94 protein-coding genes (1 of these 94 running past the window's edge) are annotated in these 115,343 nt (G+C 34.3%); 53 read left to right on the plus strand and 41 right to left on the minus strand.

All coding sequences use genetic code 11. The annotated features are described in order from the left end of the window. A protein-coding gene (locus VB776_RS02815) for a glycoside hydrolase family 10 protein (RefSeq protein ID WP_323325811.1) crosses the window boundary here: on the plus strand, positions 1 to 1,074 show its 3' portion. The gene continues 465 nt to the left of window position 1, outside the view; only the last 1,074 of its 1,539 coding nucleotides appear in the window; its start codon lies off the left edge, out of view; the stop codon is at positions 1,072 to 1,074. On the opposite strand, the gene VB776_RS02820 is transcribed toward VB776_RS02815, so the two are convergent. Further along, a complete protein-coding gene (locus VB776_RS02820) occupies positions 1,066 to 2,811 on the minus strand; it encodes a hypothetical protein (RefSeq protein WP_323325813.1) in 1,746 nt (581 codons plus the stop codon). The genes VB776_RS02815 and VB776_RS02820 overlap by 9 nt on opposite strands. Before the next feature lie 150 nt (positions 2,812 to 2,961). Here VB776_RS02820 and VB776_RS02825 point away from each other — a divergent pair, with 150 nt between their 5' ends. Continuing rightward, positions 2,962 to 3,405 (plus strand): small multi-drug export protein, encoded by a 444-nt coding sequence (locus tag VB776_RS02825; protein ID WP_323325815.1) that lies wholly within the window; start codon positions 2,962 to 2,964, stop codon positions 3,403 to 3,405. Here the strand turns inward: VB776_RS02825 and VB776_RS02830 are convergent. From VB776_RS02830 to VB776_RS02840, 3 genes are all read right to left on the minus strand, one after another. Beyond that, positions 3,394 to 4,140, minus strand: coding sequence for a glycosyltransferase family 2 protein (locus tag VB776_RS02830; RefSeq protein ID WP_323325817.1), 747 nt, complete (start codon positions 4,138 to 4,140; stop codon positions 3,394 to 3,396). The two genes, VB776_RS02825 and VB776_RS02830, sit on opposite strands and share 12 nt — an antisense overlap. A gap of 98 nt (positions 4,141 to 4,238) precedes the next feature. Continuing rightward, positions 4,239 to 5,300 (minus strand): NAD-dependent epimerase/dehydratase family protein, encoded by a 1,062-nt coding sequence (locus VB776_RS02835; protein ID WP_323325819.1) that lies wholly within the window; start codon positions 5,298 to 5,300, stop codon positions 4,239 to 4,241. Between the two features lie 99 nt (positions 5,301 to 5,399). Then, positions 5,400 to 5,648 carry a hypothetical protein gene (locus tag VB776_RS02840; protein ID WP_323325821.1) on the minus strand — a complete coding sequence of 83 codons (249 nt, stop codon included), beginning with the start codon at positions 5,646 to 5,648 and terminating at the stop codon, positions 5,400 to 5,402. Between the two features lie 464 nt (positions 5,649 to 6,112). Between VB776_RS02840 and rho the strand changes: the two genes are divergently transcribed. Continuing rightward, complete coding sequence (gene rho / locus VB776_RS02845) at positions 6,113 to 7,819, plus strand: transcription termination factor Rho (RefSeq protein ID WP_323325823.1); 1,707 nt, start codon at positions 6,113 to 6,115, stop codon at positions 7,817 to 7,819. A 70-nt stretch (positions 7,820 to 7,889) separates the two neighbouring features. Here rho and VB776_RS02850 read toward each other — a convergent pair whose 3' ends face one another. The 4 genes from VB776_RS02850 to VB776_RS02865 all read right to left on the minus strand — a co-directional run bounded on the left by VB776_RS02850 (position 7,890) and on the right by VB776_RS02865 (position 14,650). Further along, a complete protein-coding gene (locus VB776_RS02850; RefSeq protein WP_323325825.1) occupies positions 7,890 to 8,633 on the minus strand; it encodes a GLPGLI family protein in 744 nt (247 codons plus the stop codon). A gap of 91 nt (positions 8,634 to 8,724) precedes the next feature. After that, positions 8,725 to 11,529 (minus strand): outer membrane beta-barrel protein, encoded by a 2,805-nt coding sequence (locus VB776_RS02855; RefSeq protein WP_323325827.1) that lies wholly within the window; start codon positions 11,527 to 11,529, stop codon positions 8,725 to 8,727. 229 nt (positions 11,530 to 11,758) lie between these two features. Beyond that, positions 11,759 to 13,273 (minus strand): alpha,alpha-trehalase TreF, encoded by a 1,515-nt coding sequence (gene treF / locus VB776_RS02860; RefSeq protein ID WP_323325829.1) that lies wholly within the window; start codon positions 13,271 to 13,273, stop codon positions 11,759 to 11,761. A 120-nt stretch (positions 13,274 to 13,393) separates the two neighbouring features. Beyond that, positions 13,394 to 14,650 carry an MFS transporter gene (locus VB776_RS02865; protein WP_323325831.1) on the minus strand — a complete coding sequence of 419 codons (1,257 nt, stop codon included), beginning with the start codon at positions 14,648 to 14,650 and terminating at the stop codon, positions 13,394 to 13,396. Between the two features lie 252 nt (positions 14,651 to 14,902). Here VB776_RS02865 and VB776_RS02870 point away from each other — a divergent pair, with 252 nt between their 5' ends. From VB776_RS02870 to VB776_RS02890, 5 genes are all read left to right on the plus strand, one after another. Continuing rightward, on the plus strand, positions 14,903 to 15,778 hold the full coding sequence (locus VB776_RS02870) for an AraC family transcriptional regulator (protein WP_323325833.1): 876 nt from the start codon (positions 14,903 to 14,905) through the stop codon (positions 15,776 to 15,778). A 78-nt stretch (positions 15,779 to 15,856) separates the two neighbouring features. After that, positions 15,857 to 16,573 (plus strand): (Fe-S)-binding protein, encoded by a 717-nt coding sequence (locus VB776_RS02875; RefSeq protein ID WP_323325835.1) that lies wholly within the window; start codon positions 15,857 to 15,859, stop codon positions 16,571 to 16,573. Continuing rightward, on the plus strand, positions 16,570 to 17,946 hold the full coding sequence (locus VB776_RS02880; protein ID WP_323325837.1) for a lactate utilization protein B: 1,377 nt from the start codon (positions 16,570 to 16,572) through the stop codon (positions 17,944 to 17,946). Before VB776_RS02875 ends, VB776_RS02880 begins: the two co-directional genes overlap by 4 nt. Before the next feature lie 196 nt (positions 17,947 to 18,142). Next, positions 18,143 to 18,535, plus strand: coding sequence for a VOC family protein (locus VB776_RS02885; protein ID WP_323325839.1), 393 nt, complete (start codon positions 18,143 to 18,145; stop codon positions 18,533 to 18,535). 248 nt (positions 18,536 to 18,783) lie between these two features. Next, on the plus strand, positions 18,784 to 19,368 hold the full coding sequence (locus VB776_RS02890; protein ID WP_323325841.1) for a LutC/YkgG family protein: 585 nt from the start codon (positions 18,784 to 18,786) through the stop codon (positions 19,366 to 19,368). 70 nt (positions 19,369 to 19,438) lie between these two features. On the opposite strand, the gene VB776_RS02895 is transcribed toward VB776_RS02890, so the two are convergent. Together VB776_RS02895 and VB776_RS02900 are read right to left on the minus strand one after the other, a co-directional pair. Then, complete coding sequence (locus VB776_RS02895; RefSeq protein ID WP_323325843.1) at positions 19,439 to 20,314, minus strand: aldo/keto reductase; 876 nt, start codon at positions 20,312 to 20,314, stop codon at positions 19,439 to 19,441. A 164-nt stretch (positions 20,315 to 20,478) separates the two neighbouring features. Beyond that, entirely contained in the window at positions 20,479 to 22,920 is a 2,442-nt protein-coding gene (locus VB776_RS02900) for a glycosyl hydrolase 115 family protein (protein WP_323325845.1), read from the minus strand. 283 nt (positions 22,921 to 23,203) lie between these two features. Between VB776_RS02900 and VB776_RS02905 the strand changes: the two genes are divergently transcribed. Beyond that, complete coding sequence (locus VB776_RS02905) at positions 23,204 to 24,628, plus strand: hypothetical protein (RefSeq protein WP_323325847.1); 1,425 nt, start codon at positions 23,204 to 23,206, stop codon at positions 24,626 to 24,628. Positions 24,629 to 24,701: 73 nt separating this feature from the next. Here the strand turns inward: VB776_RS02905 and VB776_RS02910 are convergent, their stop codons facing one another. From VB776_RS02910 to VB776_RS02925, 4 genes are all read right to left on the minus strand, one after another. After that, a complete protein-coding gene (locus tag VB776_RS02910; RefSeq protein WP_323256764.1) occupies positions 24,702 to 25,448 on the minus strand; it encodes a succinate dehydrogenase/fumarate reductase iron-sulfur subunit in 747 nt (248 codons plus the stop codon). Between the two features lie 72 nt (positions 25,449 to 25,520). Further along, the gene (locus tag VB776_RS02915; RefSeq protein ID WP_323325849.1) at positions 25,521 to 25,877 is read right to left on the minus strand and encodes a four helix bundle protein; all 357 of its coding nucleotides are present in this window, start codon (positions 25,875 to 25,877) and stop codon (positions 25,521 to 25,523) included. Between the two features lie 101 nt (positions 25,878 to 25,978). Further along, the gene (locus VB776_RS02920; RefSeq protein WP_323325851.1) at positions 25,979 to 27,961 is read right to left on the minus strand and encodes a fumarate reductase/succinate dehydrogenase flavoprotein subunit; all 1,983 of its coding nucleotides are present in this window, start codon (positions 27,959 to 27,961) and stop codon (positions 25,979 to 25,981) included. Between the two features lie 102 nt (positions 27,962 to 28,063). Then, on the minus strand, positions 28,064 to 28,735 hold the full coding sequence (locus tag VB776_RS02925; protein ID WP_323325853.1) for a succinate dehydrogenase cytochrome b subunit: 672 nt from the start codon (positions 28,733 to 28,735) through the stop codon (positions 28,064 to 28,066). Between the two features lie 391 nt (positions 28,736 to 29,126). Here VB776_RS02925 and VB776_RS02930 point away from each other — a divergent pair, with 391 nt between their 5' ends. Next, positions 29,127 to 31,982: a T9SS type B sorting domain-containing protein gene (locus VB776_RS02930; RefSeq protein ID WP_323325855.1), complete on the plus strand. Its 2,856-nt coding sequence runs from the start codon at positions 29,127 to 29,129 to the stop codon at positions 31,980 to 31,982. 215 nt (positions 31,983 to 32,197) lie between these two features. Here the strand turns inward: VB776_RS02930 and VB776_RS02935 are convergent, their stop codons facing one another. Further along, entirely contained in the window at positions 32,198 to 35,257 is a 3,060-nt protein-coding gene (locus VB776_RS02935) for a PVC-type heme-binding CxxCH protein (protein WP_323325857.1), read from the minus strand. 431 nt (positions 35,258 to 35,688) lie between these two features. Here VB776_RS02935 and VB776_RS02940 point away from each other — a divergent pair, with 431 nt between their 5' ends. The 4 genes from VB776_RS02940 (at position 35,689) to porD (ending at position 39,224) form a co-directional block, all read left to right on the plus strand. Continuing rightward, positions 35,689 to 36,579 carry an outer membrane protein assembly factor BamD gene (locus VB776_RS02940; protein WP_323325860.1) on the plus strand — a complete coding sequence of 297 codons (891 nt, stop codon included), beginning with the start codon at positions 35,689 to 35,691 and terminating at the stop codon, positions 36,577 to 36,579. Between the two features lie 51 nt (positions 36,580 to 36,630). After that, positions 36,631 to 36,951 carry a DNA-directed RNA polymerase subunit omega gene (locus VB776_RS02945; RefSeq protein WP_184130359.1) on the plus strand — a complete coding sequence of 107 codons (321 nt, stop codon included), beginning with the start codon at positions 36,631 to 36,633 and terminating at the stop codon, positions 36,949 to 36,951. A 118-nt stretch (positions 36,952 to 37,069) separates the two neighbouring features. Further along, positions 37,070 to 38,290 (plus strand): bifunctional phosphopantothenoylcysteine decarboxylase/phosphopantothenate--cysteine ligase CoaBC, encoded by a 1,221-nt coding sequence (coaBC, locus tag VB776_RS02950; protein WP_323325864.1) that lies wholly within the window; start codon positions 37,070 to 37,072, stop codon positions 38,288 to 38,290. Continuing rightward, on the plus strand, positions 38,280 to 39,224 hold the full coding sequence (porD, locus tag VB776_RS02955; protein WP_323325866.1) for a type IX secretion system protein PorD: 945 nt from the start codon (positions 38,280 to 38,282) through the stop codon (positions 39,222 to 39,224). The genes coaBC and porD overlap by 11 nt, the downstream gene beginning before the upstream one ends. 13 nt (positions 39,225 to 39,237) lie before the next feature. Here porD and VB776_RS02960 read toward each other — a convergent pair whose 3' ends face one another. Both VB776_RS02960 and VB776_RS02965 read right to left on the minus strand, forming a co-directional pair. Continuing rightward, the gene (locus VB776_RS02960) at positions 39,238 to 40,050 is read right to left on the minus strand and encodes an ion transporter (protein ID WP_323325868.1); all 813 of its coding nucleotides are present in this window, start codon (positions 40,048 to 40,050) and stop codon (positions 39,238 to 39,240) included. Positions 40,051 to 40,169: 119 nt separating this feature from the next. Next, a complete protein-coding gene (locus tag VB776_RS02965) occupies positions 40,170 to 41,951 on the minus strand; it encodes an ABC transporter ATP-binding protein (RefSeq protein ID WP_323326111.1) in 1,782 nt (593 codons plus the stop codon). Between the two features lie 199 nt (positions 41,952 to 42,150). On the opposite strand from VB776_RS02965, the gene nusB reads away from it, so the two are divergent. The 6 genes from nusB (at position 42,151) to coaE (ending at position 45,865) form a co-directional block, all read left to right on the plus strand. Then, positions 42,151 to 43,308: a transcription antitermination factor NusB gene (nusB, locus tag VB776_RS02970; RefSeq protein ID WP_323325870.1), complete on the plus strand. Its 1,158-nt coding sequence runs from the start codon at positions 42,151 to 42,153 to the stop codon at positions 43,306 to 43,308. A gap of 68 nt (positions 43,309 to 43,376) precedes the next feature. Then, on the plus strand, positions 43,377 to 43,676 hold the full coding sequence (locus VB776_RS02975) for a YtxH domain-containing protein (protein ID WP_184130374.1): 300 nt from the start codon (positions 43,377 to 43,379) through the stop codon (positions 43,674 to 43,676). Positions 43,677 to 43,704: 28 nt separating this feature from the next. Then, on the plus strand, positions 43,705 to 44,145 hold the full coding sequence (locus VB776_RS02980) for a DUF1573 domain-containing protein (protein WP_323325872.1): 441 nt from the start codon (positions 43,705 to 43,707) through the stop codon (positions 44,143 to 44,145). Positions 44,146 to 44,177: 32 nt separating this feature from the next. Next, positions 44,178 to 44,492: a preprotein translocase subunit YajC gene (gene yajC, locus VB776_RS02985; RefSeq protein ID WP_184130379.1), complete on the plus strand. Its 315-nt coding sequence runs from the start codon at positions 44,178 to 44,180 to the stop codon at positions 44,490 to 44,492. Positions 44,493 to 44,567: 75 nt separating this feature from the next. Then, positions 44,568 to 45,242, plus strand: a complete 675-nt coding sequence (locus VB776_RS02990; protein ID WP_323325874.1) for a YbbR-like domain-containing protein — start codon at positions 44,568 to 44,570, stop codon at positions 45,240 to 45,242. Further along, entirely contained in the window at positions 45,242 to 45,865 is a 624-nt protein-coding gene (gene coaE, locus VB776_RS02995; RefSeq protein WP_323325876.1) for a dephospho-CoA kinase, read from the plus strand. Before VB776_RS02990 ends, coaE begins: the two co-directional genes overlap by 1 nt. Positions 45,866 to 45,896: 31 nt before the next feature. Here coaE and VB776_RS03000 read toward each other — a convergent pair whose 3' ends face one another. Together VB776_RS03000 and VB776_RS03005 are read right to left on the minus strand one after the other, a co-directional pair. Beyond that, the gene (locus VB776_RS03000; protein WP_323325878.1) at positions 45,897 to 46,400 is read right to left on the minus strand and encodes a T9SS type A sorting domain-containing protein; all 504 of its coding nucleotides are present in this window, start codon (positions 46,398 to 46,400) and stop codon (positions 45,897 to 45,899) included. A gap of 286 nt (positions 46,401 to 46,686) precedes the next feature. Beyond that, positions 46,687 to 48,417 (minus strand): OstA-like protein, encoded by a 1,731-nt coding sequence (locus VB776_RS03005; protein ID WP_323325880.1) that lies wholly within the window; start codon positions 48,415 to 48,417, stop codon positions 46,687 to 46,689. A 35-nt stretch (positions 48,418 to 48,452) separates the two neighbouring features. Between VB776_RS03005 and tilS the strand changes: the two genes are divergently transcribed. The 8 genes from tilS (at position 48,453) to rlmF (ending at position 55,882) form a co-directional block, all read left to right on the plus strand. Next, positions 48,453 to 49,781: a tRNA lysidine(34) synthetase TilS gene (gene tilS / locus VB776_RS03010; RefSeq protein ID WP_323325882.1), complete on the plus strand. Its 1,329-nt coding sequence runs from the start codon at positions 48,453 to 48,455 to the stop codon at positions 49,779 to 49,781. A 147-nt stretch (positions 49,782 to 49,928) separates the two neighbouring features. Then, the gene (locus VB776_RS03015; protein WP_323325884.1) at positions 49,929 to 50,321 is read left to right on the plus strand and encodes a hypothetical protein; all 393 of its coding nucleotides are present in this window, start codon (positions 49,929 to 49,931) and stop codon (positions 50,319 to 50,321) included. Positions 50,322 to 50,509: 188 nt separating this feature from the next. Next, a complete protein-coding gene (locus tag VB776_RS03020) occupies positions 50,510 to 51,010 on the plus strand; it encodes an RNA polymerase sigma factor (RefSeq protein WP_407653781.1) in 501 nt (166 codons plus the stop codon). A gap of 40 nt (positions 51,011 to 51,050) precedes the next feature. After that, positions 51,051 to 51,653: a hypothetical protein gene (locus VB776_RS03025; protein WP_323325887.1), complete on the plus strand. Its 603-nt coding sequence runs from the start codon at positions 51,051 to 51,053 to the stop codon at positions 51,651 to 51,653. Between the two features lie 63 nt (positions 51,654 to 51,716). Next, on the plus strand, positions 51,717 to 52,592 hold the full coding sequence (locus VB776_RS03030) for a TraB/GumN family protein (RefSeq protein ID WP_323325890.1): 876 nt from the start codon (positions 51,717 to 51,719) through the stop codon (positions 52,590 to 52,592). 112 nt (positions 52,593 to 52,704) lie between these two features. Next, entirely contained in the window at positions 52,705 to 53,556 is an 852-nt protein-coding gene (locus VB776_RS03035) for an MOSC domain-containing protein (RefSeq protein WP_323325892.1), read from the plus strand. Between the two features lie 51 nt (positions 53,557 to 53,607). Beyond that, the gene (locus VB776_RS03040) at positions 53,608 to 54,852 is read left to right on the plus strand and encodes an MFS transporter (protein ID WP_323325894.1); all 1,245 of its coding nucleotides are present in this window, start codon (positions 53,608 to 53,610) and stop codon (positions 54,850 to 54,852) included. Between the two features lie 67 nt (positions 54,853 to 54,919). Beyond that, positions 54,920 to 55,882: a 23S rRNA (adenine(1618)-N(6))-methyltransferase RlmF gene (gene rlmF, locus VB776_RS03045; protein ID WP_323325896.1), complete on the plus strand. Its 963-nt coding sequence runs from the start codon at positions 54,920 to 54,922 to the stop codon at positions 55,880 to 55,882. Between the two features lie 10 nt (positions 55,883 to 55,892). Here rlmF and VB776_RS03050 read toward each other — a convergent pair whose 3' ends face one another. Continuing rightward, positions 55,893 to 56,141, minus strand: a complete 249-nt coding sequence (locus VB776_RS03050) for a DUF1456 family protein (RefSeq protein WP_323325898.1) — start codon at positions 56,139 to 56,141, stop codon at positions 55,893 to 55,895. A gap of 336 nt (positions 56,142 to 56,477) precedes the next feature. On the opposite strand from VB776_RS03050, the gene VB776_RS03055 reads away from it, so the two are divergent. After that, on the plus strand, positions 56,478 to 58,184 hold the full coding sequence (locus tag VB776_RS03055; RefSeq protein WP_323325901.1) for a gliding motility-associated C-terminal domain-containing protein: 1,707 nt from the start codon (positions 56,478 to 56,480) through the stop codon (positions 58,182 to 58,184). Between the two features lie 70 nt (positions 58,185 to 58,254). On the opposite strand, the gene gcvP is transcribed toward VB776_RS03055, so the two are convergent. After that, complete coding sequence (gcvP, locus tag VB776_RS03060) at positions 58,255 to 61,143, minus strand: aminomethyl-transferring glycine dehydrogenase (protein WP_323325903.1); 2,889 nt, start codon at positions 61,141 to 61,143, stop codon at positions 58,255 to 58,257. A gap of 276 nt (positions 61,144 to 61,419) precedes the next feature. Then, positions 61,420 to 62,496: a DUF5694 domain-containing protein gene (locus VB776_RS03065; protein WP_323325905.1), complete on the minus strand. Its 1,077-nt coding sequence runs from the start codon at positions 62,494 to 62,496 to the stop codon at positions 61,420 to 61,422. Between the two features lie 438 nt (positions 62,497 to 62,934). Here VB776_RS03065 and carB point away from each other — a divergent pair, with 438 nt between their 5' ends. From carB to VB776_RS03095, 6 genes are all read left to right on the plus strand, one after another. Further along, positions 62,935 to 65,775 (plus strand): carbamoyl-phosphate synthase large subunit, encoded by a 2,841-nt coding sequence (carB, locus tag VB776_RS03070; RefSeq protein WP_323325907.1) that lies wholly within the window; start codon positions 62,935 to 62,937, stop codon positions 65,773 to 65,775. Between the two features lie 263 nt (positions 65,776 to 66,038). After that, entirely contained in the window at positions 66,039 to 68,786 is a 2,748-nt protein-coding gene (locus tag VB776_RS03075; protein ID WP_323325909.1) for a CHAT domain-containing protein, read from the plus strand. 293 nt (positions 68,787 to 69,079) lie between these two features. Continuing rightward, positions 69,080 to 70,261, plus strand: coding sequence for a hypothetical protein (locus VB776_RS03080; protein ID WP_323325911.1), 1,182 nt, complete (start codon positions 69,080 to 69,082; stop codon positions 70,259 to 70,261). A gap of 52 nt (positions 70,262 to 70,313) precedes the next feature. Continuing rightward, entirely contained in the window at positions 70,314 to 71,576 is a 1,263-nt protein-coding gene (locus tag VB776_RS03085) for an Ig-like domain-containing protein (protein ID WP_323325913.1), read from the plus strand. Positions 71,577 to 71,665: 89 nt separating this feature from the next. Further along, a complete protein-coding gene (locus VB776_RS03090; RefSeq protein ID WP_323325915.1) occupies positions 71,666 to 72,217 on the plus strand; it encodes an RNA polymerase sigma factor in 552 nt (183 codons plus the stop codon). After that, complete coding sequence (locus VB776_RS03095) at positions 72,204 to 73,637, plus strand: hypothetical protein (RefSeq protein WP_323325916.1); 1,434 nt, start codon at positions 72,204 to 72,206, stop codon at positions 73,635 to 73,637. The genes VB776_RS03090 and VB776_RS03095 overlap by 14 nt, the downstream gene beginning before the upstream one ends. Positions 73,638 to 73,796: 159 nt before the next feature. Here the strand turns inward: VB776_RS03095 and VB776_RS03100 are convergent, their stop codons facing one another. The 6 genes from VB776_RS03100 to VB776_RS03125 all read right to left on the minus strand — a co-directional run bounded on the left by VB776_RS03100 (position 73,797) and on the right by VB776_RS03125 (position 81,438). Further along, positions 73,797 to 74,723 carry a transporter gene (locus tag VB776_RS03100; protein WP_323325918.1) on the minus strand — a complete coding sequence of 309 codons (927 nt, stop codon included), beginning with the start codon at positions 74,721 to 74,723 and terminating at the stop codon, positions 73,797 to 73,799. Between the two features lie 15 nt (positions 74,724 to 74,738). Further along, on the minus strand, positions 74,739 to 75,836 hold the full coding sequence (locus VB776_RS03105) for a cytochrome-c peroxidase (protein ID WP_323325921.1): 1,098 nt from the start codon (positions 75,834 to 75,836) through the stop codon (positions 74,739 to 74,741). Positions 75,837 to 75,895: 59 nt separating this feature from the next. Beyond that, positions 75,896 to 76,714 (minus strand): MbnP family protein, encoded by an 819-nt coding sequence (locus tag VB776_RS03110; RefSeq protein WP_323325923.1) that lies wholly within the window; start codon positions 76,712 to 76,714, stop codon positions 75,896 to 75,898. Positions 76,715 to 76,747: 33 nt separating this feature from the next. Further along, positions 76,748 to 78,382 carry a PepSY-associated TM helix domain-containing protein gene (locus VB776_RS03115; RefSeq protein WP_323325925.1) on the minus strand — a complete coding sequence of 545 codons (1,635 nt, stop codon included), beginning with the start codon at positions 78,380 to 78,382 and terminating at the stop codon, positions 76,748 to 76,750. Between the two features lie 118 nt (positions 78,383 to 78,500). Further along, positions 78,501 to 80,864 (minus strand): TonB-dependent receptor, encoded by a 2,364-nt coding sequence (locus VB776_RS03120; RefSeq protein ID WP_323325926.1) that lies wholly within the window; start codon positions 80,862 to 80,864, stop codon positions 78,501 to 78,503. 184 nt (positions 80,865 to 81,048) lie between these two features. Next, positions 81,049 to 81,438 carry a hypothetical protein gene (locus VB776_RS03125; protein WP_323325927.1) on the minus strand — a complete coding sequence of 130 codons (390 nt, stop codon included), beginning with the start codon at positions 81,436 to 81,438 and terminating at the stop codon, positions 81,049 to 81,051. 129 nt (positions 81,439 to 81,567) lie between these two features. Here VB776_RS03125 and VB776_RS03130 point away from each other — a divergent pair, with 129 nt between their 5' ends. After that, positions 81,568 to 82,167 carry a HupE/UreJ family protein gene (locus tag VB776_RS03130; RefSeq protein ID WP_323325929.1) on the plus strand — a complete coding sequence of 200 codons (600 nt, stop codon included), beginning with the start codon at positions 81,568 to 81,570 and terminating at the stop codon, positions 82,165 to 82,167. On the opposite strand, the gene VB776_RS03135 is transcribed toward VB776_RS03130, so the two are convergent. Together VB776_RS03135 and VB776_RS03140 are read right to left on the minus strand one after the other, a co-directional pair. Then, entirely contained in the window at positions 82,164 to 82,892 is a 729-nt protein-coding gene (locus VB776_RS03135; RefSeq protein ID WP_323325932.1) for an SGNH/GDSL hydrolase family protein, read from the minus strand. The genes VB776_RS03130 and VB776_RS03135 overlap by 4 nt on opposite strands. A 141-nt stretch (positions 82,893 to 83,033) precedes the next feature. Further along, entirely contained in the window at positions 83,034 to 84,089 is a 1,056-nt protein-coding gene (locus VB776_RS03140) for a sensor histidine kinase (RefSeq protein ID WP_323325934.1), read from the minus strand. Positions 84,090 to 84,332: 243 nt separating this feature from the next. Here VB776_RS03140 and VB776_RS03145 point away from each other — a divergent pair, with 243 nt between their 5' ends. Further along, a complete protein-coding gene (locus tag VB776_RS03145; RefSeq protein ID WP_323325937.1) occupies positions 84,333 to 86,261 on the plus strand; it encodes a tetratricopeptide repeat-containing sensor histidine kinase in 1,929 nt (642 codons plus the stop codon). 6 nt (positions 86,262 to 86,267) lie between these two features. Here VB776_RS03145 and VB776_RS03150 read toward each other — a convergent pair whose 3' ends face one another. The 8 genes from VB776_RS03150 to VB776_RS03185 all read right to left on the minus strand — a co-directional run bounded on the left by VB776_RS03150 (position 86,268) and on the right by VB776_RS03185 (position 96,888). Then, positions 86,268 to 86,618, minus strand: coding sequence for a DUF1801 domain-containing protein (locus tag VB776_RS03150; protein ID WP_323325939.1), 351 nt, complete (start codon positions 86,616 to 86,618; stop codon positions 86,268 to 86,270). A 45-nt stretch (positions 86,619 to 86,663) separates the two neighbouring features. Further along, positions 86,664 to 87,812 (minus strand): leucine-rich repeat domain-containing protein, encoded by a 1,149-nt coding sequence (locus tag VB776_RS03155; RefSeq protein ID WP_323325941.1) that lies wholly within the window; start codon positions 87,810 to 87,812, stop codon positions 86,664 to 86,666. 388 nt (positions 87,813 to 88,200) lie between these two features. Continuing rightward, a complete protein-coding gene (locus tag VB776_RS03160) occupies positions 88,201 to 88,731 on the minus strand; it encodes a transposase (RefSeq protein ID WP_323325943.1) in 531 nt (176 codons plus the stop codon). Between the two features lie 549 nt (positions 88,732 to 89,280). Further along, positions 89,281 to 91,389: a beta-galactosidase gene (locus VB776_RS03165; RefSeq protein ID WP_323325945.1), complete on the minus strand. Its 2,109-nt coding sequence runs from the start codon at positions 91,387 to 91,389 to the stop codon at positions 89,281 to 89,283. 209 nt (positions 91,390 to 91,598) lie between these two features. Further along, entirely contained in the window at positions 91,599 to 92,366 is a 768-nt protein-coding gene (locus VB776_RS03170) for a rhamnogalacturonan acetylesterase (RefSeq protein WP_323325948.1), read from the minus strand. Positions 92,367 to 92,459: 93 nt separating this feature from the next. Then, entirely contained in the window at positions 92,460 to 93,590 is a 1,131-nt protein-coding gene (locus VB776_RS03175; RefSeq protein ID WP_323325950.1) for a glycoside hydrolase family 88/105 protein, read from the minus strand. Between the two features lie 111 nt (positions 93,591 to 93,701). Continuing rightward, positions 93,702 to 95,534, minus strand: coding sequence for a rhamnogalacturonan lyase (locus tag VB776_RS03180; protein WP_323325952.1), 1,833 nt, complete (start codon positions 95,532 to 95,534; stop codon positions 93,702 to 93,704). Positions 95,535 to 95,553: 19 nt separating this feature from the next. Further along, positions 95,554 to 96,888: a rhamnogalacturonan acetylesterase gene (locus VB776_RS03185; RefSeq protein WP_323325954.1), complete on the minus strand. Its 1,335-nt coding sequence runs from the start codon at positions 96,886 to 96,888 to the stop codon at positions 95,554 to 95,556. Positions 96,889 to 97,176: 288 nt separating this feature from the next. Here VB776_RS03185 and VB776_RS03190 point away from each other — a divergent pair, with 288 nt between their 5' ends. Together VB776_RS03190 and VB776_RS03195 are read left to right on the plus strand one after the other, a co-directional pair. Beyond that, the gene (locus VB776_RS03190; protein WP_323325956.1) at positions 97,177 to 97,626 is read left to right on the plus strand and encodes a hypothetical protein; all 450 of its coding nucleotides are present in this window, start codon (positions 97,177 to 97,179) and stop codon (positions 97,624 to 97,626) included. 5 nt (positions 97,627 to 97,631) lie between these two features. After that, a complete protein-coding gene (locus VB776_RS03195; RefSeq protein WP_323325958.1) occupies positions 97,632 to 98,144 on the plus strand; it encodes a MepB family protein in 513 nt (170 codons plus the stop codon). Positions 98,145 to 98,216: 72 nt separating this feature from the next. Here the strand turns inward: VB776_RS03195 and VB776_RS03200 are convergent, their stop codons facing one another. From VB776_RS03200 to VB776_RS03210, 3 genes are all read right to left on the minus strand, one after another. Beyond that, positions 98,217 to 98,780: a GNAT family N-acetyltransferase gene (locus VB776_RS03200; protein WP_323325960.1), complete on the minus strand. Its 564-nt coding sequence runs from the start codon at positions 98,778 to 98,780 to the stop codon at positions 98,217 to 98,219. 12 nt (positions 98,781 to 98,792) lie between these two features. Continuing rightward, positions 98,793 to 99,362: a hypothetical protein gene (locus VB776_RS03205; protein ID WP_184130500.1), complete on the minus strand. Its 570-nt coding sequence runs from the start codon at positions 99,360 to 99,362 to the stop codon at positions 98,793 to 98,795. Positions 99,363 to 99,630: 268 nt separating this feature from the next. Next, a complete protein-coding gene (locus VB776_RS03210; RefSeq protein ID WP_323325962.1) occupies positions 99,631 to 100,509 on the minus strand; it encodes a ChaN family lipoprotein in 879 nt (292 codons plus the stop codon). 147 nt (positions 100,510 to 100,656) lie between these two features. Between VB776_RS03210 and VB776_RS03215 the strand changes: the two genes are divergently transcribed. The 14 genes from VB776_RS03215 (at position 100,657) to VB776_RS03280 (ending at position 115,215) form a co-directional block, all read left to right on the plus strand. Next, complete coding sequence (locus VB776_RS03215) at positions 100,657 to 101,748, plus strand: Gfo/Idh/MocA family protein (protein WP_323325964.1); 1,092 nt, start codon at positions 100,657 to 100,659, stop codon at positions 101,746 to 101,748. A gap of 180 nt (positions 101,749 to 101,928) precedes the next feature. Next, positions 101,929 to 102,405, plus strand: coding sequence for a nuclear transport factor 2 family protein (locus VB776_RS03220; protein WP_323325966.1), 477 nt, complete (start codon positions 101,929 to 101,931; stop codon positions 102,403 to 102,405). Position 102,406: 1 nt separating this feature from the next. Continuing rightward, a complete protein-coding gene (locus VB776_RS03225) occupies positions 102,407 to 102,862 on the plus strand; it encodes a DinB family protein (RefSeq protein ID WP_323325968.1) in 456 nt (151 codons plus the stop codon). 428 nt (positions 102,863 to 103,290) lie between these two features. Beyond that, positions 103,291 to 104,496, plus strand: coding sequence for a PAS domain S-box protein (locus VB776_RS03230; RefSeq protein WP_323325970.1), 1,206 nt, complete (start codon positions 103,291 to 103,293; stop codon positions 104,494 to 104,496). 174 nt (positions 104,497 to 104,670) lie between these two features. Continuing rightward, a complete protein-coding gene (locus VB776_RS03235; RefSeq protein ID WP_323325972.1) occupies positions 104,671 to 105,792 on the plus strand; it encodes a hypothetical protein in 1,122 nt (373 codons plus the stop codon). A 181-nt stretch (positions 105,793 to 105,973) separates the two neighbouring features. Next, on the plus strand, positions 105,974 to 107,320 hold the full coding sequence (locus tag VB776_RS03240) for a M20/M25/M40 family metallo-hydrolase (protein WP_323325974.1): 1,347 nt from the start codon (positions 105,974 to 105,976) through the stop codon (positions 107,318 to 107,320). Positions 107,321 to 107,489: 169 nt separating this feature from the next. Continuing rightward, the gene (locus VB776_RS03245) at positions 107,490 to 108,455 is read left to right on the plus strand and encodes a YheT family hydrolase (protein ID WP_323325976.1); all 966 of its coding nucleotides are present in this window, start codon (positions 107,490 to 107,492) and stop codon (positions 108,453 to 108,455) included. A 14-nt stretch (positions 108,456 to 108,469) separates the two neighbouring features. Next, positions 108,470 to 108,772 (plus strand): hypothetical protein, encoded by a 303-nt coding sequence (locus VB776_RS03250; protein WP_323325978.1) that lies wholly within the window; start codon positions 108,470 to 108,472, stop codon positions 108,770 to 108,772. Further along, positions 108,769 to 109,131, plus strand: a complete 363-nt coding sequence (locus tag VB776_RS03255; protein ID WP_323325980.1) for a toxin-antitoxin system TumE family protein — start codon at positions 108,769 to 108,771, stop codon at positions 109,129 to 109,131. Before VB776_RS03250 ends, VB776_RS03255 begins: the two co-directional genes overlap by 4 nt. Before the next feature lie 193 nt (positions 109,132 to 109,324). Then, complete coding sequence (gene serA / locus VB776_RS03260) at positions 109,325 to 111,235, plus strand: phosphoglycerate dehydrogenase (protein WP_323325982.1); 1,911 nt, start codon at positions 109,325 to 109,327, stop codon at positions 111,233 to 111,235. Between the two features lie 67 nt (positions 111,236 to 111,302). Next, positions 111,303 to 112,337 (plus strand): AAA family ATPase, encoded by a 1,035-nt coding sequence (locus tag VB776_RS03265; protein ID WP_323325984.1) that lies wholly within the window; start codon positions 111,303 to 111,305, stop codon positions 112,335 to 112,337. After that, positions 112,331 to 112,984: a DUF4276 family protein gene (locus VB776_RS03270; RefSeq protein WP_323325986.1), complete on the plus strand. Its 654-nt coding sequence runs from the start codon at positions 112,331 to 112,333 to the stop codon at positions 112,982 to 112,984. Before VB776_RS03265 ends, VB776_RS03270 begins: the two co-directional genes overlap by 7 nt. Further along, the gene (locus VB776_RS03275) at positions 112,977 to 114,056 is read left to right on the plus strand and encodes an aminotransferase class V-fold PLP-dependent enzyme (RefSeq protein ID WP_323325988.1); all 1,080 of its coding nucleotides are present in this window, start codon (positions 112,977 to 112,979) and stop codon (positions 114,054 to 114,056) included. Before VB776_RS03270 ends, VB776_RS03275 begins: the two co-directional genes overlap by 8 nt. 154 nt (positions 114,057 to 114,210) lie before the next feature. Beyond that, positions 114,211 to 115,215 (plus strand): Gfo/Idh/MocA family protein, encoded by a 1,005-nt coding sequence (locus VB776_RS03280; protein WP_323325990.1) that lies wholly within the window; start codon positions 114,211 to 114,213, stop codon positions 115,213 to 115,215. The last annotated feature ends 128 nt before the right edge of the window (positions 115,216 to 115,343 follow it).

Below are 115,343 nucleotides of genomic sequence, written 5' to 3' on the forward strand. Positions count from 1 at the left end.
CCAGAATGGATGTTGGTTTATGATGGACAAAAGCTCTTGAATTTTGGAATTCCAGAAGTAAGAAAGTACATCACAGATGTAGTGGTTCAAATTGTGAAAAATTATGATGTAGATGGCATTCATTTTGACGATTATTTCTATCCTTATGAAGTAACAGGCGAGGTTTTGAAAGATGAAGAAACCTTTAAAAAATACAATGGAGGAATAAAAAATATTAACGAATGGCGAAGAAGTAACACTGATTCCTTGATTTATCAAATTAGTGATGCCATCAAAAAAATAAAACCAAGAGTAAAATTTGGGATAAGTCCATTTGGTGTTTGGAGAAATTTTAGTCTTAAAAATCCTGATGGTTCTTGCACGCAGGCAGGATTAACATCTTATGACAATTTATTCGCCGATACTCGTAAATGGCTTCAGCAAGGTTGGATAGATTATATTGCTCCACAAATTTATTTCGAACATACCCACAGCAAAATTCCTTATAACGAATTAGCCCTTTGGTGGAAAGACAATACTTTTGGTAAGCATTTATATATTGGTCAAGGGATTTATAAAATCAAGGCGGGTTGGTCGCTGACAGAAGCTCCCAAACAAATTAGATTCAATCGTGAACATATTTTAAGCCAAGGAAGTATATTCTTTAGTTCAAGAAGTTTGACTGAAAACTATGGAGGTTTTCAGGATACTTTAAGGCGAAATTATTATCGTTATCCTGCATTAATTCCAGCGATGCCTTGGAAAGATAGTATTCCGCCATTAGCTCCACAAAAATTATTAGTTCTAAAAAATGATAAAGGGATTCCTGTATTGACTTGGCAACCTGGTGAAAAAGCAGTTGATGATGACCTTAATAATTATTATGCCGTTTATCGCTTTGAAAAAGGTGAAAAGCCAGATTTATCAAAAGGTGAAAAACTTATCTATATTGGTAAAATAAATACTTTTGAAGATACTACTGCTGAAAAATTTAGAGGATACATTTATTGTGTAACCTCTTTTGATAGGCTTCATAATGAATCGGAAGATTATGCAGTTTTCACAACTGAATATGGATATGAATCATCAAAATAACATTTGTCGGTAAGGAATATTCCAACGTATTCCGAACGATTTGATGGTATTGGTATAATTTAATTCACTGTTTCCACTTTTATAATCACGACTCAAGAAACGCAAATCAAGGAAGAAATTATGTTTTAGTTGATAAGACGCTCTAACATCATAAATCATCGTTCTGGTACTTCTTCCTTGACCAATTTCATTACCATAATCATCATTATACAACACTTTTCTACTTCTGGTATCATAGTCTTTTTGAATATTTTGTCCCCAGTTTTCAGTTGAATTTCTATCTTCTCCAAATTTTGCAAAAATAATATTTGCAGTGATATTGAGTTTCTTTAAAGCTTGCCAACGAATGATATTAGACCATTCTACAAAATTAGCTCCGAGTGGATGTGCCAAAGATTGGTTGTATTGCGTATAATTGGCGCCGCTATCATGGCTATAAGTATATGGACGAGCAGCATTTACTTCTGTCTGGAAGTCTAAATTATTTACTCCAAAAACATCAATGTACTTCAACCCAGCTTGTAAACCATTTTTATTTGCCCAATAACCTGTAGGTTTAAAAATCTCTTTTGCAATAAATTCATCCAACATCAACTGTCCATAAAGAGAAAAACGTTTGGCAAAATTCCATTTAAAATCGAAACCAATTAAAGCATTGTCGCCACTTCCTTGAAAACTTTCTATAGAACGATAAAAAATTACAGGATTCAAGTAATTCAAATCAAAACCATCGCCATTGGTGCTGTCTCTTTGAAAAACAATACTTTCAGAAATACCAATATTGAAATTTTTAGAAAGATTAAGGCTTAAATGGTGCATCGCCATATACTTCTTCGGGAAAATCTGGTCGTTTGGTTTTAAACCTGTATAAACTAGCTGCGTGAAGAGGTTTTGGTATTGAAATTTCCCAATATGGGTATTGATTTTGAGGAATAAATTTGGAGCGGCATTATCCGACAAAATCATCGAACGGAAGCCATTTCCAATAAAATTTTTATCATGCCCAAACTGTAATTGTATATTTTTGGTAGCCTGAAAAGTAATATAAGCCCTAGCCGTGAAGAAATCTGTAGCATAGGCATTTTGCTTGAATTCTTTGGTTAGCCCTTCGCCTGGCATGCCGGGCAATCGAAGATTGGTTTGTCTGAGTTCGTTTTGATTATAGGCATCTACAAAGGTTTTTACGTAGTCGGGAATATAAGCTTGGTTTTCGGAAATAAAAGTATAAAAACCTACTTTTTTATTAATCATTCCTCGAATTTCTATTCCACGAGTATTAATACTTGTACTTTTCTGAACACCGCCTGTAGCCGCACCAAATTCTAAATTAAGTACTGGACTAACGTGGAGGTCGAGAATATCGTCAGCATTTGAATAAGCGTCAGCTTTTTTTTGATAGAATATTTTCCAGAAAGGTTTTTTGCTATTGCCTGTAGTATCGTTATTTTTCCATTCCCAGCTATCATTTTCAAGATACGATAAGTTGAATCTATCTTTATCGGATAAAATTATTGAATTACTTGCCCAGATGCTATCAACGAGTTGAACTACTCCTTTTCGAGTATAAGGTTTTACGGTTGTATGAAAACCTTCAGAAAATTTACCACGTTTTATCTCGTAGCGGTCAATTAAATGATAATAATCTTGATTTAAAGGAATATAGACACTTTGTGCTTGAGTGTAAATACTTATGATTGAGCAAACTATAAAAGTAAAAAATTTTAATTTTTGATACATAATTTTACTAAGGTTTGGGCATTTCATTGTACAATTAATACCTTCGCAAGTTAGTTTAAAATTATTGATTGAAAATTAAATAATTTCATTCTTATATATAATCAATTATAAAACTTAACCAATTGACTTACAAAGACTAACGTATTAATTATGACATTTGGGAAATATTTTACCGTAATGCTTGCAACAGCCATTAAATTTTTTAATGGGCCTATCGCTGGAATTGTATTGGGATTGACTTGGTGGGAAACAGCAATATGTTGTATCATTGGTATGATGACTACCGTAACTTTGATCGCTCTTTTAGGAAGTACCATTCAACGTTTAATTGCGAAGTATCGTAAAACAAAGCCAAAACTATTTTCAAAAAGAACTAGATTTGCTGTAAAAATCTGGAAAAAACTTGGTATTTGGGGAATCGCTTGCTTTACTCCACTCTTTTTTACGCCCGTCGGAGGAACGCTTTTGGCATTATCTTTTAAAGTACCTTTCTTTAAAATATTTTTTTCAATGTTGTTTTTTGCGGTTTCTTGGGGAATATTTTTTTGTTATTTATTGTACCAAATTACTTGGTTGAAAAACTTATTTTCTTGATGTTTTTTTCATATAATCTCCACGAGAAAAGTATTTTTCAATCATACAATACAGTAAAATAAAGAAGTACCGACTACCCATTTCTTTTATTTTCAATTTAGATTCTCCGTATTTACGATTCGTCCAGCTATTCGGAACAACAGCAAAAGAATAACCTCTAACGTATGCTTTTAGGGGTAATTCTACTGTTAAATTGAAATGTGGTGACATAAAAGGTTTGATGCCTTCGATGGTTTCTCTTTTGTATAATTTAAAGGCATTGGTCGTATCATTGTACTTTATGCCAACTAAAAAGCGTATAATAAGGTTAGCAACTCTGTTAATGTAGAGTTTCAGTTTAGGATAATCTATCACTTTCCCACCTTTCATAAAACGACTTCCGAAAACAGCATCAACATCTTTTTCAAGCATTGTGTTGTAGTACTTTACTAAATCCTCAGGGTCGTCAGACATATCAGCCATCATTACTGCAACGCAATCACCAGAAAAACGTTCAAGACCGTATCTAACAGCATAACCAAAACCATTTGGTCCTTTGTTTGTATAATAAACTAGTGTAGGTATTTCCTTTTGTAATTCTTGCAGAACGGCTTCTGTATTATCTTTTGAATTATCGTTAGTAACACAGATTTCATGCTCAATTCCATATTTTTGAAGCGTATTGTATAATGACTTTAAAGTTTCTGGAATAGATTCTTCTTCGTTATATGCAGGAATTACGACACTTAGTTTCATAATATATTGATATGAAAAATGAATCCGTTGGTAACCAATCGGATTCATTTTTGGGGAATTAAATATTTTAAACGTAAAATCAAGAGGATATTTATTTCCTACAAACGAGAAGCAATACCATCGTGAATTTGCTGTAAGGTTTCATTTAAACCAAAAGTCCAGTTCCAATTTGGATAATGTGCTTTAAACTTAGAAAGGTCAGAAACGTACCAAATATGGTCGCCAATTCTATTCGTTTCAGAATAGCTATAACTCATTTTTTTACCTGTCATTTCTTCACAGATTGCAATGGCTTCAAGCATTGAACAATTGGCAAAACGACCGCCACCAGCATTATATACTTCGCCCGCACGTGGATTTAGGTAAAAATTCCAGAACATATTCACTAAATCGTAAGAGTGAATATTATCACGAACTTGTTTGCCTTTGTATCCGAAAATTGTGTAATGATTTCCAGTAATGGCACATTTCATCAAGTACGATAAAAACCCATGTAGAGCAGTTCCAGAGTGATTTGGTCCTGTTAAACATCCACCACGGAAAATACCAGTTTTCATCCCAAAATAACGACCATATTCTTGTACTAAAACGTCTGCAGCTACTTTTGATGCACCAAACAATGAGTGCTTAGTATGATCGATGCTATGGTTTTCGTCGATACCATTTTCAAAATATGGGTGACTGGCATCGATTTCAAAACGGGTTTCTGTTTCTATTAATGGTAAATAATTTGGATTATCACCATAGACTTTATTGGTAGAAGTAAAAATGAATACAGCATCTGGGGCATGCAAGCGAGTCATCTCGAGCATATTCAATGTACCGTTGGCATTTACAGAAAAATCTGTAAATGGTTCTTTAGCGGCCCAATCGTGTGAAGGTTGTGCAGCAGTATGAAGTACACATTTAATATCGGTTCCATATTCTTTGAAGATTACTTCTAATTGAGAAACCTCACGAATATCAGCTTGATAGTGTTTATAATTAGGAAACTGTTCTTCTAAACGATTACGATTCCAAGCAGTAGATGCTTCGTTTCCAAAAAAGTACTGACGCATGTTATTGTCAATACCGATTACTAAATCAAATTTATCTGAAAAGAAAGATACTGCTTCGCTACCAATCAATCCAGCGGAGCCTGTTACAAGTGCTATGTTCATTTATGGGTTCAAAGTTAATAAATACGAAAAGCGTCACAATGTGATTTGCAACGCTTTGTTAAGTAATATGTAGGTAGAAATAATGTTCAACAAAATGTATTAGTTACCTTGAGCGTTAGTACTATCGTTGAATAGTTTTTCACGAATTTTGTTGGCTCTTATTTCGTTTTCTGGTTTTGCTGTGTATTTGTTTTTTGTTTGTGCAGCAGCAGAATCTGGATGTACACCATACACATATTGATCTCCTTCACGAAGGTCAGCTTGTTTAATATTGTTATTTTTTTGATAGTCACAAGCTGTGGCTAACAAAGCGATACTGGCGATAGCTAAAATGTTTTTGCGATTCATTTTTCCGTAATATTCTGGTTTGATAGCACAAAAATAACAGGGGAATCTCAATTAAAAAATTTTATCAGAAAGTTTAGGCTTTTTTAATACAATTCATCGAAGCTTTATTTTAGTGCAAGCTGAGCTATCAATCAATTTGTGAGAATGTTAATTTAAGTATTGGAAAAAGGATTGATATGTAAGTGTACTGGTAGTTAGTTATTTAATTAAATTTTTCTAAAAAATAGAAGAAAATGTTTGATTATTTAAAATAATGGAATTATCATTGCAGTACAATTCACAATCCTGTGTGTTTCTTCCGTTAAGATTTTGATTATTAAATACTTAACATCATTTATCCACATCATTCCAAATTTTTCCCAAATTTAACTTTAAAGTTGACAATCTTTTTTAAGATGTTTTTATTAATATTTAACCACAATTTAGAAAGACTTTAGTTGTAGATAGTCTATCAATTTACCCTTATGTACAAAATTGAAGAATTAGACATGATGCTTATTTCGGAGCTTCATGAGCTTGCCAAAGAATATGCCATTTCCAATGTTAATGACCTTCCTAAAAAAGAACTCATCTACAAAATTCTTGATAAACAGGCGGTAATGCCCCCAAAAAACCGCAAACCTTCCACCAAAGATGCTATGCAAGACGATAACAAAACAGAAAGGAAAGTGAGAAAAGAGTCTGGAGTAGCTTCAGATGTCCCTCGTCCAAAAAGACAACGCATTTCTAAAGAAGATGCTGACAATGCAGTGGTTGTAGCTAAAAATACAACAATTAAACAAAGCCCATCAGAGCTACCGAAACCTAAGGTTGTTAAAGAAGTAAAAGCCAAACCAGAGGTTGTTTCTGACATTACTTATGAGTTTGATGAAGAACCAATTGTAGATTTTCCGATAGAAGTTGAAGAGGAATTTGTAATAGATACTTCGTTTATTACGCCTGATGAACCCGCTGCTGGCTTGCCACAAGAGCAAGAAGTACGTAATGATATTGCTCGCCAAAATAACAATAATGCGTTCAAAAAACCAATTTATAATCAAGCTATTCGTGAGTTTGATGGCATTATTGAGAATGAAGGCGTGCTTGAAATCATGCAAGATGGAGGCTATGGCTTCCTTCGTTCAGCAGATTATAATTATTTGGCTTCACCAGATGATATTTATGTTTCTCCTTCGCAAATCAAACTATTTGGGTTAAAGACAGGTGATACTGTGCGTGGTTCAATTCGTCCACCGAAAGAAGGAGAAAAGTATTTTGCTCTTTTAAGAGTAGAATCTGTGAACGGAAAAACGACTGAAGAAATTAGAGATAGAATTCCTTTTGAATATTTAACGCCTCTTTTCCCTGAAGAAAAACTAAAACTTTCTTCTCGTCCAGATCAATACTCTACTCGTATTCTTGACTTGTTTGCCCCAATCGGTAAAGGTCAACGTGGTATGATTGTAGCACAACCCAAGACAGGTAAAACGGTGTTGTTGAAAGAAATTGCGAATGCTATTTCAAAAAACCATCCAGAAGTTTACTTATTGATTTTATTGATTGACGAACGTCCAGAAGAGGTTACTGATATGCAACGAAGTGTAAGAGCTGAAGTAATTTCTTCTACTTTTGATGAACAAGCAGAACGCCATGTGAAAGTAGCAAGTATCGTTTTAGAAAAAGCAAAACGTATGGTTGAATGCGGACACGATGTTGTAATTTTATTAGATTCTATTACTCGTTTAGCTCGTGCGTATAATACTGTCGTTCCTTCTTCTGGAAAAATCTTATCGGGTGGGGTTGATGCTAATGCACTTCACAAGCCGAAACGTTTCTTTGGTGCGGCACGTAATGTAGAAAACGGAGGTTCGTTAACAATTATCGCAACAGCTTTGATTGATACTGGTTCTAAAATGGATGAAGTAATTTTCGAAGAATTTAAAGGAACAGGTAATATGGAATTACAACTTGACCGTAAGTTGTCGAACCGTAGAATGTACCCAGCGATTGATGTTACAGCTTCAGGTACTCGACGTGAAGATTTATTGATGGATAAAGAAACGCTTCAACGAGTATGGATTCTAAGAAAGCACATGAGTGATATGAACTCTGTGGAAGCTATGGAATTTTTGCAACAGCAGATGAAAGGAACAAGAACCAACGAAGAGTTTTTAGTTTCGATGAATAGATAATAGTTGTAAAGATTAAATCTTACCAATGATAATAAAAAAGGAGTTGCTTTCGGCAACTCCTTTTTTATTATTAATATCGAATAAACCAGAATGGGTTTCGTTCTTCCTTGATTTTTTCCTGAATAATCTTCTTTAACATTTCTTGATAGGCTGATTCATTCATTTTTTTACCTTTCAGTTTTTTGGGCGGTGCCAATTCTTGAGTAAGTTTTTTAGATTCTATTTTTGATGCTTCAATCAGTACTGTTCCGTCGTTAATATCTAATTCTAGGATTAATCCTGGCAGTCCCCAAAGTCTTTCTGGACCAGCATTTGAAAGAATATCTTGTGCAAACCAAGCGATTATTTTCTGCTTTTTTAGCGTGTCTTCAATCATGGCTTTCATACAAATATGTCCTGCTACTTCTTTAATATCATTCAAGATTTTCCAGTTTGGAGTTTGTAATGAATCTTCGATGATATAGGTTTTCCCAAGTATTTCAAAAACATCTAACATCGTATTTTTAGCGAAATTTCTGGCAACACTAAATTCTTCCTTTCTCCAAGCATAGCCTTCCGATTCTTCCGATTTCTCCTCAGAAGTAACATATTTACTCTCATTGTCATTGTAATGAAGTAACATATATTCTTTCCAATCGTCTTTGCCAGCAAACATATAAGTCATTTTTTCTTTTTCTTGCTTGCTCAAGTAACTTAATTGGTTGTTCATTTTTGTCCAATAAGTTGTTCTAGTAAAGTAAACTGTTCCCTCATTGGTTTGTGCAAACATTTGTATCGAGAATAAAATGAATGCTATTATCAATATTTTTTTCATGTGCTAAGATTTCTAATTGTTAAATGGAGTAATTATTGGTTTTGAGTAATGAGTATGAAACTAGACATTGCTCAAATTTCATGACCTTTTATTACCAACCATTATTTTTCTTTAATTTATCCACATGTCCTTTTACGTTATAAGTAATACTCAACATAAAATAACGAGCTAAAGTTAATGCAGTTTGGTTCGTCACAACGTTTTGATAACCACGTTGTGAGATTGTTTGACGTTTGTTGAACACATCAAAAGCCGCTAAACGAAGCTCAACTTTATTGTCTTTCATCAGTAATCTTCTTACAGAACAGTTCAAGATTGGAATATCTTGGTTGAATCCGAAACGGTCGTTTTTATATCCGTTATAATCAAGATTGGTTTCAAAGAAAGTTTTCTTTGCAAAATTCCATTTTACAGAAGCATCTAATCCTTTGGTATTGATATTCTGATTTTGTCCTTCTTCAATAGAATATTTAACCTTCGTAAAACCTAAGCTTCCACTCAATCCCATCAATAATTTATCACTTGGAGTAATGCTAAAGCCTAAAGTAATATTGTAACCTTGGTTATTTGTTTCATTTTTAACTCCGTTGATGAAGGTTGGGTTATTCGTAAGATTAACATTTCCGTTTAGGTTAACTGTAAGTTTTGTTTTTACAATCGGAAAACTTGTGTAAAGTCCAGTATTGAAACGAGTACCGCCTGAAATGTTTTCTGGACGAGTTGTTGTGACAAAATTTTGGTCAACCGTTTGGTTATAAACTACCTGACTCAGGTAATAATTATAACTTGTCCACAAGCTAATATTGGTAAAAGTAGAAGGGTCAAATTTGTAAAGATCAAGTCCAACTTCATGACTTTTAACAGGTAATAAATCTTGATTTCCTTTTGTGATGTAAAAAGGGTTATTGTTATTAACAACTGGTTGTAAGTCGGTGATACTTGGTGCTTCCACATTCAAATTATAGCTGAAGCCTATATAAGCATTATTTTTCAGTTCGATACTTGCTGAAAGGTTTGGTGTAAGTGCATCGTAGCTTTTATTGATTTCCGTATTTAAAGGAGCGCCTTCTTTAGGATACACTTTCCCATTCAAATCATAACGAAGTCCAGCTAAACCAGCTGAAACATTAATACCCGCATGAGAATAACGTATGCTACTACCAATTCTGTTATAAGTAATATCGTTTTGGTAAAATGTACTCAAGCTATCAAAACGTTCATTGTTTGATAAACCATTGAAGGCATTTCTTCCTACTTCTTGTTTATTGTTGCTAAAATTGTAGAAACTTTCCCAATATATTTTTTTAGAAAGCGGTTCTAAGAAGTTTAATCCAGCTTTCAAAAAGTTTGTATTATTGGCATTTTGATTTAATTGACTAATGGCTCTGATTTGCTCGTTGACATCTTGTGCGGCAAAAAACTTTGTTAATGAATAAAGTTTATCAGTTCCATCTGTAGATGCAACATTGTACATCAAACTAGCCGCTAAAGTACGTCCTTTCTTTTTGAATTTATGTCTGAAAATAGCCGTTCCTGAAAAGTTAAAGGCATTCAAATCCGAACCATTATTAATGGCAACTGCATTGCGAAGGGCATTTTCTTGTGTTAAGTAACGCTGACTTTTCAAATCTGTTCCGTTAGAATTACTGAAACGTAAACTAGCTTTGGTAATCAATGTATTACTTGAATCAAGCATTTGCTCAAAACGTCCAGCAATACTGTGGTTTCCCCTGAAATTAGTGGTTTTTGTCGTATCAGTAGTAGAGAAAGAATTATTTTGCAAGAACGTTTTAGTATTTTGAAATTGATCAAGTTTTAAATCTGTTTGATTGTAGAAATAGCTTGTACTCAATTTTGTTTTTTGATATGTATAGTTGTAATTCACACCGCTACCAAAGTTTTTGGTGAAACCTCTTCCATCAAAATTATCGGTAATACCACCGCCATCAGAAAAGTAGTATCTACCACCACTACCAAAACCAAAATCACCATTATCATTCTGATTAAAAGTATTATTTCCTTTGAATTCGCCGTAATCACTCCAGTTTACACCTGTTTCGTTGATATTATTGGTATAACCGAGTATCGAAAACTGTTCTTTTTTGTTAAAACGGTTATAGTTTCCTCTAAAAGCATTTCTTGATTCTGTACCGACAGCTCCTGTAATTTTACCGAATGCCCCTTTTTTGTATTCATCTTTTAATTCAAGATTAATGGTTTTTTCTTTTTTACCATCGTCAACTCCTGTCAACAGTGCTTGGTCAGATTTACCATTGAAAACTTGTACTTTAGAAATTGTCTCTGCACCTAAGTTTTTGGTGGCGGCTTTTGGGTCATCACCAAAAAACGTTTTTCCATCCACTAATACTTTTTTTACGTCCTTTCCTTGTGCTTTGATATTTCCGCTAGCATCTACTTCTAAACCGGGTAAACGACGAAGTAAATCTTCTACCGAAGAGCCTGGTGGTACTTTAAAAGAAGCTGCATTGTATTCAATCGTATCGCCTTTAATGCTCAATGGTGCTTTGGCTGTTCGCACAACTACTTCTAGTAGTTCTTGGGCAATAGGTTTGATTTTGATAGACCCTAAATCGGCAATATCTGTTTCTGAAGGTTTTACATTTTGCTGATAAGGAAGGAATCCGACAAAGGAAATTTTGAGCAAATAATTGGAATTTTTAACATTTCTGAATTCAAAAGCACCTTTGTCATTTGCTCTTGAGAAATTAACCAAAGCAGAATCTTTTGGTTGTAATAACATAACTGTTGCGCCAGACATTACTGTTGAATTCGTGTCTTGAACGATGCCTTTTATCGTTACTCTGGCTGGATTTTGTGCCAACATTAGGGTAGAAAAGGCGAGATAAAAAAAAAGGAATAAAGTAGATTTATACATGATGATAGAGTTGATTGTGTGGAGGTTTAAATATCAAAAGTCAAATTAACTATTTTTTTAGTTAATAAAAAAGTACTTAACGTTTTTTAACATTTTGTAAAAAGAGAGGAAGAATGTAACTTTTGTTGCAGATGTGCTGATTTATTTTTTCGAGCAACATGTTGGAGAAGCAAAACGCATCATGTTTATCAATAATAATAAACATAATGCGCCTTAAATGAAGAATGATTTACTTAAAATTCAGGAATTTCAAGAATACGCCATTTGTCCAGCCGAAACCATCTTGGTTAGGATATTCTCCTCCACCAGCTTCGGTATTGGGTGTTTCTACGTTGTATTTTTCGGTCATTTTACCCGTTTTCAAATATACTTTTTCATTACTTTGAATCCAGCGAGTTTTGATTTTATCGGCTAAAATATCAAATCCATAAGATTTCAATCCTTGATAAGTAATGTATTGCAGAGGTGCCCAGCCATTTGGTGCATCCCATTGCTGACCAGAATTTGAAGTGGTTGTAATTAAACCGCCATCTTTCAAAAATCTATCTTTGATAATTCTAGAAACATTCGTTGCTTGAAATTTATTAGCAATTTCAAAAAACAATGGAAACGCCGCCGCCAAAGTATAAGCCTCTGTATGTTTTTGAGCTACAAAATCATAATCAAAGTAAAAGCCAGCTTCTACACTGTAACAATATTTTTTGATGGTTTTTTCTCTGAGCTTTGAAGCATTATAGAGTTTGTTGGCAGAAAAATTATCGTCTAGCAATAAAAAAGCCTTGAATAAAGTCTTTTCAAGATTTAAGAGTAAACAATTTAAATCTATAGGAATAATATCAGTAGTGTGAATGGTACTCATGTTTTGTCCATCTTTAAACCAACGACTGCTAAAATCCCAACCAGATTCTGCTGCTGCTCTGATGTGTCGAAAAATTTCTGAGGTATTTTCTGGAGCTTGTTCTGCTAATTCAAGGTCTTCTTTATATGCTTCTGGTCGTGGAGTATTGTTTTCATCCCAATATCTATTTAAAAAGCCTCCATTTGGCATTTTTACCACTCTGTTAATAGCGATATTTTCCTTTTCTTTAGCCAATTGATTTTTACCTTTCATCCAAAAATCATATTCCTTTTCTAAAGCAGGTAAATATTTAAGGAGTACTTCATCGCCTTTTTCTTGTCGGAGCAATTCAACCATTAAAGAAAAAAATGGGGGTTGCGAACGCCCCAAGAAGTAAGTACGATTTCCGTTGGGAATGTAGCCAAATTTATCAATCAAAAAAGCGAAGTTATCAATAATGCCTTCGATTAAATCAATTTGTCCACTTGCATGCAAGCCAAGCATCGTGAAGTAGCTATCCCAATAATAAATTTCTTGAAATCTTCCACCCGGAACTACATAGCGTGAAGGCAATTGAATTAATGAGCCTTCTTGTTCTTGTTGGCTGGGTTCACGAGTAAGAATTGACCATAATGCTGATAAATGTTCAGCGATTGGTTTTGAAGTATCGCTTTTGTAATCGTTTGATGGAATAGAATTGGCAGTATAGTTATTATCAATAAATTGCTTTAAGTTGAACGTGGGATTATTTTTTTCTTGTAAATATTTTTCCAAAATTAACTCAGACGTATATTTTGGAATGTAATCATTAAAAGTTTTGGAGTCAGGAAAAATATCACTCATCTGTACAGCGACGAACAATTCATCGAATGGATGATCTGGTTGGGTATAATTGTTATTGGACATCTTGATTTGACACTACAAAGTATAGCATAATCGCTCAAATTATTTTGTCCCTTGTAGCCTTTTGTTTGAAGTGGATTGTTTATAAAATATTATTAATGCTCAAGCTAAAAAAAATATCAATTAATGCCCTCCTGTACTCTTTAATTCAGCTTTTTCACTGTTTGATAATTTGTTGAAAACAATCAAACAAACAATTAAAATAGTCAGTGGAATTAATGAAAAATAGAAAGCACTTTCGCCACCATAAGCTTCAAAAATATGTCCTGTAATTAATGAACCAGTTGTGCCACCCAGTGCTGAAAAAATTACGATTAAACCAGACATTACGCCATGCTGACGATTAGGAAGTGAACTTAAAATAACGGAATTAATCGCTGGATAAATTGGAGCAATGACCAAACCAATCATCGGAAAAATGAAAGCAACAATTGGAGCATTTCCCCAACCGGTAATTACTTCGCTACCTAAATTTTTGGCAAGAGGTAAAGCTACAATAACTAAAATTCCCGCCAAAACTACACAAGTAAGTAATACAAAAAGCCATTTAATTTTTCTAAGTGCAATACCAGCCAAAAATCTACCAATTGCTGTTGAAGCTGCTAAAATACTTGCCATTTGGATACTCAAACTGGCAGGTAAATGTAATACTTTACTATTGAAAGTTGGTAGCCAGCTCATGATACTTTGTTCAATTAATACATAAATAAAAGCACTTGCCACAAAAACTAAAACCACTGGAACAATCACCAAACGAAGCATTTCATTAAAACCACCTAAAGTGTTTTCAGTACTTTCTTTTTTAATGCTTGATTCATCCAAAGGAGAAGTCAGCAATAATATAAAGGCAAAAACGGCTAAACCAGCTAGTAAATAATAAACATTTACCCAAGCATGTGACTGCGGATTTAAGTCGTCAATAAAAGCACTAAATACAAAACTACCCGCAAGCACGCCAATCATAAAGAACGATTCTATGAAATTCATTAAACTAATATGCTCATTTTTATCTTTGGTAATTAAGCCAATTGTGGCATAAACCGAAACTTTTATCAATGCAAATGAAGTACCTATTGATGCGAATAACAATTTTGTCATCCAAAATTGATTTAGAAAAGGCATCATCAAACAAGTAATTGAAACGATTCCTAGTGCAATAAGCATAGCATTTTTATAGCCAATTCTTACAATAAACGAAGCCACCAAAAACGAAACCCCAGCAATGCTCAAATCTTTAAATGCCTCTAACACAGAAGCGGAAGATTCAGAGATTCCATAAGTATTTTGTACTTGTAAAATCACTGCTCCAACGCTATTCAATAGAATGGCAAAAAGGAAATAATTGATAAATATCGATACTTTAATTTTCCAGTTGTTCATGGTTTGAGATGCTAATAATATTAAAAAAAGAAGCGGACGTCAGTCCGCTTCTTTGGCGTTATTGGCTTGATGATAAAGTAGCTATATAAATGGTTAATGTTTTCACAAAATTCAGACAATATTGGTTAAAAAACTACTCTTTGATTATTAGAAAATGTTACTGTATTAATAATTAATATTATTAAGAAGTAAATTTTTCAGTAAATTAGCCATAAAAATGGAAATATTTATAATTTGTATAAAAAATATTAAATGAAAGCAGAATTTGAAATAATCCAGCCTGATGAAGGAAGTTCCTTCAGGATTTTGCACCACAAAGTATCAGCTGCTACTTTCAGATGGAGCTATCATTATCATCCAGAATATGAAATTGTGTTGGTGTTTCAGGGTTCAGGAAGAAGACATGTGGGTAATCATTTAAGCTATTATACCAATGGCGATTTGGTGATGATTGGCTCGGATGTTCCGCATTCTGGTTTTGGTTATGGTGCCATTGGAACACATGAAGAAGTAGTAATTCAGTTCAAAGAAAATTTTCTGGGCGATGGCTTTATTCAAGTACAAGAAATGTCTGCTGTCAAATTACTTTTTGAACGTTCTAAACAAGGAATTTCTTTTTATGGTGAAACCCGTGAAGAACTCAATCTTCGTTTTAGAAAATTACTCGAACTATCTCATTTTGAAAGACTAATTGAGTTACTTGGTATTCTTCAATTTCTTGCAAAATCTACTGAGTATGTATTGCTCAATGCTTCTGACATACGTTATAACTTTAGTTTGAAAGACCAAGAACGTCTGAACAAAATATACAAATTTGTAGAAGATAATTTTTCTCAAGAAATTGATATACAGGAGGTTGCTGAGTTGTCGAGTCTTACAATTCCTGCTTTTTGTAATTACTTTAAAAAAAATGCCAACCAAACATTTACAGAATTTGTGAATGAATATCGAATAAATCAAGCCTGTAAAATGCTTTTGAAAGGCGAAGAAATTACAGATGTTTGTTTTCATTGTGGTTTCAATAATGTGTCTTATTTTGGTCGTGTTTTCAGAGAATTTAAAGGGAAAAGTCCCTCACAATTTAGAAGAGCCTTTATCGAAGAACTCAATCAAAGTACTTCCGCATAAGAGTACAGTACGCTTTAAAGAGTATTTTACATGTAATTTTGGGCTTTATAGAAAAGATTGAATTGTAGATCCAAAACGATGAAAGTAGCGCTGTTTATTCCTTGTTATATCGACCAGTTTTATCCGAATGTAGCCATTGCTACTTTGGAGCTATTAGAGAAATTTGGTTGTGAAGTACATTATCCACTAAACCAAACTTGTTGTGGACAGCCCATGGCAAATTCTGGTTTTGAACATCTAAGTAAAGGGTGTGATAAAAATTTTCTTGAAAACTTTAAAGGTTACGAATACATTGTTTCGCCATCAGGAAGTTGTACGCTTCACGTAAAAGACCATGTGTTGGGTAAGGATGGAGGCAATGCTAAAATTTACGAACTCACAGAATTTTTGGTTGATGTATTAAAAGTAGAAAATCTTCAAGCACATTTTCCACACAAAGTTGGTTTACATCAAAGTTGCCACGGACAACGTGGACTGAAACTCGCTCAGATGTCAGAATTGGTTGCCCAACCTTATTCTAAACCAGAAAAATTGCTCAATATGGTTTCGGGTTTATCAATTATCGAATTAGATAGGAAAGATGAATGCTGTGGTTTTGGAGGTACTTTTTGTGTGGCGGAAGAAGCTGTTTCTGCCAAAATGGGAAAAGATAGAGTAGCAGATCATCTTCGCCACGAAGCTGAATTCATTACAGGTGCAGACGTTTCTTGTTTGATGCACATGGAAGGAATTTTGAAAAGAAAAGGCTCAAACGTGAAAGTAAAACACATCGCAGAAATTTTGAATAGTAAATGAATAATTCAATTAGAGACCATGCTACGGCATCGGTCGAATTCAATAAAGACGAAGATTACGTAAACTGGCACGATGAAACGCTTTGGTTTGTACGCTCAAAGCGTGATAAAGCTGTTTTTCAGATTCCTGAATGGGAGCAGTTGCGTGAAGCAGGTTCGCAAATTAAAAATCATGGTTTGTCGAATATGCACGATTTACTAGTGCAATTTGAAGAAAAAGCTACGCAAAATGGCATTAAAGTACACTGGGCTTCGGATGGAAAAGAGCATAACGAAATTGTACTTTCTATCTTGAAAAAACAAGGTGTTACTCGCATGGTGAAATCAAAATCCATGCTGACGGAAGAATGTCATTTGAATGATTTTTTGAAAGAAAAAGGTATTGAAGTAATAGATTCAGATTTGGGGGAGCGGATTGTTCAGATGAGAAATGAACCGCCTTCGCATATCGTTTTGCCAGCTATTCACTTAAAAAAAGCAGATGTTGGCGAAACTTTTCATATTCATTTAGGAACAGAAAAAGGAGCAACTGACCCACAATATTTAACCGAAGCTGCTCGTCAGCATTTAAGAGATACTTTCTTGACAAGAAAAGTAGCATTGACGGGAGTAAACTTTGCCATTGCCGAAACAGGTGGTTTTGTGGTTTGTACCAATGAAGGAAATGCCGATATGGGAACGCATTTGGCGGATGTTCATATCGCCTCGATGGGTTTTGAAAAGATTATTCCTAAAGCTGAACATTTAAGTGTTTTCTTGAGATTATTGGCAAGAAGTGCTACTGGTCAGCCGATTACTACTTTTTCAAGTCATTTTCATAAACCACGTGAAGGACAAGAGATGCACATTATTTTGGTGGATAATGGCAGAACAACGCAATTAGGTCGCCCAGATTTTAGAAACTCTTTGAAATGTATTCGCTGTGCGGCTTGTATGAATACTTGTCCGGTCTATCGTCGTTCGGGTGGATTTAGTTATCATTCGGCGGTGGCTGGACCAATCGGTTCAATCCTCGCACCGAATTTAGACATGGAAAAGAATGCAGATTTACCTTTTGCTTCAACGCTTTGTGGCTCGTGTTCAAATGTTTGTCCTGTAAAAATTGATATTCACGACCAATTGTATAAATGGCGACAAGTATTAGTGCAGGGTGGACATGTTTCTAAAGTAAAAGCTGCGGGAATTAATTCAATGGCGACGGTTTTGAATTCTCCAAAATTCTTTAGAACAGCAGGGAAATTAGGTAGATTCTTTATGAAAAATGCTCCTTTCTTGGTGAATAATGGAATGAATCCTTGGTACAATCAAAGAGAAATGCCCGAACCACCGAAAGAAAGTTTTAGAGATTGGTATATTCGTGAAAAGGGTTTGTAATTTGACTTTAAGACTGGAGGACTTTATGACTTTAGGATTTTGGGATTCAAGATATAAGGATGTTTTGGTAGAGTGTTCGCTTGCCGTGGTCTGTGTCTCAAAGACCACCAGTCCGTTCAGTGTTCAGTTGGAACACTGAAAATAATTCCTAAAGTCTTAAAGTCCTCAAGTCATAAATTCCCAAAGTCTAAAAACAATGAAACAAAACATCTCCCAAATGACTTTAGTCGTGCATGATTATGACGAAGCGATTGAATTTTATACCCAAAAATTACCATTTGAACTCGTCGAAGATACACCACTGACTGAAAGTAAAAGATGGGTTTTGGTACGACCACAAAATTCAAATGGTTTTTGTTTGTTACTGGCAAAAGCAGTGAATGAAGAACAGAAGAAAAGTGTCGGAAATCAATCGGGTGGGAGAGTATTCTTGTTTTTGAACACAGATGATTTTTGGAGAGATTTTCACCAAATGAAAAGTGTAGGAATTGAATTTGTCAGAGAACCTTCGGAAGAATTTTATGGAACAGTAGCAGTATTTAAAGATTTATACGGAAATCTTTGGGATTTAATTGAAAATAGATTTTAAGGATTAGAGACTTTATGACTTGAGGAATTGGGGATTTTTGGATTTGAGTTTTGGATAGTAAAGAGTATCCTCATAAATCCACAGTGCCGTGGTCTGTGTCTTCACAGACCATCAGCCTACGAGTGTGGTCAGTGAGGACACTGACCACGGCACAAGTTTTAAACTCCTCAAGCTCCGAACAATTCCTCCAATCCTAAAGTCTTACAGTCCTAAAGTCCAGAATCCCAAAGTCTCAAAAAAATAAAAAAATGTCAAGCAGAGAAAAAATATTATCCCTTATCAAACAAAATCAACCTGAATATAAAGAGCTTACAGTTCAGTTTAAATTTGATACGGTTTATGAAAATAACTTCGAGAAATTTGCTGAAATTCTCAGTTTTGTAGGTGGGAAAGCTATCGCCGTGAACTCTTATGAAGAGATAAAAGCTGATATTCAAGCTCATTATAAAGACGTTACTAAAATTGCTTCTACTGTTGACGCACTAGCAGATTTAGCAGATTTTAGTTTGAACGTAAGCGACCCACACGAATTAGAAACTCTAAATTTAGCTATCATCGAAGGTGAATTTGGTGTGGCAGAAAACGGGGCGATTTGGGTTTCTGAAAAGCAATTACCACATAGAGTATTGCCAATGATTACTCAGTATTTAGTCATCATTATTAAAAATTCAGAAATCGTCACTAATATGCACCGAGCTTATGAAAGAGTAAAAGTTGACGAAACTGGTTTCGGTACTTTTATTTCTGGACCTTCAAAAACGGCAGATATTGAGCAGAGTTTGGTAATTGGAGCTCACGGAGCAAGAGGTTTGACAGTCTATGTAATTCAATAGCTTTCATTAAAAAGGCAAGTGAAACTTAAATCACTTGCCTTTTTATTTGGTATCCAACGGAGACGAAACATTACTTCATCATCGCCAAATTATAAATCTCGTACCAATCTTCATGGTTCAGTTTAATTTCTGTAGCACTTACCGCATTACGAATTCTTTCTTCTGATAATGAACCAATAATTGGTAAAGTACCTAATTGTAAAAGCCAAGCTACAGCAGTTTGTTCAACATTAGCATCATATTTTTGTCCGATTTCAGTCAATTTGGCTCTAATAATAGCAGATTTAGCATCTGTTCCATCCAAGATTTTACCGCCAGCCAAAGGAGCCCAAGCCAAAGGTTTGCTAAAACGTTGTTTGATAAAATCTAATCTACCATCTTCAATCGCTGAAGTATTGATAAGATTTAATTCTATATGATTTGTTACGATTGGTTTACGCAAATATGATTCTAACAACTGATGCTGAAATACTGTTAAATTACTAACACCAACATGCTTAATTTTCCCGCTGTTTACTAACTCTCTTAATACTTGTGCTGTTTCTTCAGGATTACTTATCATGTCGATTTGATTCAACAAGAAAATATCCAAATAGTCAGTTTTCAGTCTTTTTAAAGAATTATTAACACTCTCTAACAAATACTTTTCGGTATTATCGTAATACACATAACCTTTGTCAGACTTACGAACGCCGCATTTGCTGAAAAGTACAATTTCTTCTCTTTTGATAGCTTTTTGCTGAATGAGTTTCCCAAAATATTCTTCGATGGTATAATTGCCATAGATATCTGCGTGGTCAAAAGTATTGATGCCTAATTCCAAACACAAATTAACAATTCTTTCCATGTTAGCAACAGTTTCAGCACCATTGTCTGCCCATCTCCAAAATCCATAGATTGCTTCAGAAACCTTTGGACCAGAATCACTCAAATAGACTTTATTCATAAAAATTAATTGGTTTTAATGTAATCGAATGTAAGATTATCGAATGTAAGATTATCCAAAGATTGGAAAATTATATAAGACAGAAAACAAAAAGGCAGATAAATTGTGTAAAGGTCAATTTTTGCTATGGACTTGTCATTAGAAACTACTAAATCGAAGTGAAATTAATGGAAATTTAACACAAAATGGTCAAGTACCACTGCTGGGTCAATCATGAAAATTTTGAACGTATGTTTTCCAGCATTTAATTTATTCATTTTAAGCGTTCTTTTTGCTGTATTTGAAAGTACATTTTGTTTCCATTCTTCACTTCTATCATACGTCTGAAAGTTAATAATTTGGACTTTTTGCTCATCAATTTGAATACCAATTCTTTGTCCAAGTCCCATTTGAACAGGATGCAATGGCAAAGCTACAATACTTAAATCTACAAGAGTATTATTTTCTGTGACGTTAAATTGATATGTTAAAGTAGGCAGTTCGTCCGTTTTAGTACTATCAAGAGATTTCCCTAAACGAAATGGTTCGCTTACGACTGATGATCCAGAGAAACTTGGTTCTACAATTTTTTTCCAAAAGGTATTTACTCCTTGTTTTACCGAAACATAATCTCCTGCAGCAATTTTAATATTTTTTGGACTTTCTCCAACGTTTTTTTGTTCAACTTTTAGTAGTTTTTCAGGATGATTGAACACGGGTAAACCTCTAGGAGCGGCATTCATCATGTATTTCCATTTCCCGCCTGATAATTGATTATTATAGTAGCTCGTTAAATCTTGAATACTTTGATAATTTTGAATAGCGGCTTGTAAATTCACATCATTATTATCTCTTTCTGCAATTGGCTTTTCATAAAATTTATCCAAGTAAAGAAACTTCTGATTCATCTTACTGGAAGCAATAATAGGATATTCCACTAATTGAAAATAAGTATCAGTAAGTGTTTTATCTGTTGGACGATTATTCAAAACTTCCTGTTCAAGTTGTTGATATTGATGCAAACGTTCATTTACTTCAGTCGGAGTAAAAGTAGTGGGATGCGTAGCACGAGTAGGTTCTGTTTGGCTCCAACCCATAAATTCAGGTTTACGGACAAAAGCTAATTGATAATATTGCCAGAGTAAATCAGCTGATTGTGTGCTTTTTAAAAGAGTATTCGTCCACTTACTTAAATGTGTTTTGACACTTTTCCCATCTTGAAAAGGCTTCATATCATAAGCCATATCCAGAAACAATTGCATAGAGTACTCATTGGGTTTAATATCTCCGATGTTCAAAACCCAGATATTTTTCGCATCCATTTCATAAGCTTTGCTCATTTCAAAATGAATCAACGCTGGATGTGTTGTTCCCAACCAAAGATAATCGTGCGGTCGTCCCCAATAAGAAGCATGATAATAAACCCCTGCACCCCCTTTCCGTTTTCTTTCAGTTTCATTACTTAGACCTTTGATATAACCATAATTATCGTCAGACCAAACCAGTGTAATATCATCAGGTATTTTCATGCCATTTTCATACAAATTCAATACTTCTTTGTAGAGCGTCATGGCCTGAGGAATTTCATTTAAAGGCTTTTTGGCATACTTTTTCAATAAATCTCTTTGAATTTGAATAATTTCCTCCGTCGTTTCAACAGCTTTGTCAATCGTTTTTGCACCTTCCATTCCGCTATCGTGCTTGCCACGCATCCCTATTGAATAGTAGTTTTCATAATCCTTTATTTCATCAATTCTAATTTCCCAATAATTGATGATTTTATCCTTATTCGTGAAAAAATTATAATCTCCCATCGTCTTATCATCCCATTCATCCACATTATTTCTCATCATAGGTTCCGCATGAGAAGTACCGACGATGATTCCATATTTTTGAGCAATAACTTTATTCTCAGGGAAATGATAAAAAGCCTTTGTTGAAGGGTGCATGGCTGGCCAAATAAGGTTGGCTTTCAAGCGAAGTAATAATTCAAAAATCTTTGCATAAGTAGCAGGCCCAATATCTTTTGTTTGTGGTTCGAAAGTTTTAGCAGCCCAAGGTTGCAAACCCCAATCTTCATCATTCAAGAAAATACCACGATACTTTACAGAAGGCTCGACACTGATAGTATCCGAAACTGATATTTTTTTACTTATAGATTTTTCGATAGGAACATCCGCCCAAAAATACCAAGGGTTTACGCCTATTTTCTTAGAGAGTTCTAATACTCCATAAGCCAATCCACGAGCATCACTTCCTGTTATGATTAAGGTTTGTTTTGTAGACTTGTTTTGGTTGATATAACTAAATACCTCCCATTGTCCTGCTATTTTTTTATCATTTTCTGAGATTATATTTTTCAAATCAACAGTGATAGGTTCACCTGCGATGCGTAAAATAATATCCAGACATGCTTTTGATGTACTTTTTTGATTGAAATTTACTTTCGCATCAAATACTTGTTCAATATCATTTTTGAATAATTGAGCACTCGTATTTGTCAAAGGATTTTGGGTGTTATAAACAATATTTACTTCACGAGAAAAATCTAATAGAGCATTATTCTTTTGAGAGAAAGTGGTAAAAGTTGATAAAATGATGAGATAAATAGATAACAGTAATTTCATATTTGAAGAATTTTGAGAGTTTATGCTATTTCATAAAGATAAATTTAATGCTTATCTACTGAGTGAGTATTAGTTTGATATAGTTGTTTAGCAATCAGATGTTTAGTATGTAAATGGATGTATTTAAAGGAAGGAATATAGTGTTAAATGATGTTAAAAAGAGTTGATTTTAGATGAAAATATAGTTTGTCGAACTAGAATTCAATGTTTTTTTACTAGTTTCGTCCAATTCTAAAGACTATCATAAATAAAATTCTATATAATAAACTTAAATTAAGTTCTAATGACCAAGTTCAAATTGTTGTTTACACTATCTATCATAGTGCCTATTTTAATGTTACTTACTTTTCTCACTTACTACAAACGTTTTCCTACAGGTGATGATGCTTGGTTTGCCGAAGAGACTTACTGGCTTTTAAAGGATGGCGTTATTCGCTCTGAATTTTTTCGTGGTTTGTTAGGCTGGGAAAAACAATTTTTCGTAAGTCATAAACTATTCTTATGTTTTGGAAGCCTGATGATGTGGCTTGGAGGAAATTCATTGTATGTACTCAAAGCCACAAGCTTACTCTTTTTGGGTTTATTGATATTTTTATTCAAAAGATACATTGCTTTTCGTCAGCTAGAAAAAACTTCATTCTACATTGTGCTTTTTTTATTATTCTCAAACACACTTATCATTAAAATGAGTTTTGAGTATCGTCCAGAAGTAATGATGATGACTTTGGGCTTTGCTTCGTATTTACTTATCCAATATCAGCAGAAGTACTTGGTTGCTTTGGGAGGAGTATTGTCAGGAATGGCTTTGCTATGCCACCTAAATGGTATAATCTATGTGATTGCTGGTTTTTTTATGCTTTTCTTCAATGAAAAAAAGATAAACGCTTTAGTTTTTGGTGTCTTTGCTACGCTAACCAGTATATTTTATTTTTATGATATATGGCAAGCAAATGGTTTTGATACTTGGCTATATCAATTCAGAAATGACCCCGCCACCCAGAATGCTTTTGGGTTAGTAGATAAACTAAAAGTAATGCTAAGTTTTCCTAGCATTTTCTTTAAATCACCACAAGAGATGGCAATTTCTATTTTATTAATAGCATTTTGTTGGACTTACAAAAAAAGCTTAAATCAATTGCCTCGTAATTTAATCACCTATACCATTGTTTTAGTAATATCATTTTGGTTGATAACAAAACGAGCTAGTGGATTATATGAAATGTTATTTATTCCAACAATGATGGCTCTGATTATTGAACTATTTAGTTTTACAGAGAATAAACCAAACGTTAATTTATCAAAGCCGATACTTTTTGCTTTCGTTGTGTACTTCATTATTGGTTTTGTAGGAATCATTCAGCTAATTTCTAAAATTAATTCCAAACCATATTTACCAGAAAAGTATGCTAAATTAAGAAAATTTATTCCTGCAAAATCGAAAGGTTTAGTACCACTTCAATTCTTTTTCAATGAATATGAAAATCACGAAAGTTTACTTTGCTTTGAAAATTTTGTTTTTCAATTAGCACAGTCCAAATTACAAGCCAATGCTGAATCTCTTGCAGATTGGGCAAAAAAGAACAAGGTTGAATTTATTCTATTTGATTACAAGCACAATAAAGCTAAATTTTTTCCTCATGCAAAAGCAGTGTTAAAAGGTTATAAACTTGTTTATTTTGATGAAGATTTTGCTATCTACATTCAGTAGGAAAAGTAAAAACAAATCCCCATTTACCAAGATTGTTCAGGTAAATGGGGATTTAACTATTTTAAGCGAAATCTTATTTAGAAGAAAGTACTGCTCCGTAATATTCACGGTTCATGCGTGCAATGTTTTCTAATGAAATGCCTTTTGGACATTCAGCCTCACAAGCACCAGTGTTTGTACAAGCACCGAAACCTTCAATATCCATCTGAGCAACCATGTTTTCTGCACGAATTGTACGTTCAGCTTGTCCTTGTGGAAGTAAAGACAATTGTGAAATTTTTGCTGAAGTAAACAACATTGCTGAAGCATTTTTACAAGCTGCAACGCAAGCACCACAACCAATACAAGCAGCCGCTGCGAAAGCATCATCAGCATCTGGTTTTGGAATAGGCAAAGAGTTTGCATCTTGAGCATTACCCGTGTTTACCGAAATATATCCACCAGCAGAAATAATGCGGTCGAATGAAGAACGGTTTACTGCTAAATCTTTTACGATTGGGAATGCTTTGGCTCTCCAAGGTTCTACCGTAATAGTATCACCATCTTTGAAGCTCCTCATGTGAAGCTGACAAGTAGTAACACCTTTGTTTGGCCCATGTGGTTGACCATTGATATACATTGAACACATACCACAAATACCTTCACGGCAATCGTGGTCGAAAGCTACTGGAGTTTCGCCTTCATTGATAAGACGCTCGTTTAATACATCGAACATCTCTAAGAATGACATATCTTCAGAGATGCCTTTTACATCGTATTGCTGAAAATTGCCTTCGCTATTTGCATTTTTCTGACGCCAAACCTTTAGCGACAAATTCATATTTCCTTCCATTTCTGAATCAATTTGAAGATTTGAAAATTTGAAGATTTGAAAATGAATCATTAAAATTTTTTAATGATTCATTTTTGAGCTACTAATTATTCTTGATAGTATTCGAATAATTTGAGTTAATTCTTCAATGATAATTTGTTCTGGTTGCGGGTAGGATTCTGATAACTCACAAAGTTTTAGCCAATATGTTACTTCGTCGGCTTCTTTAGCGGCAATTTTTATCTTGTGAATAAAGTCTGCTTTACTTTCTGAATTCTGAGCTTCCCAAACATTTGCTCCAATAGATGTTCCTGCTCTCAATAATTGTTTAGCAATAACAAATTTTCTATTGGTTTCTAATATCTCACTGAATTTGATGATTTGAATTGAAAACAAAAGCGTTTTGCTTACAATAAGATTTTCTTTGTCGTTTCGCATAAAGTGTAGTTTTTGTTTAAAGTATTTTTATGCTAAAATAAAAATTTGCCTTTAATTTTTAAACTAAACACTTCTAAAACTTTCATTTTCAAATCATCAAATTATTTGTAACTTCTTTGAGCAATCTTAATATTCTCATACACCAATTCTTCTTTGTGTAATTCAAATTTAGAATCGCCTTTGTATTCCCAAGCTGCTACGTAAGCGTAGTTTTCGTCGTCACGAAGAGCTTCACCTTCCTCTGTTTGGTATTCTTCACGGAAGTGACCACCACAAGATTCGTTACGATTCAAGGCATCAATACACATTAATTCTCCTAATTCGATAAAGTCAGCTACACGAGTTGCTTTCTCTAATTCAGGGTTAAATTCATCTGCATCGCCCGGAATACGTACATCCGACCAGAATTGTTTTTTGATTTCTTGGATTTCAGCAATCGCTTCTTTCAGACCTTTTTCGTTACGAGCCATTCCACATTTATCCCACATAATTAAACCTAATTTTTTGTGGAAATAATCAACAGATTTTGTGCCTTTAATAGACATCAATTTGTTGATAGTATCTTGAACAGCTTTTTCAGCAGCAACGAATTCAGGAGCGTCAGTTGGAATTGCTTTTGTACGAATGTCACCAGACAAGTATGAACCAATAGTGTAAGGAATTACAAAGTATCCATCTGCCAAACCTTGCATCAAAGCAGAAGCCCCCAATCGGTTAGCACCGTGGTCAGAGAAGTTAGCTTCACCCAAGGCATAAAGACCTGGAACTGTTGTCATTAAGTTATAATCAACCCAAAGTCCGCCCATTGTGTAGTGAACCGCAGGATAAATACGCATTGGTACTTCATAAGGGTCTTCACCAGTAATTTGTTTGTACATGTCAAACAAGTTACCATATTTCTCTTTCACTACTTCTTTACCCATTACTTGCAACTCTTCAGTTGTAGCATTGTGCATACCTTTTTTTGTGGCTTCACCACGACCATAACGTAAGATAGCCGCAGCGAAGTCAAGGTAAACCGCCTTTTTAGAAGCACCTACACCATAACCTTCATCACAACGCTCTTTGGCTGCACGTGAAGCAATATCACGAGGAACTAAGTTACCGAATGCAGGATAACGACGTTCTAAGTAATAATCACGCTCATCTTCAGGAATTTGTACTGCTGGACGATTATCGTCTTTCTTTTTAGGCACCCAAATACGACCATCGTTACGCAATGATTCAGACATCAAAGTCAATTTCGATTGGTGGTCGCCTGATACAGGAATACAAGTTGGGTGAATTTGTGTATAGCAAGGGTTTCCGAAGAACGCACCTTTTTTGTGGGCTTTCCAAGCAGCAGTAACGTTAGAGCCCATTGCGTTAGTAGATAAGTAGAATACGTTTCCGTATCCACCAGTACCCAATAATACAGCGTGACCAAAATGACGTTCTAATTTACCTGAAATCAAATCACGAGCAATGATACCACGAGCTTTGCCGTCAATCATTACTACGTCCATCATTTCGTGGCGAGTAAATAATTCTACATTACCTAAACCAACTTGGCGTTGTAAAGCAGAATAAGCACCCAATAATAATTGTTGACCAGTTTGTCCTGCTGCATAAAAAGTACGTTGTACTTGTGTACCACCGAAAGAACGGTTAGATAACAAACCACCATACTCACGAGCGAAAGGTACACCTTGAGCCACACATTGGTCGATGATATTACCAGATACTTCAGCTAAACGATGAACGTTGGCTTCACGTGCACGGTAGTCTCCACCTTTGATAGTATCATAAAAAAGACGGTAAACAGAGTCACCATCATTTTGGTAGTTTTTAGCAGCGTTAACACCACCTTGTGCGGCGATAGAGTGCGCACGACGAGGAGAATCCTGGAAACAGAAAGCCTTAACTTTATATCCCATTTCTGCTAAAGAAGCTGCCGCAGAAGCACCAGCTAATCCAGTTCCTACAACAATGATTTCAATATTTCGCTTGTTTGCGGGGTTTACCAAGGGTACAGTAGAACGGAATTTTGTCCATTTCTCTTGTAATGATCCCCCCGGTATTTTAGCATCTAATTTAGTTGACATAATTTTTTATTAAGAATTATGAATTGTTAATAATAAGATGGAATGATTAAAAGATATGATGTTTATAAAAGTTTATCTTATAAAATCATATTCGTTTCTTCATTATGCAATCCATCCGAAATGCATTGCAATTGGCATTGCTGCGAAAATAATAGGAACAATAATTGAAAAACCAGTTCCTAAAGATTTAATGAATGGAGTATATTTCGGGTGATTCCAGCCCATTGTTTGGAAAGCACTCTGAAAACCATGTAATAAATGGTATCCTAAAGAAATACAACCGAAAACATACACAACTACAACAATTGGATTTTGGAAAACTTCTATCATTTCAGCATATAAAGTTTTTTCTCCACTTGTAATTACATCCGTAAAGCGACTAACTACCCAAAAATGACGAAGGTGAATAATTAGGAAAATCAATAATAAAGTACCTAATAAACCCATCGAACGTGAGTACCAAGTAGAATTAGCTTCTCCTTTTACAACGGCATACTTTACAGGACGTTTCTCTGAATTTGACTTCCAAAGCATTAATCCATCCACAATGTGGATAAGAAAGCCTAACATTAAGCCAACTTCCGACGCTCTAATAAGCCAGTTGTGAGCCATAAATTCTGCGGCTTCATTGAAAGTTTCACCACCGTCGTTTAAAAAAATACAAGCATTGATTCCACAGTGTACAACAAGAAAGGCGATTAACGACAATCCGGTGATGGCCATCAGTAGTTTTCTACCCAGTGAACTCGTTAGTGTTTTTGTTACCCAAGACATCTTTTAATTGTTTTAGTTATCAGTAAAATGGTTAATAGTTTTAGGTTAATAGATAATGATGATGGGTGAATTCATTTTTTCAAAGATGAAATATCACTAATAATCAATATCCAGTAATTTAAAACTAAATATCCTCCCCCAAAACTACGACCCAAACGATTGTCTATCAAATTATCTATCACTTTTTAGCAATTATTTATAATGTTTTTACGTTTTTTTACAATAAAATAAGACTTAGACCTTGTTTTTATTGTTAAAGATTAATTTTGAAGAGCCTTCCTGCTGGCTCTTGTGATTTAACTTAATGTTCGAATTTTTGTTTCGTTAGTTAGCAAAAAAAATAATACATAACTTGTGGGCAAATCATCCGAATTTTACATTCTAAATTTTTATGAGATTTAAACAATTATACCTTTTCGTAATAGGCTTCTTTTTGGTTTTTTCCACTACTGAGTCTTTCGCAACACACATGAGAGGAGGAGAAATTTCTGTCAAAAGAATTTCATCTTCGTCTTTTACTTACGAATTCACACTCACAATTTATTGCGATTTAAATACTGGATTTAGAGCTTGGCAAGACCAAAGAGATGCCTCTTTTTGTTTTGGCGATGGCATCGGAAGTATCAGAGCACCCCGTATCAATGGTGGAGGTAATGGGGAAGACATAGGTAATGGAATTGGGAAAGGTATTTACAAAGCAATTTATACTTATTCGGGAGCGGCAGATTATAAAGTAACTGTGGCAATTTCAAATAGGAACCAAGGTGTTAGAAATATCGGTGGGGCTTCGGATGCAGTAGCTTTTTATGTAGAAACAATTTTTAAAGTAAATCCGGGTTTAGGACTGAATTCAACACCAATTTTATTAAACCCAGCGGTTGATTTAACAGCTGTTGTTGGACAAAAGTTTATCCATAATCCCAATGCGATTGATGTAGATGGGGATAGTTTAGCGTATCGTCTTACTTTCTGTAGAAGAGGTGACCAAGATAACTGTACTGATAGAAGAGGTGATGCCGTTCCTGGTTTTCGCCAGCCAAATGAAGTAGCAACTACGCCAAGTAGTTTTTCTATCAATGCCCTTACAGGTGATTTAATTTGGGATGTTCCTCAAGAAATAGGTTTGTATAACTGTGCTTTTTATGTAGAAGAATGGCGAAATGGCGTATTGATTTCAATTACTGAAAGAGATATGCAAATTGAAGTAAAAGATGCCGACAACAAACCTCCAGTTATTAAAATACCTGAAGATATTTGTGTGGAAGCAGGAACACTCATTAATGAAACGATTACGGCAACGGATACGCCTTCTAATTCTGGAAGAGTAGATAATTTGACGATACTTTCAACGGGAGCAGTTTATAGATTACCAGATGGTACTACTTTTATTGGCGCACCGTATGCAACATTTACTTCAACGCCTAACCAAGCATCGCCCGCTTCTGGTAGATTTGTTTGGCAAACGGGTTGTAATCATATCCGAGAAGAACCTTATGATGTACTTTTTAAAGTACAAGATTTACCGAAGAGTGCACTTATCCCTAGTTTAGTCGATAGTAAAATTTGGAAGATTAGAATCGTTGCTCCTAGAATTAAAAACCTCAAAGCAACTGGCGATGCAGGAAATAAAACGATGACTTTAACTTGGGATAGTTATACTTGTCAGAATGCTGGTTCTGAAATTGTTATTTATCGTAAAGAAGGCTGTACTGCTTACACACCTGATAAATGTGTTACTGGCTTACCTGCAAACTTGGGTTATGTAGAAGTAGCAAGAGTACCTGTTTCAGCAACAAGTTATGTAGATAACAACTTAAAACGGAATACAGATTACAGTTACAGAACAGTAGTCGTATTTACAAATGGTATCAATAAGGCTGAAAGCATTGTTTCAGACCAAGCTTGTGCTAATTTACCCATTCAAATGTCAGTCATGACAAATGTTTCAGTTGATAGAACAGATGCAACAAATGGTGAAATTACAGTTAAATGGACTCGTCCATTGGGACTTGATAAAAATGCGTTTAAAGGCCCATATCAATATCGTTTGTTCAGAGCAACAGGTTTGAATGGAACAAACTTTGCACAAATTTCTCCAAACATTAATACAGACTTGTCAGCAAATGCAGATACTATTTTTGTTGATAAAGGCTTGAATACTACAGCAAATGCTTATAATTATCGCATTGCATTTTATTATACAAGTAACACTGGTTTAACTTTGTTAGATAGCACAGATAAAGCAAGTAGCGTTCGTTTATCAGCAACACCCGATAAGAAAACAGTACGATTATCTTGGCAAGCTGTTGTACCTTGGAGAAATGAAAATCAAATTCATCGGGTTTATCGTGAAACTCGTTCAGGTTCAGGAGTATTCAACCGTATTGCTGATGTGCCAGTAACTTCGGCAAGTACATTTGCCTTTACTGATACTGGTGCTGATACTTATGCAGCTGATGGTGTGGCAATTGCCACAATGTCGCAAGATTCTACTTATTGTTATAAAGTAGAAACTGTTGGTACTTATGGTGATGCTAGAATCAAACCAGATTTGTACTATAATTTCTCGCAAATTATTTGTGCAACACCATTGAGTGATATTGTTCCTTGTCCACCGCAATTGACGATTGATATACTTGATTGTGAAAAATATACAAAGGACAATCTAAATTGTGATTTAACATCTTTCGAAAATAAACTTACTTGGACGAATCCAGATAAATCTGCTTCGGGAAGTGATTGTACGAAGGACATCGTAAAATATACTATTTATTATGCAGAACGTTCGGATGCTACCTTTGCGAAAGTAGGAGAAGTAACGAGTCCAACGCCACCTTTGCAGACTTTTACGCACATAAAAAATGATTCATATTTAGGTTGTTATTATATAACAGCTACAGATAAATATGGTACAGAAAGTGCGCCAAGCAATACAGTTTGTAAGGATAATTGTCCAAGTTTTGAATTACCAAATGTATTTACACCAAATGGAGATGGAAAGAATGATGTTTTCCAAGCAATAAGATGTCCACGATTTGTACAGAACCTAACCTTTAGCGTTTATAACCGTGCCGGACAAAAAGTATATGATTATACTGGTCCAAAATTATCTTGGAATGGCACTGATACAAATGGAAAAGAATTGCCAGTCGGTACTTATTTCTATAATGCTGAAGTGAAATTCTTAATGTTAGATCCTAGCTATCCAACGGTTAAATTAAAAGGCTGGATAGAGTTATTGAGATAAGTTTTCGAAATATCAATATAAAAAAGGCTTGACGCAATTACGCATCAAGCCTTTTTTTGTTAATAAAGGGAAAGAAATTAGACTTTGTTTTTTGATAGAATAATTAAGGAAACTGTATAAAAACAAATACGGCTTGAAACAATAGATGTCTCAAACCGTACTTATCTTAATTTTAAAACTCAAAGTTGCTAATAACTCACAGCTTAAAGCTTTGCTTATTTTCTCTTCAAGCTAGTCAAAAACTCTACTAAGTCAACAGCTTCTTCTTTACTCATTCCATCCATTAATCCTGTTGGCATCATTGAATTATTCATCATTTTCATGGACTTTACAGCACTTGTTTTAATGTTTTGAACAATTCCGCCAGGCATTTTTAAGCTGATGTCAGTTTCGGTTTTTGAAGCAATGATACCACTCATCGTAGAACCATCTTTCATTTTTAAATCCCAACCTTCGTAACCAAAACCAATACCTGCATCTGGAAACATAATGGCTAAATACTGACCATCTTTGCCTAATTTAGAACCAATTTCAGAAAGTTTTGGACCAAAATCCATGCCTTCGCCATTTACTTGATGGCATACGGAACAATTTGCTGCAAAAACCGCCGCTCCTTTTTTAACATCACCTTTCAAAGTAACCAATTCTGCCACTGGAGGAAGTTTTTTATTCGTACTGGTTGAATTTCCTAAATACTTAGAAGCTTCAATACGAACATTCCTACGCCATGCTTTACTTACTCCCTCCACGGCAAATGGAATAAAATCTTTTTGAATTTTATTTTCTTTCAAATAAGCTAAAATCAAATTCTGACCATTGTCGCTATCACCCATTGCACGAGTAGCTTCACGACGAATGGTCATTGAACGAGTTTTGTCTGACATTATCGTTTTGATAATATCAATCGAAGTCTGACCTCCGTTTGATTTAATGCCATTTAATAACTGAATCGCTAAGGTTTCTTTTTTAGGGTCGTTAATCGTTTGTTTTACAATCATCAAACCTTCAGGCGATTTAATCAAAGCTTCAGCCGCTTGGCGGGGCATTTCTCCTTTACTTACCATGCTCATTAAGCGTGGGTTTTCTTCTGGCAACAAGTATTTTGTTTGTAATTCTAAATACTCTTTCCCATTCAAACTAGCCAATAATCTACTTAATGATTGTTTGGCTAATGGAGAAGTTTTTACGAAATCTACATCCAAATGATTTAAAGCAAGTTTGTTGATTTCATTTTGTTCAGGAGAATTTCCTTTCAATAATGATAATAAAGTCTCCGATTTTTCTTTGCCTTTAATAAAATCAAAGGCTCTGAAATAACGTAAACGCTCTTTTAAACTGATATGAGAATCTGTCGCTAAACTTGCAAGAAATCTTACACTTTCATTCGTTCTTGCACGCCAAACGATGTCTCTACTAGCAGGAGTTGAGGTTGGGTCTGATACTTTTTTAAGATATGCCGAAAAACAAGCGTCCCAATTATCAGAAGCACCAATGCCTAATGCTTCAAGATACCAGCGGTCTTTACCATCATACTTGGTGGCTAAGTCAGCCCAAATACTGGCAACTTCAGTAGAAGTATTTCCGTGTAAAGCAATGGCACATTCTCTTAGAATTTGCGGGTCGTTGCTTTTTGCTAATTGTTTTACGTAGTCTAATACATTTAACTTCAACTGGCGAGCTGCTCTTAAACCTGCAATTTTAATGTCTGGATTGGCATCAGCAAGGGCAATTTCTACATATTTTTTACTATCAACAATTTTACACAAAGCCCAAAATGCACGTGCTTTCATTCTTTGATTACCCGAATTCCAAAGTTTTAATAGTTCAGGCTCTGCACTTTTCCCAAATTTGGTAAGAGCTTCCCAAGCTAAATAACGACTAGCAATATTTGGACTTTGTAAAGCAAAAACTGCTCCTTGTACTTTTGAAAAATCAAGAACTGGAGCGTAATAAGGCGTATGTTTAGGGGCAATTCTATAGATTCTACCACGAGTTTGGTCGCCTGCTTGGTGTCCACCAACGCCTGGGTCGTACCAGTCTGCAACGATTAACGAGCCATCTGGAGCAACGCAAACATCAGCAGGACGGAACCATTGGTCTTTTTCTTGCTTCATGATGTTTACAATATCAGCAGAGTAACCAGCACCAGATTTTTGAACTGGATAAGAACGTACCACATTATGACCCGGTTCGCAGTGAATCATTTGTCCTTGAAATGTACTTGGTAACAAATTACCTTCATAGACAATCATTCCTGTTGGTGAACCAGAACCTGTTTGTAAAAGATTTGGTACAGTTCCCGGATCATTCAAATGCCAGTGGCGTCTTGAAATTTCCTCTTCAATATTGGTACGATTACTTGGCCAAGAAGCATGCGTAATAGCATCTTTGTAGCCATAATCGCCATAATCCATTACATAATTGATTCTCACACCTTTATTGCCATCATCGTCATTATCAGATTGCCACATCGTTCCATAAGAATCAACTGCTACTTCGTAATTATTTCTAAAGTTTTGTCCTAAGCATTCTACTTCAGAACCGTCTAAATTACAACGGAATACCATTCCTTCTTGATAATTCTTCGGAGAAATCTCTTTGCCAAATTGGTCTTTTACCACATTGCCAGCGGCATCTTTTAACTGACGACCTTCATTCCCAAAATTAAAGTATAGTTTACCATCTGGTCCAAATACAAAAGTGTGCATTCCGTGGTCATGCTGTTCGCCACCAATGCCTTGGAAGAGTATTTCTTTTTTATCCGCTTTATCGTCGCCATCAGTATCCGTCAATTTCCAAACATAAGGACTTTGCGAAACCAATACTACATTTCCTAAAACGGCAATACCCAAAGGTGCATTTAAAGAAGCATCTTGATAGAAAACCTTACTTTCATCAGCCTTGCCATCTCCGTCTTTATCTTCTAAAATAACAATTCTATCGCCTTCTTTTCTCGTCGGATTCAACGTGATATTCGGGCGATAATTATAAGCTTCTAATACCCAAACTCGTCCACGAGCATCTACATCAATATCTGTTGGATTAATCAACATTGGCTCAGTTGCAAAGGTTTTTACTTCTAAGCCGTCTGCCATTTTTACTCCTTCTAATGAATTATCAGGTAATCTTTTTTGAGTTTCTGACAATACAGAATCAACATAATGATTAATAAAACGGCTGGAAGGGGAGTTTTGATAAGCGGTTGTAAATAAAGCACCACCGATTAGAACTGCTGGAATTCCTAAACGGAGTTTTTTAGATAGTTTATTTGACATGGAAAAAATTGGTTTATGAAAAGGAATTGCTCAAATGCTTCATTGCAAAGCATCAATTGTTCATTTGTAATAATATAATGAATCCAAAAGTATGAAAAAAATAATACGAAATTGCACTCGCTTATACGGAATGAATAGTCTGAAAAACTGATAAATTTCAAAAGAGGTCTAATCTGTTCTATTTGAGGGTTTTTTCTTGAAATATTTTTTAGATAGGGCTTTATTGGGAATGAGTTTGAGGACGAAATACATTAAAGTGATGACATCTTCTTAAAATTGAAAAATATCAATTGTTAAAATTCGTTAAATCTTATCTTGATAGCATGTTTTAAGCAGTTTTAATGACGAAATTTGACTTTGCTTAATTATATGATTAACAAATACAAGTATTGATTTTCAAACTCCCAAAAATTACTTAACTTTGCGAACTTATGCAGAGAACTCACAAATTTTTATTATTCATACTGTTTGCTTTGACCCTCAGTGCGTGTAGCAATTTCGAAAAAATCAGAAAAATGACTGATGAAAAGAAAAAGTACGACGCTGCGATTCGTTTCTTCAAGAAAGGTCAGTACGATAAAGCAAGCATACTCTTTGAGGAATTGTTACCAATTTTAACGGGAACAGATCAACAGGAAATCGCTACTTTTTACCAAGCATATTGCGATTATCACACAGGTAATTACGAAATGGCTAATTTCCATTTCAAACGTTTTGCTGAAACTTTCGCCAGAAGTGAGCATTATGAAGAAGCTGTTTATATGTCGGCTTATGCTTTGTATAAAAATTCTCCGCAGTTCAATCTTGACCAAAGTGGAACAATAACAGCCATTAACGAGCTACAGAATTTTATTAATAATTATCCAGATAGTAAGTTTAGAGATGAAACTTCTGACTTAATTAAGGAATTAAGAAAGAAATTAGAGCAAAAAGCTTATGAAAAAGTAAAGCTTTATTATAAAACTAGTGAATTTAATATTGCTTCTTTGAAATCAGCCGTTATTGAAATTAACAATTTTCAAAAGGATTATCCAGATTCAGATTATAACGAAGAATTGGCATTTTTGAAAGTTCAATCACAATATGATTTAGCTCAAAGTACCATTGAAAGTAAACAAAAAGAGCGTTTTGATGATGCCATTAAGTTTTATCAAGATTTAGTGGATAAGTATCCTAAAAGTGATTTCTTGAAAAAGGCTGAAAAATTATATGACATCAGTTTTAAAGAAAGCGACAGAATTGCAAAACTTGAAGCCGAATACAAAGCCGCTAAAGAGAAATCTAATACTTCGAAGGTTGGTGCAGGCGACAAACAGAAGTAATCAGTATTTTATTGAAAACATTTAACAAGAAACAGTAGAACAACCAAAGATATGGCAACGAATCCATCAATTATTACCAGAGACGTAGATAAACTCGCTATCAAAGCAGGAGGAAATACGTATGAAGCCGTAGCAATCATCTCGAAACGTGCAAGACAAATCGCCTTGAAGTCTAAAGAGGAATTGAATAATAAATTATCAGAATTTGCTTCTTCAGTAGATAACTTAGAAGAAATTTTTGAAAACCGTGAGCAAATTGAAATCTCTAAATTCTATGAGCGTTTGCCAAAGCCAACGTCTTTAGCAATTGACGAATTCATGGAAGATAAATTCACTTTTGTTTTACCGAAAAATGAAGGTTCAGAAGAATAGATTTTTTCTTTAAGTATTTAATCAAAAAGGTCAGATGTTTTACATTTGACCTTTTTGATTTTGATTAAGTTTGTGCGACAAAACCAATGTTGAACGATAAAGAGGCAAAAAACAAATTATGCTTAAAAGTAAGAAAATAATAGTAGGTGTTTCAGGCAGTATTGCTGCTTACAAAATTGCTATTCTCACTAGACTTCTGGTGAAAGAAGGGGCAGAAGTAAAAATTGTAGTGACCGAAGCCGCCAAAGAATTTATTACGCCGCTTACTTTATCAACACTTTCAAAAAATCCAGTACTCTCATCTTTTGTAAAAGATGAAACTGGACAATGGAATAATCATGTAGATTTAGGACTTTGGGCTGATATTATACTCATAGCACCTGCTACAGCACATACTTTGGCAAAATGTGCGAATGGTATTTGTGATGATTTACTCACAGCAGTATATCTTTCTGCAAAATGTGAAGTAATGTTTGCTCCAGCAATGGATTTGGATATGTACATTCATCCAAGTACTGTATCGAATCTTGAAAAACTGAAATCTTACGGAAATCACATCATCAAATCTGGCTTTGGTGAACTGGCAAGCGGTTTAGTAGGAGAAGGAAGAATGGCTGAACCAGAAGAACTTCTAGCAATTTTAGAAAAATACTTCTCGGCAAATCCAGTTTTAAAAGAAAAAAAAGTACTAATTACCGCTGGACCGACTCAAGAAGCGATTGACCCAGTACGTTTTATCAGCAATCATTCTACAGGAAAAATGGGTTATGCAATCGCCGATAAATTGGCAAAAGCTGGAGCAAAAGTAACCTTAGTTAGTGGACAAGTAGCTCTGAAAAAACCAGACTCAAGCATCAATTTAGTAAAGGTACATTCAGCCGAAGAAATGTACCAAGCGTCTCAATCTAATTTTGAAGAATCTGACATTATCATTTTAGCCGCTGCTGTAGCAGATTATACGCCTGCGGTGGTAGCTGACAAGAAAATAAAAAAGAAAGAAGATACGTTTAGTATAGAACTCGTTAAAACGACAGATATTGCTAAAACTTTAGGTCAACAAAAGCGAGAAAATCAATTAATGGTTGGTTTTGCTTTGGAAACGGATAATGAAGTAGCTAATGCAAAAACTAAAATTCAATCTAAAAATCTGGACATGATTGTACTGAATTCTTTACAAGATTCAGGAGCAGGTTTTGGACATGATACCAATAAAATAAGTATTATTAAAAAAGATGATACAATCTTAGCATTTGATTTGAAATCAAAACAAGACGTTGCTCAAGATATAGTTAATGCCATTATTGAAGCCATTTCGAAAAATAATATTGATGAAAAATAACAATAAAAATAGACCTTTTTTGAAATTTACTCTTTTCATACTTTTGGCTGTGATGAGTACTTTGCTTGTTAGTACAAATGCTAATGCACAAGAAATCAATTGTAGAGTAAGTATTTCTACAGACCAAATTCAAGTAAATGAACAACGTGGAGCAACTCAGATTTATACAGAATTACAAAATGTAATGCAGGAGTTTTTGAATAATCGCCGTTGGACGAATGATAATTTTGCCCCAGAAGAAAAAATCAATTGTTCGTTAGCTGTAATTCTTACCAAAGCAACAGCCACTGGAGATTACGAAGCCAATGCACGTTTTCAGGTTACTCGTCCTGTTTATGGTACTGCTTATGAAACAGTACTTTTAAATTATATTGATAGAAATTTCGTATTTAAATACATTGCAGGTACGCCACTTACTTATAACGATAACAATTACAATGATAACCTCACCCAAATGTTAGCTTTCTACGCTTACATCGCTTTAGCATTTGATTATGACTCTTTTGAAAAAATGGGAGGATTAAATCATGCTCAAAAAGCCTTGAACGTTGTAAACTTAGCACAAAATGCTGGCGGAGGTTGGTCTTCTTCTAATGATATTCGTAATCGATATTGGGTTGCTGAAAATTTGTTGAATCAGCAATTACAAACACTTCGTGAAGGTTTTTATACGTATCATCGCTTGGCAATGGATAATTATGCCAGCGACCCAGCAAATAGTAGAAAACAAATAATTGAATACTTAAATACGATTAAACAAGTAAGTCAGAATCGTCCTGGACAAATTTGGTATCGCCTTTTCTTTGAAGCAAAATCAACTGAATTATTAAATATTTTTAGCGATGCACCATTAGACGAAAGAAAGAAAATAGTGCCATTACTTACTTCGCTAGATCCAACCAATTCTGAGGCATATCGAAAATTAAGTAAATAAGAGAGAAGAAAAATTAGTGCAGTTTTTCGCCACAGTGCGGGCAAAATTTCATGTTTTTATCTTCGTTTTTGTAAATTTTAATGTGCTCATTAAAACCTGAAACAAAAATACCCGTTGGCAAAGCAAACATTGCTACTCCAGCTACAGCTACAAAACCGCCCAATAATTTGCCAAGTGGTGTAATTGGATAAGTATCTCCATAACCTACCGAAGTAATGGTAGTAACTCCCCACCAAAGAGTAGCAGGAATGCTAGAAAACACTTTAGGTTGAGCCGAATTTTCGATGTAATACATCATAGAAGAGGAGATTAACAGAGTAAATAAAAAGAAGACAAAACTTAGAATTAGTTCTTCTCTTTTTTCTCTAAATACACTTTCTATTACTTTTAAAGCATGTACATATCTTGAAAATTTGAATAGTCTGAAAATTCTGAATAATCTTAGAATTCTAATTAAACCAGTATCAGAAGTGAAATTAGAAAGATAGAAAGGCATAATTGCCAGTAAGTCAACCAAAGCACCAGCCGAAAAAATATAACGTATCCTTCCCCAAACAGGATGTTGGTATTTTTCGTTTTCTACACAAACCCAAAGCCGAACGAAGTATTCTATCGTAAAGAAAACTACCGAGAAGTATTCGAAATCACTGAAGAAAATATCAAAATCATGCCTTAAACTTTTTACAGAATGTAAAATAATGGCAAAAGTATTCAAAGAAATCGTTGTTAATAAAATAGCGTTGAAAATAATAGAGGCAGTACTTTTTTTGCCTCGAGTCACCTCAAGTATTTTATAGATTTCTCTTCTTGACCAATTGCTCTCCATTCGATTAAAGGTTTTATGACAACATAAAATGACTTAGCGTATATAAAACGAAAGGCGTTTTTATAATTAAAATACTGTATCTCAAACTCAAAACTCAAAACTCATACATACTTACTTACTTACACTTCTTCTACTTGTAATTGCTTTTCGTAAAGTTCTTTGTAAGCATTATTCGCATTCATCAGTTCTTCATGCGAGCCTTGTTCAATGATATTGCCATCATCCAACATGATGATTTTATCGGCTAATTTTGCAGAAGATACTCTGTGTGAGATGATTACAGAAGTTCTCCCTTTCATGATTTCTTGGAGATTATTCAAAATCTGGTTTTCAGTTTTGGTATCTACCGCTGAAAGACAATCGTCTAAAATCAATATTTTAGGTTCACGGGCAATGGCACGAGCAATGGATAAACGCTGTTTTTGTCCACCAGAAAGCGTTACACCTCTTTCGCCCAAAACAGTATCAAAGCCTTCTGGAAAATCAATCACATTATTGTATAAATCTGCATCTTTTGCGGCTTTAATGATTTCCTCTTCACTCATTTCATTACTTCCAAAACGCACATTATTACGGATAGAATCAGAAAATAAGAACACATCTTGAGGTACATAACCAATTTGTGAACGATATTTATTTACGTTCAGGCTTTTGATGGGCAAACCGTCAATTTTGATTTCTCCTTCGTTGGCATCGTACATTCTGCAAAGCAAATTGGCGACGGTACTTTTTCCAGAACCTGTTGTACCAAGAATCGCTATTGATTCGCCAGCATTTATTGACATCGAGAAGTTTTTTAAAGCCACAATGCCAGAATCTGGATAAGTGAAAGTAACATTTTTTACTTCAATAGCTCCTTCAACTTCATGATTGATGTTTTCTTGAGAAGTAATATCAGTTTTTATTTCCAAAAACTCGTTAATTCTTTGCTGTGAAGCCGCCGCTCTTTGAATTTGTGAAGTTGTCCAACCCAAAGCAATCATTGGCCAAGTAAGCATATAAACGTACAAAATAAATTCTGTGATACTTCCAGCAGTCAATCGCCCAGCCATTACTTCCATGCCACCAACGTACACTACAATGACAGAACTTAAACCAGCCAACACTGAAACTAAAGGAGTAAACAACGAATCTACTTTTACTAAATCTAAAGATTTTTCACGGTAAACATTTGCTTGCTTGGTAAATGCTATCGTGGAAGGTTCTTCTTGAACAAATGCTTTGAGTACTCTAATGCCTGAAAATGCTTCTTGCGTAAACGTCGAAATTTTTGACAAATTCGCTTGAATTTGTTCAGATTTTCGCATGATAATCGTGTTGACAAAATAGATACTTCCCGACAAAAAAGGAACTGGCAATAATACATACCAAGTAAGTTTTTGATTGACAGAAAGCATATACCAAACTACAAGAATGAAAACAGAAATTAAGTTAAGTCCATACATCAAGCTTGGACCAACGTACATTCTTACTTTATTCACATCTTCCGAAATCCTTGCCATCAAATCGCCCGTGTTGTTTTTACGGTAAAAACTAAGTGGAAGTGTTTGGTAATGTTGATAAATTTCGTTTTTCAAATCAAACTCAATATGTCTGGACATTACAATGAGTGTTTGGCGAACTAGAAAAAGGAAAAAACCTTTCAATAATGCCAATACCAAAATCAACGAACCATACAATAGAATAGAAAATGCGAAGAATTCATAAACCATTTTTTGTGAAACAAATCCATCGTAAAGAAAATACAAGTCGATTGTTTCTTTCACTAAATCAAGGGCATAACGCACAATCTGAGCTGGAACAACACCAAAAAGATTGGAAATGAAAGTGAAAAGTGTACCCAAAATAAGGTACCATTTATATTTTAGGAAGTATTGATTAAGATGCTTTAGGGATTTCATATTTCGATAACCAATGGAAGAAAGTAAAGGTTTCATCCATTATGCACATTTGTATTCAGTAAAATTATGATTAAAATTGAAAATTTTGTGCTTGAATCGTGCTTTTTTCTTTAAAAAATACTAATTTTGCACCCTCTTTCAGCAAAGTAATTTACTTTGTTGGAGCTTCACTACCAAAACGTTCTTTCTAAATTACCCAATGGTAAACAGACGACTTCTCCGAACAAAGGCATTTCAAAGCCTTTATGCCTTCCGCCAAGCGGAACGTGCTGATTATCAGTTAGCATTCGATCAAATTGCTGATTCTTTTCTCCCAAATCTTGACTTAATGATTCCTAAAGAGCAACAAATGCTAAAGCTTGACGCTTTACGTAAGTTGGCTGAACAGCGTTTCGAGGAATTATTCAATTTGAAATCTACCAATGATGATATTCCTGCGGAAGCTAAAAATGCTGCTAGATTTGCACTTGAGTCATATAAAAGTTATGTAAAAAAAGATAAGGCTACAATTACTGATAATATGGTATCGGAAGTAGAAAGCGTTTATGATGCTTATCTTAAGATGCTTCAATTACTGTTGGAAATTACTGAAATTGCCGTTTGGGATGAGCAACGTCGTTTGGTTGAAACTGATCATCGTACTTCAAGATTGGCTAGAAACCAAGTATTGATTGCCTTGAAGAATCTACCAATGTTTACTACAGGAATTATAAGAAGTAATGCAAAATGGACGGAAGATGACCAGAATATGTTGCGTAAACTTTTCTTGGAAGCAATCTTGCCTGATACAACTTTCCAGTCGTACCTTCGTACAACCAAACATACTTTTGAAGAAGATTTGGCGTTGGTTCAGTATCTTGTAAAAACATTTGTATTGAAACATCACCTCATTGCTGATTATTTTGAGGAAAAAGACCTAAATTGGAACGAAAATAAAGATGTACTCAAAAGCCTTTGTGTAAAGACTTTCAAGATTGAAAAAGTGGAAGATTTGTTATTACAACCTTTAGCTTTAAATTGGGACGATGACAAACACTTTTTCGTAGATCTTTTTAATAATGTTTTGGATAACGATGAGTCTTACGAAAAACTCATCACCGACCAAACTAAAAACTGGGAAGGCGACCGTCTGGCAATGACAGATATGTTGATTCTTAAATTAGGTTTGGCAGAAATGATTCATTTTACCAGTATTCCTGTAAAAGTATCAATCAACGAATATATCGAATTGGCTAAAAATTATTCAACACCAAAATCGGGTCAATTTATTAACGGTTTGTTGGATGTACTTTCTCAGAAATTACAAAAAGAAGGAATCATTAGAAAATCTGGACGAGGCTTGATTGACAATAAATAAGCGTTTATTTGAGCCATGCCTTGTACTTATTCTATAAATTTGATTTTTAACCGATAACTTACAATACCATGAGTAAATCATCAAAAACATTTTGGGCATTCATGACAGGCGCTGCTGTTGGTGCTGCTTTAGGAATTTTATATGCACCCGATAAAGGTGAAAATACCCGTAACAAACTGTTTTATCAACTTCAAAAGTATCGTGACCAATTGCAAGGTTTAATTTCAGATTTGATTGATGGTAAAGAAATACCTGAAACAATGGCAAAATCTGAAGGTAAAAAAGTAGTGAACGAAGCACGTGAAAAAGCAGAACGTTTGTTGGAAGATGTGGAAAGCATGATGAGCCAGATTAAAGCTAAAGCCTAGTTTTGAATTCTATTCGAATATTCATCACATGAAAAAAGTAATCATCTTTGCATTAGGAATCAGTGTTTTTTTTGCTTGTCAAAATAAACAAAAAAGTGATAATCAATCAGTAGCAGAATCTGTTGCCGCATTACAACCAACAAGTGATAAATTTCCTGTTATGCAGGCAGACTCACAGTCGGTTGACTTAGGAGTAATTACTGAAGGCGACACCATCGTTCACATTTATAAATTTAGAAATACTGGCAATATGCCTTTGGTTTTAAGCAATGTGAATGCTTCTTGTGGTTGTACTACGCCATCGTATTCTACTACGCCAGTTGAACCAGGTGAGCAAGGTTTTATCAAAGTAAAATTTGATAGTAAAGGCAAAGAAGGAAAACTAAGCAAAACAGTAACTGCTCTTGCAAACACTAATCCAGCTGAAAATACTTTTTCTTTTAAAATAGAAGTATTAAAGAAGAAGTAAGAACCCAAAAATATTTAATCAAAAAAACAGATATGTTCAACAGTATTTTATTACAAGGAGCGTTTGGCGGAGGTGGTGCATCTTCTCTTTTATTAATCGGTGGAATGTTCGTAGTCATGTATTTTTTCATGATTCGTCCACAACAAAAAAAACAAAAAGATCAACAAGCTTATGTTGATGCGTTAAAAACTGGCGATAAAGTAGTAACAATTGGTGGTTTGCATGGAACTGTTACTTCTGTAAGAGAAAAAACAGTTGTATTAGAAGTAGATTCAAGCAAAGGAGTAAGAATGGTGTTTTTGAAAACAGCTATTTCTAAAGACTCTTCTGCACAAATTGGCGAATAAAATTTGTCATTTCCCTAATTAATGATGAGTATTTTATGAGAAAAGTACTCATCGTTAATTTGTAAATTTCTTCAGATGAAACCCGCTCCTACAAAAACTGATTACAAAGCTGTAATAGTGAGCCTTTTTGCTGCTATCATCTTTTGGGTCATGAATGCCTTGAACAAAGAAGGTTATTCACAAAAAATATCATTTCCTATTCGTATTACTTACGACGACTCGCTTTACATTCCGACTCAGCCACTTCCTGAAAAAATTTCCGTTAATGTTTCTGGTAACGGCTGGGATTTATTACGCAAATCTCTTGCCCTGTACAAAACTCCTATTCAATACGAAATTTCCAAGCCTTTAAAAACTAAATTTTTAAATACAGGAATGCTCACAGATTCTATTCAAGAGTATATCCAAGATGTGACGGTAAATTATGTAGTAGCTGACCGTTTTGAATTAGAGTTTGAACGCAAAATCAAGAAAGACTTTCTTGTGAAAGTTGATAGTTTACATATTCCATTGAAAGATCATTATGTCGTTTCAAGTGTGATAAACCTTAGCCCTAGAACGGTAATGATTGAAGGTCCAGAGTCTATTTTAAAAGCAATGGATAGTACAATTTATCTTGAAGTACCCGGGCAAAAGATTAAAGATAATTATGACGATGAAATCAGCTTACCTTTTGCAAAAAACAATATGTTGAAAGTAAGTAAGAAGAAAGTCAATGTTAGTTTTGAGGTTGAAGAATTACTAAAATAATGGGAAAAGTAATTGGTATAACTGGCGGAATAGGTTCAGGGAAAAGTATCATCTGCAAGATATTCTCAATACTTGGTGTGCCAATTTACGAAGCCGATACTCGTGCCAAATGGCTTATTACGAATAATGTATCTCTTAAAGCTTCAATCGTTCAATTATTGGGAGAAAATGCCTATAAAAGTAACGGAGACTATCACCGTGAATGGGTTGCATCAGAAGTATTCAACAAACCTGATTTACTTCTACAATTAAATGCTTTAGTTCACCCTGCTGTTCATCAAGATGCAAGAGAATGGATTGCCAATAATCAACATTATCCCTTTGTCCTTTATGAAGCTGCATTGATGAAAGCTGCTGGAAATGGAAATGTTTTTGATAAAGTGATTGTGGTAACATGTCCATTATCATTAAGGATTGAAAGAGTAAAGCAAAGAGATAAGCGTTCAGTGGAAGAAATAGAGGCAATTATTGCTAGACAATTACCAGATGAAGAACGATTGAAAATAGCAGATTTTATCATTTATAATGATGAGAAAACCTCACTGATTGAACAAGTACTTGCTTTGTATTATCAACTTTTGGGGAAAACTTCTTGTATAAAAAAAGGCAATTCAGATAAATGAATTGCCTTTTTTATTAGTTTTTTGCATCTATTCACTGATGTCTAACCAATAATTTTTTGGTTACCAGAGAGCGTCCATCAGCTGAAAGTTGATATAAATAAATCCCGTTTCCCCAATCTTTTGTTGAAATAGATTTTATGTTAGCGTCTTTGTCGAGAATTTCTTCTTTAATTTCACTTCCAAGTACATTGTAAAAAGTAATCTTTACTTCGTTTACTTGTGATGAAATATTGTACTTAATCCAAGCGGCATCATCAGCAGGATTTGGGTAAATATTTGAAACCGAAATTTTATCGTTATCGAATAATTTATCTTCTGAGCTAAACGATTCTTCTGCTCTACTTTCTGCTACAGCTATTGCTGTTTCTGTTTTAGTCGTATAATTTTTTGGTGTTTGTACCATCAAAGAATTAGTAAAGTACTGACTAATTGCAGCAGAACGCTGATAATTTATATTTCTATCAAGTGTTAATTGTGAAGGCTGAAAATATGTAAAAGCTTTCTTTTTGAAAGAAGAAGTTGTAATCTGGCTCATAGTCTTTTGCTTAGGCTTTACGTCTAAGCGACTTTTGTAGCGGTTCTCGGTAGTTTGTGCGAATGATGATATAGATGATATCAAGCATCCGTAAATTAACCAAGATTTTATATTTGAAAGTATAGGTTTCATTTCATTTATCAATTATTTATGCAAACAACATTAGTCAATCGAGGAAGATTTTTAACTCTTTATATTACCAAAGACTGTAAAATCGGATGAAAGGTTGCTTTTGTTTTTGGCTTTTTTATTTATATAACAAAAATATATTAAAAATGTTCAATTTTCAAAGTTTTGGCAACGATTTTTTCTTTATTTTATTATTCGGTAAGTTAATAATTTTCTTTTCTACTTTTTTTACTTCAACTGAGTCTTTTATAATTGTCTTTGGTATTACTATTATTGGGGGTGTTATTCTTGCTAAAATACTTTCTTTAGTAGGCATTTCGGTAACTCTCCATCTAAAACCATCCAATTCTTTGTCTTCTTCTCTTAATTCTTTTGGTGGAATGAATTTGCCATCCGGTTTGCCTAAAAAAGCGATTCTAGAAATTTTATTTTTGGCAAAATTCATTGTCATTTTTCCACATTGTACTCTGTTCATGCCAGTCAGCGTATTTTTTTCATCCACGGCATAATAAATACTTTCTCCATTTCCTTCAACATTTACTTTTTCAATTTTTGAATCATTAGTGAACTTTACGACCATTTTACGTCCTTTTATTTGGTTGTAATTAGTTAAAGTATCAGTAGAAATTACAAAAGATTTCCCTTTCATATTCATCACACTAATTTTATTATTCTTGAGCAAAATATTGATTGAATCTGCTTCAGATTGATTTTTTAGATTCCAAAGAACGGGTTTTTGATAGAAGTAAATCGTTGAATCCGAAACATTGTAACTCAGCGAATCACATTTTCCTGAAAAATCACTTTTATAAATTAAAACTCTTTTATAAGCGTAAAGTTTCTTGGTTTTAGTTTCTTTATTATCTAATGAAACCAGAGTGTCGGCCGTTAGAAAAAGCGTATCATTTTCAAAAACATTTTTCAGTAAAGCATGTCCAAATACTCTGGTAACACCTGTTTTCTTAGAATATCTTCCACGGTCGCCTGTTAGAATCGCTTTGTCTTTTTTAGAGATAAAATGAATATTTCCAATCGCAATACCAATTTCGGTTGGCGGGTCATAAATCATCGTATCGGCAGTCATGGTATAATCTTCTGTTTTTACTGTTGACCGACCTTTTAAATTTGAAATTTTGGTTATCGTATTATATTGACTACCCGGATTAGCATAAGTCGTATCTTTTTTATTGACAACCAAAGTAGGGGCAATGAAAAAAGCTTCTTTCGATAAAGTACTATAACGCAACGAATCCGCCGTTAAACTTCCTTCTTTATCAAGAACGTGAACATCTTTTTTAAAATCAAAAAGTTTAGTAACAGTATTATAATAGCCTTCTTTACTAGTTAATGTACTCTTCTTGTCAATAATTTTTCCACCAGTATTATAATAAGCAATACTGGTATTCAAATCATAATCAAGTTTACTGGTAGAAAGTATAATTGTTCTATCATCCAGTTTTACGTGTCCGTTGATAATTGCTTTTCTTTCATTTCCGAAGTAATAAGCGGTATCGCCAGTAATTGTAACAGTATCAGCTTGAATGATTTTTACTTTTCCGTAGGCTTCCAAAATATTGGTTGTCTCGTTCAAAATCGCCAAATTACAATAGAGTAAAGTTGTTCCTTGGCGTAAACCAACGTTGCCAATGAGTTTTTTCATTTGCATAAAAGGTTGATTTTGACCAATTAAACTGTCTGCTTTGATGATTTCTACTTGACTTGGATTACCCGTTGGAGTTTGAGCTTTCGCTGAAAAAAAGGTAAAGTTCAACACAATCAAACTCAAAAATATATACGATAAAACCTTAGAAATAGATTTGCCTATTTCAAATGCCTTCGTCGATTCTTGAATTGCGTTTATTTGATGTATTTTTGTGGAATATTTCATAAATCTTGTGCTTGCAAAATTAGCCAAATAAAATCATGCTCAACGAGTTTTTAACGTTTATTAACAAACAAAATCTTATTCAACCGTCTCAAAAAGTACTTTTAGCGGTAAGTGGTGGTATGGATTCTGTCGTGATGTGCGACCTTTTCAGTAAAGCAAAACTTGATTTTGCGATTGCCCATTGCAATTTTGGACTTCGTGGAGAAGAGTCAAATGAAGATGAAATGTTTGTTAAAAAATTGTCTATTAAATACAAAGTTCCATTTTATGTAACGACTTTCCAAACGGCAGAATTTGCAGAAAACGAAAAAATTTCTACACAAATGGCTGCTCGTATTTTAAGATATGAATGGTTTGAAAAAATAAGAGTACAACACAACTTCGACTATATTGCTACAGCACACCATCAAAATGATGTATTAGAAACCGTATTGCTAAATTTGACTAAAGGAACAGGCATCGCTGGTTTGCATGGCATTAGCGTAAAAAATGGACATATTATTCGTCCTGTTTTGTTTGCTGAAAAAGAGAATATTTTTGATTATGTAGTTGAAAATCAAATTATTTGGCGAGAAGATTCTTCCAATGAATCGAATAAATATCAACGTAATTTGATTCGTAATGAAGTTGTTCCACTATTGAAACAAATCAATCCAAATCTTGAAAATACCATTCAACAAACTGTAGAAAGAATTACAGCAGTTGAAGATATTTTTGAACAAGAAATGGAAATGCTGAGAAAGCAAATTACTTGGTCGGATTCACAAGCAATTTATGTGAATTATAAAGCCATTCAAACGCTTTCGCAGCCTGTGATTAAACTAGCAGAATTGTTGAAACCTTATCATTTTAGCTATCAACAAAGTCAGGATATTTTTGAGGCTTTCGATAAAGAATCTGGAAAAACATTCTTGACACCTACGCATATTTTGGTAAAAGATCGTACTGAGTTGGTGATTACGCCTAAGAATCTACAAGCTTTTACGAGTAAAACGATTGAAAAAAATAATGTAGTCGTAGAGTTTGGTGATAGAATGTTGAACATCGGAGAATTTACTGAAATAGAAGAGGGTTTCGTTGTGCCAACTGCCAAGAAGTTAGCTTGTTTGGATGCTGATAAAATTCGTTTCCCACTTCAATTAAGAAAATGGAAAGAAGGCGATTGGTTTTGTCCACTTGGAATGAATAAGAAAAAACTCATCAGCGATTTTTTAATTGACCAAAAAGTGCCTTTAAATCTGAAGAAAGAAGTCTATTTACTTACATCAAACGGTTCGGTAGTTTGGGTAGTTGGTTTTAGAATTGATGATAGATTTAAAGTAACTGAGAAAACAGCTAAAATTTGTTTGATAGAAGTGAAGTGATGAAAAGCTGAAGCTACAAAATTTGAGCGATTAGTACTACAACGTTAAATCTTCCCGTTTAAATTAGGTGATTCAATTTAGTGATTAAACCAAAAATTTGAATTTCTGAATTGCAAAGCTGATTTACTAAACCTTATATCAATCACTATGAAATACGTAAAAATAATATCGACGATTATTATTGTAGTAATTCTGACAAATTATGTCTTCCCTTTTAGATTAATCATTGGGATGGTTTTTTCAAGCCCTAATCATCATGTAGATTATTTTGCTTATTCTACAGCTCATGGAGAGTTTAGAAGTTTTGAAGAACCTTTAAAAGGTCCGCAGTTTAAGGATATGGTAAATATCTCATTTGAATATTACAAAAAATGTCATCCTACATCTCCTGATACAATTTTATATAGAACATTTAAAAAGAATGCTTGGGAGTTCTGGAATTGGGGATTGTTTTTTACAGATGAAAGATTTAAACTTGAATATCTAGCTCCTGAAAGTATAAAACCTCTACCATACAAGGTGAAGTCAATGTGTAATTAAAGTTCAGGATTACTATAAGGTAAATAGATAAAAAGCGGTCAAAACTTATTCTGACCGCTTTTTTATTTGGTTTAATATTTATTCCCATCTTGATAGGAAAGCAAAAAAACATTGTATTTTAAAATAACCTTCTTTTTTTGTAATTACACCGATACTCATCCGACTAACGATTTAAAACCTCATTTGTGTTGAGCCAAATCATCGAAAATCAATTTGTTGAACTCATCAAAATTCATCAAGGTATCGTGCATAAAGTATGCGGGATGTATCGCCGTGACCCAGATGATCGCAAAGATTTGTTTCAAGAAATCGTGATTCAACTCTGGAAAGCCTTTCCAAAATTTAGACAAGAGTCAAAAGTTTCAACTTGGATTTATCAAATAGCACTGAATGTTGCCATTTCTGATTTTAGAAAAGAAAGTAGAAAGCCGATTCGTGTAGAATTGTCGGAAACCTTTGCTAATATTTCTGATAATCAGTACGATTATAGTTTTGAAGAGAAATTAAAAGTATTGTATCAAGCAATCGACCAGCTTTCAGAGGTAGAAAAAGCTATTATGATGTTGTATTTTGAAGAGAAAAGTAATGAAGAAATTGCAGAAATTATCGGGATTAGCCAAAATAATGTAAGAGTAAAAATGACTAGAATTCGTGAAAAGTTAAGAATTTTGATGGCAAATGCTAAGTAGTTTTACAATTATTTTAAGATTAATATTCTCAAAACAAAAGATGGAATTAGACGAACTAAAATATATTTGGCAACAAACATCCCTTGAAAGTATCTCTTCTCAAGTAATTGGCAATGATGAGTTTTTGGCAATGATGAAAGGCAAATCAAATGCTGTGATTACAAAATTGAAGAGAAATTTGATACTCGAAATTTTGGTTAGCATTTTGTTTTTACCTGTTTTTCTGTACTTTATTTTCTTTACAGATGTTGCTATTTTCCATAAATATGTATGTTCAATACTGATTTTTACGACAGTTGCTACTCTAGTTATTTTTTGGGTGGAATATCGTTCACTTCAAGCATTTGAAACAAGGTTAGATTTAATTACGTCTCTAAAAATCACGGTAAAGCAATTTTCGAAATTTATTCGTATTTACATGATTATCAATTATATATTACTCTTCCCGATGATGTTTTATGGTTTAATTGTGGGTTTAGAACTCAACGGAGAAACATTATCGCTAAAGTTTTTACTCATCTATACCATAATTATTTCTCCTTTAGGGTACTTTTGGATTAAGTTTTATATCCGAAAAGTATATGGACAGCATTTGGATAAACTGAAAAACTGTTTAGCAGAATTAGCTGAAACGACAGATTGAGACAGAGAAATCTAAAAATAAATTATTTTAACAAGAAACAAAACCTTTAACATTCTTCAAAAAATGGCAAATCCTATTAAGTTTTTTACGATTTCTTTAATTTTTAGCTTTTTGTACTTTGGTAAGATTTACGGACAAAAAGAAGAAAAATCATTATTATATGAAATTTCAGGAAATGGACTTTCACAACCTTCTTACTTGTTTGGTACAATTCATGCCATTTGTAAAGATGATTTTTTCCTTCCAGAAGTTGTTAAAAGCAAGTTTTCGACATCTCAACAAATCTATTTAGAGATTGATATGGACGACCCTTCGATGATGACTGAAATGCAGAAATACATGATGATGCCCGATGGTAAGACGTTGAAAACGATTATGTCGGAGCCAGATTATAAAAAAGTAGCCAAATTTTTTAAAGATTCATTAAAAACAAACATCGCTTTTATGGATAATATGAAGCCCTTTATTTTAAGTTCGATGACGATACCAAGTATGTTGGGTTGCCCGATGCAAGGTTATGAAGAAGTTTTTGTAAAGATGGCTCAAGAACAGAAAAAAGAAGTAAAAGGCTTAGAATTAGTAAAAGAACAGTTTGATGCTTTAGATAATATGGGTATGGAAAAGCAAGCAGATTTGATGTTAGTTAAAATGGTTGATAATTGGAGTTTGGGAAAAAGTGAATTAAAAGCTTTGATTAAAGATTATAAAAAGCAAGACATCGAAGCTTTGTTGAAAGATATGACCAGTTCTTCAACCGCAGATGCCGCTTTTGAAAAAGATTTACTAGAAAATAGAAACCGTAATTGGATTCCAAGAATGGCTACAATTATGCAAGAAAAACCTACTTTTTTTGGTGTAGGAGCAGGGCATTTAGGCGGTGAAAAAGGAGTAATTACTTTGCTTAGAAAACAAGGTTATACCGTAAAGGCTGTTAAATAAAGAGCAATTTTTTAGTCCTTAAAATAGCGTAAATGCTATCTTTTTCGAAAACAAAAACCTGTGAGAATCTTCAAATTCCACAGGTTTTTGTACTTTTGGGGAAACTAAAAATATGATGCTTCAACTCTCTGAAATCTGGATTTATCCTGTCAAATCTCTCGGTGGAATTAGCCTACAACAAGCCAAAGTAACAGAACGTGGATTAGAAAATGATCGTAGATGGCTTTTGGTAGATGAAAATGGGCTTTTTCTCTCGCAAAGACAATTTCCTCAATTAGCACTTTTTCAGCCTGCAATTGACGCAGAATATCTGACAATTACGCATCGAAAAAACAATTCAGAAGCCTTAAATATAAGTCTTACTCCAACAAATTACCATAAAAAAGTTAGTGTAAAAGTTTGGGATGATACCATTGATGATGCTATTGAAGTAAGTAACGAAGCCAATGAATGGTTTTCAAAAGCGTTAGAAATGTCTGTAAGATTAGTCTATATGCCTGAAAATAGTAGGAGAGAAGTAGATAAAAAATATGCTATTTCTGGAGAGGAAATTACTTCTTTTTCGGATGCTTACCCTTTCTTAGTAATCGGACAGTCTTCTTTAGATGATTTGAATAATCGTCTAAAAGAAAGTGTAAAAATGAATCGTTTTCGTCCAAATTTAGTTTTCAAAGGAGGCGAAGCTTATGAAGAAGAAAATTGGTACGAAGTTCAAATTGGGAAAGCTACCTTTTGGGGAGTAAAACCTTGCGCTAGATGTATCATGACAACGATAGACCAAGAGTCAGGAGAGAAATCTGGGAAAGATCCATTATTGACACTCTCAACTTACAGGAAAGCTGGTAAAAGAGTATTATTTGGACAAAATTTATTAGTGACTGTTCTTGAAAATATTCAAATTGGCGATGCTATCAATGTAATTAGTACCAAAAAATTGCCTCAATTTGAAATTGAAGTTTCATAGATTACTCCTTAATTTTTATAGAATTAAGCAAAAGAGTACAACCTTAATAATATGACAGATTTACCACAGAAACAGTCTCCTTACGAAGCCCTTAAATATCCTGAATTTGTAGCCTTCATTTTTGCCAATAGTTTTATTACAATGGCATTATTGATTCAAGAAGTAATACTTGGATATTCTATTTATAAAATCACTCACGACCCACTGGCACTTGGTTTAATAGGTTTAGCAGAAGCTTTGCCTTACATTTCATTAGCATTGTTTGGAGGGCATTTTGCTGACCGAAGAAATAAGAAAACCATTATGCAGATAAGTTTGGTCATTATTACGTTATGTTCTGTGATATTGATTTGGGCAACAGACCCAGCAACTGGTCTGGAGCAATCTAAGATGTTAACAGTGATTTATGGCGTAGTGATGCTGATTGGTTTTTCAAAAGGTTTTTATAGTCCAGCATCAAGCTCATTGAATCCCTTTTTAATTCCAAGTGAAGTATTTGCCAATGCTGCCACTTGGCAAAGTTCATTGTGGCAGGCTGGTGCTATTTTAGGGCCAGGTTTTGCTGGATTTTTATATGCTTATCTAGGACTGACACACGCTTTGTGGTGCGTAGTAGGAATTTTAGTTGTAGTGATGATACTTATTTCGATGATTACTGCTCCGCCAATTCCTCAACAAAATGAACAAAAAGTAAATATCTTCTTCTCACTTCGTGAAGGCATTGAATTTGTTTTTAAGACAAAAATTATCCTTTACGCCATTTCACTTGATTTATTTTCAGTACTTTTTGGAGGCGTAATTGCTTTGTTGCCTGTGTATTCAGAAGACGTTTTACATGTTGGTGCAGAAGGTTTAGGTATTTTAAGAGCGGCTCCTTCAATTGGTGCTGTATTATGTATGATTATAATGGTTTATATACCGCCGTTGGGAAAAGCTTGGAGAAATTTATTATTAGCCATTGCTGGTTTTGGCATCGCTACTTTAGTTTTTGCCCTTTCAACAAATATTTGGTTATCGGTTGTTGCACTATTTTTTACAGGAGTATTTGATAGTGTAAGTGTAATTATTCGCCAAACAGTTTTACGATTTTTTACACCAGATGAAATGCGAGGTAGAGTATCAGCAGTAAATGGTATTTTTGTGAGTTCTTCCAATGAATTAGGTGCTTTTGAGTCTGGACTTTTAGCCAAACTGATGGGAACAGTTCCTTCTGTGGTTTTTGGCGGGGCTATGACTTTAATCATCGTTACAGTAGTCTGGATTCGCTCGAAAGAATTATTTAATTTAAAGCTTTAGCTGTCCGTTAATCGTGTGTTACTTATTTATACAGAGCAACACATCTAATCTTTAATCACCAGAAAAGTTGTCAAAAGAGTTAGAAAAAAATACTGTTGAGAAATCAAGCTTGCATCCTCGAAATCCACATCGTTTTAGATATGATTTTAAAGGATTAATAACAAGTTTGCCAGTATTAGCAAACTATGTTTTTAGCAATCAATACGATGTTGAAAGTATAGATTTTGCCAATCCTATCGCTGTAAAAGTACTTAATAAAGCACTTTTGAAACATTTTTATGGTATTGATAATTGTGATATTCCAGCGAATTATCTTTGTCCGCCCATTCCGGGGCGAGCAGATTATATTCATTATTTAGCAGATTTATTGGCGTCTTCTAATAGTGGAAATACTCCGAAAGGGAGTGCTGTAAGAGTATTAGATATTGGTGTCGGGGCAAATTGTGTGTATCCTATTATCGGAAATCATGAATATGATTGGAAATTTGTGGGTGCAGATATTGATAAAAAAGCAATTACTTCGGCTCAAGCAATTGTAGAAGGAAATGAGACTCTAGTAGATAATGTGACTTGTAGATGGCAAACATCTTCAAAAAATATATTTAAAGGAATTATTCAGCCTGAAGAGTATTTTGATTTGACTTTGTGTAATCCACCTTTTCATGCTTCAATAGCAGAAGCAAAAGCTGGGACGGAACGCAAATGGAAAAATTTAGGAAAAAGTAATAAGAATATACTGAATTTTGGTGGACAAAACAATGAACTTTGGTGTGAAGGTGGGGAAGAAGCTTTTGTCTCGAATATGATTGAAGAAAGTACAATGTTTGCTCATCAGTGTTTTTGGTTTACTTCGCTCATCTCAAAGAAAACCACTTTGCCCAGAGCCTATTCTTTACTGAAAAAAGTAAAAGCTTTAGAAGTAAAAACCATTAATATGGCTCAAGGGCAAAAAGTAAGCAGAATACTCGCTTGGACTTTTTTATCGAAAAATCAACAAGAAACTTGGCGAACAAACCATTGGTTGAAGTAAGCTGAAAAGCTTATTTATTGATAGGAGAAGGCTTTTTTTCATCTTTTGGTCCTCTAAGATGAATAACTAAGCCATTTAAAAAATTTCTAAGGATTTGGTCTCCACACGGTTTAAAATTTGGATGATCTTCATTACGAAACAAAGCTCCAATTTCAGCTTTTGAAACCTTGAAATCTACCAAACTGAGAATTTCTACAATTTGATCATCTCTTAGTTGAAGTGCTACTCGTAGTTTTTTTAATATATCGTTATTAGACATGGAATGATTGCGTAAATGATTTCAGAAGATTTATTTTATTCAACAAAGTTACCTTCTTCTCCTGATTTTTCAATTGCTTTGCTTCTAAATGGGAGTTAATTTTGTGAATGAATTCCTAAAATGGAATAAAATCAATTTAATTGCTTAATTTTCAATCTTATAGGAATTGGGTTTTTGATAATAATTATCAATCATTCTCGTTTTTTTTACAGAATAATCATTTCGTAATTGAAGAAAAATTTACCCAAATCATCAGCAATAGTGTTTACTACTTTTCAAAAGACTTTTAGGGCTTACTTTATTGGCGTCATACTTACATTTGGGCTTTCTGCACAAATGAAAGCTCAGGTTATGAATGCCTTTGAGTTAAAAAAAGATGGTGCTGGACTTTGCCCTGGAGGTCAGATAAGAGTTTATATTGATCCAAATCCAAATTATATACTTTATTCTTGGGAAATACTTCGCCCAAGTGGTTGGTCGGCTGTACCTTTCGCCAATTCTAACTCTCTTAGTCATAACGAAGCCCTACCATATCGGCTTAGGGTAATTGATGTAAATGGAATTACTTATTATTCTAAGCAATTGAATGTGGTTTTATTAACACCTCCTCCATCTATTATTACTCCTTCGCCTAATGTTACTCAGATTTGCCAAGGAGAAGAAGTGAAATTAGAGGCTAATCCAATTCTTACAGCATTTTATAAATGGGAATATAATAATACCATTTTACCAGATAATGGTTTAAGTATTTCTGCTAGAAAAGCTGGTACTTACAAATTGTCCGTTACAGACCAAGAGGGTTGTACTACAGTATCCACTCCTTATATTTTAAGCTATTTTTCCACATTGGTTGTTCAATTAAATCAAGTACCAACCATTTGCGATGTAAATGCTAGCCCTTTAAATCTTCAAGGTTCACCAGCTGGTGGAGAATACAGAGGAGTTGGAATTACAGATAAAGTACTGGGAACTTTCAACCCTTCGGTAGCAGGAGTGGGCGATCATGAAATAGAATATGCCGTAGCGAATAGTGGTACTTGTCCTGAAATTGTTGAGAAAATGACTATTAAAATTTCAGAACCCAAAGCTACTATCAATAATAGTCTAAATAGAACAGAATTATGTGATGGTGAATCTGTGATTTTATCAGGAAATACAGGTTTATCTAGTTATGAATGGTTTTTGAATGGAAATTCGATAAATACCACGAAGGATTTAACCGTGAGTCAAACGGGAGATTATTCATTAAAAGTAACAGATACAGAAAATTGTAGTAATACTTCTGCACCAGTAAGAATTGAATTTTTTAATGCGAGTGCTACTTCAATAGATGCTGTTGCTTCTGTTTGTGGGACAAATTATCCGCCCATTGCTTTAAATGGATCACCATCTGGAGGAGTTTTTACCATTGATAATTTACCCGCCACTGTTTTTGATTATCAAAAATTAGGCTTTGGAAAGCATGTTATTAATTATAAAGTAAATGGGGTTTTGACTTGCTTGAATGGAGAGGGTAGTCAAGAAGTATTTGTGTCACCTTATCCAAAAATAGATTTGGGGAATGATATTTTTTTAGGGAAAGGAAACGGCGTTACTTTGAAAGGGTATATCGGAAACGATTATACTTACAGATGGTCGCCAAGTAATAATTTGGATAATCCTAATATTGCAAATCCATTAGCTTCACCAACACAAACGAGTGAATACATTCTTTCTGTGACGAATGATAGAGGTTGCGAATCAAAAGATACAATTAAAATCAATGTTTACGATAAAGTATATGTTCCAACGGCTTTTTCCCCTAATGGAGATGGACAAAATGATTTGTGGGAATTATCTGGTATTAATAATTACCCTGATGCAGAAGTACAAGTATTTGACCGTTGGGGAAATATCGTTTTTTATTCAAAGGGAAATTATACGCCTTTTGATGGAACAAATGCTGGAGACCAGCTTAAAGAAGGCACTTACATTTATAAAATTTATTTATATCCGAATCATCCCATTTTTCAATATAATGGTACTTTGACGATACTGCGTTAAGATAGTTTATTCAACAAAAACGGGTTTCAGAATTATTCTGAAACCCGTTTTTGTTGAATGTATATCAGTACTAAGCCTGAGCGTATTCTTCAATTGGTAAACAACTACAAACCAAATTTCTGTCGCCATAAGCAGAATCAATTCTTGAAACGGTTGGCCAGAATTTAGCAGCTTTTACATAAGGAAGTGGAAAAACAGCTTTCTCACGAGTGTAAGGTCTGTTCCATTCTTCTGATAAAACTACAGATTGTGTATGCGGAGCGTGTTTCAAAACATTACTTACTTTGTCAGCTTCACCATTTTCTACTTCACGAATTTCTTCACGAATGGCAATCATTGCATCACAGAAGCGGTCTAACTCTGCTTTTGATTCAGATTCAGTAGGTTCAATCATCAATGTTCCAGCTACTGGGAAAGAAAGCGTAGGAGCATGGAAACCATAATCCATCAAACGTTTTGCAATATCTTCTGCTTCAACACCTGCTGATAATTTGAAAGGACGACAATCCAAAATCATCTCATGTGCACAACGACCTTCAGAACCTGTATAAAGTACTGGATAGTATCCTTCTAAACGTGCTTTTACATAATTGGCATTCAAAATAGCTGTTTCAGTAGCACGAGTCAAGCCATCTCCACCCATCATTGCGATATAAGCATAAGGAATAGTAAGAATAGAAGCCGAACCAAATTGAGCAGCAGAAACGGCTGAAATACCTAAATCTCCACCGCTATCTTTTACTACAGCATGGCTTGGCAAGAAAGGAGCCAATTGTTTTGCTACGCCGATTGGTCCCATTCCCGGGCCACCACCGCCGTGAGGAATACAGAATGTTTTATGAAGATTTAAGTGACAAACATCAGCACCGATTGTTGCAGGTGATGTTAAACCTACTTGTGCGTTCATGTTGGCTCCATCCATATATACTTGTCCACCAAATTCGTGAATCATCGCACAAATTTCTTTGATTGATTCTTCAAAAACTCCATGTGTTGAAGGATAAGTAACCATCAAACATGAAAGGTTTTCAGCGTACAATTCAGCTTTTGCTCTTAAATCAGTGAGGTCGATATTTCCGTTTTCATCACATTTGGTAACAACAACTTTCATTCCTGCCATTACGGCTGAAGCTGGATTTGTTCCGTGTGCAGAAGAAGGAATTAAAGCAATATTTCTATGAGCATCACCACGAGATTCATGATAAGCACGAATCACCATCAAACCTGCATATTCGCCTTGTGCACCAGAATTTGGTTGGAACGACATTGCCGAGAAACCTGTAATTTCACAAAGCCAATCGTTCAACTCATTAATCATTTGTGTATAGCCATTTACTTGGTTTTTTGGAGCGAATGGATGAATATTGCCAAACTCTGCCCAAGTAACAGGAATCATTTCAGTAGTTGCATTCAATTTCATCGTACAAGAACCCAAAGCAATCATGGAATGTACCATTGACAAATCTTTGTTTTCTAATGCTTTTAAATAACGAAGCATTTCATGCTCTGAATGATAACTATTGAATACTGGATGTGTTAAATAAGAAGAAGTACGTTTCAACGATTCGTCAAAAGCATAATCTACTTGGTCGAACAAAGTAGAGATTTCTACTTCTCTTCTTCCGATTTTTTCAAAAATATAAACAATCGTTTCTACGTCTTCAACTGTACAAGTTTCGTCTAAAGAAATTCCGATGTAATTGTAGTCTTCATAATAACGGAAGTTTACGCCGTTGGCTACAGCTTCCATTTTCAAACGTTTTTCATTATCACCAACTCTTACTTTAATCGTATCGAAGTATGAATCCGTTTCAATATCATAACCTAATTTTTCTAAAGCTAAAGCAGTCAGTTTCGTCAAACCGTGTACTCTTTCAGCAATTGCTTTTAGTCCTTCTGGTCCATGATAAATAGCATAAGCCGAAGCCATTACTGATAATAATACTTGTGCTGTACAAATGTTAGAAGTAGCTTTTTCACGACGAATGTGTTGTTCACGTGTTTGTAAAGCCATTCTTAAAGCACGATTTCCTTCTGCATCAACCGATACGCCAATAATACGACCTGGAATATGACGTTTGAATTCATCTTTTGTAGCAAAGTAAGCTGCATGAGGTCCACCAAAACCCATCGGAACGCCAAATCTTTGTGAAGTACCAACTACTACATCAGCGCCCATTTCACCCGGCGATTTCAATAAAGTAAGTGCTAAAAGGTCTGCTGCAATTACCACGTTAATTCCTAATTCATGTGCTGAAGCAATAAAGTCGGTATAATCAAAAATTTGTCCGTCAGAAGCAGGATATTGCAATACTAAAGCATAAATATCTTCTTGAGTCAAATCAACTTTACGGTGGTCGCCAACTAATACTTGAATACCTAAAGGTAGAGCTCTTGTTTTAAGTACATCAATCGTTTGTGGATGGCAGTGTTCAGAAACAAAAATCGTTTCTGCATTTTTCTTTCCAGCTTTTCTTTGTCCGTGAAGCATCGTCATTGCTTCTGCGGCAGCTGTACCTTCGTCTAATAAAGAAGCGTTGGCAATTTCCATTCCAGTTAAATCAATAATCATGGTTTGGTAATTCAACAACATTTCTAAACGACCTTGTGCAATTTCTGCCTGATAAGGCGTGTAAGCAGTGTACCATGCTGGGTTTTCAAGAATGTTTCTTAAAATAACAGCAGGCGTATTGGTATCGTAATAACCCATCCCGATGTGGGATTTGTAAGTGTCGTTCAATTGAGACAGTTTCTTGAAATCTTTCAAAAATTTGGCTTCAGATTTTGCCTTTGGAAGATTCAATGGACGGGGTAAATGAATGGCAGCAGGAACAGTTTGATTGATGAGTGTTTCGATAGAATCTACTCCAATAATGTTTAGCATTTCCTCACGGTCAGCTACATTTGAATTGTTGTGGCGATTCTCGAATTTTTCTTGATACTGAAAGTTTATTTTCATTTTGGAAGGAAAAATAGTCTTAATACTTTGAATATGCTGCAAATTTAATGATAATTTATTGGAAACACGAAAGATAAAATGACCGCTTCCTCTAAAATAAACAGATGAATTCGCTTAAATAGTAGATATTGAATTATTTGAAAAACAGGACGTTAACAAAAAATGTTTCAAATATTAAATGAAATTAAATATGATATAGTTAATATTGGAATAATACAAAATAAGGCTTCCGTGTTGTACAGAAGCCTTATTTGCTGAAAATATAATAAAGGAAGTCTAATTAACTTGGTCAATTGTCTTGATGCTTACATTCGGATTACGTTCAAACATTTGTGAAAGTAATCGTCTATGCGAAGCCCCTACAAAAACTACCACCTTTTTAGCTTTACTTTGTTTCACAGCTTTCAGTATATTTTGTACCATTTGCTCGTTGCGTAGTTGCCAGTATTTTCTTTTTTCTTGATAGGCTTCCAACGGAAAACCTTCTAATTGAGAAATGTCTTCTCTTGAAAAATCTCCCCATTCGGCTAAATCATCAAATTCTTTGGTATTAAAAAAATGAATTTGTGTACCCTCTTGATAGGCAGCACGTAGTCTTTTTTGGCTTGCATAATATTCTTTTGTAAAAGTATCTATCATTTTTAACGACTTCATGCTATTCAAGTCGTTAGTATCTGACTTTAGCTTATCTTCAAATACAGTATAAAGGCTGTCCGATTTCTCCCAAGCTGAATTCCATAGTGGGTCAAAACGTTGGCAGTCGAAACCATATAATTTTTGAACATTCATCTCAACAGCCAACGGAAAAACAAGGTTAGTATATTCATTGTTTTTTCGGCAGGTATATTTAACAAGCGAATCTTGAAAATCAAAAGTTTTGCTTAAATACTCACTTTGTTCCTTATTCAAATTGGCTTTCATTAATTGGTAAATCTGATAATGTGCATTACCTAAGTCTTCGCTCACATACAAAGCGTGTGCTAAATCTACTCTAGCTTGCTGAGATTCTGGATTTGTCTTGAGAGTTTTATAACTTTTTTTGATGATTTCAGGAATATCCTTTTCAGCCATCACATTTTTAGCTAGTAGCATGTCTCTTCTTTGCATCATGCGTTCCCCATAATAAGCTTCAATGACTGATTGAGGCTCATTTTCTTTAGAGAGGTATTCAGTACAAAAAATATCTGGTTTGAAATTCCTAACGGCATCTTTAACGTACTCAAAATCGTTGTTTACGTTAAGTTCGTAGTTATGGGATGTGCCAATTAATAATATTTCTACCCTTTTTTGAGAAAGGCAGTTAAAACTTAGCAATAATATAAATTTTATAAAAAGTAAGAATGTGACTTTCATTTGAAAAAATATGGTTATTAAAATGCACTTTATGCAACAAAGATAAAGTTTATCAAATTAATATCATATTTTAAGTATATAATATAATTTTTTAAAGCAAAATTATGCTCCTATCGCTTCCTGAAGGGGTTTTTGGAAATATAATTAAGCGAAGAATAATTTTAATTTATCGTTAAAATAAAATCTTAGTCTTTTACTTTCGTCTGTTTCTATTACCTTTGTACAATTTTTGGGGATACGTTAGCGAAGTTTCGTTGATTTTATCCATTATTTCAGTCTCCTTGTTAAGTATCTCTTCAAAAATTACCACAAAGCTTTCCAAAATCAGTGGTTTTAATTTTTAATTCTTGGATATTGTTCTAGTTGTGGAACATTGGGAAGTAAGTATCTTAGGAATAATATAGTTAAAACTATCCAACTCAAAAACTAATACAAAAAGTGCCAAAAGATTCATCCATCAAGTCCGTTTTGATTATCGGTTCAGGTCCAATTATCATCGGTCAGGCTTGCGAGTTCGACTACTCAGGTTCGCAGGCAGCTCGTTCACTCCGAGAAGAAGGTATCAAAGTTGCTTTAATTAATTCCAATCCCGCTACGATTATGACAGATCCACTTAATGCGGATTATGTCTATCTAAAACCACTTGATAAGAATTCAATCATTGAAATCTTAGAAAAACATCAAGCTGAAGGTACTCCAATTGATGCTGTTTTACCAACAATGGGTGGACAAACAGCCTTGAATTTAGCGATTGATTGTGATGCTTCGGGGATTTGGGAAAAATACGGTGTTCGTATTATTGGTGTTGATATTAAAGCAATCGAGACGACTGAAGACCGTGAGAAGTTTCGTTTGAAAATGATTGAAATTGGTGTAGGCGTTTGTAAAGGACGTACCGCTCGCTCGTTTTTGGAAGGTAAAGAGATTGCACAAGAAACTGGTTTCCCATTGGTAATTCGTCCTTCATTTACTTTGGGTGGAACTGGTGGAGGTTTTGTACACAATCCAAAAGATTTTGATGCTGCCTTGAACAAGGGTTTGCACGCTTCGCCAACACACGAAGTATTGGTAGAGCAGTCTATCATGGGTTGGAAAGAATACGAATTAGAATTATTACGTGATAATTTAGGAAACGTAATTATCATTTGTTCGATTGAGAACTTCGACCCGATGGGGATTCATACTGGAGACTCAATCACAGTTGCCCCTGCCATGACTTTACCTGATACAATCTATCAGAGAATGCGTGACATGGCAATTAAAATGATGAATGCGATTGGTCAGTTTGCGGGTGGATGTAACGTTCAGTTCTCTTTAAATCCAGAAAACGACGACATCATCGCTATCGAAATCAATCCACGTGTATCTCGTTCATCTGCTTTGGCTTCAAAAGCTACTGGTTATCCAATTGCCAAAATTGCAGCTAAAATGGCAATCGGTTACAACTTGGATGAATTAACGAATGCAATTACTGGTACTACTTCAGCATACTTCGAGCCAGCTCTCGACTACGTTGTAGTAAAAGTACCACGTTGGAATTTTGACAAATTTAAAGGGGCTGATAAAACTTTGGGCTTGCAAATGAAATCTGTTGGTGAAACAATGGGTATCGGTCGCAACTTCCAAGAAGCACTTCAAAAGGCTTGTCAATCATTAGAAATCAAAAGAAATGGTTTAGGTGCTGACGGTAAAGGTTTGGTTGACCAAGATGCTATCATGCAGTCTTTAGGGAATCCATCTTGGAATCGTTTGTTCCATATTTATGATGCCTTCAAAATGGGTATTTCTTTCAAAACGATTCAACAAACTACAAAAATCGACAAATGGTTCTTATACCAAATTGAAGATTTAGTAAGAATTGAAAATACTTTAGAGAAATATACTTTAAGCTCAGTTCCGAAGGAATTGTTAGAAGAAGCGAAACATAAAGGTTTTGCCGACCGCCAAATTGCTTACTCTTTACGTTGCTTAGAATCTGAAGTATATGAAAAGAGAAATAGCCTTGGTATCAAGCGTGTTTACAAATGTGTAGATACTTGTGCCGCTGAATTTGAAGCAAAAACGCCTTATTTCTACTCTACTTTCTCGCAAGGTTCAGCTACGTTGGATAATGAATCGGTAAAAACAGATAAGAAAAAAGTAGTAGTTTTAGGTTCGGGACCAAACCGTATCGGACAAGGTATTGAATTTGATTACTCATGTGTTCACGGAATCTTGGCTGCTAAAGAAGCGGGTTACGAAGCTATCATGATTAACTCGAACCCTGAAACGGTTTCAACTGACTTTGATATTGCTGATAAATTATACTTCGAACCAGTTTTCTGGGAACACGTTTATGACATCATTCAGCACGAAAAACCAGAAGGAGTAATCGTACAATTAGGTGGACAAACTGCCTTGAAATTGGCTGAGAAACTTACTAAACACGGTATCAAAATCATCGGTACTTCGTTTGAAGCCCTAGATTTAGCTGAGGATAGAGGTGCATTCTCAACACTTTTACAAGAAAACAATATTCCTTTCCCTAAATTCGGCGTGTGCGAAGATGCAGATAATGCTGTAGAGTTGGGGCGTAAATTAGGTTATCCATTGTTAGTTCGTCCTTCTTACGTATTGGGTGGACAATCAATGAAAATCGTGATTAACGAACAAGAGTTAGAACAGCACGTTGTTGATATTTTAAGAGATATTCCAGGAAATAAAATCTTACTTGACCATTTCTTAGAAAACGCTATTGAAGCAGAAGCTGATGCTATTTGTGATGGTGAAGATGTGTATATCATCGGAATCATGGAACATATCGAGCCAGCAGGTATTCACTCTGGTGACTCGCACTCGGTACTTCCTCCATTCGATTTATCTCCAAATGTGATTCGTCAAATTGAAGAACATACCAAGAAAATCGCCGTAGCACTTCGTACCGTTGGTTTGTTGAATATCCAATTTGCTATCAAAGACGAAGTAGTATATATCATCGAAGCCAACCCACGTGCTTCTCGTACAGTGCCGTTTATCTGTAAGGCTTACCAAGAACCTTATGTAAACTATGCTACGAAAGTAATGTTAGGAGCAAAATTGAAAGACTTTACTTTCAATCCAGTGAAGAAAGGTTATGCCATCAAAATTCCAGTGTTCTCATTCAATAAATTCCCGAACGTAAACATGGAATTAGGACCAGAAATGAAATCAACAGGTGAAGCAATTTACTTCATTGATTCATTGAAAGATGATTTCTTCCGCAAAGTTTATGGCGAACGTAATTTATATTTATCGAAATAAGTAACAATCCCGAAAGATTGGATTCAACAACTTAAGATGATTATTCACGAAATGATACTTCACTAAAGTTGCTTATTTTTCGCTTATCAGGTATTTGATAAATAATATCAATTTTGAAACCTCAGTCGAATTTTATTTGGCTGAGGTTTCTTTTTTTGAAGTCAAGGAATGATAAAATTTTGTTTTTTGAAACGATGAATTTCTTAGCTTAAAGTATTAATTTAAGCCTCCCATTATCACCCTAACCTTTAAAAATTACTTTGGTGCTAAGACTTTTTACTTTATCAATCTTAATTTATTTCCTTCCTTTATCAACAAAGGCAGTATGCCCTTCGCAAAGTGAAACGCTTGAAACACTTAAAAGAATTTCGAAACTAGAGTCTTCTCAGCAAAAAAAACGCTTATTTACTTTGTTATCAAGCAGTGAAAAATGCTTTGGCAAAGATTCTGTTTATGCTTCCATTTTACAGCAAATTGCTACTTTTTATTACAAGGATAATGACTTCGAAAATGCTAGAACTTATATCAAAAAAGCGATTGTAGTGAACAGCATTGCCAAAGAAAATATCAATCGTTTTTACCTAGAAACTAACTATTATAATTTAGGAAGGTACGAGAATCAGCTTGGGCATTATCAAATTGCTTTAGATAACCTTGATAAATGTATCGCTATCGCCAAAACAAATCTTGCCAAAACAGCCTATTTATCAAGAGCTTACGCCCAAAAAGCCAATATTTTCAGCAAAATGGGTGATTTTGAAAAAGCTATCAGTAGCGTAGATTTAGGCATCAATTTTGCCAAACAAACCAAAAATGATGAAGGATTAGCCTTTAGTTTGATTGAAAAAGTAAAAACACTCACGATGATGTCGCAAACAGAAAAGGCCAGCGATAACCTGAAAGAAGTAATTTTACTCTTAGAAAAGAATGACCCAATTGGCTATTTACCTTATGCTTATTACTGGGCTGGGCAATTATTCACTGCTCAAAAACGCTACAAAGATGCCATTGCTTCGTTTCGTAAAAGTCAGGGAATTTATAAACTTAAAAACAATACATATAGTTACTCTTTGAATTTTTTGGACATCGGTTTTACTTATTACCAATATTTGCAGGATTATGACGAAGCCCTCAAGAATTATTTGATGGCTTTAAAAACGATGGATAATGCTTATATGAAAGTAATTATCTATGATGATATTGCAGCAGTTTATTGGAAGAAAAAAGATTATCCCAAAGCTTTTGAGTTTTATCAAAAAGCATTAGAAGTAGCCCCAATTGGTTTTAAATCTAAAAATGTAACTGAAATTCCTACGATAAAGTCACTTCAAGCAGCAGATTTCAAATCTTATTTTTTAACAACCCTTCAAGATAAAGCCGATACTTGGCTCGAATATCATAAGGCTACTCAACGAAAAGATTACCTTAGAAATGCCTTGAAAACATATATTCTTGCTGACCAATTGGTGGATTTGATGCGTTTTGAGCATTCGGGAACGGAATCAAAATTGTATTGGCGAAACAAAACACACCATCTTTACGAGCAAGCCATTGAAACTTGTTACCTTCTGAAAAATTATGAAAAAGCATTTTATTTTTTCGAGAAAAGTAAAGCAGTTTTATTGAATGACCGCCTGAATGAATTAAGTGCCAAGCAACAACTTTCTCCTGAAGATTTATTGAAAGAGAAATCTTTACAGCAAAAAATAGCAGAATTGAATACAAAATTAGCTGAACAAAATATTAAAGGGACTAAGTTAATTAAATTAGAGAATGAGTTATTAGAAGCAAAAGAGGAACAAACTGCCTTTATAAAAAGCTTAGAGCTAAAAAATCCTACCTACTATCAATACAAGTATGATACCACAACAGCATCTTTGGAAGATGTAAAAAAATACTTGAAAAGACCTAGCGAAGCAAAAAATGGAAGTATTAGTTTGGTTGAGTATTTTGTAGGGAACGAGGCAATTTATGCCATGAGAATATTGCCTAATCAAGCATTTTTACAGAAAATTTCGCTTGTGAATTATGAAAAAAACTCACAAGATTTTCTAAAGTATTGTGCTGATAACCAGCAAGCCAATGAAGATTTTTCAGGATTTTTGAAAGTGGGTAATCAATTGTATCAACAACTTTTTGCAAAATTGAGTATGCCCAAAGGTAGAGTAATTATTGCACAAGATGGATACTTTTTACCATTTGAAGCCATGAGTAAATCTGCTAAAAGAGCAGAATATTTATTAAAAGATTATGCGTTGAGTTATACTTATTCAGTACAATTTTTATTGAAAAATGCCAGTAATGAAAGCTTTTCTTGGACAAAGAAATTCTTTGGAATGGCACCAGTTACTTACCAAAAAGGCCTAAACCAAACAGAATTGACAGATTCTGATAAATCTTTGACGAAAGTTGCAGATTATTTTTCATTCGGAAAAACCTTTGTTAACCAAGCAGCCAACAAGCAAACTTTCTTTGAAAATGCACATAATTATCAAATTGTACATTTATATACACACGCACAAGCAGACGACAGCGACCAAGAACCAATGGTTTATTTTGCGGATTCTGTGCTAAAATTATCTGAATTAGGGGCATTAAATCGATATAAAACCCAGCTTTTAGTATTATCTGCTTGCAAAACCGCCGTAGGAAGAAATGCCACTGGCGAAGGCATTTTAAGTTTATCCAGAGGCTTTGCTACTTTAGGTATTCCTGCCACTTTAACCACACTTTGGAGTGTTGAAAACAAAGCGACTTATGCTTTAAACGAACTATTTTATCAGTATTTATCAGAAGGTTTATCGAAAGATTTAGCCCTTCAAAAAGCTAAAATAGCTTATTTACAAAGCCAAGCAGGCGAAAACCAATTACCTACTTTTTGGGCTGGAGCAGTGCTTGTTGGAGATGCTTCTGCCTTGAGTAGTACTAATTTTTTGTGGTATTTTATTGTAGGTATTTTATTAGTGATATTCGCTTTTTTTGTTTGGAAGAAGGTTAAACATTCGGCATAAAATTCCTTATTTCTACTTAATTGCTTGATAAGTAGTCTATATGAATTATATGGATTAAGGTTCTGTTTATCAGTGACTTAATATTGTGATTTGTCATTTGTAATTCATCACTTATACCTAAGTAATAACTACCATTTTAAATTATTTTTCCTTCATGCAACCCTTTGCTTTCCTGTACTTGTCTATAGATTCGAAATGCATCTCAAATTTTTCTTATGTTTACTGATCACAAATGTAAGGAAATGTCTTTTTTAACTTTCAATTGAAGTGTTAATCCAAATTTGTGAAATACTATGAAAAAAGTACTTTTTGTCTTTGCTTTGGCATTGACTAGCATTTTAACAAGTTGTGAGGAAAGTCTTGATCTTGGTCAGCAAAACCAAAATGAAACAACTGATGCGGCTTCCGCTGCTAAAGTTTCAGCGGTAATTAAACAAGATTATCCGACTGCAACACAGCTTTTAGTGACAACTATTGATTCAAATAAAGTGTATGGTTGTGATTTTTTAGTGAATGGTGTTGCTCATGAAGCCACCGTTTCCGTCACAGGAAAGATTTTGAGTACTTATGAAATCAAAGCAGATACAACAAAAGCAGCCTTAATTGATGCAATAAAACTGTATTTAGAAACCAATTATAAAGGCTATAAATTAGAAAAAGTAGCTGTAGGGAAAGATGCTAACGCAAAGGTTTCTTACAAGGTTTTGATTGTATATAACGATCAAAAAATTACTTTAATGTTTGATGCTACTGGTACTTTATTGGCTACTTTTATAGAACCAAAAGGTCAGAAACCAGACCCTAAACAATCTCCTAAGACTTATCCAGTTGTTTTAAGCGAGTTGCCAGCCAATATTCAAAGTCAGTTGAGCGGCTTTGAATTTGTAAGAGCATTCGTGAAAACGGATTCTGATGGAAAGAAAACATATTTTGTTGTTGCCAAAACTGGAGATGTTTTATACGAGATAACTTTTGATAATGCGGGGGTATTAAAAAATAAAAATGCCATAAAATTACAAGTGCCCAAACCAGAGGTTAAATATTTGAAAGATAATGACTTACCACAAGTAATTAAAGATTATCTTTCAGCCAATTATCTAGGTTGGAAATTTGAAAAAGGAGTGGTGCTTGTAAAAGATACAACAATTGATTCTTATACAATCGTTATTGCAAAAGAGGGTAAAATTATCACACTTACTTTTGATGGAAAGGGGAAATTTATCAGTGTTTTAGAACCGAAATTACCAACTATTCCTAAAATTGAAGATAAGAGTATTGTGGCAAACGACCTTCCGCAGACAATCAAAGATTATTTAAACAAAGTATATGTTGGCTGGACTTTTGTGAAAGGAAATGTAAGCCTTAAAAACGAAGTGGCACAGGCATATTTAGTAGTCATTACTTTTGGAACAGATAAGTACTATGTTTATTTTGATAAAGATGGGAGCTTTGTAGCGGCAAAAAAAGATAAATAGTAAAACGATACTGTTTGTTGGTATGTCAACAAACAAGTATCAAAAAAATAATATGAGAATTTTTGTAGGTATATTTTTCATCATGGTATTGAGTTTGGTTGTTGGTTGCGACGAAATCAGGGAAGTCGCTCCAACAGTAACACCAACTGTCACTACTATGTCGTTGATTGATACAAAAAATTATTACACTCCTCCTAATAATTTTATCGCAATTGACACCAAAGTGCTTCTGAAAGCATCGGGCTATAGCTCGATAAAAATTTTGAGTGCACCTCAATACGGTAAATATTCATTTTCTAAAACAGGTTATTTAGTTTATAAATCAGATTCTACAAAGAATGAAGTAACCGACTTGCTGATTTATAAAATGATGAATGGTGACCCTACAAAAGATAAACGAGATACGATTAAAGTAAATATTACTTCGGATAACAGTAAAATGCCTTGTAATGCAGGAGCAATTCCAGATTTTTTTACGGTAAAATTAAATACGCCAACTGTTTTGGATGTACTGAAAAATGACCGTTTCTGTAATGCCATTGTTGATTCAAGTTCTTTAGCCATTTTGGATAGCCCGAATTTTGGTAAGGTCGAAATTGTAAAGAATAAAATCGTTTATACACCCAAAAATAATTTCTATCAAAATGACATCTTCTTTTATCAAATCTGCACAGGTGGGAGTAATCCAGTTTGTAGAATAGTTGCTGTAAGGATTGATATTGAAGGAACTTGGTGTAAAAATATTTTAATTCCAGATGTGATTGTTATTGACAAATACGATACTTCAACACAGAAAATAAAAGTGCTTGAAAACGATAAGATTTGTGATAATTACGATGTAAAAAGTTTGAAAATTACGGTTAATCCACAGTTTGGGAAAGCAATAGTAAATGCTAATTCAGAAATTGAATATACCCAAACTGCCAAGCAAGAAGCTAATGATTTGCTAGAGTATACGATTTACGACAAAAATGGAGCGAATCCGCAAAAAATGTTTGTCGAGATTTTTATCCGTGCGATTCCTACTTGTAAAGCTTATGCTAAAAGTGGAGAAATGGAATTGTCGGCTAGTCAGGTAAAAGAAACAGAAATTGAAATTCCGTATAGGTTATTCGTTTCTGCTTGTGTAAATATAAAAAGTATCACGATTGAAACCCAACCAACTTATGGCATGATACGCATTGAAGACAAAAAGCTTTTGTACAAGCTTAAACAACAAGATGGCAAAGAGTATAATGATCAATTTAAGTATGTAGTTACCAGTACAAATGGAGAAATTCTCAAAGCCACTTTTACAATTAGAATTAAAAAATAAATGATGATTTTTTAAAGAGATAGCCCATAAACCTAGTATAAATGGTGTATTCTCTTAAAAATAATTCATCATTTAATAAAACTCACTAAATGCTCAACGAACAGGAATTAGTCAAAGCCTGCCAAAAAAACGACCGCAAAGCCCAAACTGCTTTTTATAACCTGTATAAAAGTAAGTTGATGGGGGTTTGCCGGCGTTATACACGCACGCCCGATGAGGCCGAAGACATCTATCAAGAAGCATTTGTGAAGATATTCAACAATATTCATACCCTTGAAAACCCAAAGGCTGTTGGTGCTTGGGTTAGAAAAGCAGTAATTCATACAGCCATCAACTATTATCATGCGAATTTAAAATTTCAACAAAATACAGAATATGAAAATATTGTACTAAGCAACGATGATTACCCCAACCTATTATCAACACTTACAAGCGAAGAACTGCTCGCACTTATCAATAAATTACCCGACGGCTATCGGATGGTATTTAACCTTTATGTAATAGACGGTTATAATCATGCTGAAATCGGAGAATTGTTGGGAGTGAGCGAGAATACTTCAAAATCACAGCTTTCAAGAGCCAAAGAGTTACTCAGAAAGCAATTAAAACAACTGGGAATTGTCAGCTATGAACGCACTTGATAACGAAAAAGACCCTTTTGAGGACATTTTTAGAGATAAACTGTTTGATTTTGAATCTGAACCAAACGATAAACTCTGGAAATCAATAGAACCTCAACTCCCTGCTAATCCAGCAAGGAGATTACCATATTGGCAAATGGCAGCAGTAGCAGTATTGTTATTGCTGACAGGAATGGGTGTGTATTTAATGCCTTCCTCAATCAGTAATGAAACCGGAAAAGCTCAGGTTGAAAAAACACAAGAAAAAGAGTTAAATAAAGTAACTACTTCTGAGAATTCGCTAGGGAAAAACAATGAAAATTCAGACAAAGAAAATAAATCGACCATTATTGAGGAAAATCATTTACAAAAGTCAGACAAAGTAGTATCTTCAACAATTGAGAGTAATGGAACTTCTGAAAAAGTTCAATATGAATTATCATCAGAAAGTAAAAAAACGACTTTAAAAGAACAGCAAAACAGACTGAAAGCAGTAGGAGTGATACCTCCTGTTAATTTAAGTAATGAGGTTCAACATGAACTTGCAGGTGATGCAAAGCAAAATAACTTTGTGAATCAGTATTCAAAAAAATATTCTCTGAATAAAAGCAGCAATAAAGCCAATCGTTCTGCTGTATTCTCTGGTAAGTATGAAGATATTGATGATGAGTCAGTAAGCAATTCAAAAGTTCAAGAAAATAAGTTTTCAGAACAACGTTCCACTTTGTTAACAAGTCTTGATGCAAAAGCGTATCATCCATTTACTAATCATTTCAGAACACCGAAAATAAGGTATCGTGGACCAAAACCTACTGTATATTTTAAGGAATCGAAGCCAGTAGAATGGTATGTGAGTGCAATGCCACTTATTAATTATTACACCATCACAGCTAATGGCAACGATGCGAATTATGTTCACAAAATTGCGGTGAATGATGAGGCGGACAGATTAGGTTTTTATACGCAGGCAGGTTTGGTTTTTACTTTATCAGATAGATTTAAGCTAAGAACAGGTTTGACTTTCACCAAAACAAATCATAGTTTTAGCTATCAAGTTCGTACAGATTCATTAGTGGTGCAGTCGCCAGATAATACTGGTGTTGATGTAAGTTTTGCCGAACTCAAGAAAGTTTATGCACAATCAGCCTATTATTTAGGTACAAAAGTTGATTTACAATATACTTTTTTAAGAGGTGAGTCGCTTTCACATTATGTAAATGTAGGAGTGGAGGGAGCGTACAAAATTAATGGAAGTAACCAGTTGAATGCCTTTGCGAATATTGCTTATGGAATTACTCGTCAGATTGGAGATTATGCTTATTTGTTTGTAGAGCCAACTTTTAGTTATTCGCTCAACGAACAAAGTGATTCAAATTCTTTGTTATTAATCAAACCCAATAAGATAGGTTTTAATATTGGGATAAACTTCAAACTAAAATGATAAGCATATTTAATTTTTTCTGGAAGGGACTAGTTTGTATTGTATTAATTGTTGTGGCACTAACGGTTGCTTTATTTAGCGGAGAAGTTAGTAAATTATAAACTAGGATTTTTTGAGGAGTATTTCAAATGGAATACTCCTCAAAAAATAAACTATTCTCTAAATCAGCACAGTAAAATGTAAATTCAATCTTGCATTTGCATTTAATTCTCCCTCAGATAAATCTTGCATAATTGGCTTCTGATAATTTATTCCAAATGATACGTTTTTATAGTACGATTCAACTCCTACAGAACCAAAAGTAGAGTATCCTCCCGTTTGTGTATTCTTAATTTTATTCTTTGTATCTAGCTCAGCATTTTCAAATGAAATACCAACATTTGGAATAACTGTAAAATCTGAATTGAATTTTTTAAAGTAAAGTAATGACAGATTTGTATTAAGCCTATTGCCGAATTGGTAATTATCACTGTTTTGAGTATTGATTTTATAAGAGAAATCGTAATTCAATCCCCAATCTTTATGGCGAATTGTGTAAACTAAATTAAGTAGAAAGTCAATGCTTCCTGTTCCTAATTGAAAATTGGCATTAGCCACTTCTGTATCGCTCAATAAATCATACTTATATTTTCCAGTTGGTAGTTTTACTCCTCCACCAACAAGTAAATTATGATTAAAACGATGACTTGCACTATCATTAACAGTATTGATAACATTGTAATTGGCTAAAGCTGTAATGTCCCCTAAACCGTTTAAATGAAGTTCTTTGCCAGTTTTCTGAATAGTTTGTTGGTTAATTAAGTAAGGTACAAAAGCCAATACTTGTACTTTTTTAAAAGGATAAGCACTTGCCCACAATTCTGTTTTCCAGAAATCTTCTCTGGCTTTTAGATTCACACTACTTAAATGTGAATCATAACTTTTATAGGAGTAACGCAAACCAACAAAACCCTTGTGTGATTGCGGTAAAATTCCAAAAAATGAACCTCCATTTCCACATCCACAGACTTCGCAAGCTAAAGTATTTGTTTGATTGATGATTATAATGAAAATTGAAAGTATAAAAATCTGAATAGCTTTAATCATGATATTGATGATTTATTAAGGAGTAAACCTTTTATCTGTTAGAAACTCTCTGTCGGTAAGCGTTCTTAAAAATGCAATAATCTGTGTTTTTTCTGTAGCGGTTAAAACGACTCCCAGTTTACCATTCTGATTAAGAATTGGGTCAAGATTTTGGGTAGCTGTAACGGTATTCATATAGTGATTGAGTACTTCATCCAAAGTCTGAAATCGCCCGTCGTGCATATAAGGTTTGGTGGCTTCTACATTTCTTAGGCTTGGCACTTTAAACTTATTTTTATCTTCTGACATTTCTGTTACTCGCATTCTGCCGTCGTCAATTACAGGTTCGATAAATGCTTTTTTTACGCCATCCACAATTCTATAAACTACTTGCTGACGTTCTGTTGGTGGTAAACCATTATTTCTGAAACTTCCATCACTAAATAATTCTCCAGTATGGCATGAAGAACATTTTTGTTTGAACAATTCCATTCCAGCCAATTCTGTTTCGTTAAAAACTACTCCATCTTCTTTCCTCATGTATTTATCATACCTAGAATTAGCAGAGACCAACGACAATAAAAACTGTGAAAGTGCTTTCAAAAACCGTTCTGAAGTAATTTCTGTTGAACCAAAGGCATTTTTGAACATAACAGGATATTTTTCTGTCTTTCTTAGTTTTTCTAATACGTTCGATACCTTATCGTCCATTTCAACTGGATTTTCGATTGGTGAAATCGCAAAAAGGTCTAAATCAAATACGCCGCCGTCCCATCCAAAAGTTTTTTCCCAAGCCAAATTTTGTAATGATGAAGAGTTTCTCAATCCAATCTGATTATCAATTCCATGACTTAAATCATGCAAATGATGCGTAAAACCAAAGTCCTGACGATGACATTCGCCACAAGACATTGAGCCATCTCTTGAAAGGAGTCCATCATAGAAAAGACTTTTTCCCAATTCAAAACCTTCTTTAGTGATTGGATTCTTCTCTATTTTATAAACAGGGCTTTGGAAATTGCTGGGCTGATAAAATAGTTTTTCAGGCTCTATTACCACATCTGGCTCTTTTGAGCAAGCAAAAACCATCAGAAATAGAAATAGTATACTGGTGCTTAAGAATAGATTTTTCATATCTAATTGTATTAAACTTCTACTCCTCTATTTAACGAAGAGTAGAAGTGTTTTTATGATTATTGAGCATCATTATGAACATGATCTACACTAAACATCGACTTGTAGTTATCGGCAATTGGAATTGCTGCAGTAATACCATGTACAAGATTGGTTTGTGCTAATTTTATTTGGGTTGTCCCGTTGAATACTTTTAAAATATCAACAAACAAGTGTACTTCTGGAGCAATATTACTACGAACTGTAGCCGCATTTACGAGTGGTAAGGTAACTGTGCGTAGATTATTGGCGGTTTTTGTGGTCATTCCTCCAAAACCACCTACATGTAATTGGAAAGGTCTTTTACCAGTAGCATTCGTTGGAATAACAGAAGAAGTTCCTTCAAATTTGAAGAAAATATAACCCGAATTCCAAGCCCAGTACATACCATCATCGCCATAAGAAGCTGGGTCAAGTACTCCTATTCGTTGACTAACATCTGATACACTTTTTGTACTATCTACGCCAACCATAAAAGAAACTTCCTTGTAATTTCCCGCTGGAACATCTTTCAATTCAGCTTCAAGGCTACCAGCATCAGACTGTTTCACCAAGAAATAATTGTTCGGAAATTTAACTACAGTACCATCTTCTTTCTTGAACGAGACATTAGAAATAAAGTAATTCAATGTAGTAACCGTAAAATCTTCGCCAGAACTGTTGGTATAAGTACCTGTTCCAAGCACTAAAGATTTGTCTCCCACTTTATTATCGAAAGAAAGTGTAATTGAGTTTTTATCATTTGGATTAATTTCGTCTTTATCATCTTTACAAGAAAATAGAATAATTGATGAAAACAAAAGCATGAGGATGATATTGATATTTTGAATATTTTTCATTGTTATAATTTTATGTTAAAAGATTTTTTAAACTTACTTCACCTTCAAAAACAAAGCAAATCCAAACAAACTCACTACCAAAACCCCCAATGCAGAGAAGATAGTAGCGATGTCACGGATGTCTTTTCCTGCCCAATCCATAAACAAAAATTTGTGTAATACGCCAAACGAAAGTCCTTCTCGACGGTCTGAATCAACGATTTGTGCTGCCAAACGACTGGTGGCTGGTTCTACATAATAAGTCAAATGGTTGTCGGTTGCCAAAGCTAATTTTACTACTGGCAAGCGTTTGTTTACAAAACCATACTCTTTGTCGAACTTAGTTAAATAGCCCGTTGAAGCAATGGCTGGCAAAGTACTTTCGTCTTCGCTTTCTTCTGTGCTTGTTCCTAATTCGCAACAAGCTGGGTCGCCACCTGTTTTTCCTTGTTCAATAAAATGTCCAACCAATGCTTTGGCATGAAGCATGATTCCGTCAGGCAAAATACTAGCTGTTTGTACATCGTAATAAGCCACATTCGGTTTGGCATCAGGTTTTTTGGTTTCGCTCATTTTCTCAGCTTTGTCTTGCTGTTCTTTTTTCCAAGCTCCTTTTTCTTCCGATTTTGTAAATACTTGGTAATACAATTTGTCGTCGATTGTGGCCAAAGAAAGATTTGAAACCTTAGTCCAGTCTAAAGGCAAAGCCAAATTCGCCGTTTGTAAATCTGCCGTTTTGATACTTGGTTGATAGAAATACTTAATGCGTTCGTCGGGCGTGAGTTTTTTTGTAGCGTGATAAGCTCCCGAAAAAGCGAAAGTAAAAGTGACAAAAGCAACCCAAAGCCCAATTTGGCGGTGATATTTTCTCAAGATTCCTACTTTATCGTTGGCATTGCGTGGCTTTTTGAATTTCCCCCACATAAAACCATAAATCACTAAACCACTAATCATTGAAATGATGATGATAGCAAGGAAGCTAATCATGATTGAAATTCTGAGCGTGTTATTGGAAATTTTTGTCAAGAAATCCCAGTTGTGGAAAGTTCTGAAAACCCACAAAAATGCTTTTCTACGATTTTCGTTGAAATTTGCCAAACGTGTTTGTTCAGTTTCTACATAAATATCCATTCCGTCAGCACGGTCAAATGATACTTTCCAAACGGGCAACAAACGATTCACGTAAGCGTATTCTTCATCAAAATCGGTAATTTCTTCAATACTTTTAATGGCTGAATTTTGGTCTTCTGTAAAATAGCGAGCTAAAAATTCTGCGTACTTTTTATCACCATTTTCAAGCATTTTGGCATCCGTTGCATTGAAGTACGCCAAACGATTACTTACTCTTTTTACTTGATAATATGTTTGATTATTGAAGTTGACAATTCTGAAATTTTTAAATTCTGTAATTTCATTTTTGTTCAATACTTCTTGCAATGACAATTTGATTTGTGCTTGGTTTACTGCTTCTGGCTTTACAAATTCGTGTGCCAATTTTACTTTAAACCAATGCGACATAAAAGGGTGCATCATTCCTGAAATGCACCAAAAAATTACGGGAATCATCGTAATCAAACCAATGATTCTGTGCCAACGATAAATATTTCGTTTGATTTTTTTCTTTATTCCTCCGAAGTATGATTCTTTCTGAATCGTATCGTCGGCTATTTCGATGATGTTATTTGCCATGTTTTTTTATTTAGTGAGTGATTTTTAATTGTGAATTAGCGAATTGTGAATTAGTGAGTATAATTATTGTAGTACCTATAATTACTCAATCACTAACTCACAATTCGCTCATTCACAACTATTTTCCCGTAAAATTGTACTGCAAGCCAATCACCACAGTGCGTGGAGCGGCTGGCGTGTAGGTCGTTCTGTCAGTAGCATTATTACCTCTTGAAGCTTGGTTGGCGTACAATTCGTCCGTCAAGTTCATGATGTTGGTAAATACTTCAATGCCTTTGAATGTATAACCTGCACGGAAATTCAATACGCTTACGCCCGAAAGTCCGAAAGCGGTTTTATCCTTGTACACAACCGTATTGATTTGGTTTTGGTAGTACGACGACAGGCGTTGCCATTCGATAGCAGCACGTAAACCTTTCGCCCATTTTGGTTTGTAAGTGATTTCAGAATTGGCAATAAACGAAGGAGCTGAAGGCATATCTTTGCCGTTTACATTTTTCACTACGTCCGAAGCTCTGGTACTCAACGTAAATTCGATAAAACGGTGAACGGCATTTGTTCCGCCAAAACGAATAAACCATTCTGAGTTTGGCTTATAAGTAATGCCGTATTCGATACCTCTGTGCAAAGTTTTTCCAGCAGATTGATAGTCCGTAGAACCGTCGGGCTGACGAATATTCAATAATTCGTTCTTTCCATTCATTTCATAATAGGCAAGGTCGATATAAATTTTGTTGTCTAAGAACGAAGCCCAACCGCCCACTTCTTTGTTGTCGAAATAGGCAGGCGTTAAATTATAGTAAAATGGATTTGCACTTCCCGCAGGTGTTTTACGGAAAACAGCCGTTAAGCCCGGAGGCGAGAAGCCTTGTGAATAATTGGCATAAATTCCTTTTCCGTTGCCCAAATCATAAGTCGCTCCGATTTTTGGGGTTACTTGGCTGTACTCTTTTGTTCCTGTGGCATTGTTGTCTAAATAATTCAAATAATCGAATGACATGCGGTCGTAACGAAGCCCTAATGAAAGTCTTAGTTTTTGGATGGGTTCAAAATCAAACTGCGAGAATAAACCTGTATTGTAGATTTTAGCATCATACTTGGCTACAAAAACATCAGGATTTTCTTTTACCAAAGTATATTTTTCAACCGATTTTCCATCTGCACGGAGTTTGGCTGAAAGGTCGATTGTATAAGAACGATACGGATTGGTTGAATAATCATAAGTGCCACCAACTAATAAACGAGCTTTGAAGAAATTAAATCTTTGTGAATGCTGTGCCAAAACGCCATAAGAAGTAAATGAATTATCATTGATTTCGCCTTTGGCAGTCGTCGCTCCAGTCGTCCAGCGAATTGAATAACTTGGATTTTGTCCGACAGAATTGTCACGATAATATGGCGTAACGGTTGTTTCTGCATTCGTATTCCAAGTATGTTCTAAAGAAATTTTGGCACGAGTAGCCAATACTTTTCTGTAAGTAAAATCAGAAGTTGAAGAATATTCTCTTTTGTAAAATGCGATAGAGTCAACGCTTCCGCCTGTTTGTGAATAATAATCATTATAAGCCAAAGTACTTACCAAGCGAGTTTTATCAGAAAGTTTGTATTCAGCTCTGGCATTAAAAGACGTTTTATCAAAATCACTTCTTGATTGCCAAGAATCTACTTGTTTCGCTACATAACCACCTAAGTACAAACCAAATTTGCCCACAGTTGCACCTGCTCCGTATTGAATTCTTTTGTAACCATAATTATCAAACTGAATACCAACCCTTGCCGTTGGCACAGCAGTTGGGCGTTGTGTAATAAAATTGATTGCACCACCAACAGCTTCTGGCCCGTACAAAGAGGAAGCTGGCCCTTTTACTACTTCTACCGATGAAACTGAAAATACATTCATTTCAATAATGGCATTATGGTTGAAAACACCCATTGGACGAATTGGTACGCCATCTTCTAAATACAAAAAGTACGCAGCCGTTCCCATTGGTTGACGAATCCCCATTCCGTGTTGTTCGTTGTTGTAGTTCATCATCACTACGCCAGGCGTTTTGTTGATAATTTCGTACATACTTGTCGGCTTGGCATCGTTAATCAAGGTTGAAGATAATTTTGAAATCGCCACAGGAGCTTCTGTACGCAAACTTGCCTCACGGTTGGCAGTTACTACTACTTGTTGAAGGTTTTCTACCGAAGGTTCTAATGAAATACTCAGTGCTTTGTCGGCTTTGTAATCGACTTCTAAAGCTTGAAAACCAATGCTTGAAATTGAAATTTTATTGATTTTCTCGGCAGTTTTCAACAAAAATTCTCCGTTGATATTGGTGGTTGTTCCTGCATTTGTGCCTAAAGCTTTTACCGATGCACCTACAACAGGTTCTTTGGTAGAGTTGTCGAAAATTTTACCTTTAATAATATTTTGGGCAAACGAAGTACTTGTCGTCCATAAAATGACGAAGATGAATTTGGCAATATTTTTCATTTTGGTTGAATAAAATCGTTTCGATTTTGTCCACAAAAAACCGAAAACAGGTTTTGGGGACAATCATTTTTTCTTGAGAAATAAATAAGAAAGGAAAATCCAGAAAGCACAGAATACGTCAGTATTCATACAAAAACAGTCGTTTTTGTGCATACTTTAAGAAAAAACCAGCAAAATGAAACGATTAGACAATCGGAGGGTGAAAAAGAGAAGACGTAACGCTTACTGAATTTTCAGTAAGAAAAGTGTAAATAGATTTTGTAGAAAGTGGTACATAAGCCCATTCTAGAGAGAAAATTGGCTCGGCATCAAATACTTCTTCCAAGATTTTCTTGAAAGATTGGCTTTGCTTTTGTGTTTCTTTAGTGGCATTGTCTTCGGCTACTTTTTCAAGTTTTTTGGCTAAATAACAATGACCATTACAATTCATTTGTGGTTTGAAACGGTTTTCGCAAAGGTTTTGAATGATGTACTCTTTCCTTAATTCAAAATCCAAATACACCACAGGCACGAGTAGCGTTTTTACGCTAATCAGCACCAAAAGCAGTAATGCTATGTAGTTTTTGGTTTTCATGGATTTTAAAATTTCACGCAATTTACTACCAGAATCAATAAGTTGTACCCTGATGTTATTTTAAATAAAAATCAATTTAAAATATTTACTTTTGTGGATTACTAACCACAAAAATTAATCATCAACAAAATGTCAGACTTTCAAACATTCTTCAAGCTTGGTTTTCAGCATATTACCGATATTAACGGATACGATCATATTCTGTTTGTGGTTGCGTTGTGTGCAATATTTCGTTTAAAGGATATTAAAAAGGTAGCAATTTTAATCACAGCATTCACAATTGGGCATTCGCTTACTTTGGCTTTGGCTACGCTTAATTTAATTACTTACAGTTCAGAATTCATAGAATTTCTCATTCCAGTAAGTATTGTCCTTACTTGTTTTATGAATTTGTTTCATAAATCTTCCGAGCGAGCTTCCCAAGCAGAACATTCTTCCATTTTACGCTATCCGATGGCGATGATTTTTGGGCTAATTCATGGAATGGGTTTTTCAAATTACCTTAGAAGTTTGTTGGGAAAAGAAGAAAGTATATGGCAACCACTTTTGTCATTTAATATTGGTTTAGAAATCGGACAATTACTGATTGTGTTACTTTCTTTGTTGTTGAGTTCATTGTTGTTGGATATTTTCAAAGTAAAAAAACACGATTGGAATCTGATTCTCTCAAGTTTAGTAGCAGGAATTGCTATTACTTTAATTTTAGGGACAGATTTTTTGAAGGCTTAATTGCTGATTTTCAGGATGGTTTCTGCCGTACTTTGAACTTTCATCGCCCAGCGTTGGTGCATTTTTCCTGAAAAATGTAAACCATCGCTAGCAAACATTGAATCATCCGTATTTTGTCTGCTAATACTTGTAATATCAATAAAAGCGATTCCTACTTTCTTACATTCTTGTTGTGCTACTTCGTTGAAAGCATCAATTTCTCTGGATATTTTTGCTCTATCGTTATTCCTTCCTGCTAGTGAAACGCCCCAATCTGGAATGGATAAGACCATTACTTTTTGAGCATCGTTTTTAGCAAATTTCGTACTGATGCTTAACAATTCTCTGAATTCAGTTCGGTACTTTTCAAGGCTTTGTCCACGATATTGATTGTTTACGCCAATCAATAATGAGACCATATCGTATTGCTGACTAAGGTTTCTGCTGGAAATTCCCTGCATTAATTCTTGGGTTGTCCAACCTGTTTGAGCAATAATATCATGAGGTGTAATTTGATATTTACTTGCCAATAAATCATTTAACAGAACCGACCAACGCTCTTTTTCAGGAACGCTTTGTCCAATTGTATAAGAATCTCCCAAAGCTAGAAAAGATTTTTTGAGCATCGTTTCAACAACAGGTATCGTACCTTGATTTGGATTTTGAGGAATATACTTTTTTTCGTCCGTTGAACTACAGGCCAACAGTAATAACAAACAGAATACAATATATTTTAGCTGATTCATCACTTAATGCTTTTACTTTGATAAAAGTTTGACAAAGTATTTTGTTTGAACATTTACGTAATTAATGAAGGAAGAAGTGCTAGTTGGAACAAAAAATTCCTCAGAGATGTCTCTGAGGAATTTTTTTTTGTTAGTTATCGTTCAATCTGCTGGATTGATGATGCCGATTTTATTAGGAATAATAATTTTGAAAGTAGTTCCTTGCCCTTCGGTACTCTCAAAAAAGATTCTTCCACCAAGTTTTTCGATGGTATATCTTAATGTATAAAGCCCAATTCCTGAACCATGTGCTTGACTTGTAGCACGATAAAATAGCTTGAAAATGTTTTTTTGTAATTCTTTTTTGATGCCAATTCCATTGTCAGACAAAATGATTTTTACAAATTCCTTATCGCCTGAAATATTTATGCTTAGGGATGAATCATCTCTTTTAACATTTCTGTACTTGATTGCATTATCAATAATGTTCTGAAATAATGAAGTAATGATGGGTTTATCAAAGTAAAAATCAAAGGGGCAATCAATCGTTTCTTCAAAATTTTGTGAAGTATAACCTTCAACGCTGGCTAAAGATTTTTTTACCTCATCAATAATAGTCCTGAAATCAATTAATTCAAAATGGGGAACCACTTTTTGGATTTTGAGAGATTCGTTTACTTTTTCTACCGTTTCTAATAATCTACTTACACTTTCATTAATCAGTCCGCAATAAGCCTTTAGCGTATCAATATCAACGGGGTCTTCTTGAAGAGCCATTTTTGTTAATTCCAAAACACTCGTCATTGGGCTTTTAATATCGTGCGATAGTCTGTACGAAAGTACTTCTAAAGATTCTATCGTATTTCTATATTCTGTAATATTGGAAATTGCCACGCCAACACCATTACCAACTTTGAAGGCTTTTACTCTATTGTACTGATTTCCATAAATAGGGCTTCCAATAATTTCTTCAATAATCAGTGGTTTTCCCGTTTGGATTACTTGCATGTATTGACCGTAGAGTCCTTTTTCAATAGCATTAGGTGCTACTTCTAAAATATGTTTTCCAACGAAGGCATCTCGCTCAATATGATAAAATTTAAGTAAAGACTCATTCGCATCTATAACGTTCAATTCACTGTCAAATAGAATAAAATGAAGCTCCGCATTGTCAAAAAAAGCTGAGCGAAGGGTTTGTTGTTCATTATCCGTTATCATAATTAATTTGAGTTGATTTTTTATAAGAGGTCTTACATTACAGGTTGGTAGAAAGTACCTTCCAAAGATTATTTTCTAATAAGTTATCAATTCTGATTGAAATTGTCTAGGAAAAGTTGAATGAATGCTCTATTAAATTTTGTTGATATATTTCAAGAATAAAAAATCTTTATATATTTACGAGATAGTAAGAAGCAAATTAATAGTAATTCAACCTCCTTTCCACAATCATTAAATTAGTTTATGTTTAAAAAAGTACTTGTGTTGGCAATATTTTCTGTATTGTCTTCTTTCTCGGCTTTTTCTCAGCAAAAAAAACTTGACCAACTACTTTCGCAATGGAAGAAGCTAAGTCTTTCTGCCCAACAAAAAACTGATACTAATACAATCAATTTATTAAATAGCATTGGAAACGAGTATATGCAAACGGTTTCCGACAGTGCTTTTATTTTTTCAGATAAAGCTTTGGCATTATCTAAATCACTTAAATACAATAAAGGAAGTTCGGCAGCCTATGCCAATATTGGCAAAATGCACTATATGAAAGGTAATTACGATTTGTCTTTACACTTTGTACTTACTTCATTAAATCTCAGTAATCAAATTAATGATAAAGCTGGAGTAGCAGGGGCATCAAATGTAATCGGGCTTATTTACCTTGCTCAGAAAAAAACTAATTTAGCTTTAGCAGAATTCAGAAAAGCTGCAAAAATTAATACAAGTATTAACAATCAAACAAAATTATCCGCCAATTACTTCAATGCAGGATTGACATATTTAGAAGCTAAATCAGATAGTGCTTTGCGGTACTTTTTATTGTCTAAATCTATCAGTACAAAAATCCACGACGAACATTTGATTGCAATGGCAAACAATAGACTCGGCGATTACTTTTTACAAAAATCTCAAACACACAAAGCAATTGTTTATTATTCGTCTGTGTTAAAGAATAAAAAATACCAAAACGATTGGGAAAATAGTTTCGCTTATACTGGTCTGGCAAAATGTTATTATAAGCAAGGGAAGTTTAAAGAAGCAAGCATCAATAGTGAAAAAGGACTTTCTTTAGCCCAAAAAACCAATACTAAATGGGATATTGAACAAGCTTTAAGAGTATTACACGAATCTTTTAGCGCACTTGGTGACTCAAAAAAAGCGTATAAATATCTTTTAATGGATAAAATTTATAGCGATAGTTTATTTGATGAATCAAAAGAAAAAGAAATAAATGCACTCAACTTAAAGCAACAACAAGCTGAAAACGAAGTATTGATTAAGAAAAATCAGATTGCGGAGGAGAAAGAAGCCACTAGCCAAATGGTAACCCTTATCATTATACTCATTGCTTTATTTTTGATGATTATTACGTTGATTACTTTTAGAAATGCTAAGAGAAATAAAAAATTATATCAGGCCCTCCAGAAAAAAACAGATTTTATCGCCGCTCAGAATGAATTGATTGAGCAAAAAAATGAAGAGCTTAATCATTCTAATCAGACAAAAGATAGGTTGTTTTCTATCATTGGACATGATTTAAGAGGACCTTTTGCCACCATGCTTGGAGCATTAGAATTATTTAAGACAGGCGAGTTGGAAGAAGAAGATAAGCAGATGATGCTTGATAGAATTTTAGAGCAAATGACTGTTACTTCTGCCATGTTAGAAAATCTATTGGCTTGGGCAAATAGTCAGCGAGAAGGTTTGAAAACGCAATCAATAACCTTGTCTTTAACAGGAATTGTCAATGAAATACTTGGTGTTTTTGTGATGGTGGCGGGTGAAAAAAACATTCAGATTATTCATCATTTTGAAGAACCTCTATCAATCAAAGGCGATCCTGACCAAATTCGAATACTCTTCCAGAACTTAGTGGCTAATGCTATTAAATTCACAAAACCCAAAGGTAAAATCGTGATTAGTTACTTAGTGAACGAAAGTACTATTAAGGTTTCTATCAAAGATGATGGTGTTGGGATGACAGAAGAGAAATTGAAATTGATTTTTCAAGAATCTGGGAAAAGTATTTCAACTTATGGGACCAAAAAAGAAAAAGGCATTGGTATTGGTTTAATGCTTGTGAAAAAATTTATTGAACTAAACAATGCTACTATTACTGTGATAAGCAAAGAGCATGAAGGAACAGAATTCGTAGTAGAGTTTACTAGAATTTAGTACTTATCACACAACTTTATACAATTTCATTAATGTAGTTAAAATCATTTCAATCGTTTCCAAAGGTAAATCTTTGGTTGGGTCAAAAAGCATAATTTTCATTCTTGAACGCTTTTCAATGATTAGGTCGGGATGTTCAATACTTTTTCCTTCTACAATACCGAGGTATGGTTGTTGGTATTTTTTATGAATCCATAAATAGCAAAACATTTTCCCTTTATAGCAGAAAAAAGGCATTCCGTACTTCAAAACATGTGTAATGTTTTTGTCTTGCGAAAGTATAATTTCCCTCAAAGCCATCAAACAACTTCTATTCGGCTCTTCTTGTTTCAAATAAAAATTATCGACTTCTTTCATGGGGATGGTTTAGGATATTTCTGTTAGGATATGCTAAGGCAAAGTTTACTTTTTACTTCTTGTCTGAAAATGGATTTCGCAGTTTGGTAGCCATTGCTTTAATTTATCTTTATTCTTTTGGGTTAAAAAATCATCATCAATTCTCAATGATTTTAGTTTGCTTAGTTGAGCAATATTAGGGGAAATAAATTTTATTGGATTATCCCAAATTTCAAGTTTTTCTAGGTTTTTTAGGTCAGAAATATTGTCTGGAATGTTGTCAATTTCATTATCAAAAATCAAAAGTTCTTTTAAATTCCCTAAGTATCGTGTTTCTTTTGAAATAGCTTTAACCTTATTTGAATATAGATAAAGGGTTTCAAGTTTATTTAATCTGTTGTCTATGAATGAAAAATCTTTAAATAAATTACTATCAAGTGAAAGCCAAGTCAAGTTTGGAATTGTCTTTATTTTTTCTGGAAATTTTGCTAAACTATTGCGTGAAATGTCAAAATGTTCTAACTTTTTAAGTTGTGATAAGTCACAATTAATGTCTTTAATTTTTGTGTTTGCAAAAGAAATACTTTTTAAACTTTTAAGACTTGAGATTTCACATTGGAACTTACTTATTGGGTTGACAGCCATTATCAACTCTTCAAGAGATGCTATTTCATAAATTTGAGGAGGAATTTCTGTAAAACTATTACCTGTCAATATAACCTTATAAATATCAAGGTTACTCAATCCATTTGGTAAAGAACTAAGCCCTTTATCATGAAGCCATAAATATTTCCCTTTTTCATCTTTTGCGATTGGTGAAAAATCGCTTTTATACAAACTATTAGCCTTACCTTCTGCAATTTTATTACATAGTTCTGTCATTTGGTTTTTTACATTGCCTTCTTTACTATCAACAAAAAATAACCAACTTTTTACTTTTTTATCACATACAATACAATCAATTTCAAAGTTTGCATCCCAATCAATCCGATTTTCATCAATGTTTGAATTATCTGCAAAAGCAAAACGAATCCTTGAAGGAATGTCTTCTACTTTGGTAGAAGTAATGATTAATCCTGTTTCAGGGAAATTGATTGCCTTTTTCCAAAACTTAGTTTTTGATAATTCAGGATAACCTTCAATGCCAAATATAATACCTGCTTGTCCTTTAAACCCCTTTGGAAAAACAATGTAATTATGTTCTTGCCAATTCATATAACTTACAAAAGCAAAGATAAAATAGCTTGCAGTCAACACTACTTGAATTGTGGAATATACCTTCTTGTTATTTGTGAGTATGAATATTAGATAGTCAATGAAATAAATTATTAATCCAATACCTATCAAGTAGATTCCCCAAAATGTAAAGTAACTCAGCGTCAACACCGCTATTAATCCAATAACAAGTGTAATAAATCCGAGTATCTTTAATGGGGAGTTCGTTATTTTTTTCACGGTCGTTTAAAGAAGACTATCAACTTAGTAATAGTAATAAGCAAATCTAAATTCCCACACAACCTACCACTTTCCCACAAAATCCCCAAAACAAACCCTTTCGCCGTTGTTCGTGTCTCCACGAACAAATTTTCGCTACTAATCTAGATTAATCTTGCCAATGACTCAATAGTCCAAATTCATCAATTCCATATTCATAAAATTTAGCAGAGGAATATCTATAACTTTCAGGCAAATCAGCTAAGTTCCATTTTTCTGCGATAGGATTATTATGAATGTAATCAATTTTTTGTTGCCACACAGTTGGTGAATACAAAGCAATTGGAAGACTATTTCTTTGCCAAAAATGATATTTACGATTGGCAGATTCTACTTCAAAATAAGATAGGACTTTCGGATGATTCAATGATAAATCTTCTAAAAACCTGTGTCCAGTATATTTCATAAAACTAGCATTTGGCATCTCTTTCCCATTTTTAGCTAACATTGTCCAAATCAGATGGATATGGTTAGGCATAATAACGAATGCAAATACCTTAATTTTTTGTTGAGCTACTAAATATTGTAAGCTACTGATAATTATATCTTTATACTTGTCAGGCTTTAATAGTTTTTGCCAATTTAAAATGGTGGCAGTATAAAAATATGGAACGCCTATTTGCATACTGGAATATTGCATAGCTTATTTGGTTTTGTAGATTTTCGTTTATTTTTATGCTTGCTAATGTTTATCGTTGAATTGTTCGTGAAGACACGAACAATGGCTATGTGGCAAACTATTGTTTTCTCGCCGTAGTTTGTGTCTTCACAAACTACTAATCTTTTGCCATTCTTCGTGTCTTTGTGAACAACAATTAGATAATTATTCAACAAATTGTTCGTGGAGACACGAACAATGGCGAGTAGCAAATTCTTATTTAAAAATAAAACAAATCTAAATTCCCACACAACCTACCACTTTCCCACAAAATCCCCAAAACAAACCCTAATTCATTTCACGAAAATTATTATTCGGTATTTTATCTCATGATAAATTGTAGCGGTAGCTCTTGCAGTTACCGTTTTGAAATGTAGGAATGACAAGAAATAAACAATTTCACCCTTGAAAAATTATTTGTTTGTTTATAAAATAACCATTAAAGCCTACTTAAACCCATATTTATATTCTAAAAAACAAAAAGCCCTCTGCTTGTCTGCAAAGAGGCTCTGGATATAAATGGGTGCCGTATTATTCTTCTTCGATGATTTTAAAACCCCAAGCTTCTAAATCTATCGCTTGGTTATTTAGAATTTTTGTATTGGAAATCAACTCTTTTCCACTTTTATGTGGATAAGTAAGGTTTTTGCTTTCAGCTGAATAATTGAAATAATAATGAATTTTCTTTCCAGCTGTATTTGTACCTTCTTTTGTGATTAATGGGAATGCCAAATTTTGATTTACTCCCCAAAGTTTTGCTTTTTTTAAGGCATCTTTCAAGATATTTTCGGTTGTTTTAGCATTCGTCATGCAAGCAATGTACGTCGCTAAACCTTTGCCATATTCATTTTCTGTCACCGCAGCGTATTTTCCCCAAGATGGATGTTCATAATATGCCAAAACTTTAGCAGTTGTAGGCGTAACTAACTCCATCCAAGTATTGATTTTGTTGTTTTCTGTTCCTACTTGAAAAGGGTCACCTTTCAAAGACACATTATTGGGAATAGTAAATTGATTATATGAAATTCCACAAGCTTCGTTGATAATTCCGGGCTGAATGCTATTTCTTACCGTTACGTTTTCGTTAGAAAAACCGCTTTTGAAAGTATAAATTACATGACCTCCGTTTTTGGTAAAGGTATTTAATCGGTTTAATAATTCATCCGAGGCTGCATAAAGAGCAGGCACTACAATAAGTTTGTACTTTTCAAAATTGGTAGAGCTTGGGTCGATAAAATCAGTGCCAATATTCATGCGATAAAGGGCATCGTATATCGGACGAAGAATATCATTATAGCGTTCTCTTGCCCCCCAACCAAAACTAAAAGCATTAAAAGCCGTTTGTGCTTCATTACTGAAAAGAATCGCTACCTCATTTTGTTTTTTAAGATTGATTAATTGCGAACTCAATCTATCAAAGTCTTTACCAATGTTTTTTGCTTCATTGTAAGTAGCATTCGGTTGAAAATCATGGCTCAATAAACCTTTCCAATAGGTTTCTGCCGAGTTATGAATTGAGTGCCAATGCCAATATTCCAACATATTTGCCCCCGATGCCACGTGGCTGAATGCTTGTAAACGCAATTGATTAGGATAAGGTGTCCATTGTGGGAAACCTTGTGCTTCTGTTTCAATTACTAAGTAATTTTTTCCATTCTTCATCGAGCGACCTAAATCACCGCCTAAAGAAATTTCAATACCCGTCAAGAAATCTTGGGTTGGATGATAAATATCAACACCTGCATAGTCCATTGATTTGGCTGCATCAAAATGATTTACATCCGTTTGGATGCCGTAAGAAAAACCACGCCAATCAAAATCAAAGTTTTGAGTAACAAACTGATTAGGTTTGCTATATTCTTTCACTAAAGCTACTTGCCAAGCTAAATAATCAGTCACTAATTGTCTTTGAAACTTAGAAAATTCAGAACTCAAACTTGCATTAATAGTGCCAACCATTGATGGGAAATCATCCCAGTTATTAATTCTATTACTCCAATAATCTAAACCAAAAGCTTTGTTAATGGCATCTACAGTTTTGAATTTTGCTTTCATGTATTGTACAAAAGCCTTCTGTACATTATCGCCTGCGGTATTATAATGTTTGGTTTCGTTATCTACTTGGTAGCCAATAATAGCGGGATGGTCTTTTAGATGTTCCATGATTTTACGAATGACTCTTTCTGCATGAAATCTGAAATGTTCATTGGTAATATCCATGTTCTGACGCACGCCATAACGGTTTTGACCTTGAGCCGTAACCGCCAAAACATCAGGATATTTTTTCACTAACCATGTTGGAACAGCATAAGTAGGAGTTCCGATAATCACATGGATTCCTCCTTTGTGCATTGCATTCAATACACGGTCGATATGCGAAAAATCATAGACATTATCTTGTGGTTCAACGGTACTCCATGTAGATTCTGCAACTCTCACAACGTTAATACCTGCTTCTTTCATCATGGCAACGTCTTTCTCCAAACGGTCATAAGGCATATACTCATCATAATAAGCTACGCCAAAGAGTAATTTATTATCGGCTGTTTGTGCGGAAAGAAACAATACATTTGCTAAAATTAGGCTAGTCGTTAATAGACATTTCGCCAAGATTTTGGTAAATAATCTGGAATTTTTCATAGTCGAAGCTTAATAGAGATGTTTCTAAATTGATTGTTTTTGATTGAAATTTTACTTCTATCTCAAAAATAATATAAAATTGTATCAGAATGATACAATAACATAAGGATTCTTTTTTGGAAGACAAAAAAATACCCCATTGTCATTTGCATAACAATGAGGTATTAGCTTTTACAAGACTATTTCTTTTTTCGGATTAGAAATCCGAGTTACTTTTTCAGGAATTTGTTCAGCTTACATTTTTTTACTCCTTTCAAACCTTCTACCACGGTGATGGCATTTACTTTTGCACCTTCATAATTAGTATGAGTATGGTCGATAGGGAAGTAGTTTTTCTTTAAAGTAGCCTCATCCGACTGCTCATATTTTACGGCAACTAATTCATTCAAATCAACAAAGAAAGCTCCTGTAGTTTTTGCAGTTTCAGCCGCCCATTTCCCATAAGTATCTCTTGGAATTTTTCCGACTTTCCAAACATTACGTGGCACTGGTGAAAAAACGATGGCAGTTGCACCTTTTCCTTTAGTTTCGTTGATGTATTTACGCATGTACCAGCCATAAGTATGTACGGTTTCATGCTTTTTGGTCATCATATTATCAATTTCTTCAGTTTCTTCGCCTATTCCTTTGATACTTCCTCTAGCACGAGTACTATCGTTCAAAGCACCGCCATCGTTATGTCCGAATTGAATCATTACATAATCACCTTTTTTAAGATTAGCCATGATTTTATCCCAACGTCCTTCTGTTAAAAAAGTACGGCTACTTCTTCCACCGATTGCATGGTTTTCGATATGGATTTTGGTCGTATCAAAATAATCTTGGATGACACTTCCCCAACCCCATTGTCCATCTGAACCTTTACCAGAGCCATTTCTCACGGTAGAATCACCGATGATATACAACGTAGGTTTTTGTTTTTTAAAGAAGGTAAAAGAAAGAAAAATAATACTTGATAAAATTAGAATGCGTTTCATGTGTTATTGTTTTTATACTTTGAATATCAAATTTATTCCTATTAGCTGGTGACTTAAGTCACTAGCTAATAGGAAGGATTTAAGCTTGTCAGCCTACTTCATTTTCAACACTTCAGCTCCAGCTAATAAGAAACAACCTAAACCGAAATCTTCAAAATCTGGTTGTTTATCAACACTTAGCGGCTGACCGTCCTTTGGTTCTTTTCCTGTTCCTTGTACATAACCCAAGAAACCATTTGGTTGAACACAGTCGTTCAACATTGCATTGGTAGCTTTTGAAATAATGGGTAAGTATTGTTTTTTGTTCAATAAACCATGATTTACTCCCCAAGCCATGCCATAAGTAAATAAGGCTGTTCCTGTTAATTCTTTACCGCCAAATTCTGTTTCATCCATTAAACTTACATTCCAAAATCCATCCTGACGTTGTAATGGAGGCAAGGCTTTCATCATTTCAAGATATGTTTTTTCATATTCTTCACGATGTGGGGCATTTTTCGGCATAATTTCTAACACTTTCACCAAAGCTGCAACAACCCAACCATCCCCACGTGACCAGTAACAGTTTTTACCAGCAGGTGTTTTATATGGCGGGTCGAAATCTTTATCTCTCCACCAAAGTCCTTCTGCTGGATTATACAAACCTTTATCGCCATGAATGGTTTTTGTGTGCATGTACATTTGATACATTTTTTCGTAATAACGGTCATCTTTGTACATCACACCCAAACGAGCGAACACAGGCATTGCCATTTGTAAGGCATCTACCCACGACCAGTCGTCTTTCTTTGTACTATTCACCATACTATCAATGGAGGCTTTGATGTCACGGATTCTTTCTGGTTTTGGATCAATTAAATACAAATCCAAATAGGTTTGTCCGCAACATTGGTCGTCGGCATTACGAGTTTTGATGCCGTTACGTAAACCCCATTTATGTGCTTCGCCCCAAGCTACAGCATAGTCGTAATAACGTTTTTGTTTATCAACGCTATACAATGCCATTAATCCTTCATAATAAACGCCACGTGTCCAAATATTACTTGGACGAGTTTTATCTGGACGAACAATGGGTGCTGAAACATCAGCCCATTTTGTCATGAAGTAATCATTTGCAGCTGTTAATCCTTTTAAAAGCTCTTTTTTCTTTGGAAGTCCTTGAGCCTGAATTTGTACGATACTTATCAAAGCGATAAGCCATACCATTGTGATGTTTTTTTTCATTTTTAAATTTAATTGTGAATGAGTGATTTGGTGATTGTTTTGTGAATTAGTAAAAACTTAATGAACGATAAAATATCAAATTGTTGCCATTCACAATCCACAACTTATTAACTACTTCACTGTTATATTAGCTTTGGGTGGCGTTTTCATGCCTGTTCCTAAAAAGTAACTTGTATGTGGAGGTTGGTTGTAACCAACATTTTGCCAAGCAATACTTAGTCGGTATTGTGGGTCGTGCATTAATGTTGGCAAACGATGTTCAGTAGGAATCGTTGTTGAAAAAATGCGTAATTCCTTTTTATCATTTGTTTTGAAAATTACTTCTTCTCGCCAATCACCAAATAAATCGGCACTCAAAGCTGGCGTTGATTTTGTGCCATTGTTAGAAGAACAATTTTCGGCAGTGAACAATCTTCCAACTTTATACTTGTCGATATGATTTCCATCTAATAATTCACGAGATAAATCGCCATCCCACCAAATCAAAAAATTGGTTGAACTTGGATTATCACCGATTCTATCGCCTTTCGCATTAAATAATCCACCAGAACCCGACCACCACATTTCAGATCCTTCATTACTTGGGTCAATATCAGCCGCTACTCCACGACCAGCATCTTGTCCTTCATTTTTTCTCCAGATAATTTCACCCGTTTTAGCATCGTACAAAGCAGCACCCGGTCCTTCGGTTTTTTCTTCAATTTCATGAACACCAAATACTTCTAATCCAGGACGAGAAGGATCTAAATCAGAAACATGCAAAGCATCACCATGACGTAAACCTGTCGTGAACAATCCTTTTCCGTCATCATCAACCACCATCGAGCCATACACAATTTCATCTTTGCCGTCTGCATCTACATCGGCAACGGTTAAATTATGATATCCTTGTCCCGAAAAAGGATTCTCTCCATCTTTAGAATCAAATACCCAACGAGAGGTCAATTTTCCTCCACGCCAATCCCAAGCGGCTAAAACCGTTCTACCATAATAGCCTCTACACATAATTACGCTGGGTAATTTTCCATCTAAATAAGCCACGCAAGCTAAAAAGCGGTCGCTACGATTTCCAGATTTATCATTTCCTCCATTGCCACCTTTTCCGCCCCAACCACCAAGATTACCTCTCGCAGGAATATAATCGGTAGTTGCTAAAGCAGCTCCAGTCAAACCATCAAAAATGGTAAAGAATTCTGGCCCATCTAAAATTTTTCCGTCAGCATTTCTATAATCAGCTTTGGTATCTCCGATTACTTTGCCTTTGCCGTCGGTCGTGCCATCAGCGGTTTTACAAGCAAATTCTGCTTTGCCGTCACCGTCAAGGTCATAAACCATAAATTGTGTATAATGCGCTCCTTCACGGATATTTTTACCTAAATTGATTCTCCACAATAAAGTACCGTCTAATTTATAAGCCTCAAAAATTGGTTCGTCGGTAATACCTTTTTGTGAATTGTCTTTTCCGATACCAGTTTGATGAACAATGATTTCATAAACCCCATCACCATCTAAATCACCTACAGAAACATCGTTTGGTGTATATTTTTCAGGTGTTTGTAAAGGTAGAGAAAGGTAGTTTCTAGCCGATGAATTCGCAGCTAACGCAAAAGATTCACTAGGTTTTCCTTCTATTTTTCCTGAAACCGTTTTTACAAAATAAGTATTTACTTGTGTAGTATCCACTTTTTCATCTACAAAGTTGGTACCTTTTGTTAAGGCTTCTTTGTTCAATTTTACAGGATTAGCTTTCCCTGTAACTCTGTATAAATTGAATTTTGTATCGACTGCTTCTGTACCTAACAAACGCCAACTGACAAATACTTTTCCTCCTCCTTGGTTGATGGCAATTACTCCTCTGTTGAGGTTTTCCATTAATCTCTGTGCTGAAACCTGCAACGATAACACACAGAGTACAATGATACTTTTATAAATGCTTGATTTCATTTTTGTCTGAGTTAACATCTTAGTTTCCGTCTGGTTTAACAACATTTACAAGTGGACTGTGTGGAAAATTAAAACTCTCTTCATTGTCTGGATTGGCAGGATTGAAACTTGCTAAACCATCTAGCAAATCATCAGCGATGCCTAATTTTGCTTGTTTGATGCCTTCTACAATACATTTTGCCAGTTCATAAGCACCGTAATTACTAAAATGCGTATCGTCGTGAATGGCTTTTGTTTGCTCAGGAAAAGTATTGGCATCGTAATGAACAAAAGCTTTCATTGATTTTTGCGGACCCATCGTTTCAAAAAGTACTTTACTCATGGCGTTTAAATCTATCAAAGCTACATTTTCTTCTTTGGCTACTTGTCGCATTGCTTCTGGAAAATCGCCTAAAGTATTATTGATTTTACCTTCAGCATTGAAATTTCTTCTAAGCATCGACGTCACCAAAACGGGAATTGCACCTTTTTCTTTTGTTTGTTTGATATAAGATTTCAAGTATTCTTTATAAGTAGTGTTGGCTTCAATGCCTGTACCAGCTTTTTGGTCGTTGTGAGCGAATTCTATAAAAAAGTAATCGCCCGCTTTGATAAGGCTCATTACTTTATCTAAACGTTTTGCTCCTGCAAAGCTTTTGATGGTTTCGCCAGATTCGGCATAATTGGCAAATACTACATTTTTAGCCTTGAAAAATCTAGGAATCATTTGTCCCCAAGCAGCATAAGGCTCAATTGCTTGGTCAACTACAGTAGAATTTCCTGCTAAAAAAACTGTAACCGTTTTATCACTTGCTTTGGTGATTTCCAAGCCACAAATTTTTGGGTTAGCATCATTAAATTCAAAAGTCAGTTGATTATCCCAATGTAAGTAAGCAAATTCTCTAGGCTTTAATTTTACTTTTTCCGTTGCGTTGATTTTGGGTGTTCTTACGTTAACGGTAAATTCTTTCGTGGCGATTTCTCCTTCAGTAGTAATTACTTTTTCCAACATCAATCTACGGTTTTCAACTTTCACCGTAGTCGTTGAAATACCTTTAGAATCGCCCAAAAACAATTTCACATCGTAATTTCCTTCGGGAATATCTACCGTAAAAAAGAAAGGTTGAGTACTTGTACAGAAATCAGAAGTTAAAGCATTTTTACCTTTTCTAGTTTCTGAAATGATTTGAGCATTCGGTAAAAAACCATAGCCTTTTTCTTTGCTGTAAACAGATTCAGGCAAAACTTGTATATATCCTTTAGCAACTTTTCCAGTACCAAAGTCAAATTTAAAGTCTGTTGTGGCTTGAGAAAAGGATTGGAATGAACACAGGGAGACAACAGTACCAAATAATGATGCTTTAAGATGATTCATTTTGAGAGTTAGTAAACTTGAATTATATATAAAATCCAATAAAAAAAGAATTATTTGTATTAAAATAAGTCTATCTTATCTTTCATAAATTATAATACAAATAAAGTGTAAGACATGCCCGAAACTCTCCTGTGGTCTCACGGGTTAGAAGTCTCCTTGAATTTTGAGAAATAGCTATAATTTCTAAATCTAAAATCAGGTATTTCTTTTCTTATTATTCCATTAATCTGCATAACACAAGGCATAGATTTTCCTAAATAATTTCACCTTTGTAAAAAAAGACAAACTATGAAACTTAAAACTAAATTGATGCTAATGCTGTCGTTTTCAGCAATTTTGGCTTGTCAACCCAAAGAAAAAGAAAATCCATTGATTGGTACTTGGCAATTGGTCTCGGCGGAAACGATTGAGAAAGACACTTCATTCTCTACTTTCAATCCGAAAGTACAAATGATAAAAATTATCAATCCAACGCATTTTGCTTTTATGAGTCATGTTGTAAATCCTGCCAAAGATTCAACCAATTCATTTTCAGCAGGCGGCGGAGAATACACTTTGGTTGATAGTGTTTATACAGAAAACTTGCAGTATTTTATTGATAAAAACTGGGAGAACAATAAATTTACTTTTACCGTAAAAATTCAAAATGATACTTTAATTCAAAAAGGGATTGAGAAGATTGAAAAACTAGGAATCGACCATGTGATTATTGAGAAGTATGTGAAAGTGAAAAAATAACACAGATGTCTGCTAAAAACGATTTTATTCTTGCGAAAGAATTACTTTATCAACCAAGTGGTTTCAATTGTTCTGAACCTGTTTTAGAAGCTGAAAGTGCAGAATACGGTGCTTGTGATTTCAAGCTAAATGATTTTAATATTAAATACCGAATAGCCAAAATTACGCCTACAAAAACGGGACAATTTGTTACTTTATGGAAAAGAAATCAGCAAGGAATTATTGAACCTTTTGAGATGAATGATAAGGTAGATTTCTTTATCATCAGTACCAGAAAAGACAATCGCTTTGGACAATTTATCTTTCCGAAAGCGTTACTTTATGAAAAAGGAGTAATTTCAGATGAAAGAAAAGAAGGGAAAAGAGCCATCAGAGTATATCCGCCTTGGGATGAAGCTAATAGCAAACAAGCTCAAAAGACACAGCAATGGCAATTAAAGTATTTTTTAGAAATTCCTGAAGGTGGATTATCTAATTTAACATTAGCCAAACAATTACTTGGTAATAAGCTAGGATGAACGATATAATTCTTAAAATCATTTATCATTAGGAATAGACTTAAATCCATTCCTAATGATCTGAAAGAATCCTTACTTCCTAAAATCCCAAAGTACAACTTCCCAAAGTTCTGGATGTGTAGTGTCAAAGTATTCATGGATGATTTCAAAACCGACTCTTTTATGGGCTACCAAAGAACGTGTATTTCTTTTAGCGATTTCGGTAATACAAAGGTCAAATTTATCTGATAATTCTGTTTTATGTTTGGCGTAAAGTCCATCAAAAAGTCCTTGTCCACGGTAGCCCTCTGCTACGCAAATTTGTCCCATTGCATAATAGAGATAATCCTTAATTAATTTTCCTTCATACTCCAATCCATCCAACATTGTAAACATCGCTGTCAGTACTGGCACATCATTTCTGAAACTCTCGGGCATTACTAAAGCGTAGCCCACTACTTGGTCGCCGTCTTTGGCAATAATTTGCGGATAAGCTGCATTCATTCGAGAAAGTAAATCAAAATTATGCACCACCGTAACGAAGCCTTGGTCGTTGGCTACTTCTTCAGAAATATTTCTGGGTAAGTTTTTTTGTTGTAATGCTAATAATTGCCAGATTTCGTCGTCTGTACTAACCGTTGTAAAAATTACGCTCATTGTAAGGAATATTTAATTTAATCGTCTTGTCATTAATGCTTTTATTACTTCATAAAATTGTCGTGGAGCTAATACCCGCCAATTCACAACGTCTAAAGTTCCACCGAAATTTAAGTAATAATCCAGTCTAAATTTTGTCCATTCTTGTTGCACAAAATCTCTAAAATTACAAGCTGCTATCCAGCCATCTTCTACTTCTTCAAACCATTCTGCATAATAATCGTCTTCGTGACTTCCGTGAAAATTCAGTACGTTTTCGCCCACTAAAATAAACTGATTGATTCCTTGATTCACGAGGTGGTCGATAACGTTTCGCTTAAACCACATAATATCATTGTGCAAAGTATCATTCCATTCGCCAAACATTTCTATAATCACAAATCGTTGTTCGTAATCACAAAACAGGATTTTACAGTACAACGTCTCAGATTCAAATTCATCCCAAAACGGATGAATAAAGTATCCATAAATATCATGTTCGTAATAAGAAGTATTATAGAGACGCTCATAAAAGGGCGAACGTGGGTCTTTTGAAGCCACATACAAATTCTCCCAATTATAAAATGGTTCTATGTCTTGCATAATTAATTGTGAATTAGTGAATTGTGATTTAGTGATTGATTTTGAACTGAAATCCGAAATTAAGTCATCCTTTCTTAAAATTTTGTAGCGGCAACTCTTGCAGTTGCCATACTTGAAACGGTAACTGCAAGAGTTACCGCTACATTTTAGGTTAGTTCTAAATCTTCTGCCATACTTAAAACGGTAACTGCAAGAGTTACCACTACATTTTAGATTAGTTTTAAATCTTCATTTAGCACTAATTCATAATTCAAAACTCATAATTAACTCAGTAGCTTTTCGTCATATCATCAGGAATCACAAAAATAAAATCTGCTGAGTTTTTTACTTTTTCGCTTGGGTTTTCAATATCACTGGCTTCTACGGTATTAATGGTCATAATTTTCAAAGCTGGATTTTTTCTTTTCAAATGCCAAACGATGCCTTCAAAATTATTGGAATGATAGCTTCCATTATAATGTAAAAAACACTGTTCTTGTTGCCAATTCTTTAAAATAAAATTCGCCATCGTAGCATCTTTAATGATTTGTGCTTTGGTGATATTCTCTGCCGAAATACTTGTACCTCCACTTCCGTGCATGCTACCCATTTTCATCATTTCTGCGTAAGCGGGTAAAGTTAGGTCAACGTCAATCGGTAGCGGAGCAATGTTCTTTTTTGCATCTTCTGATAGTTGATTCAGTGCCTCTAAACCTCCTTTTGACACCATACTTGCATAGCGACGAGGAATATTAGTTGCCACAAAATTCAATTTATTTTTCAAGGCAAAATCCAATAAAGGCTTATAATCTGTTTGATAATTTTGCCATACTTTTGCTTCGGTTTCCAATTGTTTGGCGGTGATGAAACCCTTTAAATACTCGTTTAAAACGGTTTGATTATCGGCTTCAAACATTTCTGCCCCCAATACTAATTTTTCTTTTTTCTCTTTATACAAGTCTTTCGTAACCTGTAATTCAAGCCAATGATTTAAAGAATTATCATGTAATTCACCAAAGAAAACAATATCTGCTTCGGCTAATTCTTTCAGCATTTTTTGATAAGACGTTTCTTTTAGATTTTTGTTATACAACAAATAAGCTGGTTTGTCGGACGACAAAGCACAGGTAAAGAGCATCAAAATTATGGCAGATAAATACGTTTTCATAATGGTTTTTGTTGGATGAATGTAAGAATAAAATGAAGTCGATACCTTAAAATTAAGTAAATTCATTGGAATTCTGACGGCTGAAATCCGACAGCCGAAAACTAAATATGTTGAATTATAATAAAACCTTTTAATTGTTGATTAACTATGAAAAACACAAGAAGAGATTTTCTAAAAACTTTTGCGGCTACTTCGCTCACGGTTCCCATGCTTTCATCTTTACAAGCGAATGCCGCTTTTGCTCCCGAGAAAAAACTGGGCGTTGCTTTGGTTGGTTTGGGCTATTATGCCACTTATCAATTAGCACCAGCTTTAGAGAAAACCGCCAATTGTCACTTAGTGGGAATCGTCACTGGTACGCCTTCAAAAGCTGAAACGTGGAAGAAAAAGTATAATCTTCAAGATAAAAATATCTACAATTATCAAAATTTTGACCAAATTGCCAACAATCCAGACATTGATGTGGTGTATGTAGTTTTACCAAACTCAATGCACCATGAATTTACTTTGCGTGCAGCCAAAGCTGGAAAGCATGTCATTTGTGAAAAACCGATGGCTGTTTCGGTAAAAGAAGCCGAAGAAATGATTGCCGCTTGCAAAGCTGCCAATGTGCAATTGGCCATTGGCTATCGTTTGCATTACGAACCATTCACCAACGAAGTAATGCGTTTGGCAAAAGATAAAGACTTTGGAAAAGTTACTTTTGTAGAAGCAAGTTTTGGTTTTCCTTTGCGTGACCCAAAAGCTTGGCGATTGAATCCAAAACTTTCGGGCGGAGGACCGATGATGGATGTGGGAATTTATGCACTGAATGCAGCTCGTTATGCCACTGGCGAAGAACCTATTTCGGTAACGGCTCAAACAGTAAAAACTCGTCCAGATATTTACTTGCCGGGCATAGAAGAAACACTTTTCTGGCAAATGAAATTTCCGAGCGGAGCAGTTTCAAATCATACTACTACTTACAACAGCGGTTTGCAACGCTTGTATGTGGGTTATGAAAATGGGAATTTAGAAATGTCGCCCGCTTATGATTATGGTCCATTGAAAGGAAAAACATCAAAAGGAGAAATGAATCTACCAATTGTTTATCATCAAGTACTTGAATTAGACGGTATTTGTGATTGCATTATTAACAAAAAACCAAACATCACGCCGGGTGAAGAAGGTTTAAAAGATATGAAACTGATTGAAGCCATCTTTAAAGCGGCTAAAACAGGGAAGGAAGTAAAAGTATAGCTTTGGGGATTTCGGTCATCGGATTTTGGATTTGAAATTTGGGATTTCGGATTTAAGATTGCAGTAATCTGTCATCTGATTCTAAATTTGAAGATTTCCATTATCAGTAATCCGATGACTGAAATCTGAAAGCCGAAATCCCAAATCCGAAGACCGAAAGCCGAAAGCAAGTATAAAACCATGAACACAAACGAAAAATTAATCCATATTTTTTATGAAGCTTTTAAGGTAAAAGACTTCAAAACGATGGGAGATTGTTATCATCCTGATGCTACTTTTAAAGACGAAGCTTTTGAGTTGAAAGGCAAAGAAATTCCTGCCATGTGGCGAATGCTTTGTGGAGTAGGAGCTAGTACTATCGTAGAATATTCAGGAGTAGAAGCCGACGAAAGTACTGGGAAAGCTCATTGGGAAGCTTGGTACACTTTTTCACAATCAGGCAATAAAGTTCATAACATTATTGATGCGAAGTTTACTTTTAAAGATGGTAAAATCTTGACGCATCGTGATACTTTTAATTTCTATCGCTGGTCTTCACAATCATTGGGGTTAATGGGGAAACTTTTAGGTTGGACACCTTTCTTAAAAAATAAAGTGAAAGAAAGAGCAATGGGAAACCTTCGTAAATTCATTTCAAAACATCCAGAATATCAATAAAATGGAAGAAATTGTCGCCCAATTAAGCAATAGGATTAGTACGGTTGAACAATACTTTTCTGAGCGTTCTGAGGCTGATTTATCAGCAAAAGCAAGTCCAGAAAAATGGTCTAAAAAAGAAGTATTAGGGCATTTGATTGATTCCGCTCAAAGCAATATTCGTAGAATGGTGGTTGGGCAATATCAAGAAAATGCTCATATCATTTACCGACAAAACGAATGGGTAAAAGCGGCAGATTATCAACATTATGACACGAAAGATTTAATACAAATGTGGGTATTGTTGAACAAACATTTTTGTAGAATATTATTGAATTTACCCAAAGAAAATTATCAAACCATCACCAATTGGGGTAACGAAACCACGCCAATGTTGGGGCAAGATTTGGTGACGCTTGAATTTGTAGCCAAAGATTATGTTCGTCATCTCGACCATCATTTAAAACAAATCTTTTGAGTTTTCAATAGATTTACTGCTGATAATTCAAGTAGTATCAGCAGTAAATCTAGCAAATTATGTTTTCTTCCCTCAGACTATCATTTAGCTTCTCAAATTGCTTCCCTTCTTTTACAAATTATTCCTTTATGTAATCTTTTCTTAGGTTAATTTTTTATGGGTTTTACTCAATAAATATTTAATGTCTGTAACGATTTTTTTATTAAATGACCATTTAATAAAAACTTTTAAGAAATAGAATCAAGTCAGTAAGTTTTATGCTATTTTTTTTAGATATTGTAGCGTTAAGTATTATTTATAGTTGAAAAAAAAGGTTGATTGGAGAACTTTACTGTCTAAAGTTTTGATTCTTTTTGTCAATTAGAAGAAATTATAAATGATTTTTAGCTACCTGAAAGCCTAACACATAAGCGTTTATAATTGAATTCATGAAATATAAACTTAAAAATAAATACGTTGTAGGAGTATTGTTAGCTGTTTTGGTGTTGACAGTCAATCAACTATTTATTCAATTTTGGTTAAATAAAAAGCATGAAAGCATAAAAATAATCAAACTGTCAGTTCAACAAATCGTATTAAGCCAACAATTAAACCTAGAATTTATAAAATTACTGAACGCAGAATTAGCCCATGAACAACTAGAGAAAACATATAAAGATTGGGAAACAATACATTTTTCATTACTGAATGGGAATAAGTCTTTAGGGATTAATCCCATCGAAAATGAGCAAGCAAGGCTTATTCTATTGGGGCTTTCTGAAAAAATTGACTTTATTAGACAGCATCTGAAAACTAAATTGAAAATTGATTTAACGAGTCTTCGAGTAATCAGCCAGAATCAAACAGATTTTCTGAATCAAATGAATCAAGTTCTGAAAACGCTTGAAGATGAAGTAGAGAAAGAACAGCAGTTTGTCATTATCATAGAGATCCTGTTAGCTTTTCTCTCTGTTTTTATCATTGCTGCCAAAGTAATTTATGTTTATCAGCCCATCGAAAAAGAACTCCTCAAAACGATTGATGAACTTGAAAGTTCAGAAAGTAAATTATTAGCCATTCTGGATAGTTCAACTGATACCAATATTTTCATTAGTCCAGACCTTAAAATTGTCAATTTCAATAAATCTGCTGAAGAAGATATTTTGAAATACCATCACAAACAACTGAAAGTAGGAGAGGATTTTAAACCTTTTATCCTACCAAGTACTCAAGAATATTTTTACCACTCTTTTAATGATGCACTCGAAGGGAAAATTACCATCAAGGAAACAGCATTGTCTCTCAATGACCAAATGATTTGGTTTAAATTCAGGTTTTTTCCGGTATATGATACACATTCAAAAATTATTGGTGTTACTTTCAATGCCACTAATATTGATGAAATGAGAAAAGCTGAAATTAAAAGCAGTGAACAAGTAACACTTCTCAAAAAAATTGCATGGGAACAATCTCATTTAGTGAGAGGTCCGCTCGCTAATATTTTAGGCTTTAGCAAAATGTTATTAGATAAGGACTATCAAATAACAGAAGATGAACGCAATGCCTTTTTGGAACAAATAGGCGAAGAAGCCAACCGTCTTGATGTCATTATCAAAGACATTGTGCGAGAAGCTTACTACGTTTACAAAAAATAATTCATCAATTTTGATTGACTAATAACAGAAAAAAACGTCTCCTCTTCCAACCTTTCCCCAAAGATTATCGTCTATAGTTGAAATTACCTTGTTCTCTCCAGAACAAGAAGCGATTATTTTTCAACCAATGGATTACTTTTAAATGTTTATCCTCTTAATCTTTCAAAATCTATCATGAAGAAGTTTTCATTTCTATTAATGGCAATTTTAGCATTTGCCCTGATTTTTAGTTCCTGTCAAAAAAACGAGCTAGACGCTCTTACAAAACCAGAAGACAATTCCAATCCGAATACAAATGTTCCATCCGACAGTGTTTTTGCGGTAAGTATCAACGTGAAAATGGAAGTTGGAAGCATCGTTTACGATAATACTTCGACCAATATCACGGTTATTTCTTGGGATAAAAACAATGTTGCTCACGAAAAAGAAATAAGTATTAACGCAAGCAACAACAAAGTGTATTTGGTAAAAACACATCAGAAATTCCAGTTTAAATTTCAGAAATGGGGAATTACTGAACAATTGACTTTTACAAAAGAGCAAATCAAAGAAGGAGATGTGATTAATTTTGGTGGAAAAAGTAACCAAAAACAATTAAGTGCTGAAGAAAGCTTTATGGAAGCTGGTGGAGTAACAAGACCTTATTCTAAAGTTAATTATTTGTATAACGAAAACGGCTTGGTGAAACAAATAGACTATTTTCAAGCAGAAAACTCGACAAATATCTTGAAGTTTTCTTTCAAAATGGTTTATAGTTATGAGGCAGGTTTGCTCAATAAAGTAGAATACTTTGATGCTGAAAACAAATCGTTTGGGACTTCAATACTTACTTATAATGCTAATGGAAAAGTAGCAACAATCAAAGAAACAAAATACGGGCAAACCGTTAATGCTACTTTTAAATACGCAATAATAAACGATGTAGAAAATATCATTGCCGAATATTCTTTCGATAATGGCAATAAAATGGATTATACTATCAAGTATAAAAATGGGAATATTATTGAAGACATCGCAACGGGTACTTCTGGCGAAGAAAGTGGGAAGTATGAATACGACTCAAATATCAACCCTTATGCACAAATGAATTTATATAGTTTGTTTTTGACGAATCTCTCAAAAAACAATAACATTAAGCAAGACAAAGTATTTTCGGGAAGTATTCCATCCAACATTGCTTATAAATTTGAATACAAGTACGATGCCAACGGCTATCCGACAGAGTTTGAAAAAAGCTTTAGAACTTATACTAATAATACGCATTTGTTCAAGATTAAAACGCTTTATAAATATTAGTAAAATTCATCATTTCAGAAGCCTTCGCCACAAGCGGAGGCTTTTTTTATGGGCTTAACGTATCAGTTTTGAGCCAAAAAAGTCATCTTCTCAGCGAAAACTCTTTCTGAGAATAGATTTTTGTCGAGCATAATTTGTAACTTCAAACTTCATCGAACACTAAAATCAAATTTTCATCAATATGAAAAAGGCTACTTTTATTTTATTAACACTCATTAGTTTTCAAGTCTCCGCTCAGAAAATTATTCAGCGTGATCCCATCATCGAACAATTGGTTTCTGAAGTAAATGCTGATAGTTTAAAATCGCACATCAATAAATTAGTAAGTTTTGGTACTCGTCACACGCTAAGTACAACAACTGAACCTAAAAGAGGAATTGGTGCGGCTAGAAATTGGGTTTTGAGTCGTTTTCAAGAATTTGCCAAACAATCCGAAGGTAGAATGACAGCCAAAATTGATTCTTGGATATTGAAACCAGATGGAAAACGAGTTGACAAAGACCAAGATATGGGCAATGTTATGGGTATTTTGAAAGGTACTGACCCAAATGATGATAGAATATTTTTAGTTTCTGGACATATTGACAGCCGAGTATCGAATGTGATGAATAGAGAATCGGATGCACCTGGAGCAAATGATGATGGTTCAGGAACAGCCACAGTCATTGAATTGGCAAGAGTAATGGCTAAAGCCAAATTTTCTGCAACCATTATTTTCTTGGTAGTAAGTGGTGAAGAACAAGGGCTTTTGGGTGCTGATTATTTAGCACAAAAAGCTTTAGATGAAAAATGGAATATCGAAGCCATTATGAATAATGATATTGTGGGTTCAAATAATAGTCATGATACTCGTATCATTGATAATACTCGTGTTAGAATCTTTAGTGAAGGTTTACCCGCTTTTGAATTGGATAAAAAAGCAGGGAGTATTCGTAGTTTAGGACAAGAAAACGACGGGAAAGCTCGTCAGTTGGCTCGATATGCCAAAGAAGTTGGCGAACGCTATGTTGATAATCTGGAAGTTGTGATGGTGTATCGAAATGATAGATTTTTGCGTGGAGGCGACCATACTCCATTTGTAAATCGTGGTTTTGCAGCTGTAAGAGTAACCGAAATGAACGAGAATTTTGAACATCAACATCAAGATTTACGCACTGAAAAAGGAATTAAATATGGAGATTTTCCTGAATTTATGGATTTTGAATACTTGAGAAAAAATACTGCCATGAATTTAGCAACACTTTCAAATTTAGCTAAAGCACCAGCAACAGTTCAGAATTTAACGATTGACACTAAAAACTTAACAAATTCAACAACGCTTTTCTGGCAAACGCCTAAATCTGGTAAAGTAAAAGGTTATTATGTGTTGATTCGTGAAACGTATCAGCCTTTCTGGCAAAAGAAAATCTTTACGACTAAAAATGGAATCAATTTACCTTATTCTAAAGACCATTACTTTTTTGCAGTTCAGGCAGTAGGTGAAGATGGTAACGAGAGTTTGCCAGTATTGCCAAAGGTTGGAATGTAAATTTTGCTCAGAGAACAAAACAAGAATCTCCTCTTTCAAAATTATTTAAAATTTTGGAAAAGGAGATTCTTGTTTTTTATAATTATTCCATGAATAAATATTTATTTTAGCTATTATTGTTAAACCTTTCAAAGATTCAATGTAATTTCAATGGATAATTTTGAAATTTATGCCAATTATTAAACACGCTGATTATCAAGCTCCTTTTTGGCTACCGAATGGTCATTCTCAGACTATTTTTCCTTCAGTTTTTCGTAAAATTAAAACTGTAAACTATCTGCGTGAAAGAATTATTACTCCCGACAACGATTTCTTGGATTTGGATTGGGCAAAAGCTAATCCTGAAATAGATAAGGATAATAAAAAACTTGTCATTTTATCACATGGTTTAGAAGGCGATTCGTCAAGACAATATATGATGGGAATGGTGCAAATTTTTACCAAAAATGGTTTTGATTGCTTGGCTTGGAATTTCAGAAGTTGTTCAGGAGAATTGAACAGAACTACTAGATTTTATCATAGTGGTGCTACAGACGACCTTGATTTAGTTGTAAAACATGCTATTTCAAAAGATTATCAACAAATATATTTAGTTGGTTTTAGTTTAGGAGGAAATCTTACCTTGAAATATTTAGGCGAACAATCAGAAAAACTGTCTTCAAAAATCAAAAAAGCAGTTACATTTTCTGTACCTTTGCACCTCTCAAGCAGTAGTCAGACAATCGGATGGCTTTACACCAAACGATTTAATGATTCCTTGAAAAAGAAAATTCTGGCGAAAGCAAAGCTTTTTCCAGAGCAAATACAAACTTCAAACATCTCGAAAATCAAGACTTTAAAGGATTTCGATGATTGTTACACTTCACAACTACATGGTTTCCAAGACGCAGAAGACTATTACGAACGTAATAGTTCCTTATACTTCTTGGACAAAGTCCAGATTCCAACATTAATTATTAATGCTCAGAATGACCCTTTTTTATCAAAGGCATGTTTCCCTTTTGAGAAAGTAAATTCTTTAGAAAAAGTATTTTTCCAGGCTCCTGAAAATGGTGGACATTGTGGATTTTACCAAAATGATTACGAAGGAGTTTTATGGTCTGAAAAAAGAGCTTTAGAGTGGGTTATGAGTTAAAAAACAAGAAAACAATGGCAACACAAACAGGATTTGAGACATTAAGTCAAACCGTTCAAGGTTGGGGGTATGCCAGCGTTGACGTATTTGCAAAAGAACAGGCAAAAAATATTTTGCAACAAAAAATAGCCTATTACCAAAGTAGAATAGATTTTTTTGAACAAAAATATGCCTTGAATTTCGTTGATTTTTGTGATAATTTTTCCTCCATAAAAAATCATAGTATTACAGAAAAAGAAGATGATAGTATAATTTGGGAAACCTCACTGGATGTTATTGAAGCTTATAAAAGAGACTTAGTCGCTTTGAGTTTATGAATGAAATTTTATTAACAATCAGTAGTTTTGACGATATTATTGAAGAAATACAGATTCTTACTCAACGCCAAGACAACCGAATAATGGAGTTTAGAGTAAGACTAAAAATGGCTGATACTTCTATTTTAGAAATCACAGAGATTTTTGTATTTGACCTCAATAAACGGAAATATTCCTTTCAATGGATGAATGAAAACTACGAGTTAAAAATTCGTTGGGACAATGCCCCTCATCATCGACAATTTCCCACTTTCCCACATCATAAACACGTAGAGAATGAAGAAAACGTACAAGAGTCAGAAGAGCCAACATTAACAGAAGTATTGAAATTAATAAGAAAGGCTACAATGGTAGAATAAACAAGTTTCATTTATTATGCTCTGCTTCTCACGTTTAATAGATATTTGTTCACTGCGAAATTAGAAACAACTCAAACAAAACAGCAAAAAATAAGATAATTAATAATTTAGAAATCAGATGAAAATGCCAATAATAATTTAAAACAGATGAATATTGGTTTAGGAATCTCTTCTAAAAATTTCAAAAAAATAAATGTTAACTAACAAATCTCAAAAAATAAATTACGTCATTGATTTTGACAGTACCTTCACAAAAGTTGAAGGATTAGACGAATTAGCTGCAATTGCGTTGACTGGTCATAAAGACCAAGAGAAAATTGTAGGAGAAATCAAAGCGATTACCGATAAAGGAATGGCTGGAGAAATCGGTTTCGCAGAATCCTTGAAAGCTAGAGTAGATCTTTTGCCCGCAAATAGCGACCACGTAGCTACTTTGATTGAATTTTTGAAAGGGAAAATCTCTAATTCATTTCTTAGAAACGAAACTTTCATTCGTGAAAATGCTGCAAATATTTACATTGTTTCATCTGGTTTCAAAGATTTTATCGTTCCTGTAGCTACTCAAATCGGTATTTTAGCTGAAAATGTATATGCTAATACTTTCACTTACGATGCTGAAGGAAATATTACGGGTTATGATACTACGAATTTGTTGTCGCAAGATAAAGGTAAAGTAAAGTTGTTAGAAGATTTGAAATTTGAAGGCGAAGTTTATGCCATCGGCGATGGCTACACCGACTACGAAATGCGTGAAGCTGGTTTGGCATCTAAATTTTTCGCTTTCACAGAAAACGTAGAACGCCAAAAAGTAACTGATAAAGCGGATGAAGTGGTGGCATCTTTTGATGAATTTTTATACATCAATGGCTTGACTCGTTCTCAGTCATATCCAAAATCTAAAATCAAAGTACTTTTATTAGAAAACGTTCACCCGAAAGCTGTTGAGGCTTTCAAATTAGAAGGTTTTCAAGTAGAATTATTAAAAGGTGCTTTGGATGAAGATGAGTTAATCGAGAAAATTAAAGGCGTTTCAATTTTAGGTTTACGTTCTAAAACAAACTTAACTAAAAGAGTATTAGAACACCCAAATGCTAGCCGTTTGATGACGGTAGGTGCGTTCTGTATTGGAACAAACCAAATTAATTTGGATGAATGCGAACGTCGTGGTATCGCCGTTTTCAATGCTCCATATTCAAATACTCGTTCAGTTGTTGAAATGGCAATTGGCGAAATGATTATCCTTACTCGTGATTTATTGACAAAATCAAATAAAATGCACGAAGGTGTTTGGGATAAATCGGCTAAAAACTCTTACGAAATCAGAGGTAAAAAATTAGGTTTGGTAGGTTATGGAAGTATTGGTACTCAACTTTCTGTCATTGCAGAAGCGATGGGTATGCAAGTGTATTTCTATGATGCAGTTGATAAATTAGCTTTGGGAAATGCTAAAAAATGTAAGACTTTAGAAGAGCTTTTAAATATTTCAGATTTTATTTCAATGCACGTAGATGGTCGTAAAACCAATGCGAATATCATCGGCGAGAAAGAATTTGAAATGATGAAAGATAATGTGATTTTCATTAATCTTTCTCGTGGACATGTAGTTGAAATTCCTGCTTTAGTAAATGCCTTGAAATCTGGAAAAGTTTGGGGAGCTGCTGTGGATGTATTCCCTTATGAACCAAAAACTAACGACGAAGCATTTATTAATGAATTGCGTGGTTTACCAAGAGTCATTTTGACGCCACACGTGGGAGGTTCAACCGAAGAAGCTCAAGCAAATATCGGTGAATTTGTACCAAGTAAATTATTGCAATTCATGAACAACGGAAGTACTTACGGTTCTGTAAACTTCCCAGAATTGCAATTACCAGCTTTAGAAAACGCACACCGTTTATTGCATATTCACCAAAACGTACCGGGAATTTTGGCGAAAATCAATAACATTTTTGCCAAATACAACGTTAATATTCAAGGACAATATTTGAAAACTACAACCGAAATTGGTTATGTAATTACAGATATTTCGAAAGAATATGCCGACGAAATCATCCAAGAATTAAAAGGAATTGATAATACGATTAAGTTTAGAATGTTGTATTAAGATTCTGAAAACAGCTTATATTTGTGCCACGGAAGTGGCACAAATTATTTATACCCATCAATAAAGCATGATTAAGAAAATAACGATTCAAAATTTCTTTAGCTTTGGCACTGAACAAACCATCGAATTGAATGCTGATACCAATGTTCTTGTAGGAATCAACGGAACAGGAAAATCAAATTTCATTAAGGTGCTACGTTTGTTGAAGGCTTATTTGACTGCAGGTGAATTTGAAAAGTTATTTCTGCAAAAATGGGGGGGCTTTTCTGGGGCTTGTAATTTTATACATCCCGATGCTTCTACAATTCACTTACGTTATGAATTTGATATAAATGTTGTCAAGAACTTAATTAACGATTTCGTTGAAAATGATTTCCATATTGATTTTATGATCAAAAAAATTGGAAGCTCTTATGACGTAATTATAAGTGATAACGCTATCGAATTTACTGAGGAAATATTGCAAAAAATAGAAATCTATGATTATTTCGATACGTCTTTTGAAAGCTCAATTCGTCAATTATCGCCTTATTATTCGGAAGAAAACCTTTTAAGTGACGGCAAAAATCTGACAGCTTTATTAAGCTATTTGAACGGAAATTCAGTAAAAGCTTTTGATAAACTTGTAGAAGAGTTTAAAAAGATAAATCCTAATTTTAGAGAACTTGTTTTTACTACCCCAATTGCTGGAAAAAGCTTACTTTCGTTAAAAGAGAAAAATTTAGACAGAGCCATTACTATTGAACATATTTCGGATGGAACTTTGAGATATTTGCTGTTGCTTTCAATCTTTTATAATCCGAAAAGAGGAACTGTGGTTTGTCTTGATGAACCCGAAATGGGTTTACACCCAGATATGATTAATGGCATTGCCAGAGGTATTAAGTATGCAGCAGAAAACGGTACACAAATGATTATTGCTACACATTCGCCTTTATTATTAAATGCTTTTGAATTAGAAGATTTGATGATTTTTGAGAAAAATGAAGCAAATGAAACGATTGTAAAAAAGGTTTCAGAAGAAGATTTTCCAGAATGGGAAGGAGAGTTTTTAGCTGGACAAATGTGGTTAAGAGGTCAAATTGGAGGAAAACGATGGTAGAGGTAAGTATTTTATTAGAAGGTGGCGTTCATCCTAATAGTAATGCCAATGCTGATACATTTGATAATAGTGAAAAACTCCGAGAGAGTTTTCATCAATTATTATCTACTGGTTTAGACAATACTGATAACATAAGCATTGAAATTGATACAAAAGCTTCTTATACCAGTGTTTTAAAAGCAATCAAATCTGAAAAAAAAGTAAACACAAATACTTTAGCTCTTTTGGATTTGGATGGAGAAGAAAGCCAAAGAGATACACGAATCAAACAATATGAACTTGAAGAGTACAAGGAGTCTGTATTTTTTATGATTCAAGCGATGGAAGGATGGATACTTTCTCAACCAGAGGCTATTGAGCGTACTTTTCAGCAATATGAAAGAATCATTGAAAGTCCAATGTCTGAGTTTTCGTTAATTCAAGACATAAAACCCGAAAGTATCGAAAAGCCAGATAAAGTACTAAATTCACTTTTACAGGAATTTTTTCAATATGAAAAAGGAAGAAAGATAAAAAAAGTAAAATACGGAAAATTGAAAAACTCTTATCTTTTGATAGAGCAACTTGATATTAATGAGTTAAGAAGGCAATTTGCTGATGTCAATAATTTACTGAACAAGATTAAAGATTTAACCATACATGCGTAAAACATACTTCACCCCCGGCCCAGCCGAATTATTCCCTACTGTAGAACAACATTATAAAGATGCTTTTGAGCTTCAATTGGGCTCAATCTCACATCGTTCTGCTCAGTTTCGTAGTATTTATCAACATACAGTTGAGCAATTGCGTATTTTGATGGATATTCCTGAGTCAAACGGAATTTTCTTTACAGGTTCAGCTACTGAAATTTGGGAACGTATTATCCAAAATACCGTCGAACACGAAAGCTTTCACTTGGTCAATGGCTCGTTTTCAAAGAAGTTTTTCGATTTCTCTAAAGAACTGAACAAGTACGCTCATAAGTACGAAAAACCTTTTGGCGAAGGTTTTGATTATGCAGAAATCACTGTTCCTGAATATGCAGAATTAATTTGTACTACTGCTAACGAAACTTCTTCGGGTGTACAAATGCGTCCTGCTGAGATTCATAAATTAAAACGTGCCAATAAAGATAAATTTTTGGCGGTTGACATGGTTTCTTCTGCTCCGTATCCAGATTTAGATTTCAATACAATTGATACTGCTTTCTTTTCTGTACAAAAGTCATTCGGAATGCCAGCAGGTTTAGGTTGTTGGATTGCTAATCCAGCAATGTTGGAAAAAGCGAACCGTATGAAAACACATGAAAATCAAATCGGTACTTATCATAATTTGCCTTCTTTATTCAAAAATTTCGAGAAATTCGAAACGCCAGAAACACCAAACGTGATGGCAATTTATGTGTTAGGTAAAGTAGCCGAAGACATGAATAAAATCGGTATCGAAACCATCAGAAAAGAGACTGAAAAGAAAGCTAAATTACTCTATGGCTTTGCTGAAAAATCTGATTATTTAGAGATTTTCGTTAAAAATCCAGACCATCGCTCACAAACAGTTGTGGTAGTAAATGTTGTTGGAAGGTCAGCCGCAGATATTATTAAGCAAGTACAAGCCGAAGCTAATTTTATATTGGGTTCAGGTTATGGCGACTTTAAAGCTTCTCAACTACGCATTGCCAATTTCGCAGCAGTGAATGTTGAGCAAGTAGAAGCCTTGATTGAAGTCATGAAAAAATAAATAGTTATTGCCTTAAAGTCTTTGAATGATTAAAATTCAAAGACTTTATTTTTTGTTATCCAATACGATATTAGCGAAGGATTTATCTTTTAATGCTAACATTACCTTTCCAAGCAAAATCATAATCAATCAAACCTTTTAATACTATTATTCAATGGATTCAGTTGCTCAGAATTATACTTTTCGTTGGGGAATTATCGGTTGTGGAAAAATAGCCGAGAAATTTGCGGATGATTTAGTCACTTATGTTCCTAATGCTACTTTGCACGCTGTTGCTTCTCGTGATTTAGACAAAGCCAAAGCTTTTGGAGCAAAATACAATACTCCTCATGCTTTTGGTAGTTATGAAGAAATGCTAAAAAGTGGTTTAATTGATGTGGTTTATATCGCTACGCCTCATGCACAACATCATGAAAATACTTTAATGTGTTTGGAAGCGGGAATACCTGTTTTGTGTGAAAAAGCTTTTGCCATCAATACACAAATGGTTCAGGAAATGATTACAAAATCTCAAGAAAAAAATCTTTTCTTGATGGAAGCTATCTGGTCAAGATTTCATCCTGCCATCAATCAAGTTGAAGAGATTATTAAAGCGGGTACAATTGGTGAAATCAAGCATATTGTAGCAGATTTTGGTTTCTTGGCACATTATGATGAAAATGCTCGTCTGTTTAATCCAGCACTTACGGGTGGCTCTTTATACGATATTGGTATTTATCCTTTATTTATCACCAAGTTGCTATTGGGCAAACCTTCGGAAGTAAAGGCAGTGGCTACTTTTGCACCAACGGGTGTTGATATGAATTGTTCGGTAGCTTTAGCTTTTCCGAATGGTGCTACGGCTTCTTTATTTTCAACTTTAGCGGCTGAAACAGATACTACTTGTACGATTTATGGTACTAAGGGAAAGATTTTTATTTCTGGTCGTTTCCATGAAACCTTTAGCTTTACATTGAAATTAGCGGGCGAAGCACCACAAGTATTTCAAACAGAAAGAAATGGCTATGGATACAGTTATGAAGCCATTGATGTACAACGTTGTTTAACAGAAGGAAGAATTGAAAATGATAGACTTCCTTTACAATTTAGTTTAGAATTGATGGAATTGATGTGCGAAATCAGAAGTCAGATAGGATTGAAATATCCACAGGAAGCTTAATAGTTATGAGTTTTTAATTATGAGTTATGAATGTTGTATTTAAAATACTAAAATACAACAGACTTTCTTTCCAAACAGAACTGCGTTTATTTTAGAGAGACTACAGAGGCAAGATTTATCATATTTAT

It is taken from the genome of Arcicella gelida (assembly GCF_034931025.1).
Taxonomy (GTDB): domain Bacteria; phylum Bacteroidota; class Bacteroidia; order Cytophagales; family Spirosomataceae; genus Arcicella; species Arcicella gelida.

Coding starts and splice junctions, on each gene's coding strand:
- VB776_RS02920 (WP_323325851.1), bottom strand. CDS start 27,961: ATGTCAACTAAATTAGATGCTAAAATACCGGGGGGATCATTACAAGAG.
- VB776_RS03115 (WP_323325925.1), bottom strand. CDS start 78,382: ATGGCAAATAACATCATCGAAATAGCCGACGATACGATTCAGAAAGAA.
- VB776_RS03190 (WP_323325956.1), top strand. CDS start 97,177: ATGAAACTTAAAACTAAATTGATGCTAATGCTGTCGTTTTCAGCAATT.
- VB776_RS02945 (WP_184130359.1), top strand. CDS start 36,631: ATGGCAACGAATCCATCAATTATTACCAGAGACGTAGATAAACTCGCT.
- porD (WP_323325866.1), top strand. CDS start 38,280: ATGAAAAATAACAATAAAAATAGACCTTTTTTGAAATTTACTCTTTTC.
- VB776_RS02865 (WP_323325831.1), bottom strand. CDS start 14,650: ATGAACAACTGGAAAATTAAAGTATCGATATTTATCAATTATTTCCTT.
- VB776_RS03135 (WP_323325932.1), bottom strand. CDS start 82,892: ATGAATCAGCTAAAATATATTGTATTCTGTTTGTTATTACTGTTGGCC.
- VB776_RS02905 (WP_323325847.1), top strand. CDS start 23,204: ATGACCAAGTTCAAATTGTTGTTTACACTATCTATCATAGTGCCTATT.
- VB776_RS03120 (WP_323325926.1), bottom strand. CDS start 80,864: ATGAAAAATATTGCCAAATTCATCTTCGTCATTTTATGGACGACAAGT.
- VB776_RS03205 (WP_184130500.1), bottom strand. CDS start 99,362: ATGCAAGACATAGAACCATTTTATAATTGGGAGAATTTGTATGTGGCT.
- VB776_RS02875 (WP_323325835.1), top strand. CDS start 15,857: ATGAAAGTAGCGCTGTTTATTCCTTGTTATATCGACCAGTTTTATCCG.
- VB776_RS02960 (WP_323325868.1), bottom strand. CDS start 40,050: ATGGAGAGCAATTGGTCAAGAAGAGAAATCTATAAAATACTTGAGGTG.
- VB776_RS03185 (WP_323325954.1), bottom strand. CDS start 96,888: ATGAATCATCTTAAAGCATCATTATTTGGTACTGTTGTCTCCCTGTGT.
- VB776_RS02990 (WP_323325874.1), top strand. CDS start 44,568: ATGAAACCCGCTCCTACAAAAACTGATTACAAAGCTGTAATAGTGAGC.
- VB776_RS03160 (WP_323325943.1), bottom strand. CDS start 88,731: ATGCAATATTCCAGTATGCAAATAGGCGTTCCATATTTTTATACTGCC.
- VB776_RS03090 (WP_323325915.1), top strand. CDS start 71,666: ATGCTCAACGAACAGGAATTAGTCAAAGCCTGCCAAAAAAACGACCGC.
- VB776_RS03040 (WP_323325894.1), top strand. CDS start 53,608: ATGACAGATTTACCACAGAAACAGTCTCCTTACGAAGCCCTTAAATAT.
- VB776_RS03015 (WP_323325884.1), top strand. CDS start 49,929: ATGAAATACGTAAAAATAATATCGACGATTATTATTGTAGTAATTCTG.
- VB776_RS03245 (WP_323325976.1), top strand. CDS start 107,490: ATGCCAATTATTAAACACGCTGATTATCAAGCTCCTTTTTGGCTACCG.
- VB776_RS03005 (WP_323325880.1), bottom strand. CDS start 48,417: ATGAAATATTCCACAAAAATACATCAAATAAACGCAATTCAAGAATCG.
- VB776_RS03210 (WP_323325962.1), bottom strand. CDS start 100,509: ATGAAAACGTATTTATCTGCCATAATTTTGATGCTCTTTACCTGTGCT.
- VB776_RS03080 (WP_323325911.1), top strand. CDS start 69,080: ATGAAAAAAGTACTTTTTGTCTTTGCTTTGGCATTGACTAGCATTTTA.
- VB776_RS02935 (WP_323325857.1), bottom strand. CDS start 35,257: ATGTCAAATAAACTATCTAAAAAACTCCGTTTAGGAATTCCAGCAGTT.
- VB776_RS03275 (WP_323325988.1), top strand. CDS start 112,977: ATGCGTAAAACATACTTCACCCCCGGCCCAGCCGAATTATTCCCTACT.
- VB776_RS02820 (WP_323325813.1), bottom strand. CDS start 2,811: ATGTATCAAAAATTAAAATTTTTTACTTTTATAGTTTGCTCAATCATA.
- nusB (WP_323325870.1), top strand. CDS start 42,151: ATGGTAAACAGACGACTTCTCCGAACAAAGGCATTTCAAAGCCTTTAT.
- yajC (WP_184130379.1), top strand. CDS start 44,178: ATGTTCAACAGTATTTTATTACAAGGAGCGTTTGGCGGAGGTGGTGCA.
- VB776_RS03105 (WP_323325921.1), bottom strand. CDS start 75,836: ATGAAAAATCTATTCTTAAGCACCAGTATACTATTTCTATTTCTGATG.
- VB776_RS03030 (WP_323325890.1), top strand. CDS start 51,717: ATGGCAAATCCTATTAAGTTTTTTACGATTTCTTTAATTTTTAGCTTT.
- VB776_RS02965 (WP_323326111.1), bottom strand. CDS start 41,951: ATGAAATCCCTAAAGCATCTTAATCAATACTTCCTAAAATATAAATGG.
- VB776_RS02825 (WP_323325815.1), top strand. CDS start 2,962: ATGACATTTGGGAAATATTTTACCGTAATGCTTGCAACAGCCATTAAA.
- VB776_RS03150 (WP_323325939.1), bottom strand. CDS start 86,618: ATGAAAGAAGTCGATAATTTTTATTTGAAACAAGAAGAGCCGAATAGA.
- VB776_RS03025 (WP_323325887.1), top strand. CDS start 51,051: ATGGAATTAGACGAACTAAAATATATTTGGCAACAAACATCCCTTGAA.
- coaBC (WP_323325864.1), top strand. CDS start 37,070: ATGCTTAAAAGTAAGAAAATAATAGTAGGTGTTTCAGGCAGTATTGCT.
- VB776_RS03000 (WP_323325878.1), bottom strand. CDS start 46,400: ATGAGCCAGATTACAACTTCTTCTTTCAAAAAGAAAGCTTTTACATAT.
- VB776_RS03175 (WP_323325950.1), bottom strand. CDS start 93,590: ATGAAAAAAAACATCACAATGGTATGGCTTATCGCTTTGATAAGTATC.
- VB776_RS03270 (WP_323325986.1), top strand. CDS start 112,331: ATGGTAGAGGTAAGTATTTTATTAGAAGGTGGCGTTCATCCTAATAGT.
- VB776_RS03055 (WP_323325901.1), top strand. CDS start 56,478: ATGAAAGCTCAGGTTATGAATGCCTTTGAGTTAAAAAAAGATGGTGCT.
- VB776_RS03255 (WP_323325980.1), top strand. CDS start 108,769: ATGAATGAAATTTTATTAACAATCAGTAGTTTTGACGATATTATTGAA.
- VB776_RS02940 (WP_323325860.1), top strand. CDS start 35,689: ATGCAGAGAACTCACAAATTTTTATTATTCATACTGTTTGCTTTGACC.
- rho (WP_323325823.1), top strand. CDS start 6,113: ATGTACAAAATTGAAGAATTAGACATGATGCTTATTTCGGAGCTTCAT.
- VB776_RS02835 (WP_323325819.1), bottom strand. CDS start 5,300: ATGAACATAGCACTTGTAACAGGCTCCGCTGGATTGATTGGTAGCGAA.
- VB776_RS03230 (WP_323325970.1), top strand. CDS start 103,291: ATGAAATATAAACTTAAAAATAAATACGTTGTAGGAGTATTGTTAGCT.
- VB776_RS03145 (WP_323325937.1), top strand. CDS start 84,333: ATGTTTAAAAAAGTACTTGTGTTGGCAATATTTTCTGTATTGTCTTCT.
- VB776_RS02850 (WP_323325825.1), bottom strand. CDS start 8,633: ATGAAAAAAATATTGATAATAGCATTCATTTTATTCTCGATACAAATG.
- VB776_RS03215 (WP_323325964.1), top strand. CDS start 100,657: ATGAAAAACACAAGAAGAGATTTTCTAAAAACTTTTGCGGCTACTTCG.
- VB776_RS02830 (WP_323325817.1), bottom strand. CDS start 4,140: ATGAAACTAAGTGTCGTAATTCCTGCATATAACGAAGAAGAATCTATT.
- coaE (WP_323325876.1), top strand. CDS start 45,242: ATGGGAAAAGTAATTGGTATAACTGGCGGAATAGGTTCAGGGAAAAGT.
- VB776_RS03235 (WP_323325972.1), top strand. CDS start 104,671: ATGAAGAAGTTTTCATTTCTATTAATGGCAATTTTAGCATTTGCCCTG.
- serA (WP_323325982.1), top strand. CDS start 109,325: ATGTTAACTAACAAATCTCAAAAAATAAATTACGTCATTGATTTTGAC.
- VB776_RS03035 (WP_323325892.1), top strand. CDS start 52,705: ATGATGCTTCAACTCTCTGAAATCTGGATTTATCCTGTCAAATCTCTC.
- VB776_RS03240 (WP_323325974.1), top strand. CDS start 105,974: ATGAAAAAGGCTACTTTTATTTTATTAACACTCATTAGTTTTCAAGTC.
- VB776_RS02930 (WP_323325855.1), top strand. CDS start 29,127: ATGAGATTTAAACAATTATACCTTTTCGTAATAGGCTTCTTTTTGGTT.
- VB776_RS03130 (WP_323325929.1), top strand. CDS start 81,568: ATGTCAGACTTTCAAACATTCTTCAAGCTTGGTTTTCAGCATATTACC.
- VB776_RS02980 (WP_323325872.1), top strand. CDS start 43,705: ATGAAAAAAGTAATCATCTTTGCATTAGGAATCAGTGTTTTTTTTGCT.
- VB776_RS03280 (WP_323325990.1), top strand. CDS start 114,211: ATGGATTCAGTTGCTCAGAATTATACTTTTCGTTGGGGAATTATCGGT.
- VB776_RS03095 (WP_323325916.1), top strand. CDS start 72,204: ATGAACGCACTTGATAACGAAAAAGACCCTTTTGAGGACATTTTTAGA.
- VB776_RS02925 (WP_323325853.1), bottom strand. CDS start 28,735: ATGTCTTGGGTAACAAAAACACTAACGAGTTCACTGGGTAGAAAACTA.
- VB776_RS03265 (WP_323325984.1), top strand. CDS start 111,303: ATGATTAAGAAAATAACGATTCAAAATTTCTTTAGCTTTGGCACTGAA.
- VB776_RS02870 (WP_323325833.1), top strand. CDS start 14,903: ATGAAAGCAGAATTTGAAATAATCCAGCCTGATGAAGGAAGTTCCTTC.
- VB776_RS02885 (WP_323325839.1), top strand. CDS start 18,143: ATGAAACAAAACATCTCCCAAATGACTTTAGTCGTGCATGATTATGAC.
- VB776_RS02975 (WP_184130374.1), top strand. CDS start 43,377: ATGAGTAAATCATCAAAAACATTTTGGGCATTCATGACAGGCGCTGCT.
- VB776_RS02900 (WP_323325845.1), bottom strand. CDS start 22,920: ATGAAATTACTGTTATCTATTTATCTCATCATTTTATCAACTTTTACC.
- VB776_RS03250 (WP_323325978.1), top strand. CDS start 108,470: ATGGCAACACAAACAGGATTTGAGACATTAAGTCAAACCGTTCAAGGT.
- VB776_RS03140 (WP_323325934.1), bottom strand. CDS start 84,089: ATGATAACGGATAATGAACAACAAACCCTTCGCTCAGCTTTTTTTGAC.
- treF (WP_323325829.1), bottom strand. CDS start 13,273: ATGTCCAATAACAATTATACCCAACCAGATCATCCATTCGATGAATTG.
- VB776_RS03065 (WP_323325905.1), bottom strand. CDS start 62,496: ATGAAAGTCACATTCTTACTTTTTATAAAATTTATATTATTGCTAAGT.
- VB776_RS03200 (WP_323325960.1), bottom strand. CDS start 98,780: ATGAGCGTAATTTTTACAACGGTTAGTACAGACGACGAAATCTGGCAA.
- VB776_RS02840 (WP_323325821.1), bottom strand. CDS start 5,648: ATGAATCGCAAAAACATTTTAGCTATCGCCAGTATCGCTTTGTTAGCC.
- VB776_RS03220 (WP_323325966.1), top strand. CDS start 101,929: ATGAACACAAACGAAAAATTAATCCATATTTTTTATGAAGCTTTTAAG.
- VB776_RS03180 (WP_323325952.1), bottom strand. CDS start 95,534: ATGAAATCAAGCATTTATAAAAGTATCATTGTACTCTGTGTGTTATCG.
- VB776_RS03195 (WP_323325958.1), top strand. CDS start 97,632: ATGTCTGCTAAAAACGATTTTATTCTTGCGAAAGAATTACTTTATCAA.
- VB776_RS02880 (WP_323325837.1), top strand. CDS start 16,570: ATGAATAATTCAATTAGAGACCATGCTACGGCATCGGTCGAATTCAAT.
- VB776_RS02895 (WP_323325843.1), bottom strand. CDS start 20,314: ATGAATAAAGTCTATTTGAGTGATTCTGGTCCAAAGGTTTCTGAAGCA.
- VB776_RS02890 (WP_323325841.1), top strand. CDS start 18,784: ATGTCAAGCAGAGAAAAAATATTATCCCTTATCAAACAAAATCAACCT.
- VB776_RS03050 (WP_323325898.1), bottom strand. CDS start 56,141: ATGTCTAATAACGATATATTAAAAAAACTACGAGTAGCACTTCAACTA.
- VB776_RS03085 (WP_323325913.1), top strand. CDS start 70,314: ATGAGAATTTTTGTAGGTATATTTTTCATCATGGTATTGAGTTTGGTT.
- VB776_RS03110 (WP_323325923.1), bottom strand. CDS start 76,714: ATGAAAAATATTCAAAATATCAATATCATCCTCATGCTTTTGTTTTCA.
- VB776_RS03225 (WP_323325968.1), top strand. CDS start 102,407: ATGGAAGAAATTGTCGCCCAATTAAGCAATAGGATTAGTACGGTTGAA.
- tilS (WP_323325882.1), top strand. CDS start 48,453: ATGCTCAACGAGTTTTTAACGTTTATTAACAAACAAAATCTTATTCAA.
- VB776_RS03170 (WP_323325948.1), bottom strand. CDS start 92,366: ATGAAACGCATTCTAATTTTATCAAGTATTATTTTTCTTTCTTTTACC.
- VB776_RS02910 (WP_323256764.1), bottom strand. CDS start 25,448: ATGAATTTGTCGCTAAAGGTTTGGCGTCAGAAAAATGCAAATAGCGAA.
- VB776_RS03155 (WP_323325941.1), bottom strand. CDS start 87,812: ATGAATTGGCAAGAACATAATTACATTGTTTTTCCAAAGGGGTTTAAA.
- VB776_RS02915 (WP_323325849.1), bottom strand. CDS start 25,877: ATGCGAAACGACAAAGAAAATCTTATTGTAAGCAAAACGCTTTTGTTT.
- VB776_RS03100 (WP_323325918.1), bottom strand. CDS start 74,723: ATGATTAAAGCTATTCAGATTTTTATACTTTCAATTTTCATTATAATC.
- VB776_RS02855 (WP_323325827.1), bottom strand. CDS start 11,529: ATGTATAAATCTACTTTATTCCTTTTTTTTTATCTCGCCTTTTCTACC.
- VB776_RS03125 (WP_323325927.1), bottom strand. CDS start 81,438: ATGAAAACCAAAAACTACATAGCATTACTGCTTTTGGTGCTGATTAGC.
- gcvP (WP_323325903.1), bottom strand. CDS start 61,143: ATGAAAATAAACTTTCAGTATCAAGAAAAATTCGAGAATCGCCACAAC.
- VB776_RS03165 (WP_323325945.1), bottom strand. CDS start 91,389: ATGAAAAATTCCAGATTATTTACCAAAATCTTGGCGAAATGTCTATTA.